The following is an 86,090-nucleotide window of genomic DNA, read 5'->3' as shown; positions in this document are numbered from 1 at the left end:
ACTCTATTCGGCTGGATATTGTGGATACGTTCTCGGGCCGAACTGTGATTCGACGCGGCGGGGTCACTTGCTCAAAATACTTCTGCCGCGCAGACTCCTAGCCGGCTATGGCATTGCCGCCCGGCTGGAGTTCCTGTTGATTCCGATGGTGTTCGGTATTGGCGCCGCCATGACCGCGATCGTTGGCACCAATGTGGGCGCTGGCCGGGTGGCTAGGGCCGAGCAGGTGGGCTGGACCGGTGGCGCGCTTGCGGCGGTGCTGACTGGCAGCATCGGCCTGTTGCTGGCAGTCGCACCGGGGCTCTGGGTTGGCCTGTTTACCGATGATGCGGAAACGTTCAGCGCAGGTGCCAGGTTCCTGCAGATCGTGGGCCCGGTATTCCTGTTCCAGGGGCTGGGGCTTGCCCTCTACTTCGGTTCCCAGGGAGCGGGCTTTATCCAGTGGCCGGTCTTTGCTGCCCTGGTCCGGTTTGTCGTCGCCATTGGTGGCGCCTCGCTGGTGGCTTACGGATTCGGAATGGGACTGGATGCGGTCTACGCCTGTATCGCCGCCGGTATGTTGCTGTTCGGCGCGATTACGGCCAGTGCCCTGCGCCTTGGCGCCTGGCGCCGGGGCGTCCCTGCCGGGTGACAACCCAGCTGCAGCAAAGTCCGCCGGCCGGCTCCACTCCGGCCGGCGTGCCTTGTTGCCCCCGCGCCCTTACCCTATGCTGACGTAAGTCCCTGACAATCCAGACAACCGATCAACCCTCAACCGGAGGTGCTATGAAACTCGCTACCCTGGCCAAACCCGGCGGACTGGATCAGCTAAGCGTCACCACAGGCGCTGAACCCGGTGATCCTGGCCCCGGCGAAATACGGGTACGGATATACGCCAGTTCCCTGAACTACCATGATTACTCGGTGGTGACCGGTCGCATTCCCACCGACGATGGCCGCATTCCCATGTCAGACGGTGCCGGTGTGGTGGAAGCGGTCGGCCCGGAAGTGAAGGACTTCCAGGTAGGCGACCATGTGGTTTCGACCTTCTTTCCGGAGTGGCTGACCGGCCCTGCCCCCATCGCCAACTTCAGCACAACCCCGGGCGACGGAGTCGATGGCTACGCCCGGGAGCAGGTTGTGGCACCGGAAAGCGCCTTTACCCTGGCGCCGAAAGGCTACAGCCACGCCGAAGCCGCCACCCTGACCACCGCGGGCCTGACCGCCTGGCGTGCGCTGGTGGTCAACGGCGGGCTGAAGGCCGGGGATACTGTGCTCACGCTCGGTACCGGCGGCGTGTCCATCTTTGCCCTGCAATTCGCAAAGATGATGGGGGCGAGAGTCATTGCAACCTCTTCGTCCGATGACAAGCTGGAGAAGCTCACTGCGATGGGAGCCGACCACACCATCAACTACAAGGCGACACCCGAGTGGGGCCAGCGTGTGCTGGAGCTAACCGGTGGCCAGGGTGTGGACCATGTCATCGAAGTAGGCGGCCCGGGCACCCTGCCCCAGTCCATTGATGCGGTCTGCATCGGCGGCCACATCTCGCTGATCGGCGTGCTCACCGGCCGCACCGGGGACGTTCCAACGGCAAAGCTGATGGCAAAGCAGGCGCGGCTGGAGGGGCTGATCGTCGGCAGCCGGGCCCAACAGCAGGACATGGTCCGCGCCATTGAAGCGAATGACCTGCACCCGGTGCTTGACCGCTCATTCCCGCTGGAAGAAATTGCAGAAGCCTTCCGCCACGAAGAAGCAGGCAGGCACTTTGGCAAGATCTGCCTGGATTTCTGACGGCCAGTGATGGGTGGCGGCACACCGGCAGCGCCCTGACACAAGACAAGCCGGGGCGCCGGTGTCAGCCTCGTGGGACAACAATCGCGAGGATGCCCCCATGAATTTCGATTACACCGACAAGGTCCGGGGTCTGCAGGAAAAGCTGCAGGCCTTTATGGACGAGCATATCTATCCCAACGAAACTGCCATCATCGAAGAAATCCGTTCGCTTGGGCCCTACAAGGTGTCCCCGAAACTCGAGGAGCTCAAGGCCCTTGGCCGGGAGTCAGGGCTGTGGAACCTGTTCCTGCCGGAGTCTGAGCACGGTGCTGGTCTTACCAACCTGGAATACGCTCCCCTGTGCGAGATCATGGGCCGGGTTGCCTTTGCGCCGGAAGTCTTCAACTGCAGCGCACCGGACACCGGCAATATGGAAGTGCTGGCCCGCTACGGCACCGATGAGCAGAAGAAAACCTGGCTGGAACCGCTGCTGGAGGGCAAGACCCGCTCCTGCTTCGCCATGACCGAGCCGGCAGTGGCTTCAAGCGATGCCACCAATATCCAGTCGTCCATTACGCGGGATGGCGACGAGTACGTCATCAACGGCCACAAGTGGTTCAGCTCCGGTGCTACCGATCCCCGCTGCGCCCTGTTCATCTTCATGGGCAAAACCGACCCGGACAACCCGGACCGGCACAAGCAGCAGTCCATGATCATCGTGCCCCGGGATGCCGAAGGCGTGGAGATTGTGCGGCCGCTACCGGTATTCGGCTACGACACCCTGGACCGGGTCACCGAGGTGAAATTCAACAATGTGCGGGTGCCCGCCGGCAACATGCTACTGGGTGAGGGCCGCGGTTTCGAGATCGCCCAGGGCCGCCTGGGGCCCGGCCGCATCCACCACTGCATGCGCCTGATCGGCCTGGCAGAGCGGATGCTCGAGCAGATGTGCCAGCGCACCCAGCAGCGGGTAACCTTTGGCCAGCCAGTGTCCACCCAGACGGTCACCCTGGAGAGGATAGCCGAGTCCCGCATCGCCATCGAGCAGGCCCGCCTGCTGACCCTGAAAGCGGCGTACATGATGGATACCGTGGGCAACAAGGTCGCAAAGGCTGAAATTGCCATGATCAAGATTGCCGCGCCCAACATGGCCTGCAAGGTCATCGACTGGGTGATGCAGTCCCACGGTGGTGCCGGGGTAATCAATGACCACGGCATTGCCGCCGCCTACGCGGTAGCGCGATTCCTGCGGATTGCGGATGGCCCTGACGAGGTCCACCGCAACCAGCTGGGCCGGCTGGAGCTGAAGAAACACCCCGTTACCAGCCCCTAGAAATCACGCCCAAGAAAAAGGCCCGCGGTTTAGCGGGCCTTTTCACAACTCACTGAGACTCAGCGATTCTTCCACACCGGGGCACGTTTCTCCGCAAACGCGCGCGAACCCTCGATGGCATCCTCCGACTTCATCACCGGGGCAATCAGCTCAGCCTGGCGATCGAACATCTCGTCCAGGGACCAGTCCTGCTGCTGTGCGATCACATTCTTGGTCGCCTTCAGTGACATGGGCGCATTGACAGCGATGGCGCGGGCCAGTTCCAGGGCGCCAGACATGGCCTCACCCGCATTGACCAGCCGGTTGATCAGCCCCAGGTCATACATCCGCTGGGCGTCCGCCATATCACCGGTCAGGGCGAGCTCCATGGCCACCCGGTACGGCAGCTGACGGGGCAGTCGCAGCAGACCACCAGCACCCGCTGCCAGGCCACGCTTCACTTCCGGCAGGCCGAACTTGGCATTGTTAGCCGCGACAATCAGGTCGCAACTGAGGGCCAGCTCGCAGCCACCGGCCAGGGCATAGCCCTCGATAGCAGCGATAACCGGCTTGCTCAGTTTTGCCTGCACGAAACCGGCGAAGCCTTTTTCATCAGTGACGACCTTCTCACCGGCCACAAAGGCCTTCAGGTCCATACCGGCGCAGAAGGAGCCGCCGGCACCGGTCAGGATCAGCACTCGCACGTCGTCCCTGGCTTCAAGCTCATCCAGGGTCTTGTCCATGGTCTCGGCAACCGCCTGGTTGATGGCGTTCTTTGCCTCCGGACGGTTCAGGGTAATGATGGCAACGCCATCTTCGACTTTCAGTTCGATCACGCTCATGTTTGTTTCTCTTGTTATTGATGGGGACTGATATCTCATCACGTCGTGAACTACCGCGCCTCGGTCAAACCGACGATCTTTCCCCTACATCAACGCAACCGAAAACCCGCCATCGACCACCAGGTTGGTGCCGCTGACATAGGCGCCGGCGTTGCTACACAGATAAAGCACCGAGTACCCGATATCCTCAGGCTCACCCAGACGCTTGACGGTAGTCTTCTCAACAATGCGTTTCTTGGTATCGGCGTCAAAGGCATCCGCCAGCTTGGTCTGGATGACGCCGGGCAGAACGGTATTGACCCGGATGCCTTCTCCACCGAACTCAAGGGCGAACGAACGGCTCATACCGATCAGGGCAGTCTTGAGGGTGGAATAAAGGCTCAGCATCCGGTCCGGATGCAGGGCAGCGACGGAGGCCAGGTTGACGATGCTGCCGCCGCCTTTCAGGCGCATCAACTTTACCGCTTCCACCGACATAAACCAGTAGCCTCTCAGGTCCACCTCGACGGTCTTGGTGAACAGGCCCACCTCCGTGTCCTCAATGGTTCGCCAGGGGCTGAGCACTGCGTTGTTGACCAGGATATCCAGGCCGCCATGTTCCTCTTTCAGCCAGGCAGACATGGCTTCGATATCCTCCATACGGCCAATATGGCAGGCACGCCCTTCAGCACTCAGCCCCTGCTGACGAAAGCCGGCAGCAATGGCATCGCACTCATCCTGCTTGCGGCTACTGATGATCACATGGGCACCTGCCTGGGCAAGCACACGGGCGGTCGCTTCGCCAATCCCCATGGTCGACCCGGTAACCAGGGCCACCTTACCCTCCAGGCTGAAGGCCGATGCCAGTTCCGGTGGTAGCTGTGCGGTCATGGTTTCCCCCTTTGATGAACGCAGTTTGTTGTTGTCGGGATGATGTGGGCGGCCTGCTGGCTCACTGGTGGAGCCTCACGCTCGCCTTCCCCGGCGTTATGACTTCTCCGGCCTCGTTCACAATGGCGAGCTCGACGTCGACCTCCCCGTCGGCCTCCCGGACTTCCGTTATGCGCCCACGGGCGCGCAGCGTTTCTCCGATATAGGCCGCCTTCCGGTTGCTGTATTCAAAGCCCGACAGGACGCCATCTGTGCCCACCCACTCCAGCACCAGCTGGGTCAGGAAATCCCCCTGCAGCGGGCCGTCAATCACGATGCCAGGGTGGCCCTCCTCACCAGTGGTGTAGGGGTGGTCATAATGGATCCGGTGGTGGTTCCAGATGGCGGCGTTGTACATGAACAACTGCACCTCATCCGGCTTGAACGCCCGCTCCGGTAATGGGTCGCCGACATGAACCCGGGATAGCTTCATGGTTACCTCGCAATGCGGGTGGAGTGCTCCGTCATGACCGGCTCCCCCGCTTCGGTTTCAACACGGTTCTCAACCACCGCAAAGATCAGCGGCCCCTGCGCCCCTTCCTTTTCGAACAGGTCCACCAGTGTCTGGCGGGAAACCAGAACATCACCGGGATAGATGCCCCGGAACCAGGTCTGCTGTGTGCCCCCGGCCATCACCCGCTTTAGGGGCAGTTCCGGCACCAGCCCCGTGTCCGGTGGCAGGCCATCATGGCCCAACTGCTCCCGCGGCAATATGGGCAGGAAAAGTCCAAACAGAAACATGGGGGGCGCCTCATCCCCATCGATAAACCGCTGCAGGCGCTGGCCGGTAGCGGCCGAGTATTTGCAGATTTCGCGGCGGGTCACTTCTGCACTGACGGGGGGTAATTGGCGCCCGACCGCCGCATTGAGTTCCGGTGTCAGCAACGCCATGGTTAAACTCCTCAATGGTCCAGCCCGAGACGGGATCTGGCTTCTGCATCCAGTTTTCGGAAATCGATCTTGCCCTCAGGCGTCACCGGCCAGGCGCCCTCCCATTCCAGAAATTCCTGCGGTATCTCGTAGATCGCCATAACGCCCTTACAGGCTTCCCGGATGTCCCGGGTTGAACCAAGGGTGTGTCCGGCCCGGGGCCTGACAAAGGCAACGATCTTCGATCCCCAGTAATCATCCGGCACACCAATGGTCTTGACGTCATCGAACGCTTCGTGGAACACCTCAAGCAGCAGGTTGGTCACCCGCACGGTAGAGACGTTCTCCCCGCCGGTTTTCAGCACGCCACCGAGCCGGCCGAGGAAGGTGATATAGCCGTTATCGAAGGTTCCGTAATCACCACTGTGGAAGTAGCCCTCCTCGTCAAAGGACTGCCGGGTTTCTTCTTCCTGGCGATGGTAGCCCCGGAACAGGAAGGGGCTGCGGTAACAGATTTCCCCTGGCTGGCCCTGGATAACCCGGTCACCGGTTTCCAGATCCTTGATAACCACTTCAACCCCCGACAGGGGCCGGCCATGGGTGTACTTCTTGATGCGGTAATCCATGCAGTCATGTTCCGCCAGCGAAACCAGCGGGCCATTCTCGGTCTGGGCATAGAGATTGTTGATGGTCGCGCCTTCCGGGCACATCTCCTTGACCAGGTCGTAGCTTCGGGGCTCACCGGCAAGCACCGCCTTGGAGATGGTGAAGTCATACCCGTCGAAACCCTGTACACGGAACAGTCCCTGCCAGTGGGAATCGAAGCCGAAGGTCGCCGTTACCTTGTACTTGTCGATGATTTTCAGCGCCTGTTCCGGCCGGAACTGTTCCATCAGATGCAGTGTGCTACCAGCCAGGGTCAGACTGAGATTGAGTCCGAACAAACCGCTGTTGTGATAGAAGGGGCTGAGATTGATGTAGGAATCGCCTTCCTGGTAACAAAGGTTCCTGGCACCGAAATGGGCCGTCGCCAACGGGGGCCGATGATCCCAGAGGGCGCTCTTGGAGAGCCCGGTGGTACCCGAGGTCTGGCACATAAACTGGATATCGGTGGGACGACCCTCTGTGATCAGCCGGTCGAATGTCGCCTGGTCCCAGTCCGCACCACGCTGTTCCAGGTCACTGAAATCCAGGAAACCGTCATGACGCAGCTGCTGGCGGCTCAGGCACACCATGTGAGTAAGTGCAGGAATTGCCTCAGAGGAAACCCGCGCCCCTTCAACCTGTAAGTCAGGAATTGACTCTTTCAGTGTGCGGATATAATCCCGGTCAGCATAGTGATCGACCGTGACGATCACCCTGGGATTGTTACGGGGCAACACACCCTGGAATTCAAGGACGCCCCACAGCAGGTTCAGCGGATTGATGATGGCTCCCAGCTGAAGCGTCGCAAAGTACAGGCACGCAAACTCCGGCGTCGGGCTGGGCAATACGGAGACCACATCCCCCTTGCCTACGCCAAGGCTGATCAAACCCTGGGACAACTGGTTAACCCGTTCCTGCAGAACGCGATAGGTGATCTCCTCGCCCTCGAAAACGATGGCAACCTTGTCCGGCTGAGCGGCACAGACTTCGGCAAACAGCGCCTGGGTTGTGTTGTCGTACCAGCGGTTGTGAAGGGATCTCTCCGCGAGTGTCATGGGCACTCCGTTACCAGGTCGATGGGGGGATCAAGGGAAGGCCACATGGATGCGTTGCAACTGTTCCTCACCATTCCCGGCCTTCAAGTTAACAGCCGGGAGACAGCCACACTTGTGCCTACTGGCTGCCTGAGAGGCCCGCCCGTGTTCAAAACAAAAACATTTGGAAGCTGAACGACCCATAGCCACCTGACGCAAGTCACAGGCAGATCAACCTCCCTATTCTGGCCCAACAGCTGAAGGAGATTGTCGATGGTAAAGCTGATTTTCTGCCTGCGAAGAAAGCCGGGGATGTCCCTGGAAGCATTCCGGGATTACTGGGCCAACCAGCACGCACCCCTGGTGCAAAAGCATGCCCAGGCCCTTGGCATCCAGCGCTATGTCCAGAGCTACACCCTGTCCGCCCCCCAGCTCTCAAAGATTGCCGAAGCCCGTGGTGCACCAGAGGCGTTCGATGGCGTTGCAGAATTGTGGTTTTCAGACTTGAATGAAATGGCAGAGAAGGGCGCGTCGCCCGAAGGCAGGGCGGCTGGCAAGGCACTGATTGAAGATGAGGCCCGCTTCATCGATCTGGCCCGGTCGCCCCTGTGGATTTCGGAAGAAAGGGAATTCATAGGCAACGGGGCCTGAAAATAACAACACAACAATAACAACCCATAACCGACTGGCGTGAGAACAATAATGACAACAACCCATCAAGACCCGATCGTCCCTAAAGTCACAGGCGTCCCCACCGGCTCCCTGAGCGCGGTGGCAACCCCGCTCTGAGCGAATCCGGTTCCTGAACCCCCGGCACCCAAGTGCCCGGAGGGAACGCATAACAGAGCCAAGACGGGGGACAAACTGTGCTCAATGAATTCCTGCAACTGATACTCAGTGGTATCGCCATTGGCTGCGTGTACGGCCTCGTGGCACTGGGCTTTGTGTTAATCTACAAGGCCACGGAAGTGGTGAACTTTGCCCAGGGCGAGCTGATGATGTTCGGCGCCTTCATTGCCCTGACCATGGGCGGACTGCAGTTCATGCCCTTCTGGCTGAGCGTAGTGCTCGCCGTCCTGGCGATGGCCCTGATTGGTGGTGCGGTCGAGCGGGCCGTGATACGCCCGGTTCTCGGACAGCCTATTTTCTCCATCGTGATGATCACCATTGGCCTCGGGTTCTTTGCCCGGGGGCTTGCCAGCCTCATCCCCGGCTGGGGCACCCTGACCCACCGCCTGCCCACCCCCTATGCAGACCAGACCGTTGCCTTCGGTGAGCTGGTGCTGTCCGCCGGTCACCTGATGATCATCCTGGTGACGATTGTGCTTTGTGTACTGCTGTTCGCCTTCTTCCGCTATACACGCATGGGTGTGGCCATGCAGGCCATTTCGCAGAACCAGCTTGCGGCCCACTACATGGGCATTCCGGTCGCCAGGGTCAATACCCTGATCTGGTGTATCAGCGCTGCCGTCGCCGCCATTGCCGGTATTCTGCTGGCGCCCATCACCTTTGTTCACGCCAACATGGGACTGATCGGCCTCAAGGCCTTTCCCGCTGCGGTCATCGGAGGGTTTGGCAGCATTCCCGGAGCGATTGTTGGCGGCCTGATCATCGGCATTGTGGAGGCGCTTTCCGGGCGTTACCTGCCGGACGGCATCAAGGATGTCTCAGCCTACGTGGTGCTGCTGGCGGTTCTGATTATCCGACCAAACGGTCTGTTTGGTGAAAAACTGACCAAGAAAGTCTAGGCGGGCCGACTGATGCGATTCCTTTTCAAGACGTCATACAACCAGGACATCCGCCTGTTCAAGGACCGGATCACCATGGGCTGGTACCTGGCCCTGGGGGTGGTATTGCTTGTCCTGCCTCTGCTGCTGGGCGAGTACTACCTCTCGCAGGCCAGCTTTGTCCTCATCTACGCCATTGTGGGGCTGGGGCTGATGCTCTTGTCCGGCTTTACCGGGCAGATTTCGCTGGGGCATGCGGCGTTCCTCGCGGTGGGCGCCTACACCGAAGCCGTATTGTCAGCCCGCGGCGTTCCTTTCGTGGTCTCGCTGCCCATGGCCATGGCCGTGTCTGCTGCGGCCGGATTCGTCGTGGGGCTACCAGCACTGCGCCTCAAGGGTATCTACCTGGCCATTGCGACCCTGGCTTTCGGTTTCATTGTCGAGGTTACCCTCCAGCAATGGGAGAGCGTGACGGGCGGCTCCATGGGCCTGCTTCTCGAGCCAGTGACACTGCTTGGCGTTACCCTGGACTCGGAATCCGGTTTCTATTACCTGGCACTGGGTCTGACCGGCCTGACCCTGCTGATCCTGAAAAACCTGCTGAGGAGCCCCACCGGCAGGGCCTTCGTGGCAATTCGTGACTCGGAAATCTCGGCCCGCAGCATGGGTATCGGGCTGGCCCGCTACAAAACCCTGGCGTTCGTCATCTCGGCAGCCATAACCGGCCTGGCCGGCGCCCTGTACGCCCACAAGCTCCAGTTCATCTCTCCGGAGCAGTTCGGCGTCTTCGTTTCCATTGAGCTGCTGATGATCATTGTGATCGGAGGCATGGGTTCGCTGCACGGTGCCTTTCTCGGCGCACTTTTCATGACCATGTTGCCGGAGTTCATCGCCATTTTGAGGGAGTACCTGCCCTCCAGCCTGGCCTATCAACCAGGCCTGCAGCCCACCATCTTCGGGGCTATCCTGATTCTGTTCGTACTGCTCGAACCTGCCGGGCTCTATGGGCGCTGGGTGAAGATACGCACCTGGTTCCAGCTCTTCCCGCTCTATCGCAAGGGCCTGATGAAGCGCGAAAAAAGTTACGTCAAATCGGACCGGCTGAGCTAGGAGGACACCATGGCCTTACTGACGGTTGAGAACCTGTCCATGGAGTTTGGCGGCATCCGGGCCGTGGACGATGTGAGTTTCCGGGTCGGGGAAGGTGAGATCTATACCATCATCGGCCCTAACGGAGCGGGCAAGACCACTATTTTCAACATGATCAGCCTGATCTATCGCAGTTCTTCCGGCCGCATCTGGTTCGATGGTAACGACCTGTCTGCCAGGAAACCCCAGGATCTCACCCACCTTGGGCTGGCGCGGACCTTTCAGAACATCGAACTGTTCGAACACGAAACCGTCCTCCAGAACCTGCTGGTGGGACGTCACTGCCACTCCCGCACCCGTCTCTGGCAGCAGATGCTGTTCACACCGGCGACACGGCGGGCCGAGATCGAGCACCGGGAAGCGGTGGAACAGGTGATCGACCTGCTCAATCTGCAGCATTACCGCGACAGCGTCGTGGGCAACCTGCCCTATGGTGTCCAGAAGCTTATTGAACTGGGACGGGCATTGTGCGCCCGGCCTCGCATCCTGTTGCTGGATGAGCCCTCTTCCGGGCTCAACGTGGAGGAAACCGACGACCTGAGCTTCTGGATCGAAGACATCCGTAACCTGCTGGGGATTACCGTGGTGATGATCGAGCACGATATGCGCCTGGTCAGCCAGGTGTCAGACCGGGTCCTTGCGGTCAGCAACGGTCGTGTACTGGCAGAAGGCACCGCCCGGGAAATCCAGGAAAACCTGGCCGTTGCGGAAGCCTATCTGGGAACCCGGGAGGACGTGGCGTAATGACTGATACCGTGCTCGAGATCAAGAACCTGGAAGCGTCCTATGGTTCGGTGCAGGCCCTTCGGGGCGTCTCCCTCAGTATCCAGGAGGGCACCATAGCGACCATCCTTGGTGCCAATGGCGCCGGCAAGACCACCATTCTCAAGTGTATTTCCGGCATCGTTGACCCCCGCAAAGGCAGTATCCACTACCTGGGAAGAGCCATTGGTGGCAAGCGCGCCGACCTGATCGTCCGCATGGGTATTGCGCACGTGCCGGAGGGTCGCCAGGTCTTCCCACTGCTGTCCGTTCGCGAGAACCTCTGGCTCGGGGCCTATACCCGTACCAGTCGGGTCGAGGCCCTGGAGGATCTGGAAGCGGTTTACCGCTACTTCCCCATACTCAAGGACCGGGAAAAACAGGAGGCCGGCAAGCTCTCCGGCGGTCAGCAGCAGATGCTTGCGATAGGGCGCGCCATGATGGCCCGTCCCTCGGTACTGTTGATGGATGAGCCCAGCCTGGGCCTTTCTCCGAAGCTGACCGAAGAAATCTTCACCATCATCCGACGCATCAACCGGGACTGGGGTACGACGATTCTCCTGGTTGAGCAAAACGCCAGCATTGCCCTGCAAACGGCCTCCCATGGCTACGTCCTTGAGTCCGGGAGGATCGTGATGGAGGGCCCCTGCGAAAAGCTGTTCCAGGATGAGGGGGTACAGGAGTTCTACCTGGGCCAGAAAGAAGAAACCGGTGTTGAACGCCGCCGCTGGAAGAAGACACGCAAATGGGCATGAAAACCGACAGCCAGGGGATGGACCGGGCGGTCCAGGCTTCTGGCCAGCCAAGAGGTGAAGCCGGCATGCCGGATACCCAAGCCATGACGATAGGGAACACCCGAACCGTTCCGGAAATGTTCCAGGCTGCCTGTGCAAAACGGGGAGCCGATATCCTGCTACGCCAGAAGGAATTCGGCATCTGGCAGGAAGTCACCTGGCACGACGCCGAAAAATTCGTCACGGACCTCGGCCTCGGACTGATCGCCCTGGGCCTCGGCCCGGGGGACCGGGCGTCCATACTGGCCAATACCGTGCGCGAGTGGCTTTACGCTGACCTCGCCATACTCGGCGCCGGCGGAATCTGTTCCGGCATTTACCCCACAGACGCAGCCAGCCAGGTGGAATTCCTGATGCAGGACTCCGCCTCCCGCTTCATTTTCGTGGAAGACGAAGAGCAGCTGGACAAGGTATTCCAGGTGCGCCATGCCCTGCCCCTGCTGGAAAAGGTCATTGTCTTCGATATGAAGGGGCTCCATGACCTTGATGACCCCCAGGTGATGAGCCTGGAAGCCCTGCAGACCCTGGGACAGCAGCAGTCTCCTGACATCCGTGAGCTATGGTGGAGCCGGCAACGGGATATCCAGCCGGACGACACCGCGATACTGGTCTACACCTCCGGCACCACCGGCAAGCCCAAGGGTGCCGAGATCAGCCATCACAATATACTCGCCAATGTCCGGGCCTGGCTGACGGCGGTGCCCATGTTCGAGGGTGATGAACGCATGGCATTCCTGCCCATGTGCCATGTGGGCGAACGCATCGCCGGCTGCTATACCTCCATGCATGCGGGGGTTCGCCTGAACTTCGTGGAAAACTTCGAGACGGTGCCGGAAAACGTGCGGGAGATATCGCCCACCATGGTCGGGGCCGTGCCCCGGGTATGGGAGAAGTTCTATTCGGCCATCCGCGTTCAACTGGCTGAAGCCACGGCCCTGCAACGCTTCTGCTACCGGATTGCCATCGACGCCGGTCACCGGATGGCCGCCTGCCGGCTGGAAAAACGGAAACCCCGCCTTGGGCAGGCCCTGTGGTTCCGGCTACTGGACTGGCTGGTCCTGGGCAACGTCAAACGCATGATCGGCATCGGCCGGGCACGGGTACTGGTAACCGGTGCGGCGCCAATTTCCCCGGAACTGATTCGATGGTACCTGGCGCTGGGCGTCGACCTGGTGGAAGGCTGGGGCCAGACCGAAACCTCCGGCTTTGCCACGGCCAACACACCAGGCCAGTCCCGACCGGGCACCGTCGGCAAACCCATGCCGGGAGTGGAGATCCGCATCTCCGACGAGGGGGAAATCCTGGTCAGGGGAGACATTGTCTTCAAGGGTTACCTTAACCTGCCGGAAAAGACCGCCGAAACCATCAGGGATGGCTGGCTCCACACCGGCGACGTGGGCGAACTGGATGAAGACGGCTTCCTCAAAATCACGGACCGGATGAAAGACATCATCATCACCGCCGGGGGCAAGAACGTCACGCCCACGGAGATCGAGAACGAGCTCAAGTTCAGCCCTTACATCACCGATGCGGTGATCATCGGGGACGCGCGCCCCTACCTGACCTGCCTGGTCATGCTGGACCAGGACAACGCCGAACACTACGCCCAGGAAAACGCCATACCTTTCTCCAGCTACGGCAGCCTGTGCCGGGCCGAGGAGATCGTAACCCTGATTTCAGAAGAAGTTGACAGGGTGAACCAGCGTTTTGCCCGGGTCGAGCAGGTCAAGAAATTCCGCATTATCGACAAGGCCCTGACCGCCGAGGACGAAGAACTGACCCCGACCATGAAACTGAAAAGAAAGGTGATCAGCGAGAAATACAAGGACCTGATCAACAGCATGTACTGACCCGGCAAGACCACCGGGTCTTCCACCGAGCAACCGCCACTGACGTGGCAGGAGTACTGAACCATGACAACAACAAACGGTATCAAGCTCGCCTGTGCACTCACCGTAGGCCTGACCACACTGGTCAGCCTGCCGGCCGGTGCCAGGACCCAGGGTGTGACCGATGACCAGATCACCATTGGCACCATCCAGGACCTGAGCGGCCCACTGGCTGCCCTCAGTAAAAAATCCCTCGACGGCATGACCATGCGTGTCGACGAGCTCAATGCCGAGGGGGGCATAAACGGACGGGAAATACGCCTCGTCGTTGACGATCACGGCTATCAGCCCAGGCGCGCCCTGCTTGCTGCCCAGCGAATGATTCAGCGGGACCGCATCTTCGCCATGATGGGCGTAATGGGCTCCGCCACCGCCATGGCTACCATTCCGGAACTGACCAAGAACAACGTACCCAGTCTGTTTCCCTTCAGTGCTGCCCGCCAGACCTATACCCCGATTAACGATCTGCAGTGGGCGTCCGTGGCGACCTATGACGGACAAATGGAAGCGGGCATCCAGTACATGATGGAGGAGAACTCCTTCGAGCGCCCCTGCGCCATCTACCAGGATGACGAGTTCGGTACAGAGGTTCTCAAGGGGGCGGAGGCGGGTCTCGAGAAACTCGGCAAGGAAATGGTCGAAACCACCTCCTTCCAGCGGGGCTCCACAGACTTCTCCTCTGGTGTCGCAAAGCTCATGGCCGCCGACTGTGACCTGGTGGTTATCGGGGCCGCCCTGCGGGAGCCCGTGGGCATCATGAACGAAGCCCGGACCCGTGGCTGGAGCCCTGCCTTCTTCGGCAGCGCGGCCTCCTACACCACCGAGCTGCCAAAACTCGGTGGTGAGGCTGTCGAAGGCTACTACGCCATGTCCGGGGTCGAAATCCCCTACGCAGCGAGCAGTGAGTCTGAAGAGCTGCGTGAATGGGCAGTCGCCTACGAAGAAAAGTTCGGTGCCGAACCGGACGGATTCTCGGTGCTGGGTTACACCATGGTGGAACTGTTCAACCGGGCCGCCGCAGCAGCCGGAGAAGATCTGACCGTGGACAGCCTGGTCGCCCAACTGAAACAGCTTGAGGCACCGGACCTGTTCGGCGCGGATTACTACTTCGATGAAGAAACCCGTAACGGTGCCGCTACCGCCAGCCTGTTCCAGGTACAGGACGGCATCTGGATTCGCCAGTCCGGGGCCCTCGAAACACCTTGACCACACAGTGGGTGGAAGGCATTCCCTTCCACCTTCACTTCTCCTCCATTTGAACCGTCTGAATACCTCCGGGGAGATTCTGACCATGTCCAGACAATTTACCCAGCAGCAGATCGACGACCTGATCCTTCCCTTTGAAGAGCATGCGCTGGACGCGCTATTGGCGGACGACCTGGATTCTGTCCGGAGCTGGCTTGACCGGATGGCACAGGGCCACGCCGGGCTTGATGCCCTCTCGGCCCATGCCCTGGCCCGGAAAATGGGCAAGCTCAGACAAGATTTTGGCGAAGCCGAGGCCCGCCGGCTGCTGGAAGTCATCGGCCAGCAACTGATGAAAACCTGGCATGCCCAGTTGCGCGAAGGCGACGAGAAGGACGCTTTCGCTGACCTGGTCAGCATCTATCGATATCAGGGCGACGCCCACCTCAACGCATTACAGGAAACCGACGCCGAGGTCGTCCTGGACCTGGCGCCCTGCGGCAGTGGCGGCAAGCTCGACCGGCAGGGACTACCCGACCGTCACCCGGACTGGTATGGACGCTGGAGCGATGGCATCAGCACCTTCTGCCAGGGCTGCAAGGCATGCCAGCGGGCCCTGAATGAGTCCCTGGGCGAGGACGTCTGGACCACCGAAAAGGGCGAGGATGGCCATTGCCGCATGCGCTTCCGCAAGCGTAGCAGTCAGGGAAGCCGGCTGTTCACCGACCAGGAGCTTGAGACCCTGCCGAAAACCCGGGTTCAGCTGGCCCGGGAAAAGCTGGACGCCGGCGAGACCGACATTGAGCCGCTGCTCAGGGGACAGCGCAAGGAATGGCAGCCATGGCATGACTTCGGTGTGGTGTGGCTGGAGTATTTCTACGCCACGGCACTGGACAAGGGCGGCGCCGACTACCTGGACGAAATGCTGGCCCAGACCTACGAACCGGCCTTTGACGCCGGGTTTCCCCGTTACAGTGCATTGAGCGACCAGGAGCTGCTCGAGGAAGTTGCCAAGACCTGGAACTACCACTGCGCGGATTTTTCGGTAACGGAAGAAGACGACCGTTTCGTGTTCCGGCTCGACCCCTGTGGCAGTGGCGGGCGACTGTTCCGGGGCGAGATGTGGCGGGACATGTTCCACTATGGGGAGCCGCTTTCGCCGACCATGGCCGAACCCCACAACATCAACTTCAACCGCCACCAGGCACCAACCTACTGCACCCACTGTGCAGCCTCGAACCGCGCCCAGCTCAAGGACGGACCCGAAGGCTCCAACCCCAGATTCTTTGTGATTGACGGGCACGCTCAGCAGAAACCGGGGCAGGCCTGCCGCCAGCTCAGCTACAAGAAAAACGCCGACCGGGCCGCCATGGACCCTGCGCTGCCGGCGCAGATCGGTCTGGACTGGACATCCCCTGACCGGGCGATACCCGCTCGCAACCTGGAGAACAAGTGATGATATCAATGACAGGAAAGACCGCCCTGATCACGGGTGGTTCAAGGGGACTGGGACGGGCCGCCGCAAACCGGCTGGCCGAACTGGGTGCCAATATTGCCATCCTGGACATTGATGACCAGGCAGCCGCCACGGTAGAGGAAGTGCGCTTGCTGGGACGCAGGGCAACCTATCGCAAGACCGACGTGTCCAGCAACGAGGCAGTGCGGGAGGCCGTGGCATCCGTTGAGGGAGAACTCGGCCACATTGACATCCTGGTCAATAACGCCGGTATCGTGAAGAACATTGCTCCTATCAGCCGTATGGCACCGGAAGCCTGGCAGAGGGAACTGGGAGTAAACCTCAGCGGCCCCTTCAACCTGATCCAGGCCATTGCCCCCGGCATGGCCGAGCGAGGATGGGGCCGTATTGTGAATATCTCCTCGGCAGCGGCCCGCGGTGGCCTGTTTAACCAGGCCGGGTACGCCGCTTCCAAGGCCGGCGTGCTGGGACTGACCCAGAACGTCACCCTTGAGTTTGCGGGCAAGGGCGTTACCTGCAACGCCATTCTTCCCGGCGTCATCGGCACCGAGAATGTCATGGCCATGCCACAGGAAATCTTTGACCAGGCCATCCGCCTGGTTCCCACCGGCCGTGTTGGTGAGCCCGAAGAAGTGGCAAACCTGATTGCCTTCCTGTGTTCCGACCTGGCCGGTTACATCAACGGCGTCGACATCCTGATCGATGGCGGCGCTGCACTGAATACCGTAGTTCTGGGGAGCCGTAAAGCCCTGAAATCCTGACCAGGGAGAACCTGACCTGCGGTACAACAACGACAATAACGGAGGCAAACCATGCCTGTATCCCCCCGACTCCGAAAAGCCCTTCTCCCGATCGCCCTGGCCAGCGGCCTTGCCGTCACCATGACCGGCCAGGCAAAGGAACTCAGCTATGCACTGGGATTCCCGCCCAACTCTGCCGCAGATGATGCGGCGACCACTTTCGCCAACAAGCTGGCAGAGGAAACCGGTGGCGAGGTAACCGCCAAGAGCTACGCCATGTCACTGCTGAACCTCGCCGAGATGTCCGACGGTGTCCGCGACGGCATTGCCGACATCGGTAATGTGCTGACACCCTACTATCCCAGGCAATACCCCCACGCGAACATGGCAGCGGAGCTGACCATGCTGCTGGCACTGGACTCCCGCGCAAAGGGACGCCAGGGCATGGTCTATGCCGGCGTCATGGGTGAGTTTCTGCTGCTGAACTGCGAAGACTGCGTGCAGGACTTCATCGAACAGGGCCAGATCTACCTGCCCATGGGCGCGACCCCCGAGTACCAGTTGCTCTGTACCAGCCCCATCGAGACACCCGAAGACCTGAAAGGTAAACGACTGCGGGTTGCCGGGGCCCAGTGGTCACGCTGGGCTTCACACTTTGGCACAACCAGCGTTTCCCTGTCCGGAAACGAGGTCTACGAGGCCCTGGAACAGGGGGTGGTGGACTGCACGGTTCAATCCAACCCGGAACTTGGTAATTTCGGACTCAAGGATGTGGTGACTGACATCACCGTGGGCATACCTGGTGGTGTTTTCTCCGGCGGTTCGGTCAGTGTCGGCCTTTCCCCGTGGCAGGATCTCTCTGCCGAGCATCGCGAGGATTTGCTCAAGGCGGCCAGCCACCTTATGGCTGACGTAACCTGGCGCTACCAGACCTATGGTGACAGGGATTTCGCGGAGGCCAGGGACAGCGGTGTGACAATTCATGAGCCATCGGATGAGCTGGTGACAGCGTCCCGGACGTTCGTAGAAGATGACGTTCCGAGGATTGCCAGCAATTACAGCGAGCAATATGGCATGGCTAATGCCGATGCCAAGATCGAAATCCTTCGGCCCATTGTTGAAAAGTGGATCAAACTGATGGATACGGCGGAGCTGAATGACGCCGAAGACCTGGCAGCAATCTACTGGGAAGAGGTACTGTCAAAAGTGGACGTGGAGAACTATGGTCAGTGACCGATAACAGGTGGGCCTGCCGGGGCAGGCCCACCTCCTGCCAACGTATCGCCAACGCTCGGCTGGTTACTCAGTCAGCCTTTGCATGCAGTTTCTGCATACCCCGCAGCCAGCGGTCGATATCCTCTGCCTTGGACTGGTAGTAGGTCAGCACTTCCTCGTGGGGCAGGATCAGGAAACGCTCGTCTCGCAGACCATCCACGACGGTCTGGGCAACATCGTCAGCGGTCAGTTCATGGCCACCGGACATCAGTTCCTGCCGTACCTCGGAAGCGCTGCGAAACATCGGGGTGTCGACAGCGCCCGGGCACAGGCAACTGACACCGATACCGCGCGCGCCATAGGTGATGGCAAGCCATTCCGCAAAGCTGACAGCAGCGTGCTTGGTGACCGCATAGGGTGCGTCAAACTGGGACAGCAGGCCGGCAGCGGATGCGGTGTTCAGCAAGTATCCGCTGCCCCGCTCCAGCATGCGGGGTACCAGCGTACGCGCAGCATGCACATGGGCCATCAGATTGACGTCCCAGGTCTGGTTCCAGACTTCGTCCGGCAGTTCGATACCGCCGGGCACCGCGATACCCGCATTGGAGCAGAACAGGTCAACCGGGCCATACTGAGCTGTGGCCACATCCACAACCCGCTCAATGTCGGTGGCAACGCTGACATCTACCTGCACCGCCAGGCCAGAGATATCCTTCGCAACCTGGCTTGCTGCTTCGATGTCCCGGTCGGCAACCACCACGCCCCTGGCACCTTCCGCCGCAAATCGACGAACCATTGCCGCTCCGATACCACTGGCCCCACCGGTTACAACGACGACCTTACCGTTCAGCTCCATGGCTCAGCCTCCATCGCGCCCACGCCCGGTATAGACAATCAGCTTTCCGGTGGCCCTGCGCTCCTTCAGGTCGATCAGCGCCCTGGCGGTTTCCTCCAGCGGGTAGCGCGCGGTGATCCGGGGGGCAATCCGGCCATCGGCGAGCCAGCCGGTCAGTTCATCCATCAGTTCGCGGAACCGTGCCGGGTCCCTGTCCTGGAAGGCGCCATAAAAGACCCCCACCAGTGAGCAGCCCTTGAGCAAGGTCAGGTTCAGGGGCAGTTTCGGGATGTTCCCGGTGGTAAAACCGATCACCAGGAAGCGGCCGTTCCAGGCCATACCCCGCAGGGCTGGCTCACTGTACTCGCCGCCCACCGGGTCGTAGACCACATCCACGCCACGTCCGTCGGTCAGCTCCCGGATGCGGTCCCGCAGGTCTTCGTTGCTGTAATTGATGGTTTCGTCGGCGCCGTGCTTGCGGCAAATTTCCAGCTTTTCATCGGTGGAGGCGGCGGCAATCACGCGGGCACCCATCACCTTGCCCAGTTCAATGGCCGACAGGCCGGTGCCACCCGCGGCCCCCAGCACCAGCAGGGTTTCGCCCGGCTGCAGGTGGGCCCGGTCCTTGAGGGCATAGTGGGTCGTGCCATAGGTGATAACCAGCGCTGCACCAGCGTCCATGCTGACGCCATCCGGAAGTCGCACGACCTTACTGGCTGCCACAGGTGCCTCCTCGGCAAATCCGCCCCAGCCCGGGATACCGATAACCCGGTCGCCGGGAGCAAAGCCTTCAACACCGGCCCCCACGGATTTGATAGTGCCGGCCACCTCTCCGCCAGGAACAAAGGGAAAAGGCCTCTTGAACTGGTACTTGCCCTCGATGATCAGGGTATCGGGGAAGTTCGCGGCACAGGAGTGTACCGAGATAATCACCTCACCCTCCGCCGGTTCCAGAGAAGGCACGTCCTCCACGGTGAGCGCCTCGGGCGGACCGTACTGCTTGCATAGAACGGCTTTCATATTGTGATTGTTCCCTGTTGCATGTTCTGGATAGTCGTCTTCGACTCTAGGCCGCTACGGGGTTGGGTTCTTGTGCTGACTGGCTATGCAGGACGAAAATAAAAAACCCCACACAAAGGTGGGGTAAGCGTCGCTCAGGAGAATATACAACAACCCGGGATAAAGCCTGGTGCCTTCAGCGGCCGGGCCAACTGGGAGCACGCTTCTCATTGAACGCGGCCATTCCCTCTTTCGCATCTTCCGTCAGGGTCATGGTGGCCAGCTGGGTTTCGGTATAGGCAATGGCCTGCTCGAAGCTCATATCTTCAATAGCCTTCATGGCGTACTTGCCGCGGCGGATAGCAGTCGGTGACTTGTCAGTCAGGCGATCGATCAGCCAGTCCACCTTGGCATCCAGTTCCTCCGGCGCCACCACATGGTTCAGCAGGCCATGCTGCAATGCCTCGTCTGCGGTGAACGGCTCGCCGGTGAGGGTCCATTCCCGTAGCACACGCCGGGGTACCAGGCGCTGCATCAGGCTGAGTACCTGCATGGGAAACAGGCCCACTTTGACCTCTGGCAGGCCGAACTTTACGTTGCTGTGGGCGACGGCCATATCACCCATGCAGAGCAGGCCCATGCCGCCCGCCATACAGACGCCGTTTACCCGCACGATACAGGGCGTGGTGGTGTTCACCGCCAGCCGGAACAGATCGGCGTATTCGGCATTCGGCTTTGAGTAGTCAAAGGCAAAGCCCTGACCCGGCTGAAGGTCACCGCCGGCGCAGAATGCCTTCTCTCCGGCAGCCGTCAGCACAATGACGCGGATGTCCGGATCGGACTCGGCTTTCAGATAGCCTTCACGAATGCGGGCAATGACGTCATTGTTGATCGCATTGCGCTTCTCGGGCCGGTTGATGGTGATCCACAGGGCCGCACCCTTCTGTTCCAGCAAGACAGCTTCTTGTTCAGACATCATGGCACTCCTGGTTGATCAGTTGCTTTCGGCCGCTGCAGCACTTTCAGCCGGGGTAATTTCCGCAATCACCTTGCCAGCGGTGACCTGTTCCCCTTCGCTGACCGTGAGCGACACAATCGTGCCTGCCACTGCCGCCACGTGGACGTGTTCCATCTTCATGGCTTCCAGCACAACCACCGGCTGGCCGGCTTCGACTGTGTCGCCCTCACCCGCATGCAGGGCCACCACCCGGCCGTTCATGGAGGCGCGGATGACGCCATCACCGGTTTCGTCACCGGCAACGGCGGCCTCATGGGTATGGTCATCCACACGGTAGGACTCACCGCGGTAGCGCAGGTAGAGGCGGGAACCCGTACGAATCATCTCCGCGGTTTCCGACAGTCCCTGGCAGGTGAATCGCACCCGGGCACCGTCCACAGCATCCAGCGTCAGTTCAGCAGCGTCGTCGTCCAGTTGAATCCGGAAGCTGCCATTACCCTGATTGCTCACCCTTGCATCGGCGGCTTCCCCGCCAACACTGAAGCGGAAGATGATCGGCAGGCGATGGGTAATGGTGCTGACCGAGCCACCGTAGCTACCCTGTGCGTCGGTGGTATACAGCAGCACGGCGGCCAGTAACCGGGCGCGGTCATCGGTGCCCTGGTCCCTTGCCAGCAGTTCGTCCTGGTGATTTTCTACGAACGCCGTGGTCGCCTCCCCCTGGATAAAGGTGGGGTGCTCCAGACAGGCACTCAGAAAGGCCTGGTTGGTTTCCACGCCCAGCGCGGTAGCGTCCTTCAATCCACTGACCAGGCGACGGCGGGCCTCTTCCCGGTCCGCCCCGGTGCTGATCAGCTTGGCGATCATGGAGTCGTAGAAAGGCGGAATCTCGGAACCGGACTCCACCGCATCCTCTACCCTCAGGGTGTCAGGCATGTGCCACAGCGCCATGGTGCCACTCTGGGGTATAAACCCTTCACTGGGGCTTTCCGCGCACAGACGCACTTCAATGGAGTGACCCTTCAGCACGATGTCGTCCTGGCTCAGGGGCAGCGGCTGGCCGGCGGCGACCCGCAACTGCAGCTCAACCAGGTCCAGCCCGGTGATGGACTCGGTTACCGGATGCTCCACCTGCAGGCGAGTGTTCATTTCCATGAAGTAGAAGTTGCCATCCTGGTCCAGCAGGAATTCCAGGGTGCCGGCCCCTTCGTAATGGATGGCCTTGACGGCGGTCACGGCGGTCTCGCCCATCCGCGTCCGCAACTCCGGCGACACCGCCGGTGATGGGGCTTCTTCAACCACCTTCTGGTGACGGCGCTGGATAGAACAATCCCGTTCTCCGATGTAAACAGCGTTGCCGTAGCGGTCCGCCATGATCTGGATTTCGATATGGCGCGGGTTGATAATCGCCCGCTCCAGGATCACTTCGGGGTCACCGAAGGCACTTTCCGCCTCGGACCGCGCGCTGCGCAGGGCGGCAGGAAAGTCCTCCGCTTTCTCGACAAGGCGCATGCCCCGGCCACCGCCACCAGCGGTGGCCTTGATCATGATGGGGAAGCCCACGTTGTCCGCTTCTTTTATGAGGCGCCCTTCGTCCTGGTCTTCACCCTGGTAACCGGGCACACAGGGCACCCCCGCATCCATCATCAGTTGCTTGGCACCCGCTTTGTGTCCCATGGAGACAATGGACTCGGCAGACGGGCCCACAAAGACAATACCTGCCTCTTTGCAGGCCTTCGGCAGTTCCGGGTTTTCAGCCAGGAAACCGTATCCGGGATGGATCGCATCGGCGCCACTGAGCTTTGCTGCCTCGATAATCCGGTCAATACGCAGATAGGAGTCCGCTGGCAGGTCGCCGCCTATGGCTACGGCCTGGTCAGCAGCCCGAACGTGGCGGGCATTTCTGTCTGCGGATGAATAGACCGCTACGGTCCGGTAACCCAGTTCACGGGCGGAGCGGATAACTCGGAGCGCGATTTCGCCCCGGTTAGCGACCAGCACCTTGGTAAAGGGGGTCGGTTTGCTTGCTGTTGTCGTGGTCATGATAGTCAGACACCGTTCTCATTCTTTGGGCGGCCGGCAATACCGGCCGGGTTCCGGGATTCCATCAGGGTCAGGGGCGCGCCACACCAAACTGCATCTTTTGGGGCTCACGCCGCTCCGCGTCACGACAGACCGACAGCACGTAGGACAGTACCGAGCGGGTCTCACGAGGGTCGATGACACCATCATCCAGGAGCCTGGCACTGGTAGTGAACACATCCATCTGGCTCTCGAAGGTGTCTACGATTTTCTTTTCCATGGCGGCGAGCTTGTCGTGATCCACTTCGCCGGTCTTGCGCTTCATGGCCGCTTCGGTGACGTTGGTCATGGTCTTGGCGGCCTGTTCGGCGCCCATGACAGCGGTCTTGGCGTTGGGCCAGGAGAAACAGAACCGGGGCGCAAAACCGCGCCCGCACATGCCATAGTTACCCGCCCCGAAGGAGGCACCACAGTAGATGGTGATCTGGGGCACGGTGGCGTTGGTCACCGCCTGGATCATCTTGGAGCCGTGCTTGATGATGCCCGCCTGCTCGTATTCCTTGCCGACCATGAAGCCGGTGGTGTTGTTCAGGTACAGGATTGGCGTCTGGGACTGGCAGCAGGCCTGGATAAAGTGGGTCGCCTTGGTGGCGCCGGCCGGGTCGATGGGGCCGTTATTGGTGATGATGCCCACCGGCAGCCCCTCAACTTTGGCATGGCCACACACAGTGGAGGACCCGTAATTGGCACCGAACTCCAGGAAGTAGGAGTCGTCCACGATGCGGGCAATCACCTCTTTCATGTCCACCGGACGCTTGTAGTCCATGGGCATGACGCCCAGCAGCTCTTCCCGGTCATAGCGAGGTGGCTGGAAGGAGCGTGGCTTGTCTTCCGGCAGCTCACCATCCCAGTCCAGCTGGGCGACAATCTCGCGCACCATGCGCAGGGCGTCGCGGTCGTCTTCTGCCAGGTAATCCCCCAGTCCGGAGATGCTGGTGTGCATCTCGGCGCCACCGAGTTCTTCCTCGGTGGCGATTTCACCGGTGGCCGCCTTGAGCAGGGGCGGTCCGGCAAGGAAAGCCCTGGAGCGGTCACGAACCATGATGATGTAATCGGACAGACCGGTCTGGTAGGCACCGCCTGCGGTGGACGAGCCGTGGGTGACCGTGACCACGGGCAGCCCGGCCGCCGACAGGCGGGTCAGGTTGGCAAACAGGGTACCGCCGTGTATAAACTGGTCCACCTTGTATTTCAGCAGGTTGGCGCCCGCACTCTCCACCAGCTGGACGTAGGGCAGTTTGTTCTTGAGGGCCAGTTCCTGGACCCGCAGCTGTTTTTCCAGACCCATCGCTTGCATAGCGCCGGCATCAATGCCCGAGTCGTTGGCGGCAATCATCACCCTTACGCCGGAAACGTAGCCGATTCCGGCCACCACGCCACCACCGGGCACACTCTGGTCCGGGTCCGGGGTATCCAGCCCATAACCGGCCAGGGTAGACAGCTCCAGGAAGGGCGCACCCGGATCCAGCACCAGGGCGATACGCTCTCTTGGCAGCAACTGGCCCCGCTTCTCGAAGCGCTCCTTGGAAGCCTCGGACTTGGTCCGGGTGCGGTTTTCCAGTTCGCGGATGCGTTCCAGCAGAGAGAGCATACCCTGTTGATTCTCGCGAAACGTGTCGCTGCCAACCGATAGTTTGGACTCGATGACTGCCATAGGTTTGGTATTCCAGGTTCGTGAATTCCTCACTGGCATCAAAACCAGTGCCTGTTATCGGGCTATGCTGAAAGAATCCTTTGCGCCCGTCTTGTGTGAACTGGCTGGCGCGGTTCCGGGGCTGCCCTTTTCTTCAAAATAAATTTGATCAAGCGATTGGTCAATACTAGAATCACAAAAAACCAACAAACGGAAAGAAACCTATGATCAAGCTGTACCACTGCATGAGTGCCCGTTCGTTCCGGGCGTTATGGGCACTGGAAGAACTGGGCCTGGACTACGAACTGATGATGCTGCCGTTCCCGCCCCGGATGTTCAAAAAGGAGTACCTGGGCATCAATCCCCTGGGTACCATCCCGGCCTTCTTTGACGGTGACACCTTCATGACGGAGTCATCCGCCATTGCCCAGTACCTGGCGGAACGGTATGGTCAGGGCAAGCTGAACATTCCGGTGGACGACCCCCGTTACGGTGCTTACCTGAACTGGCTGCACTTCGGTGAGGCCACCCTCACCTTCCCACAGACCCTGGTGCTGCGCTACACCCGCCTTGAACCAGAAGAGCGCCGAGTACCCCAGGTCGCGGAAGACTATAAGAAGTGGTTCCTCGGAAGGCTGCGGGGCGTGGAAGCCTCACTGGAGAAAACCTCGCCGTGGATCCTTGGCGACACCTTCACCACAGCGGATATCTCCGTAGCCTATGCACTGATGCTGGCAGAGAATCTGAACATGGAAAACGAGTTTGGCCCCAACACCCTGGCTTACTGGCAGAGGGTCCAGCATCGTGACGCCTTCAAAAGGGCACTGGAGAGCCAGCAAGAGGCGGCCACAGCCCAGGGTATTTCCTGAACCCCATTCAGGACAGGGAGGGTCGAAAGCCCTCCCTGATAGTCTTCCTGTCAGTCAACGATGTAACGGAGAGAATCAGGCTGTGGTGCCGCAGCGGCCGGCCTCCTGGACTTCCGCCAGGAACTCCAGGATGGCATCGTTGAAGACATCGTTCTGATCACCGGACACCATGTGCCCTGCCCCGCTCACATCAACCGCACGGGCACCAGGAATCAGTTGCAGGAAGTCCTTTACCCCTTCCTCGCTGACCACGTCACTCATCTTGCCCCGTACCAGCAGGGTGGGAACATCGATGCGCCTCGCAGCATCCCGCAACCGCTCCACGTTACGGACGGACCCCGGTGTGCGATCGCCACTGATAAAAGCCGGATCCCAGTGCCAGTACAGGCGATCGTCCTCCCCTGTCCGCAGGTTCTTGCGGAGGCCCTCGCTGGAGCGGGGCTTGGCCTTCCGGTGCGGCATATAGGCATTAACAGCTTCGACGACCTCTTCATAGGAGTCGAAACCGCCAATGTGTGCCGACATGAACTGACGGATGCGCTGCACGCCTTCGGGCTCCATCCTGGGCACGATATCAACCAGTACCAGCCCATCAATCGGCAGGTGTGTTGCCTCGCCGGCAGCCAGCAGGGAACTGATGCCACCCAGGGATGCGCCAATCAGCACCGGGGGGCGCTCCAGGTCGGACAGGACGCTATGTACATCCTCTACGAAGCGATCGAGGCTGTAGTCCCCCTCAGGGCACCAGTCGCTTTCACCGTGACCACGCATATCCACGGTCATTGCCCGATAGCCATTTCCGGCCAGGGTGCGGGTCAGCTCACCCCATGAGTGCCGGGTCTGGCCGCCACCGTGGAGCATGACCACAGGTTGGTCTTCCGGGTGGCCGGCAACGTCAGCAGCGAGTTTGAGTCCCGCTGCGCCGTTCAGGTAGATGCGTTCCATAGAGTTTCTCCGGTGTTACGACCCCACCTGTGACATGGCAGGGGATCAGTCATCGCAAGCTTATCGAGCGCTTGCTATCAAAGTCATGATGATGCCTTAATTACCATCAAAAATGCCAGATAGTTTTGCAACTATCTGGCATCACAATTACGAAATGAAGGCCAGAACCCTTACATCCCGTGGGTGGTCACATCAATCTTCGAGTAGACCTCATCCCAGTAGAGCTGGGCCAGCTCGTCATGGGAGCCCACATCGGTTACAAGACCCGACCACTTTTCCAGGATCTCTTCGAAGCGCGCAAGCATCTCGGCGCTGTTCTCGACACCGCGCTCGGTACGATAGAACTCTGCCATCCGCTCCAGGTCAGCACGGACGAAATCCTGGATCTCCGCTAGCAGTTCCGGGTCCGCCTCATGGAGTTTGGCACCCTGCTCGTCACGAATTCGCTCCAGCACTTTCTGTTGGCGGTCGTGGTAAACATAGGGAATCTCGGCGGCCAGGCGGCTGCCCGCCTTGAGAATGGCTTCGCGCTCGCTCTCACTCAGCGATTGCCAGGTATCCCGGTTCATATTGGTGGTCGCCGTACCCGCAAAGATACCGCCGGGAAACGACATGGTAATGTCGGTTACATGCTCGAACAGACCCAGGTTGGTCAGCTCTGGCGCCGAAATCACCACGCAGTCCACTACGCCCTGACTCAGCGCCTCGGCTGCCTCGTTGGACGACAGGGTTACCGGTGTTGCACCAAAAGCCTGGGCCCAGCGTGACCAGTGAGAGCCGGCCACCCGCAGACGGGCACCTTCCAGCTGTTCACGGTTGGTCACGGGCTTGGTACAGGTCAGTCCATATGGCGAGCTGCCAGCGTTGCTGGTCATGACCTGGTTTTCCTTTTCCATATCCGCCAGGCAGTCCGGACAGTTCAGCAGGACAAACTCCGCCATGGCACCCACATAGGCGTAGCCCTCGCGCCCGCGCAGGGACTCATCCATCAGGTTGATCAGCATGGAGGCTTCCGCCACCAGGTTCATGTGGGGGAACTGGTTCGGGAAATAAGGTGTCAGCACGTAGCCCATATCCGCCATACCATCCCGGACGCCGCCGGGAGTTTCCGCGAAATTGAGCAATGAGAGGGCAAATACCTTGACGGTCAGTTCACCATCAGTGAGTTCGGACACTGTTTCGGCAAAGTTCTGACCAGCAACATCCGAGTCAGAGTTGGGCGGAAATCCCATGGCGTAGGTCAGCTGACGGGCCTGTGCCTGGCCTGCCATAAGCAGGCCGGCAGACATGACGGTGGCCAGGGTAGCCCGGGCCAGTGTTTTCATTTTCATGATCCATACCTCATTGTTATTTTCGGCCCCAGGCAATTGATGTCGCCGGGGAAATCAGATCAGACCCCAGTTACGGGCATCCTGTTCCGGCACCGGAATCTCCAGTTCCAGCAGTACCTGGGAGTATGTTTTCCCCTGTGGATCGAGATGGAGGGAGCTGACACCCCCACCATCCAGGGACTCCGCCAACAGGAAGTTGATGCCGTGAATACCCGGCAACGGATACGCCGTCACCTCGCCCCGTGTCAGCCCGCTGAAACAGGCTTTGACACGCTCAGGGGTCAGGGCAGCGCGAATCACATCGAAATAACGGGAGTCACGAGCGATCACGCCAATATTGGCGTAGTTGCCCTTGTCGCCACTGCGGGCGACGGCAAGATCGATCAATGGCAAGGTGGTTGTGCGGCCCTCCGACACCCGGGGCGGCTCCACCGGCGCGGCCGGTTGCGGCTGGCCCTGGCCTCGCAGACTGGCCACCTGCAGGGCAACGGGCTCGCCGCCGACCTTCACCGTTACCGGCACCTGATCCTTGTCGATCAACCCTGAGAACAGGCTGACGACCGGGCTGGGGCGCGGACGCCCGGGCGTTACGCCCGTAACGGCCGGCGACATGGATAACGCAGCGCCGACGAACTCCTTGGAGAAAAGCTCCACACCTTCCTTTCGTGGATGATGGACACCCAGGCGCAGAACGACTTCACGGGCCTGGCGCGCTTCCGGTCTGGCCTGGTCGCCGAACATGGCCTCGGCCCCAATCACCTGCAGGTCGCTCTTGGTAAATGCCGGCAGGCCCTCTTCTTCCAGCATGGCGGAGGTTCGATTGCGGATTGCCTCGCCCATACGACGGGCCTTGGCCGCAGCATCCCGGCCGACGATCACGAAACTGCCGATACAGGTGAAGCCGCCCATATAAGTGGCGCTGACCTTGTAGGTGGAGGTGGGCTCCCGGCCCCGGGCACCCTTGATCAGGACCCGGTCCTCACCCACCTGCTCCATGGTAACCCGGGTAAAGTCACAGATGACGTCCGGCAGCAGATAGCCATGGGCATCACCGATCTCGTAAAGCATCTGCTCACCGGCCGTCAGTACTGATACCAGGCCACCCGTCTCCGGCGGCTTGGTCAGCACGAAGCTGCCATCCGCCGACACCTCGGCAATGGGGAAACCGGTGCTTTCCCAGCCGGCCTGGGTATCTTCCCAGTCAGTGAAGTTGCCGCCACTGGTCTGTGCACCACACTCGATCAGGTGACCCACCAGCCCACCGGCAGCAAGGCGGTCGTAATCCTCGGGCTTCCAGCCAAATTCATGGATCAGTGGCCCCACGGCGAGGGCGCTGTCAACACAACGACCGGTCACCACGATATCCGCTCCGGCATCCAGGGCCGCAGCAATGGGGAAGGCACCCAGATAGGCGTTCACGCTCATGACCTTGTCCGGCATCGGCGCACCGGTTTCCATTTCCCGCAGGTCCTTGCCCCGGAGCTCACCGGCCCGGTCCAGCAGGTTGTCCCCTTCTACCGTACCAATCTTCAGGGTGACACCGGCCTCCTCTGCTACCGCTTCCAGGGCCCGGCGGCAGGCTTCAAGGTTGACACCGCCAGCGTTGGCGATGACCTTGATACGCTTGTCGGCAATGTCCCTGACCCAGGGCTTCATGACCCGGTCGATAAAGTCCGTGGCATAGCCCGCTTCCGGATCACGGGAGCGGGCCTTGGCGAGAATCGACATGGTGATTTCCGCCAGGTAATCCAGGATCAGATAGTCCACATCACCGTAGCTGATCAGCTGTTTCGGCCCCAGGGCTGTGTCACCCCAGTACCCGGAAGCACCACCGATTTTGATAACCTTGTCTGACATCTCAACCTCGACTGACTTGATGAATCCGCCAGGCCCTTAAAGGCCAAGCTGCCGGGACGCCAGGTCCCGCATGATTTCCTCGGCGCCGCCACCGATGGCGTTAACCCGCACTTCCCGATAGATGCGCTCAGACTTGGGTCCACGCAGGAAGCCGGCGCCACCCAGGGTCTGCACGGCCTCCCGGGCGCAGTACTCCATGGTCAGGGTGCTCTGGTTCTTGAGCAGGCACACATCGGCTACCGGGTTGTCCCCGTGATCGATACGCCAGGCGAGTTTTTCCAGATAGGCCTGGCTGGCCTCGATCTTCATGTACATATCCGCCAGCTTGTGGCGAACCACCTGGTGCTCGATCAGCGACTTGCCAAAGGTCTGGCGTTGGCGGGCATAGTCAACGACCTCCTCGTAGCAGGCCCGGGCAAAGCCGATACAGCCGGCTGCCATGAAGATGCGTTCGAAGTTGAAGTTGTTCATGATCATCTTCGAGCCCTGGTTTTCCTCCCCCAGCAAATTGCCAGCCGGCACGCGGCAGTCGTCGAAGTACAGGGTGGCGGTGTCGGAACACCACCAGCCCATCTTCCGGTCCAGGGGCGTGCGAGTGAAGCCGGGAGTATCCCGCTCGATCACCAGCAGGGAAATGCCCTTATGGCCAGCATCACCGGTGCGTACGGCCACGGTGTAAGTATCTGCGCGCATACCGGAGGTGATAAAGGTCTTGGAGCCATTAACGATGTAGTGGTCACCATCCCGTTTCGCCGTGGTTTTCAGTGCCGCCACGTCCGAACCACCACCGGGCTCGGTGATAGCAAGGGCACTGATCGCCTCACCGGCGTAGATGGGCGGCAGTACACGCTGCTTCAGCTCCTCCGATCCATATTTGACGATGGGCGGCGAGCCGATACCATGGCTCATCAGGCTGGCAGAAAGACCACCGCAGCCGGCCATGGCCAGTTCCTGGGCAGCTATGATCATGTAGAACAGATCTGCCTCGATACCACCGTATTCCTCCGGGTACCCCAGAGGTATCAAACCAATGTCGGCCGCTTTCTTGTAAAGCTCTCGCGGGAAGGTACCGGCCTCGTCCCACTCGGTGACGAAGGGCTCGATTTCCTTGCGGACAAAGGCACGGACCGAATCCCGGAAGGCTTCGTGTTCGGCGGTATAAAAGGGACTGCTGGTCGTCATGGATCTTCCTCGGTTGTTTCTGTTCAGGCGAATTACTGGTACTGCTTGCGCAGCTCGCGCTTGAGTACCTTGCCGGTGGCGGTGCGGGGCAGTTCTTCCATTACGGCCAGGTGCTTTGGCACCTTGAAACGGGCCAGGTGTTCACCGCAGTAGGCCTGGATTTCCTCCAGGGTTGGCTCTTCTCCTTCCTCCGGTACCACCAGTGCCATGGGCACTTCGCCCCACTTCTCGTCCGGCACACCGATCACCGCCACATCCCGCACTTTCGGGTGACGGTAGAGCACCTGCTCCACCTGGGTGGGATAGACGTTCTCGCCACCGGATATCAGCATGTCTTTCTTGCGGTCAACGATGTAATAGAAACCTTCATCATCCTGGCGGGCCAGGTCGCCACTGTGGAACCAGCCGTTGCGCCATTCTTCGGCCGTGGCTTCAGGGCGGTTCCAGTACTCCCGGAACATGCTGGGGCCACGCAGCACCAGCTCGCCGGTTTCACCGGGCGCCACGTCGTTATCATTCTCGTCCACGACGCGCATCTGCACGTGGATCAACGGCTTACCCACCGATCCGTTCTTGCGTACCGCGTTTTCGTTATTGAGCACACAGGCCGAGGCACAGGTTTCCGTCATGCCGAAGCCTTCCAGGAACTGGAACCCCCGCTTCTGGAAGAACTCGATCACCGGGATCGGACAGGGTGCGCCCCCCGACAGCAGCACCTTGAGGGCTGACAGGTCATAGTCGTCGAATCCCTTGTGCTGACTGAGCATCAGCCACATGGCCGGGAGCACGAACAACGTGGTGATGCGCTCCTCCTCAAGGGTTTTGAGCAGGTTTTCAGGCTCAAACTGCGGCTGCAACACGATGCGGGCGCCGCAATAGAGCATGGGCAGCGTGTAGATCGCGAGCCCGCCGATGTGGAACAACGGGGCGACGGTCAGGGTGCTGTCCGAGGTATTGAAAGCCAGCGGACTCATCTGGGTGTTGATGGCCACCCAGGTAGGGTTGGCATGGGTCAGCAGCGCGCCCTTGGGCTTGCCGGTGGTTCCGGAGGTGTACATCATCATCAGCGGATCGTCCTGCCCGACCAGGATATTACGATCCGTGTCATCTGCGGCCGCCAGGCTCTCCCGGTAATCCGGATCCCCCTCCGCACCACGAACCCCCTCGCCGCACTCACCATTCACCGCAATGGCATGCTGCAGGGTCGTTTCATCGCGAATGGGCTCCAGCAATGGCAATAAGCGGGCGTGGTAGACGATCACCGAGGCTTCCGCGTCGTTGATGATGAACTCCAGCTCCTTGGGACTGAGCCGGAAGTTCAGGGGCACGGCAATGGCACCCAACTTGGCACAGGCAAAGAAGGTTTCGAGGAATGCCGTGCTGTTGATCATCAGCAGGCAGACACGGTCCCCCTTGGCGACACCCTTGCCGGCAAGCACGTCAGCCGCCAGGTTAACCCGGCGATCCAGCTCAGCGTAGGTGACCCGGTCATCGTTGTAGATCAGGGCCTCGGTTTCCGGCCGATACCAGGCATGGTAACGCAGCCAGTCACCGATACCGCCGATGTAGTGGGAACCAAGGCCGGGGTCAGTCTGTTGTATTTGTTCCTGGGTCATGATGCACCTCTGATCGTCGTATTGCTCATGCGAAGGCGGAGCCCTGAACCATAGCAGCGGTACCCGAAGGTAACTTGCGTGCACTGGCTGCAGGCAATGCCTCTGCGTAACCTGCGCCAGAAACCTGCAGCCGTACCCTCAAACGTCGTGATCCACTGACAATGTCCCTGGGTGGAAGCCCATAGATGCGCCGTATGGAATGACTGAAATGCGTGGAATCGGGGTAGCCGGTTTCCAGCGCAATGTCCGTGAGCGTAGACGGAGAACGAACGTGGTACAGCAACGTCCGCGCACGGCGCCAGGCGCGGTATTTCCGCAGGCACACCCCGGTTTCTGCCTTGAACAGATGAAGGAAGCGAGAAAGGGAAAGCCCTTCTCCCTCGGCCAGCAACGAGGCACTGCAAGGGTCCGCGGTGTTCTCACAAATCCGGTCAACCACGTGGCCCACCCTCGGGTCCAGAGACCTTCGCGGCAATAACTGGCCGAACAGAAGGTCGTCGAACTCCGCATCAGAAAGGCGCGTGTTGGCGGAAACCTGCTGCAATCGATTCACGCCTTCCAGGATCCTCGCCTTCACTGCAGCAGGGTTGTCCTGCAACTTGCGCCGGATACAGGCTGCTGCCACCGCGGTATCGGTATATTCGGGCTCCAGCATTACCACGGCCAGGTGCCGGTCGCTGGTACGAATCCTGTGCGGCGTGTAGGGCGCAACCCAGGCTATTGGCAGGGTTTGCCAACCATCCCCGAAATTGATCTGTAACGGCTGACGCTCCGAAACATAGAGAGTGGCACAGCCGAAGTTACGCACCCCGGGCCTGCCCAGCAGTCCGTAATAGAAAACCCGGTGGTCGCCGATCAACATCAGACGACTATCTGTTTGTTGATGGCTGGGGGTAAAACTCATTGCGTTACCCTCTCGGTTATTATCAACCCAAGGTTAGACCTAACACTTGGTCAAATTCAAGATTGGGACTAGAATAATTTGACCGAGTGATTGGTCTCATGTCTGAATAACCGTGACACTGACCAGCTGACACCCCCGGATACCGTAGAACGCGCTCCGGACCCGGGCCGTGGCAGTAACAATAACTGAATCGAAGGCGGCTTACAGCCTTCCCCCAACGGAGAGCAACATGCGTTACACCACCGAGCACAAGAGCCTCTACGACTCCGTCAGCAAGTTCGTTGCAGAGGAAATCAACCCCTACGTGGACGAGTGGGAGAAAGAAGGCATTTTCCCTGCCCGCGAACTTTTCCGGAAGATGGGCGCCAAGGGTTTCCTCGGCATCACCAAGCCCGAGGCTTTTGGTGGCATGGGACTCGACTGGAGCTACGACCTGGCCTTTTGTGAAGCCATGGGTGAAACCAACTGCGGCTCCATACCCATGGCCGTCGGGGTACAGACCAATATGGCCACGCCCGCCCTGGCCAAGATAGGCTCCGATGAACTGCGCAAGGAATTCCTGGCACCAGCGATTTCCGGTGACTACGTGGCCTGTATCGGCGTATCCGAACCGGGTGCGGGCTCCGACGTTGCCTCCATCAAGACGACCGCCCGCAAGGACGGTGACGATTACATCATCAATGGCGGCAAGCTGTGGATCACCAACGGCACCCAGGCAGACTTCATGTGCCTGCTGGCCAACACCGGCGACGGCCCGATGCACAAGAACAAGTCGCTGATCGTTCTGCCCATGGATACGCCGGGCGTCACCGTAGCCCGCAAGCTGGACAAGCTGGGTATGCGCAGCTCCGACACTGCCCAGATCTTCTTTGAAGACGTGCGGGTGCCCCAGCGTTATCGCATCGGTGAAGAAGGTATGGGGTTCATCTACCAGATGCAGCAGTTCCAGGAAGAGCGCCTGTGGGGTTCCGCCAGCCTTATTCGCTCACTGGAGAAGTGCATCGAGGATGTCGCTGAATATACCCGCCAGCGCGTTGCCTTCGGCAAACCGCTACTGCACAACCAGAGCATTCATTTCCGCCTGGCCGAACTGCAGACCGAAGTGGAGCTGCTGCGGTCACTGGTTTACCGGTGTACTGAAGGGTATATCAACGGAGAGGACATGACCCGACTGGCTTCCATGGCCAAGCTTAAGGCGGGACGACTCGCGCGGGAAGTGACTGACAGCTGCCTCCAGTACTACGGCGGCATGGGCTTCATGAACGAAACCCTGATTACCCGCTTCTACCGGGACCTGCGCCTGGTTTCCATCGGCGGCGGTGCCGACGAGGTCATGCTGGGCATTCTGTCCAAGTTCATGGGAACCCACCCCGGCGGCCAGTAAACCGGGGCAACAAACAGACTCCGGGTCGTCAGGGACGATGACCCGTGGCCAGCTGCCAGACCCGATCGGTGAGATCTTCCAGGGAAAGGCCTCCCCCATGACGGAACCAGGTCGGCGTCCAGTGCAGGGAACCTGCCAGCAACTTGCGAAGTATGTCCGGCTCCATGGTCACGATTCCAGCCTGGTGAGCTTCCCGCAATACTTCCAGCCAGATCCCCTCATATTCTTCCCGCAACCTGAGTATGGTCGCCTTGCCCTGATCTGAAAGGTTGCGCCATTCGTCGACCATGACACTCCAGGCTTCGCCGGTTTCGCCGTTCATGGCATACAGCTCCACAGAAATCAGCGTGCGCAGGCGATCCTCCAGGTCTGGGCGGGCTTCCAGTGCCCGCTTGAGACGTTCCAGGTTCAGGACAATACTTTCTTCCATTACCGTGCGCAGGATTTCATCCTTGCTGCGGTAATGGTGAAAAATACTCCCAGGCAGAATGCCGGTCTCTCGCCCGATATCCCGCACCGTGGTCTGCAGGTAACCCTTGCGCCGGAACAGACTGGCAGCTGTATTAAGTACTACGCCGCGGGGGCTTTTGGGATCGGTGATCCTGCCATCTTCTATCAGCTTGTTACGGATCTCTTCACTGAATTCCAAGGTTCCGGCTCTCCCTTGCAAGGGTTGAGAAAGGATTAAAAACGGGCCGCATTCTATAGCAAGCCCTGTATTGCAGGCCACCAACAAACCGGTGAATGTTGTTCGCAAGCCTCACGTACATTGTAGACCAAACGCTTGCTCAAATTCCTGCCATCCGCTAAATTTGTGATGACAAAAACAATGAACCCGACACTGCGGAGGCTGCAATGGCCAGGCAAGCACAGCATCTGACTGACCCCGGAATGAATATGATCGACCGCGTATGCGCAGGCGATATCCTTACACGGACTGCCGACCTTCACCCTGACAATGTCGCCATGGTGGATGATGGCAGAACCCTCACCTACAGGGAGTTCGAAGACCAGTCCAACCGTATGGCCAATAGCTTGTTGGCACTGGGTCTGGCGGCGGGAGAGCCCGTTGGCATCCTGGCACGCAACTGCATCGAGCTGATGGTGAGCTATATGGCCTGCGCCAAGGCCAACCTGGTCTTTGCACCGGTAAACCTGGGCCTCAAGCCCCACGAAATCGCCTACTGCCTGAAAGACTGCCGCACACGAATCCTGATCGTCGAAGAAGCGCTTGCCGACGCCGGCCAGGCACTACCGGACCAGCTGCCCGACCTTGAGTTTCTGTACTGGACCGGAAGCACTACCCAGACCGCTGGTGGCCACACCTGGAAACCGGTGCAGGAGCTGACCGACCAAGGGGACAATACGCCGGTCGAAGTGGTTGTAGACGACCGTGACCCGGTACAGCTGCTCTATACCTCAGGCACCACAGCGAACCCGAAAGGTGTGGTCACCAGTCACCTGGCTGTAACCATGGCCGCGATGGCCAATATCATCTCCAACCGGCTTCCGGCCGAAGCGGCCATGCTCTGCCAGCTCCCCCTGTTTCACTGCACCGCCGTTAACTGCCTGGCATTGCCGACGTTCATGATGGGAGGCAAGCTGGTGATGGCCAAGGGCTTCGATGCCCGTGAATGTGCCCGGCTGATCGAGGAACACCAGATCTATATGCTGGTATTCCTGCCCATGATGTTTAACGAGGTATTGAACGACCCGGAGGCGAGCAAACGAGACTTTTCATCCGTGGGACGGGCCCTCTATGCCATGGCGCCGATGGCAGAGTCGAAACTCCAGGCTATCCACGATGCCTTCCCCAATGCCGATGTTATCCTGGGCTCCGGCCAGACTGAATTTACCCCGGCTACCTGCCTGATCCGGCCGGAACACCAGTGGAGCAAGGCCGGCTCCTGGGGCACGGCCACGCCCATGACCCGGGTCGCCATTATGGACGATCACGGTCGGCTGCTGCCCCCCGGCGAAGCCGGCGAGATTGTCTATCGCGGCCCCCAGGTGATGACCGAGTACCTGAACCAGCCTGACAAGACCGAGGAGTCCTTCAAGTACGGTTGGTTCCACAGTGGCGATATCGCTTCGATCGATGAGGATGGCGCCATCTGGTTTACCGACCGCAAGAAGGATGTGATCAAGACTGGTGGCGAAAACGTAGCCTCACTGGAGGTGGAGCGCTGCCTGATCGGCCATCCCAAGGTGGCAGAAGCCGCCGTCATCGGACTTCCCCACGAGCGTTGGGGCGAGGCTATCACCGCCAATGTTATCCTGATGCCCGGCGAAGACGTGGCTGAGGAAGAGCTGATCGAGTACTGCCGGGAGCACATGGCAGGCTTCAAGGTGCCAAAGGCCATTGTGGTGGTGGAGGAGTTCCCCCGCACCGGCACCGGCAAGATCCAGAAGCATATGATCCGTAAGGATATGGAAGGCTACTTTTCGGATTAAGGCCCGCAGCCGTCAAAGGCATCGGGAGACAACCCTGATATCAACAAAAAGCCCCCGAAATCCGGGGGCTTTTTGTATTGCTGGGGGCCGTCGGCTCAGGCGCCGTAAGCCTTGAGCAGCTGCCGCGACAACGCCGCCCGGTGAACCTGGTCCGGGCCGTCGCCAATGCGGATGTAGCGAGCATACATCCAGGCTTCCGGCAGGAAAGTGTCCTGACATACGCCAGCACCACCATATACCTGGATAGTCCGGTCAATAACCCGGGCGGCCATGGAAGGCACCACGATCTTGGCGGCGGCGATCAGGTCCTTCGCGACCTTGTTACCGTCCCGGTCCATCTTGTCCGCGGCTTTCAGGGTCAGCAGGCGGGCCTGTTCAATTTCGCAGAAGGATTCAGCAATTTCCTCCCGGACGGAATCGAACTGCGACAACTTGCGACCGAACGCTTCCCGCTGCTCTGCCCGCTGGCACAGCATTTCCAGGGCCCGCTGGGCACAGCCAATAAGTCGCATGCAGTGGTGGATCCGACCTGGACCAAGCCTCCCTTGGGCAATCTCGAAGCCACGCCCCTCACCCAGCAGCATATTCGACGCGGGCACACGCACGTTCTCGTACACCACTTCGGGATGACCTACCGGTGCCTCGTCATAACCAAACACCGTCATATCCCGCACAATGCGCACGCCTGGCGTGTCCTTCGGCACCAGGATCATGGACTGCTGGCGGTGACGGTCAACATTATCCGGGTCGGTCTTGCCCATTACGATGAGTAACTTGCAGGCCTCGTTCATGGCACCGGAGGTAAACCATTTACGGCCATTGATGACGTACTCGTCCCCCTCCCGACGGATCTCACACTGGATATTAGTGGCATCACTGGATGCGACCGCCGGTTCCGTCATGGAGAACGCCGACCGGATTTCACCCGCCAGCAGCGGTTCCAGCCATTGCTTCTTCTGCTCCGGGGTGCCGAACATGGACAGGATTTCCATATTGCCGGTATCGGGTGCCGAGCAGTTGAACACTTCCGGTGCCCACAACACCCGGCCCATTTCCTCCGCCAGGGGGGCATATTCCAGGTTGGTCAGCCCGGCACCATGGTCACCGGGAAGGAACAGGTTCCACAAACCGGCAGCCTTCGCTTTCGCCTTCAGCTCCTGGACAATGGCTGGCGTACGATAGCGGTTCTCTCCGCTGGCCTGCTCCCGGTAGAGGTGCTCCACCGGGCAGACTTCCTCAGCCATGAACTGCCGGACCCGGTCCAGTAGGTCCCTGGATTTTTCGGATTCCTGGAACAGCATTCAACCCCCTTTTTACTGTCGTTATAAATGGATTATCGAGCCATGCCATAGAACTCGGCATTGGGTCGCATGGCGGTGTGGGCGGCGAGGCGGTTGGACATGGCGAACAGGCCGGTGATGGCGCCGATGTCCCAGATTGCGTCCTGTGAGAACCCCGCCTGCTCCAGGGTGCGGATATCGTCCTCTCCCACCAGCCACGGGGTCTGGGCAAGTTTGACGGCATAGTCCAGCATGGTCCGCTGTCGGTCGCTGATTTCCGCATCCCGGTAATTGGCAGCCACCTGGTCTGACAGCCAGGGCTGCTTCGAGCGGATGCGCAGGAAGGCACCGTGGGATACCAGGCAATACAGGCACTGGTTGGCACTGCTGGTGGCCACAACGATCATCTCCCGCTCGGCACGGCTCAGGCCTTCATCGGATTCCATCAGGTCATCGTGCATGGCCAGGAAAGCCCGCAGCTGATTGGGGCGATGGGCATGGCCGAGGAACACATTGGGGATGAAGCCCATCTTTTCCTGGAGGGTTTCAATACGCGTGCGCAGGTCATCCGGCAGGCTGGAAACATCAGGAATCGGGAAGCGGGAAATGGGGTGTTGCTCAGACATGGCAGGGTCTCCGGAACATGGGTATACCTGCCACGCTAGTCCACCCGTTACCACAAGTCTTGTGCGAGGTGGCTACTCCGCCTTCAATCCCCGGGCCAGAGGTTCTTTGCCAGCATCGGCCACTGCTCGTCGAACTCAGCTGATGGGGCACGGCTGAAGCCGGACCGGACGAAGCGCTGGATTCGCCCCTCAAGGAAAGTCATAAGCCAGTCGGCAGCGCGGGGCGCGCTGGGATAGGGTCGCAACCCCTGGCGGATTTCCCCTTCCTTGAGGATCTGGCGGACCTGGGTTTCGAGGCGCTCGAAGAACTGACTCGCCCGTTTGCGCAGGGCTTCGTTCTCGCCACTGAGGGCCTCGCCGGTCAGCACACGGCAAAGTCCCGGATTCCGCTCGGCAAAGACCAGCACCAACCGGACCAGTTGCTGCAACCGAACCTGGGCGTCTTCCTGCTCCTGCAAGATCAGCTGGCAGCGGGAGAACACCGTATCCTCGGCAAAGTCCACCAGAGCCTCGAACATCTTGCGCTTGCTGGGAAAGTGCCGGTACAGGGCGGCTTCGGTAACGCCCACCGCCCTGGCGAGGCCGGCGGTGGTGATACGGGCACCCGGCTCCGTTTCCAGGATTTCAACCAGGGCCTGGAGGATGACCTCCTTGCGGCTGGGCTTCGGGTTGTTCATGACAGGACTGCACTACTCTGTTAAGGGGTAACGGGGCCGGGGCGCTGTTGAATCAGAAAAACGTACCATCAATGGGCGAGGACGCGCTGGCGTAGGCCTTCTTGGGCATACGGCCCGCCAGGTAGGCTTCACGGCCGGACTCGATGGCCAGCTTCATGGCCTTGGCCATGCGAATAGGATCCTGGGCCTGGGCGATGGCGGTGTTCATCAGTACACCGTCGCAGCCCAGCTCCATGGCAATGGTAGCGTCAGAGGCTGTACCGACACCGGCATCCACCAGCACCGGTACACTCGCGTTCTCGACAATCTGTCGGATGTTGTAACGGTTCTGGATACCCAGGCCGGAGCCGATGGGCGCACCCAGGGGCATGATGGCAATGCACCCCATCTCTTCCAGGCGCTTTGCCAACAGCGGGTCGTCAGAACAATACACCATCACCTGGAAACCATCCCTGATCAGTTCCTCGGCAGCAACCAGGGTTTCGGTCATATTCGGGTAAAGGGTCTTCTCCTCTCCCAGCACTTCCAGCTTCACCAGGTTATGACCATCAAGCAGTTCCCGGGCCAGCTTACAGGTACGCACTGCGTCCTTCGCGTTAAAGCAGCCGGCGGTATTCGGCAGGATGGTGTAACTCTCCGGCGAGATCACGTCCAGCAGGTTGGGCTCGTCCGGATTCTGGCCCAGGTTGGTACGGCGCACGGCCACGGTGACAATCTCGGCACCACTGGACTCAATGGCATGTCCGGTTTCCATCAGGTCACGGTATTTACCCGTGCCCACCAACAGGCGGGACCGGTAAATTCGACCGGCAATTTCCAGTGGCTTGTCTTCCGGCAATGGGGTCGGGCTTTGTTCAGTCATTGGAATCCTTGATGGTCTGGTAAAACGGCATGTGGATGAAAGTCTGTGCGGGTCAGCCACCACCGATAGCGTGGACGATCTCGACCCGGTCACCTTCATTCAGCCGGAATTCGTTGTGCTGGCTGCGGGGTACGATATCCTCGTTTACTTCCACCGCCAGGCGCTTGCCGGCCAGGCCAAGCACTTCAATCAGGGCTTGCAGGGTATACGGATCCCGGAGTTCACGGGGTTCCCCGTTGAGCATCACATTCATAGCAGACTCACTTACCAGCAGATCGACGTATCGCAGCTGCCACCACCAGGGCCCAGCCCACCATAAAACAGAGTCCACCCAAAGGCGTCACCGGGCCGACCCAGCGGATGTCTGTCAGCACCAGCAGATAAAGGCTGCCACTGAAAAGCAGCGTGCCGACCAGGAAAAAGCCGGCGGCAGCACCCAGCAAACGGCGGCACAGGCCTGTGATGGAAAGCAGCGAAATCAAAACCAGCGCAATGGCATGGTACATCTGATAGGTAACGGCCGTCTGGAAAACTTCAAGGCCCCGGTCGCTGACCATGCCTCGCAAACCGTGGGCGCCAAAGGCACCAGCCATCACGGCAAACAGTGCCAGCAGTGCCCCGGCGGCCAGCCAGGTGCGCTGGACAGGCGCGGGGAGCTGGCGGTTGTCAGCAGTCACAGTGGATCCTCTCGCCGGTATCCAGGTTCATTACTGTCAGCTTGCCACCCCAGACACAGCCAGTGTCCAGGCCGATAAACCGGTCACTGCCGGTCTCCCCCTCCAGCGCCGCCCAGTGGCCGAAGATCACACGGACATCGTCAGTGCGTGGATAGCGGAACCAGGGCGCATAACCCTCCGGGGAATGACCGGCAGACTCCTTGGTGGCCAGCTCCAGGGTGCCGTCCTCGGCGATAAACCGCATACGGGTGAAATAGTTGGTGATCATGCGCCAGCGGTCCATGCCCTGCAGATCATCACGCCAGCACTCCGGGTAGTTGCCATACATTTGACGGAAATAATCCGCCGCATCCGGCCCCCGCAGGATGGCTTCAAGTTCCCGGGCCAGCGCAACGCCCTTGTCGACACTCCAGATATGGGGCAGGCCGGCATGGGCCATAACGAAGTTGCGCTCGTTATCGTGGACACAGATATGCTGCTGCAGCAGCCAGTTGAGCAGGTCTCCATGATCCGGTGCATCCAGGATGTCGTGCAGGGTATCTTTCTTCTTCACACTGTGGCCACCCAGGGCCACCGCCAGCAGGTGCAGGTCGTGATTGCCCAGCACGACCACGGCCGAGCTGCCCAGGTTGCGGACGTAACGAAGGGTTTCCAGGGACGAGGGGCCGCGATTAATGATATCGCCGGCCACCCACAAGCGGTCACGTGAGGGCGAAAAGTCCACTTTGTCCAGCACATCCAGCAACCGGTCGTAACAGCCCTGGATATCGCCAATGGCGTAGTCAGTCATGATCTGCCTCTTCTACGGTGTCGGCCTGGGGCCTGTTTTCCACCAGGAAGTCGGCAATGGCAACAAACTCGGCCAGGCCCAGGTTTTCAGGTCTCAGCCCGTCATTAATCCCCAGCGCCCGCAGCTCTTCGACACTGACCAGGCTGCCAAGGGACTTGCGTAGGGTCTTGCGCCGGGCGTTAAACGCGGTGCGTACCACCATCTGCAAGGTAGCCAGGTCCCGCGCAGGGTGCGGCAGCCTTTCATGGGGGACCAGCCGGACAATGGCAGAGTCCACTTTCGGTGCTGGCCTGAAAGCCCCCGGGCCCACTTCAAACAGTGGCTGAACCTTGCAGAAATACTGCGCCATGATACCCAGGCGCCCGTAATTGTTGTCACCCGGCCCCGCAGCCAGGCGCTGGACCACTTCTTTCTGCAACATGAAGTGCATATCTTTAACCACCCCGGACTGCTCCAGCAGGTGGAAGATCAGCGGAGTCGAAATGTTATAGGGCAGGTTGCCCACAATACGTAGCGGCCCGTCCTGCGCCAGCTCGCTGAAGTCAAACTTCAGGGCGTCTGCCTCATGGATGCGGAACTCGGGATAGTTAAAGAATTTCGTACGCAGTATCGGGACCAGGTCCCGGTCCAGCTCCACCACCTGCAGGCGCGGATTCACCGCCAGCAGCTCTTCGGTCAAGGCCCCAAGACCGGGGCCGATTTCTACAAGCCGGTCATCGGGCTTCGGGCTGATGGAACGGACGATACGTTCGATAACACCCGGATCGTGGAGAAAGTTCTGCCCGAACCGTTTTCGGGCCTGGTGGCCGGCTTTGTTGCTCAATGCCCCGCTCCTGCTGATGGCTGATGTGCACGGCGATAACGGGCCATCTGTTCACCCACTCGAATCGCTGCATGAAGGCTACCGGCATCGGCCTGGCCGGTTCCGGCCAGGTCCAGCGCGGTTCCGTGGTCCACTGACGTGCGCACAACAGGTAGCCCGAGTGTGATATTCACGGCCCGGCCAAATCCCTGGAACTTCAGTACCGGCAACCCCTGATCGTGGTACATGGCCAGAACCGCGTCTGCGTTATCCAGCCAGTGAGGGGTGAACAGGGTATCTGCCGGTAAAGGCCCTGTCAGATCCAGGCCTTCGCGACGCAGGTCGGCCAAGGTGGGCTCTATAACCTCGATCTCTTCGCGACCAAGGTGACCACCCTCCCCCGCATGGGGATTAAGGCCGGCAACGAGAATCCTCGGCCGGGCAATTCCGAAGAAGGTCTTCAGGTCCTGGTCCAGGATGCGAGCCACCTGACTGATCCGGTCGGGCGTAATCGCTGCAGGGACATCCTTCAATGGCAGGTGGGTGGTCACCAGCGCCACCCGCAGCTCTTCGGTAGCCAGCATCATGACCACTCGCTCCACGCCACAAAGTTCCTGCAGGAACTCGGTATGACCACTGAAGGCAATGCCAGCCTCGTTAATCACGCCCTTGTGGACCGGCGCCGTCACCATGCCGTCAAAGGTGTTATCCAGGCAGCCCCGGGCTGCAGTGGTCAGGGTGTCCAGCACATACTGGCTGTTACCCGGGTCCAGCCTGCCTGCCGTGGTATCCGCAATACCGGCCACATCCAGCACCGACAGCTGGCCCGCTGCAGTCATTACCCGGGCCCCCGGCTGCCAGGCATGCAACGTCACGTCGAGGCCGAGCAGGGCTTTCCGGTCCTCGAGCAGTTTCATGCTGGCCACCACAACCACCTGCTGAGCGCGGTCCTCAGTGGCCAGCTGCAGGCAGAGCTCCGGGCCGATTCCGGCGGGTTCACCCGCGGTCAGCGCCAAGATGACCCCGGCGGTCATGTGTTCTTGATCTCCACATAGGCCTCGTCGCGGATTTCCCGCAGCCAGTTCTGCAGTTCCGTCTCGTACTTGCGACGATACAGTGCCTGCTGGGCCTCGGAACGACGTACCTGGTCGCTCACATCCTGGTCCCGGCGCTCCCGGACCTCAAGGATATGCCAACCAAAGCGGGACCGGAACGGGCGGGTAACTACCCCTACCGGCGCGTTCATCATGGTCTCTTCGAAAGCCGGTACCATCTGGCCCGGGCTGACCCAGCCCAGGTTGCCCCCGTCGGAACCGGATCCCGGGTCATCCGAGAACTCCCTGGCCAGCGTCGCGAAATCCGCGCCATCCTGCAGCTGCTGGTATAGCTCTTCGATCTGTTGTTCAGCCTGGGAATCCGAGATAACCTCGGTGGGCCGGATCAGGATATGACGCACCCGGGACTGCACGATGACATTACGGGCCTCGCCACCGCGGCGGTCCAGCACCTGCACAATGTGGAAACCACTGCCGCTTTGCAGCACCCCGGAGGGCTGGTTTACCGGCAGATCCGGAACCACGTCAGTCACCAGGGAAGGCAGGTCCGAGCGGCTACGCCAGCCCATCACCCCGCCCTCCAGGGCATTGCTGGCGTCGGATTCAGCAACGGCGGCGGACTGGAAATCACGGCCATTGGCAATTTCGTCCCGCAGTCTCTCCGCTTTCTCCCGTGCACGGTTCACTTCCGCCTCGTTGGAAAAATTGCCCACTGACACCAGGATGTGGGCCAGCAGGTACTCGGTATTGGTGTCAGCCTGTCCACCGGTTTGCTGCACCAGGTTGTCCACCTCGCGGTCAGTAACCCTTATCCGGCTGTCGACCCGGCGCTGCTGAACCCGGCTGACCAGCATTTCACGACGGATCTGCTCACGGGCTTCCTGGTAGGTGACCCCCTCCGCCGCCAGCTGGCTCTCGAACTCCCGGACCGTCATGTCGTTGCTCTGGGCAATGCGATTGATGGTTTCGTTCAGCTCGTTGTCACTGACCCGCATGCCCATGTTGTCGGCCATCTGCAGCTGGATATTCTCGGTAATCAGCTGGTCCAGCACCCGCTCCTCCAGCACCTGGCGCGGCGGCAGCCCTGTGCCCTGGCCCTCGAGCCGGGAGCGGATAGTGTTAACCCGGGCATCCAGCTCCGACTGGAGGATCACACCGTCATCCACTATGGCGATGACCCGGTCCAGCAGTTGCCGTTCGGCCTGGGCACTGGTCGCCAGCAGCAGCATTGCCGCCACCAGCCATCTCTTGAATCCTGTCAGGCCACGGTTTGCCTGCATAGTTACCTCGTTCATGGGTTGATGTTCTGTGTACCGAAACGCCGGCGTTCACGTGCCTCGTAGCCCGGGAAGGCATCAGACAGGGTACTGCGGGTACCCCCTGAGCCACCCAGGCCCTTGAGCTGAACCTGGAATACGATGCGATTGTCCATTTCTTCGTCGTCGGTCAGGTAACTCTGATTGACCAACTGGAAATTCCAGCAGCAGCTGTTGTATTCGAAGCCTGCCAGTGTACCTACGGTCTGATCCAGCTGTGAATCGTAAACCCACCTGCCGATCAGGCTGATGTTGTCTGTGACCGGGAAAATCGCCCCCAGGTCCATCTGCTCGAAACCATCATCCGGGCTGGCTCCCCGGGTATAGGTATGCCCGGCACTGACCAGGTAGCGGTAATCCGGCGAGTGATAGGCCAGCACACTACGCCCCTCCTGGGTGTGGCCTCCCCGGGGGTCCCACAGCCCGGATACACGGATATCGAAGGTGTCTGTCGGGCGCAGGACCACTTCACCCGCGTAGGGCGACTCACTGCGCGTTTCTGCACCACGGCCAAACAGGCTGACGTCGCGATCATCGTGGTAGTAAACCTGCCCCACACTGAAGCGGGCGCTTTCCACCCCGCTGACCATATCGTTAAAGCGGCTGGTCAATGCCACTACGGTCTTGTTGGTGTCACCGATGCGGTCCCCCCCGACAAAACGGTTCGGCCGGAACAGGTTATCAAAGCGGAACGAGCGCAACCCCGCATCAAAGTTCGGAATATGGTCCTGGTCTTCTTCCGCATCTGACCAGGCATAATACAGGCGCGGTTCAAGGGATTGATTATAACTCCGCCCGAACAGGCTGGCTTCCCGGTCCAGATAAAGGCCACTGTCCCACTCAGCCACGGGTACGGTGCGATCAAAGGAACCGTCACCCAGCTCATAGTCGTCCAGGTCATACCAGGTCTGATCGACACTGACCGAGGGGCGGCTGTAACCCCATAGTGCCCTCAGGGGAAGAGCCACCTCCGGCACAGCCCGGGTCCGCTGACCGACCGCCCGGTCAAGCCCGGTCAGGCCCGCATTGTCCCGGTCAAACCATGTGTACTGGCTGTCGATCGCCACTTCCAGCGGACCCAGCGGCGCTACCGCCCCGTAATTCACCTCAGGCAACTGGTCATAGGGAATATCGCTGTCTGCCACGGTATCAGTAATCGTCTGGTAGCCGGACAGGTAGGCCTCGAAGAACTGCCACTCATCCTGGTAGCGGATGCCACCCTGCCGCAGCAGGTGGGTATCGCTGCCGATATCCAGGGTCTGGTTCAGGTCACTGAGGTAGTCATCGTCGGACACCGCCGAATAGTCCACGTAACCCGCCCAGCCGCCACCGAAACTGGCCCGGGTCTGAAAATCCAGGCCCCAGCGCTTGCCAGACTCACCGGGAAATTCCCTTTCGTACTCGCTGTCATCATCGATAAAGCCCACCTGCAGGACAGACTCCCCAAGCTCACTCAGGTAGCGACCTTCAATCTCATTGAAAAGTCCCCGACCGTGAATGTACTGGGGATTGAGGGTGGCATCGTAATGGGGAGCCAGGTTCAGGTAATAAGGTGTGGAGAGGTAGAAACCGCTGCCGGCATTGGAGCTTCCAAAGGTTGGATAAAGGAAGCCGGTCTTGCGACGGTCATCAATCGGGAAACTCGCCCAGGGCCAGTAGAATACGGGTACATCCTTGACCTGCAGACGAATATTGGTCGCGGTGCCAAAGCCCTCCGCCTGGTTCAGGCGAATCTCCGAGGCCACCAGGGACCAGTCATTCCGATCCGGCGCACAGGTGGTCAGGTAACCCTGGTCGATTTCAATGATATGGTTCTGCGGGCGACGTATGTGAGCTGCTTCGCCCCGCATTTCGGACTGATGGAACAAAAAGCTGGCGTCATCGATGGTGAAGAACCCCGAGTTCACGTCGTACCGGGCCTGTTCACCCGTCAGCAGCATCCCGGCGCTTCGGCTGGTCATGGGACCGGTAATATCCACCTGGCCTGCCACCTGGTCGAACACCGCCTCACCACCGGTCATCGCCATCCCGGACTGGCTCAACTCCACATCGCCCCGGAGAACAAGCCGGGTGTCCACTTCATAGCGGGCGGACAAGGCGCTGGCCGTGACCGGCGCCCCGGTTTCAGGGGAGCCCTCACCGGTGGCGACGGGCGGTTGCAGGTAACCACCCTCACAGAACCGGGGCAGCCGGGCACGGACCTCCGCGGGCAGCTCCGACCTCGGGTGCCAGTCCATGGCCGCCGCGCCAGGCGTCTGGGCCAGCACCGGCACAGCAAGCAAGGACAGGGTGAAACCGGCCAGCAAGGCCGCCGACGGCAAGTGTCGTACCGCAACAACAGACTGCTTGGGGTCAGTGACTCTGGCGTATTGATCTTGTGGCACCGGATCGGGATCCTGTTGATGATCGGCATGGCCAGGCAGCTTGCCCGGCAAATGGTGGCTAGTTTACACGCCTCAGAGAGGCTTGTTAACGCGCCGGGCCAATGGTTCCATAGTCTTGCAGCAAAGGTATACTCTGCCTTCCATGGATCCGGGTGATCCGCACCGCCTCACCCCGGCAAGCCGGATACCGTTCAACCTGATCAAAGGGCACCGACAACATGGACATTCGCCTGGAAAAACTCACCACCTGGGTTCACCGACACCCGGGCTTTGACCGCGCCCACCTGACGCCAGTGAGTGGCGATGCCAGCTTCCGTCGCTATTTCCGGGCCAAAGGCAAATCCGGGGCCGGCAAGGGCATGACCGCCATCGTGATGGATGCGCCCCCGGACCACGAAAACTGTCACCCCTTCGTTGCCCTGGCACGGCACTGGCGCCTGCACGGCATTTCGGTACCCGAAGTTTACGCCGAGGACCTGGAGCAGGGCTTTCTGTTACTGGAGGACTTTGGCGACCGGCTGATGCTCGGACGCCTCAACGGCGTTACCGCCGATGAACTCTACAGCGAGGCCATGGCAGAGCTGGTCCGCATCCAGCAGGTACCGGTGGGAGGCGACTACCCCCTGCCATCCTATGACGAAGCCCTGCTCGACCGCGAGATGAACCTGTTCCCGGACTGGCTGCTGGAAGGCCTGCTGCAGATGGAGCTGGCCGATGGCGAGCGGTGCATGCTGGAAACCACCTTTGCCTTCCTGAAAGAAAGCGCGCTGGCCCAGCCCCGGGTGCCGGTTCACCGGGACTATCACTCCCGCAACCTGCTGGTGCGTCCTGACACCCCGGTTCCGGGAGTTATTGACTTCCAGGATGCCGTTGAGGGCCCCATCACCTACGATATCGTATCCCTGCTCAAGGATTGTTATATCGAATGGGCGCCAGCACGCCGCAACGGCTGGCTGGAAGACTTCCGGATACTGACCCGGGAAGCCGGCCTTCACCAGGCCGACAGCGACACCTTCCGCCAGTGGTTTGAATTGATGGGCATGCAGCGCCACCTGAAAGCCGCGGGCATCTTTGCGCGCCTCTACCTGCGGGATGGCAAGAGCGGCTACCTCGCGGATATCCCGCGCACGGTCAACTACCTGGTCGAAGCCAGCCGCCCGCTGCCCGCGCTGCGCCACTTCCACCAGTGGCTGACCGACGAAGTGGTGCCGGCTATCCACCACAAACTGGGCACCAGCCCTGCCACCCCCGGCGCAGGCCCCCGACTGTGAAGGCCATGATCCTGGCTGCCGGCAAGGGGGAGCGCATGCGTCCGCTGACGCTGACGACCCCCAAACCGCTGCTGCAGGCCGGCGGCGAGCCGCTGATCGTTCACCATATCCGCAAACTCAGATCCGCCGGCTTCCGGGAACTGGTGATTAACCATGCCTGGCTCGGCGAACAGCTGGAGTCCGCACTGGGCAGTGGCGAAGAATACGGCGTATCCATCGCCTGGTCCCGGGAAGGCGAGCCCCTGGAAACCGCCGGCGGCATCATACAGGCCCTGCCCCTGCTGCAGTCGGACGAGGGCTGGTTCGCAGTGATCAACGGCGATATCTGGCATGACCTGGACCTCCGGCAGCTCAGGCCTCCCCGGCAGGGTATCGCGATGCTGGTGCTGACCGACAACCCACCCCACAACCCGGAGGGAGATTTCGCCCTGGAGGCCAGCGGCCAGGTGCAGGCAACCGGCAGCAACCGCCTGACTTTCACCGGCATCAGCCTGCTGCACAGTTCGTTATTCGAGGGCTTGCCCCCCGGATCCCGCAAGCTGGCGCCGGTACTCCGCGAGGCGATGGCCCGGGGAGAGGTGTTCGGTCTGCACCACCGCGGGCAGTGGATGGACATTGGCACATCACTGCGGCTGGCCGAGCTGGACCAACTGCTCACCCGAACCAGACAATCCTGACGGCACCATGAGCGGACGCGCCCCCCAAACCCTGCCACCGCGCACCGAGGCCCTGCTGGACGAACTGCTGGCCGGTTTCGTCGCCTGCCGCCACCGGCCGGGCGAACTTGTCAGCCGCCACCGGGTCGGTCGCGGTGCCCGCAACGCGCTCTTTTACTGCCTTGGCTACCTGGCCAGAGCCGACGGCCGTGTCACCGAGAAAGACATCGGCTTTGCCGAACAACTGATGACCGGCCTGGCCCTTGCGCCCGGACAACGCCGCAAGGCGATCCGGCGTTTCCACCAGGGCCGTGACAGTGCCGAGCTGTCCGGCCTGATGCTCGCAGGCTTCCGCTTGCAGGGCCCCTGGCCCCAGCGCACCAGCCTGCTGATAGGGCTCTGTCTTTGTCATGGCGCCCAGCTGTTCGGCGCCCCCGAAAAACCCCGTCGCTATCGCTGCGAAGACGGCTTTTATCAGCTGGGCCTGCCCCTGACGGCCATGGACCGGATTTTCAGGGTTTACCGCCAGGAGGTGTGGATTGCCCCTGCGCCACCCAAACCGGAAACCCTGCGGGACGCCTATCACATCCTCGGCGTCGAGGCCGGCGACAGCTTCTTCCATATGAAACAATGCTATCGCCGGGAAGTCTCCCGCTACCATCCGGACAAACTCCGGGACGATCTTACACCGGCAGAACAGGCCCACGCCCGGGACCAGCTGCTGCGGCTGCAGCAAGCCTGGGAGGTGGTCAAGCGCCGGGAACGGCTGACCCGCTAAGCACCGGGAATGTCACAAAACATAACGTATCGATACTGGCGTTTTTCACAGCCCCCGGCCAGACTCTCTCCGAAAACGTGACACATATCTCAAAAGGTGACCTCCCCCGGAACCACTATGCAAGACGTTATCCGGCGCAACCACGTGCAAACCCTCGGCGAGGGCGATCATACCCTGGTACTGGCTCACGGTTTCGGCTGCGACCACCAGATCTGGCAACCCGTCGCGGAAGCCCTTGCGCCTGATTTTCGCCTTGTACTGTTTGACATCACCGGCTGTGGCCAGTCCGACCTCGGCGCCTGGGACCGGAGCCGTCACTCCTCCCTGCACGGCTACGCGGAAGACCTGGTCGAGGTGCTTGCGGCCAGCAGCAGCGACCCCGTGACACTGGTCGGGCATTCGGTATCCGGGACCATCGCCATGCTGGCGTCGCGAAAAGCGCCCCACCATTTCCGACAGATCATTGCCATCGGCCCGTCACCGCGCTACATCAACGATCCGCCGGACTACCATGGCGGTTTTGAGGAGCGTGACATCCTCGACCTGCTGGACATGATGGAACACAACTATTTCGAATGGGCCGGCTACCTTTCGCCACTGGCCATGGCCAACAGCCACCGCCCGGAACTGGCAGACAAACTGCGCCAAAGCTTTGCCGCAGCCGACCCGGTGATTTCCCGCAAATTTGCCGAAGCCACCTTTCTCAGTGATGTCAGACATTTACTGCCATCAGTACCGGTACCGGTGGACATCCTCTACACCGAGCAGGACGTGATCGTACCGCCAGAGGTGGTTGCCTACCTTGGCGACCACCTTCCGGCCTGTCGCACCACGCGCCTCGGTGCGACAGGCCACTACCCCCACATGAGCAACCCCGGGGCCGTGGTGACAGGTATCCGGGCGGCCCTTCGCACCGACCATGCCAGCGAAGCGGCGAAAGACTGAGCCATGCCGCAGGCCCCGCCCGATATCAACCGGCTTCCCTGTGGACTGCTCAGCCTTCAGCAGGACGGCATCATAACCTGGGCCAATGGCACCCTGGCCCACTGGTTGGAGTACGAGCCCCGCAAGCTACCCGGTATGCGCATCGACCAGCTGCTTTCCCCGGCCGCACGGATGTTCTATCTGACCAGCCTGCTGCCCCTGCTGCAGCACCACGGCCACGCCAGTGAGGTCTACCTGCGACTGCGCAGCCGCCACGGTGCCGACATGCCAATGCTGATTAACGGCGACGTCACTGAAGGCGCCGGTGGAAAAACCCGCTACGACCTTTCCGTTATGGCCATACACAAACGCCACGTCTTTGAAGAGCAGCTTTTGTCGGCCCGGCAAATGGCGGAACAGGCCGTAGCAGAACAGGAAAAGGCCTATGCGGAACTGGAGCTGGCCCGGCAGTCGCTGCAGGAAAAACAGGACGAGCTGCTGGCACTGAACTGCAAACTCGAGCACATGGCAACCACCGACAGCCTGACCGGCCTGGCCAACCGGCGGGTATTCGAACAGACCCTCAGCCACCAGCTCGCCGTGCTGGAACGCAACCAGACACCGGTATCCCTGGTGCTGATGGACGTCGACCACTTCAAGCAGGTTAACGATACCCATGGCCACCCGGTTGGAGACGCGGTACTCCAGGCCGTCGCTACCACTCTGAAGGACAACATTCGGGAAATTGATGTAGCGGCACGGATCGGCGGGGAAGAGTTTGTCGTTATTATGCCCGACACTGAACTGGAAGAGGCTGTCGTTGTGGGCGAGCGGCTGCGGGAGCGCATCGCTGCCATGACTGACACGCCGACACCGGTCACGGTCAGTAGTGGCGTCGCAGAAGCCGTCCCGGCGGAGGACGTCAGCGATGTGTTTGTCCGCGCCGACAGCGCCCTTTACCAGGCCAAGGCCGATGGCCGCAACAGGCTCCGCAAGGCAGCGGCTCCGGCCCCCCGGTAGGGTCTCAGTCTCCGCCAGCCCAACCCGCAAGGCGACTGGCGATCGCTGCCGCATGCCGGCCCGACTCACCACCTGCCAATGGCACCGGCAGGGCCTCGTAGCCGTTCATCCCTGCCCGGCGGAAGGCCGCCCGCCGACCCGGCCCGGCCGAGGAGCGGGAAGGATACATATCCAGCAACCGAACTACCTTGCCCTCAAGGGCGGATACCAGCTCACCCGGTGCCTGGCTGCCAAAATCCGGCGCAATCCACGCGACCCGTGACACCGCTGCTGGCGCCCGGGGCAGGTAACCATTGACCGCCAGCGCGCCGCGGCCAACCCCGACCAATACCACCTGTGAGTAATCCCGCTCCTGCAGCCAGGCAACGGCAGCGTCCAGGCGGGCATTCACTTCATCCCGATGGGCCTTCAGAAGATCCTCGGCGGCCTGGTCATTCACATCAATCATCACCGGCTCGCCTTCATCGGAACTATCCTGGCCCGACCTCGACCCGGCTTCCCCTGCCCGCTGCCTGGCAAGCTGCAGGCCGGGGCTGACCTGGCTGTTACCCAGTGACAGGGCCGCCCAGCCAGCTTCTGTCAGACGGCTACGCAATCCAGCGAGCAAGGCGTGGTTTGCCGTCTGGCCCTCGTCTGCCAGGAGCACCACCGCGCCTTTCGCCGCCTCGGTGACCTCCCGCTCCACCAGCGCCAGCGCCCGGGGCGCACCGTCCGGTTCAAGCCATACCGCCAGGTGGGGGTAACGCTGTGCCAGCATGCCCGAGTCACCGGCAGAGCGGATGAAGTAACGCTCAACCGACGGCTTGCCTGAGCCCTCCTTCGACTCACCGTCTCCGGCATCCTGCCCGGCGGCCCCGGCATCACCGCCCGGAGCCGCATCCTGCGCCGTGGCGGGGTTGATCAAAACAAGGACCAACGTCATCACCACCGCCAGCCAGCGAGTGATATCGAGATTATGCATTCCCGCAGAGGCCACGGACATTCCCCATTCAGAGCTGTTAGAATAACGTCCGATTTCAACCGGACTACCCCAGTACCCGCCGGGCAGACGCCTGGGCGCCGGGAAATTTTACCACAGGGAGCCGGATGCCTCTTCCACGACCGATACAGCCGTTTGACGAGACCATCATGAAACAGCCCGCACTGATTGCACCGTCCATTCTCTCCGCTGACTTCGCCCGCCTGGGAGAGGAAGTCGACAACGTCCTGGCCGCCGGCGCCGACGTTGTTCACTTTGATGTCATGGACAATCACTACGTGCCCAACCTCACTATCGGTCCCATGGTGTGTGAGGCCCTGCGCAAGCACGGGGTAACGGCACCCATCGATGTCCACCTGATGGTCTCGCCGGTGGACGACCTGATCCGCATGTTTATCGATGCCGGCGCCAGCTACATCACCTTTCACCCGGAGGCCAGCAACCACATTGACCGGTCCCTGCAACTGATCCGCGACGGTGGCTGCAAGGCCGGGCTGGTGTTCAACCCGGCCACGCCCCTGAGCTACCTGGACTACGTAATGGACAAGGTGGACATGGTGCTGCTGATGTCCGTCAACCCGGGCTTCGGGGGTCAGAAGTTCATTCCCGGCACCCTCGACAAGTTGCGCGAGGCCCGCAAGCGCATTGACGACAGTGGTCGCGAGATCCGCCTGGAAATCGACGGCGGCGTAAAAGCCGACAACATCGGCGAGATTGCCCAGGCCGGCGCCGACACCTTCGTAGCCGGCTCGGCCATCTTCAATACCGACGACTACAAGGCGACCATCGACGCCATGCGCGCCGAAATCGCCAAGGCAGGATAAACACACCGTGGAACCCAGACGACGCTTCACCTCCCTGTGGCCCGGCGTGGCCCTGTTCGACCTGGACGGCACGCTGGTAGACAGTGCGCCAGACCTGGCGGCCGCCATCGATGACATGCTGACCCGGCTCGGTCGCCCGGCAGCCGGTCCCGGGCAGGTGCGCCAGTGGGTGGGCAATGGCGCCCAGGTACTGGTGCGCCGCGCACTGACAGGCCGCGTGGACTGGGAGAACGCAGAACCTATCGACGACGCCCTGTTCCGGGATGCCAGCGAGCAGTTCTTCCAGTCCTACGAGGTATTGAACGGCAGTCACTCCACGGTTTTCGACGGTGTCGAAGCCTGCCTGCAGCGACTCCAGGATACCGACTGCCGCATGGCGGTCGTCACCAACAAACCCGAGCGCTTTGTTCGCCCCTTGCTGGAGCGCATGGGGCTTGAGCACTGGTTCGAGATGATCATTGGCGGCGACACCTTGCCAGTGAAAAAACCCGATGCCGAGCCGTTGCTGCTGGCCATGCGCACCCTGGGCGGAACCCCGGGTACAACCGTGATGATCGGTGACTCCCGGGCCGATGCCGAAGCCGCCCGCAACGCCGGCCTGCCAGCCGTCCTGGTCCGCTATGGTTACAACTATGGCCCCCCGGTAGACGAACTCGGCGCCGAGGTAGTTGTTGATTCGCTGACGGAGCTTTTGTAACCTCTGGAGAGTTTGTTGCAAACCCACCCCTTTCATTCGGGAGATTCCTGCCGTGCAGGGACTGAATCTGACTGCATCACGCGGGGTACTGACGACCCGCGCAACACGATGGTGGCGATGGCGTACCGGCTGACAAGCCTGGCGACGCAACCGACCTGCGCGCCACAATAAAAACGCTGCTGCCCGGGTGAGCCGGCCAGCAACCGCAGATCAGATTTCAGGACGTTACCATGACACCCGAACAGTTCGACCGGCTGGCCGAGGCCGGCTTCAACCGTATTCCCGTGTACCGCGAAGTACTCGCTGACCTGGACACACCACTCAGCACCTACCTCAAGCTGGCCAGTGGCCCGTATTCCTATCTGTTCGAATCCGTTCAGGGTGGCGAGAAATGGGGCCGTTATTCCATCATCGGCCTGCCTTGCCGGGAAGTGCTGAAGGTATACGGCGACAACATCACCGTGACCCGTGACGGCCAGGTGATCGAGGAAACCAAGCGTGAGGACCCGCTCACCTTCGTGGAAGAATACCAGGCCCGCTTCAACGCCCCGGACCTGGACGACCTGCCCCGTTTCAACGGTGGCTTGGTGGGTTATTTCGGTTACGACACCGTACGCTATATCGAAAAGCGCCTGCGCAACACCTGCCCCACCGACAAGATCGGCACGCCGGATATCCTGCTGATGGTGTCGGACGAAATCGTCGTGTTCGACAACCTGCGGGGCAAGTTGCACCTGATTGTCCATGTAAACCCCAATGAACCCGGCGCCTACGACCGGGCCCTGGCCCGCATCGACGAGCTGGAGGCACGGCTCCACCGCCAGACCGCCAACGCCCCACGCACACCGGAACACCTGCGCGGCAAGGCGGTGGATGAGAGCGACTTCATCTCCGGCTTCACCCAGGACCGGTTCGAGGAAGCGGTGGACCGCATCAAGGGCTATGTGCTCGACGGCGACGTCATGCAGACGGTGATTTCCCAGCGCATGACCATCCCCTTCGAAGCGCCTCCGCTGAACCTGTACCGGTCGCTGCGGGTGCTCAACCCGTCGCCCTACATGTACTTCCTCGACCTGGATGACTTCCACATCGTGGGCTCATCTCCCGAAATCCTGGCTCGGGTGGAAGACGACGAAGTCACAGTCCGGCCCATCGCCGGCACCCGCAAGCGCGGCGCCACCGACGCCGAGGACAGGGCACTGGAGAAGGAACTGCTGGCAGACCCGAAAGAGATCGCCGAGCATCTCATGCTCATCGACCTGGGCCGCAACGACGCCGGCCGCGTGTCCGAGACCGGCACGGTCAAACTGACCGACAAGATGATCGTGGAGCGCTACTCCCACGTGATGCACATCGTCTCCAACGTCACCGGGCGCCTGAAGAAGGACACCTCCTGCCTCGACGTGCTGCGGGCCACCCTGCCCGCCGGCACCCTGAGCGGCGCCCCCAAGATCCGGGCCATGGAGATTATCGATGAGCTGGAACCGGTCAAACGGGGCGTCTACGGCGGCGCTGTCGGCTACCTGTCGTTCAACGGCAACATGGACACCGCCATCGCCATTCGCACCGCGGTCATCAAGGACAAGACCCTGCACATCCAGGCCGGCGCCGGCATCGTGGCAGACTCGGTTCCCCGCCTGGAGTGGAAAGAAACCATGAACAAGGGCCGCGCGATTTTCCGGGCCGTTGCCATGACCTACAACGACTACGACCACTGAGGCGGGGGAGACAATCATGCTGCTGATGATCGACAACTACGACTCCTTCACCTACAACGTGGTGCAGTACCTGGCAGAGTTGGGGGCGGACGTCCAGGTTCACCGCAATGACGAGATTACGGTGGATGAAATCGAGGCCCTGAGCCCGGAGCGCCTGGTGATTTCCCCTGGCCCCTGTACACCCAACGAAGCGGGTATTTCCATGGCGGCGATCCGCCACTTTGCGGGCAAACTGCCAATTCTCGGCATCTGCCTGGGCCACCAGGCCATCGGGCAGGTCTATGGCGGGAATATTGTGCGCGCCGGCCAGGTGATGCACGGTAAGGTGTCGCCGGTTTACCACTCTGACATCGGTGTGTTTCGCGGATTGAGTAATCCGTTACAGGCAACGCGATATCACAGCCTGGTCATCGAGAAGGAAACCCTGCCGGACTGCCTGGAGGTAACCGCCTGGACCCGCAACGAGGATGGCTCCGTTGAGGAGATCATGGGCATTCGGCACAAAACATTGCCCATTGAGGGGGTGCAGTTCCATCCTGAGTCGATTATGACTGAGGAAGGGCATGAGCTTTTGCGGAACTTTTTGCGGTCTTAGAATCAGGCCTTTTGGCTGATTGCCATGGATCGGGTACCGGCCGGGGAGCGGTATCATTTTTCTGGACACGCCCACGAGCACGTCCATGTGGGGCTCGACGGCAGCCATCCATGGCTGCCGACGGTCCTGAAAAATAATCCCCCACCCCGTCCTCTGTGCAAGCCGCAAACAAGTACGCAGGTCAGGCCCCTTACCGTAAATAGTGGTAAACGTAGCGTTATCACAGTTGCTCACAGGACGGGGGGTGCAGGGGGCATTTTCGCAGCAGCGCGATGGATGGCGCGGAGCAAGGCGGGCGCCATGGATGGCCCCTGAATTGCGGCGGAGAAAATGCCCCCTGCACCCACCGGCCCGGCACCGAAGTCAGCAATCACTTCGGTAGCACTGGTCGCGCGGTTCCCCAAAAGGACACCTCCCAAGCAGACCAGGCACCCATAATCTACGCAGCCCAACGTCAAAGAGAAAACCAAAACGAGGCCCACCAAACCATGGACATGAAAGAAGCCCTGAACCGAATCGCCTCCAACCTGGACCTGAGCCGGGAAGAAATGAAAGCGGTCATGCGCATTGTCATGAACGGTGAGGCCACCGACGCCCAGATCGGCGCCTTCCTGATGGGCCTGCGCATCAAGAGCGAAACCATCGACGAAATCACCGGCGCCACCGAAGTCATGCGAGAACTGGCCACCGGCGTCCAGATCAATGCCGAACCCCTGGTCGACATCGTCGGCACCGGCGGCGACGGTGCCAACCTGTTCAACGTCTCCTCCGCATCCGCCTTCGTCGTAGCCGCCGCCGGCGGTTACGTCGCCAAGCACGGCAACCGGGCCGTATCCTCCAAAAGCGGCAGTGCCGACCTCATCGAAAAGGCCGGCATCAACCTCAACATGACCCCGGAACAGGTCGCCCGCTGCGTGGAACAGATCGGAGTCGGCTTCATGTTCGCCCCCAGCCACCACGGCGCCATGAAACACGCCATCGGCCCCCGCAAGGAACTGGGATGCCGGACCATATTCAACATCCTTGGCCCCATGACCAACCCCGCTGGCGTCAAACGCCAACTGCTGGGCGTGTTCACCCCCGCCCTGTGCCGCCCCATGGCGGAAGTGCTCCAGAAACTGGGCAGCGAACACATCATGGTCGTCTGCTCAAAGGACGGCCTCGACGAAATCAGCCTGGCATCCTCAACCCATGTTGCCGAACTCAAAGACGGCGAAATCCGGGAATACGACATTAACCCGGAAGACCTGGGCATCAAGAGTCAGAGCCTCGTCGGCCTCACCGTAGACACCTCCGAAGACTCCCTGAAACTGATCCACGCCGCCTTCGGCCGGGGCCATGAGGAAATGGCCGAAAAGGCCAGGGACATCATTGCCCTCAATGCCGGCGCAGCCATCTACGTCGCCGGGCTGGCAACAACACCGAAGATGGGCGTAGACATGGCGCTGGACGCCATGGGCAGCGGACTGGCCGCCGGCAAGATGTCCGAGCTGGCTGACTTTTCACACTGTTTTGACTGAGCAGCCTGACACCATGACTGACCGACACAACGACCGGACCCCCACCATCCTCCGCAAGATCGTGGACCGCAAGTGGGAAGAAATCGACGAACGCAAACGCACCGCCCCCCTGGCAGACCTCAAGGCCATGGCCAGCGACCAGCCGGAGGCGCGGGGCTTTGCCCGGGCCATGGCCGACCGGACAGGCCAGCGCAGGCCCGCCGTGATCGCCGAGATCAAGAAGGCATCCCCCAGCAAGGGCATCCTGCGGGACCCGTTTGACCCGCCCGCCATCGCCGAAAGCTATGAGGAAGGCGGCGCCACCTGCCTGTCGATTCTCACCGACCATGACTTCTTCCAGGGGCACGAGGACTATCTGAAAGCAGCCCGGGCCGCCTGCAGCCTGCCCGTGATCCGCAAGGACTTCATGGTAGCGCCCTACCAGGTATACGAAAGCCGGGCCATCGGCGCCGACTGCATCCTGCTGATTGCCGCCTGCCTGACCAAGGACCAGATGCAGGAACTCGAGGGCATTGCCCACGAAATCGGACTGGACGTGCTGGTGGAAGTCCATGATGGCGAGGAGATGGGCGACGCCCTCACCCTGAACACACCGCTGGTGGGCATCAACAATCGCAACCTGCACACCTTCGACGTATCACTGGACACCACCTTCGACCTGCATCAGCGCATTCCGTCAGACCGCCTGACCATCACCGAAAGTGGCATCCTCACGCGGGAGGACGTTACCGCCATGACTGAGCGGGAAATCTACGGCTTCCTGGTGGGTGAATCGTTCATGCGGGCGCCAGAGCCTGGCGAAAAGCTGAGGGAATTGTTCGACTGATGCTTTGAGGGAAGTCCGGGGGCCTTCAGGCCCCCTCAAGTGCTTCGTTCAAAACCGCCTGCAAGTGGGCCGGCATGGTGCCGGCCAGCTGCAGCGCTGCCTCATGGGCCCGGGGGCTCATCTTGTCCCAGGTGCGGCGCACAATACGCAGCCACTTTTCCTTGTCGAAGTCCGGGTTATCTTCGTAGAAATCCGCAAAATAGCGCTCCAGGAACACCATGCAGGCCACGTCCTCCAATAGCTGCGTATCAGGGTCACTACGCAACTCCCGCTTGGTCAGGATAGTGGCAACCCGCTGGCACTCCGCTTCCGGATAACCACACTGTGCCATGATCTCCGCGGCCCGCTCGCCGTGAAACCGGCCGCAAGCCTGGCGCCATTGATAATACCCCTTGCGCCCTTCCGGAAAATCCGCCCGGGGCCGGGTCCAGCGTTCGATATGCTGGGCCCGGCAGGCGATCTGCATGCGCTCGGACGGCTGTGCCTCCAGGGCAAACAGCCAGCGGGTCATATGCAGGCTGTAGGCGTATTCCCGTGGCAATACCTGGCCGTCCACACGTTCCATGTTCGGATCCTGGCGGTTGGCGCTGTCGATGGTACCGAGCGCGCAAGTCAGGGCAGCTTCCTTTGTCATGGCATCAGGCCTTTGCAGAGGGACGTTCCTTCATATGGTCGTACCAGGCCTGCAGGTTCTTCTGCTCCGGGCTGATACGGATCTTGACCACCTTCGCGAAATCCAGCACGCACAGGGCGGTGATATCGGCGGCGGTAATGCTATCACCATAGATAAACTTGCGCCCTTCCAGGTGCCGGTCCAGGAAGTCCATAAAGCTCGCTGCCTGCTTGCCAGCCTCCTCGCCCCACTCGGGAATCGGGTTCATTCGGTCCTTGAAGTAGCCAGTGCTATGCTGGAAGCACATACCGGTAGGTACGAAGAAGTAGTAGTCCAGCCACCGCTGCCACTGGTCCAGCTGCGCCTTCTCCAGCGGCGTGGTGCCCATCAGGGGCGTGGTGTCCGGATACTGTTCCTCGAAATAGAGACAGATGGACATGGTTTCCGCAATGCAGTTGCCGTCATCCAGCTGCATTACCGGCACCTTCTTCATGGGGTTCATGGCCTGGAATTCCGGGGTCAGGTTCTCCCCTTTCTGCAGGTCCAGTTCTACAAATTCCACCTTGTCCAGCAGGCCCTTCTCGGCCAGGAACATACGCACACGACGGGGATTGGGGGCCGTTTTCGTCTCGAAAATCTTCATGGGTGAGTACACCTCGACTGTTGTTATGGATGGTCACGACGCTCCGGCTTCCTTGCCACCAGCGCAGAGTCAGTAGTCTGCGACAGATTGGCCTGTTCGCGCAGAACCGTCAAGGCACGGAAACGTCTGGCGCAGGCGCTTGGTTCCCAAACGCGAAAGCCTCCAGTCGAGAAACGACCCATTGCGGATCGTCCAGCACCAGGTCGTGCCCCGCATCCGGGTGGACCGCCAGGGGCCATTGCCAGCGCCGGGCGAGGATACGGCTGCAGTGCCAGTGCACAATGCGGTCGCCGGCACTGGCCAGCAGAAGTGCCCGGGCCGCGGGCGCCGCGGAGGAAGGACGGTAGCTGGCGGCAGCCCGGAGCTGGGCGACGGCGTTTCGGAAGGTCACCGGCCGGCGTTGCTGGATAGCGAGCCAGTTTTCTTTAACCTCCGGCGTTACTGGCCGATTGGAGGTCAAGGCTAGTATACCCCGCTCCCGCACAGCCGGAGTTCGCCTGACCATCACCCCCAGCGCTTTACCGAGGGCGGCGGGCCTCATACGCTGCCACGGCGGACTGAATCCGGTACTGGTATTGATCAGCACCAGCCGCGCTACACGCTCCGGTTCGGCCTGCGCCCAGTCCAGGGCCACCATCCCGCCCATGGACAGGCCAAGCAGACCGACGGGGCCCGCGATCGGTGCAGCGCAAGCCTGCACCTTCTGGCGAATATCGGCGATAGTTGAAGGGGACACCTCTCGGAAATATTCCCCGGTGCCGGGCAGATCGATCACGTGAAAGCGTTGTTGCGGGAAAGCCTCTGCCAGCCGCTCCCGGAAATCCCCCCAGTGCCCTTTCTCGCGGGTCAGCCCCCGCAACAGGATCCAGTTCACGGGATCGCCTTCTGCCGGCATAGCCTCAGGCTTCCCGGTACCAGTGGGTCAACGCAGCCTCCCGCAGCACCCGGGCCTGATCCCCGGTTGGCAGCCAGTTATCGTGACTGACCGCAGCATGAAGGAGGAAGTCCATCAGCAACAGGTGACTGCGAAGCACTCGCTGGTGGCGGTGGGGCACCAGCGGATTGAAGAAGCCCTCCATACGGAACAGTTGCCGGGGACGCTTGCGCAACCAGCGCCAGGAACCCATCTCGAGGGTCAGGGGAATGAAGGTGCCGGCGCCCTGGCGATTCACCTGCTTGTAGAAGTAATCCCAGAGATCGCCGTGGGTCAGGTAATGGGCCGACTGGGGCTCGAAGACATAGCGGTGGTTGGGGTAGGCCTGCTCCCAGAGCAGCTTCAGTGCCATTACCGAATCGATTCGGCGCATGGGACGACGACGGTAGGCGTAGGGGAACCAGATCTGGTCCTGCCAGCCGAAACCTGAGTGGCAGTCCAGGGCCAGACTGAACGGCCGGCCCGGGAGCATTTCGTCGATGACCGCCTTGAGGGCCTCGCACTCCGGCTCCATACCCTGCTCCGGCTCACCGGTATACCAGGGGAGCCTCGGTGACAACCTCTGGCCTCCCAGCAGGAAGGTACTTTCCCCCTGGGCGGTGATCGGCGCATTGCGCATCAGGTCCACGCCAGAGGGATTGGCCCTCTGGTTCAGGAACATGCCACCGGGGTTGAGGATCGGAAGGACAACTATCCGGACCTTCTCCAACAACTCATTGAAGTGATCGTCCCATCGCATACGTTCGGCCAGACTGCCCAGCCAGGCCGTGACGACCTGGCTACCGATTCTTTCGAGACCATGAACGCCGCCAACCATCAGCACGACCGGTTTATCTGGCCCGGCCGCCCCTATATCAACACGGTAAACCGGGAGCGCCAGGTCCTTCACCGCGATCCGTTCAATAACCCGCGTACAGACAGCAGCTGGCGCGTCGGCCAGCGTTCTTTCCAGCTCCACCAGCTCCGGCAGAAACGTACGGAGACAATGACGCTGGCCGGTACTGCGACGAGCCTTTTCTTCGGCAACCTCCCGATGGCAGGTCTGTTGCTTGAGTTCTGCCAATGTTCACCCCGGCGTCCAGAATCCCCTGAACATACCAGGGCAATGCGTCAAACGGGTGACAGCCCGCGTCAGCCCGTCCCGGTCACCTGGAACTGGTCAGTCAGAGCCTGCAGTTTGCGGGAAGCCTGGCCAGTCAGTTCGGCCTTGCCCCTGAGTTGCCCTATGACCGAACTCATGTCCCGCGCACCCTGGCCAACCCTTGAGGTGCGCCGGCTTTGGGATTCACTGGTTTTCGCCACCACATCAATAGTTGAGAACAGGCTATCTACAATCTCGGTGAGGCCTGAGTTGTCTTCCGCAGCAGACTCCACATGACGCAGGCGCTCATCCATATCAGCCATACCCCGCTCCATGGTCTGTACCGCCTGTCGGGTATCCGCCTGGACACTGGCCAGGCGTTCGCCAATCTCGCGGGTGGCTTCCGTCGTACGGTGTGCCAGCTTGCGTACCTCGTCCGCCACTACGGAAAAACCACGCCCGTGCTCTCCCGCGCGTGCAGCCTCAATGGCAGCGTTCAGGGCCAGCAAGTTGGTCTGGTCCGCGATTTCATCGATGATTTCCGCCATCTCCACGATCTCACTGGTACGATCATTAGCGGCCTGGATGCTCAGTGCGGAATCACTGATAACCTGTCTCACGGTTTCCGTTTCCCGGGTGACCCGGGACAGACGTTCCCGGGCGTTGGCGACCACTTCCTCCATGGCTGATCGCATACTGTGGGCCGTGCTGGAGGCGGAGTCGATCTCACGCTGCTGGCTCTGGGCACCCTCCAGCATCGCGTCGATCTCCTGTAACACTGACATTATCCGGTCACCGGCTGCACGGTTCTGGGTCAGCAGCTCGTCACTGGCCTGGCCCGAGTTGTCGGCCAGCTCGATGACCTGTCCTACCATTCCATCCAGGCTGTCGATAAAGCTGTTCATCCAGCGGGCCAGATCCCCGGTTTCGTCCCTCCGCATCTGCTCCAGGTCCACCCGCTGGCTGAGGTTACCGCCGCCTTCAGCAATCCCACGGACGACATCTGCCAATCGACCCAGCCGGCGGGAAAGTGGACGCGCCATACCCAACCTAAAGAGCGTCAGACCGCCGAGCACCGCCAATCCGTTCAGCATTGTGTCAATGGTCAGGGAGACACCACTAGCGGCAAGCCCGAGGTTCACAGCCCAGAGCACCAGCAACAGCACGCCCACCTGGACTGTCAGCTGATATTCTACGGATCGACGCCGGTAAACTTCCTCCAGGTCAGCTTCGCACATCATCCCCCAACGGTCCGGGGACCCGGGCAGACTAAAGGTAACGCCCTTGCCTATGACCGGAATGTGCCGGTAATCCGAGTAACCGGGGTATTTCACAAAGAGGTTTTCGCCCCGGGCCATGGTTTCCCGCACTCCCGGATGCAGTTGCCGGGTGGCCGGGTCAGTAAAACGGATCTCGAATTCCGTGTGTTCGTGGATCCGCAGGGTACCAAACCCGGTCCGGATACCGTCTTTCAAGTTATCACCGTGACTGAAGGTGGCATCTTCGAAACGGGAGCGGGACAACGCCGTGCCGGCCTCAATCGAAGGATCGAAGCGACTTTCATGCATGAAGATGTAGTTGTCACCAGACTCCTCGAATACATGTCCGGCCTCCCGCTGGATGAGGTCACCCATCACATCGTTGGGAATGCGGGCACAGACCGCTGCTGGCTGGCCGCTGGCAAGGGTGACCGGCTGGTAAAACATCAGGGTAACGTCGTCATGAAAACGGGACGTGGTTGGACCCAGTTGCCGCGTCACCGGGTCCTTGTATGGTCCATGAAGAAAGCGATCAGAGAGACCACGGCGTACCGCATCCGATGGAAGGTCCCGGGCGCCATTACGGGAGGGCACAGTGGAGGCCAGCACCCTCCCCTGATCGTCAACAACACACAGCTCGGCAATCTCCCTGAGGCGTCTACGGGCCTGTGCCAGAACTTCTGGAACCTCCGTCGGCATGAGGCCGCTGAGGCGCTGTTCCAACCCTTCCAGAAACGCCCATTTGCTCTCTGCCCAGCCGTTTAGCAAGGCCACTCGTGTGCGAGCAGTGTTCTCGAAAATCTGTTCGTTGGTGCGGTAGAGGGAGCGGTTCAAAAAACAGGACCAGGCAAGCGAAAGCTTGCCGTTGGCCCCAAGCCACGGAAGCCAGCGCTTTTCGCTGCCCGAGAGGGGCATACTATTGCTGTTAAGGATCATAGTGCGTGATGTTCCGGTGATGTCGACTCCAACCGGTGGCAGGCGCCCGCATGGTAAATCTCCCACAGGCAGCCTGACACCGGTCACCACGGCGGCACACAAAGCGCCGCAACCGACATCACCGATGCAACTTCCGCGCCCAATAATTCGTTATTTTTCAGCAAGTAAAAAGCAAAACAATGTTAAAGCGCACAACTCCGGTGCGCCAAGCCGAAAAGCGCACCATTAATGTTCGCAACATTATCCGGCAATGGGACCAATACCCACCTTGCGGCGCACATCAGCCATCAACGGGGTGGCGTAGTCCCGGGCCTTTTCGGCGCCCTGCTGCAGGATACGATCCAGCTGGGCCGGGTCGTCCATCAGGGTATTGTAGGTCTCCCGCATGGGCGCCAGTTCGTCATTGAGGAGCTCGAACAGCTGTTTCTTGGCCTCGCCCCAGGCAATACCGTTGGCAAACTCCTGGCGCATGGCGGCCGCTTGCTCCTGGCTGGCAAACGCGGAATAGATGGAAAACACCGCGCTGGTATCCGGGTCCTTGGGCTCGCCGGGTTCCAGCAGGTTGGTCTTGATCTTGTTGATAGCCTTGCGCAGTTTCTTTTCGCCTTCAAACAGCGGGATGGTGTTGTTGTAGCTCTTGGACATCTTGCGACCGTCCAGACCCGGCAGCACCATGGAAGCTTCTTCGATTACCGCTTCCGGCAGGGTGAAGGTTTCTCCGAACAGGTAATTGAAGCGCTGGGCAATATCCCGGGCCATTTCAATATGCTGGGTCTGGTCACGGCCCACGGGGATTTTCTCGCCGTTGAACATCAGGATGTCCGCCGCCATCAGGATCGGGTAGCAGAACAGCCCCATGGTAATGCCGCGATCAGGATCCGCGCCCTCATTCTCCTCGTTTTCCTGCACCGCCGCCTTGTAGGCATGGGCCCGGTTCATCAGGCCCTTGGCGGTGACGGTGGTCAGCACCCAGTTAAGTTCGGTGATTTCAGGAACATCGGTCTGACGGTAGAAGGTCACCTTTTCCGGATCCAGGCCACAGGCCAGCCAGGTAGCGGCAATAGCGCGGACCGATTCCTGCACCCGGGCGGGCTCCTGGCACTTGATCAGGGCGTGGTAGTCCGCCAGGAAAAGAAAGGATTCACTCTGGCCTTGCTCGCTGGCGCGGATCGCCGGACGAATGGCGCCGGCGTAGTTGCCCAGGTGGGGGATGCCCGTGGTGGTGATACCGGTCAGTACTCGTGTCTTGCTCATGATGATCGCGCTATTCCGGATGGGATAAAAAACGAGGTTAAAAAGAAAGCAGAACCATACCCAATGGAACGCCGGCCGGCAAACGGATTAGTGAGTGCACCCCCTCGAACAGGGTATGATGTCGACACCAGCCTTCGATACGTTTTAACTGACCCATGCCCCAGGAAACCCTGCCACTGATCTACCAGGACGACCACATGGTTGTCGTGGACAAGCCCGCCAACCTGCTGGTCCATCCCAGCGAGATCGACCGCCGGGAAACCCGCTCTGCCATGATGATCCTGAGGGACCAGCTGGGACAGTGGGTGTGGCCGGCCCACCGCCTGGACCGCCCCACCTCCGGCTTGCTGGTGTTCGCCCTGGACCGGGACGGCGCACGTGAGCTGGCCATGGCCTTCCAGGAGCAGCGGGTACGCAAGGACTACCTGGCGATTGTTCGCGGCCATCCGCCCCTGGGGGGAATTATCCGCCACGCCCTGACGGTGAAGGATGACCTGGGCTCCCGGCGCAATACGGATGCCGAACCCCAGCCGGCCCTGACCCTTTACCACCGACTGGCCCGCGCAACGGTGGACTGGGCCGTGGACCGGCGATACCCCACCAGCCGCTACGCCATGGTGCGCTGTCGGCCCGCCACCGGCCGGCGACACCAGCTACGTCGTCACCTCAAACACATCAGCCACCCGATTATCGGCGACAGCAGCTACGGCAAGGGCCCCCACAACCGGGCCTTTGCAGAGGCGTTTGGCGAAAGCCGCCTGTACCTCCACGCCAGCCACCTGCAGTTATCGCACCCGGTCACCGGTCAGTGGCTACGCCTGACAGCGCCCTTGCCCGAGGCATTCCTCCGCGTTGGTGAGCAGTTCAGCTGGACAGAGTCTGCTATGCTCAATGCCATATAAACCAATGCCGAGCGCCATGCATCGACTGATCCCTGTACTCCTGTTATGCCTGCTGAGCCCTTTGGCGAACGCCACGAAGGTAACCGTCGGCGTGAATCACTCACCGCCTTACCGGATCCTGGATGATGGCGAAGCCCGTGGTTTCTACATCGATGTTTTCAATGCGCTCGCGGACCAGTTGGGCTGGGAAATCGAGTACCAGGCGGTGCCCTTTCGCCGGGTGCTGTGGATGCTGGAGTCGGGCGAAGCGGACATCATGCTCGGGGCACTGCCTACAGAAAAGCGAATTGGCTACCTGGATTTTTCCATCGCCGCCTTCCCGCCAGAGCCAAAGCACTTCTTCTACGTGCACCCGGAAAACCGCATCACCCGCTACGCTGACCTCAAGGGCAAGGTGATCGAGGTACTTCGGGGCAGCACCTATAACGCCGACTTCGACAAAGACCCATCCCTTATCCGTGAGCCGGGAATCAGCTACCCCATGCTGATGCGTATGCTGGAGGCTGGTCGGCTCGATGTCGTAGTGGCCCCGGAACTGGTCGGTCGCCACTCGGCAGCCACCGTCTCTGACCGGCTCCGGGTTTCACCCTTCACCCTTTCAGGTCAAACGTCCTATATTGCCATATCCCGGAAATCTCCCGTTATGGCGCACAGGGACGACCTGCAGGCGGCACTGGCCCGCCTCAGGGACAACGGTACCTTTGATCGAATCCAGCGTCGCTACACCAGCGAGGAGTGAGCCCGGCCATGCCCCTGAAACTCTACCAGTTCGCCATCTCCCACTATTCCGAAAAAGTCCGCTGGGCCCTGGACTACAAGGGCATCGCCTACGAGCCCGAGTTCCTGTTGCCCGGCATGCACGGCAAGACCGTTTGCGGGCTGACCGGGCAGGGAAAAACGTCGGTACCCGTGCTCGTGGACAGCGGCATGGCTATCCAGGGTTCAAATAAGATCCTCGATCACCTGGACAGCGCATTTCCCGATAAGCCCTTGCTTCCCCAGGACACTAATGGGCAGGCGGCGGCGCGGGCCTGGGAGGAACGCCTGGACGACGAAGCAGGCCCGGCAGTTCGCACCTTTGCCTACCATCACCTGCTGCAGCGACCGAAGGTGGTGGCACCCCTGCTGACGGCAAAAACGGCGTTCTGGAACCAGTATTTGCTGAGACTTGGCTTCAGCCGCGTGGACGAAGCCATGCGGGAAATGATGAACATCAACGAAAAAACCGCTGCCCGCGCGCAAGCCACCATCGAAAACCTGCTGGAAGAAATCAACGGGATCTACCGGGACGGACAATACCTGGCGGGTGCCAGCTTCAGCCGGGCGGATATTACCGCCGGGGCCCTGTTTGCGCCGCTGTTCATGCCACCAGAGTACCCGGTACCCTGGCCCAAACCCGGTCGACTGCCGCCGGGGCTGAAGGAATGGCACCAACAAAGGGGCGCCCTGCTGGAGCCCGTTGCCGAGTGCTATCGGACCCATCACTGATACGGCGGCACTCCTTCAGTGCCGCCGAAGGCGCTGTGAATCATTTCTCCGGGTGACGCTGGAGAAACTGGTGCCATAACTGTGCTGACTGCTCAGGGACCTCCAGCATCGGCACATGGCCCACCCCATCAAGCAGGACCACCAAGCTGTCTTCTATGCCAGCGGCAAACACTTCAGCGTTCTCCGGGGCCAGTACCCGGTCCTGCTTGCCCCACACAATCAGGGTGGGCGCTTTGATAGCCGGCAGAATGCCTGACAGGTCCAGCTGCTCACCGGACGACAGGATCGCTTCAAAGATCTGGTCGTTAATGGACTGCCGGGCCATGGCCTGCTCTTCCATGACGGCCGTGACAGGCCAGGGCGCGAAGGGTGGCTGCTCCATCACGAAGTCCATCAACTTGTCGAAATCACCCGGCTCACGAACCACCAGCGGGTTATGGCCTTCGGCCAGGGCTTCGTCCAGTTCGGATGGATACCGGGTTGAACCGGCAGGATCAAACAGGGCAATGGTGTCTACCCTGTCCGGATACCGGCTGGCGAAATAGGCCGTAATGCCACCGCCCATGGAGTTACCCGCCATATCCACCCGGTCCAGGCCGAGCTCGTCCATCAGCTGAACTAACGTGGCCGCCTGGGACTCGACGGTATAGGCCTCTGGCCCGGCGGTGCTACTGTCGCCGTGCCCGGGCAGGTCGGGGATAACCAGGTAGTAGTCTTCCGGAAGGTGGGCCGCCATACGGACCCAGTTGTCCTTGTTCGCGGCGAAGCCATGGACCATCACCAGGGCCCGGGCGTCAGATGGCGAGCCACGACTGAGGTAGGTTACGGAGAGCTCCCCCAGGGTAGCTTCCGCCAGTTCCAGACCCGCTTTTTCGCGCTCTTCGGCGATCAGCCACTCGTAGAGATCATAACGGGAACATCCGGTCAGCAGCACCGCCCCGAGCAGCACTGCCAACCGCGCCAGCCGGCTGTGTGTCATACAATCCTCGTATTTTTCAGTCCGCCTGGCGGGCTGGGGCAGCTTCCCGCCCGGTGAAGCCAGGCAGGAAGCAAAGCACCCGGTTACCGGGTTCCGTAGACCACCATGGTCTTGCCCTTGACCTGAACCAGGCCCTGCTCTTCCAGGGTTTTCAGTACCCGCCCCACCATCTCACGGGAACAACCAACGATGCGACCAATTTCCTGGCGGGTGATCTTGATCTGCATGCCGTCCGGATGGGTCATGGCATCGGGCTCCTTGCACAGGTCGAGCAGGGTCCTGGCCACGCGACCGGTAACATCCAGAAAGGCCAGGTCACCCACCTTGCGGGTGGTCTGACGCAACCGGGTCGCCATCTGCTCGCCGATAAAATAGAGCACCCGCGGATCCTGCTGGGCGATTTCCCGGAACTTGGTGTAGCTGATTTCCGCCACCTCGCATTCCGTCTTGGCTTTCACCCAGGCGCTGCGGGAATCCATGTTGTCGAACAGTCCCATCTCCCCGAAGAAGTCCCCGGAGTTCAGGTAGGCCATGATCATTTCACGACCGTCTTCATCTTCGATGATAACGGTGACAGAACCTTTAACGATGAAAAAGAGGGAGTCGCTCTTGTCACCGGCATAGATGATCGTGCTCTTCGCCGGGTAGCGACGGCGATGGCACTGGGACAGGAAGTAGTCCAGGTGCTTGGTTTTCTGCTCAACGGGCCGAACGATGGTAGCCATGGTAAGTGTCGTGCCTCCTCAGGTGTCACCGTCCATGGACGCTTGTCGTTTATGAAGCCGCTCTCCTGCAGCTGTTTTATTGTTCACAGGGGAACCTCTGGCGAGGGTACTCCGCCCAAATCCTGCTTGGTATGTCGCTTTTGTAGACGAAATGCGACTACGACTCATGATGTTAAGCCCGAGTCACAAAGTCGTCCATAACGCACGTCTCAATAGCGAACCATCTCACAGGTTTTTACGGCTTTGTGCTAGCATTTCGGGCCAGAGTTCAGACCAAAGGATTATTCCAATGAAAGCAACCATAGACTGGACAGGCAAGGCCAGCTTCAAAGCTGCCAGCGGTAGCGGCCACGAAGTACAAATGGACGGACCGCCGGACCACGGTGGCGAGAACCTCGGGCCACGCCCCATGGAAATGCTGCTGATGGGGCTCGGCGGATGCTCTTCCTTTGATGTGATGAGCATATTGCAGAAGAGCCGCCAGGACGTCACGGCCTGCCACGCCGAGCTGGAAGCAGAGCGGGCTGACGCGGTGCCATCGGTTTTCACGAAGATCCACCTGCATTTCGTGGTGACCGGCAACAATCTCAAGGACAACATGGTCAAGCGGGCGGTCAGCCTGTCGGCAGAAAAGTACTGTTCCGCCTCCATTATGCTTGAAAAGGCCGGTGTCGAGATCACCCACAGCTACGAGGTCCGTCCTGCATAACCGGACCGGAAGGATGCCAATACCCTGCACCGTGATTTGGGGATGAGCGGCATCTGACAGGCCGTCCTGCCCTGCTAAAATGTGGTTCGAAAGGCTATTCAACCGGAGAGGCGGTGTGCATAATACGCACCCTTCTCCGCCGGTCTGCGCTCAGAAAATGGTCAGTAATCGGTGGCGGCCTCGGCAGACCGGACCATCCGTGGTTGATGGACGAGTCTGTACCTAACCATCTCCATTCTCCGGAGGGGCTGAACATGGAATCCAAACTCCAGCTGCACGGCTTCAACAACCTGACCAAATCCCTGAGCTTCAACATCTACGATATCTGTTATGCGCAGACCGAAGAGCAGCGTGAAGCCTATATCGACTACATCGACGAGATGTACAACGCCGAGCGCCTGACCCAGATCCTCACCGATGTGGTAAAGATCATCGGCGCCAACATCCTGAATATTGCCCGCCAGGACTATGAGCCTCACGGCGCCTCGGTCACCATGCTGATCGCCGAACACGAGCTCACTGGTGACGAGCCCGACAATGAGGAATCGCCAGGCCCGCTGCCAGACGCGATCGTTGCCCACCTGGACAAGAGCCACGTCACGGTACATACCTATCCGGAAAGCCATCCCCACGAGGGCATCAGCACCTTCCGGGCGGACATCGATGTGTCCACCTGTGGCCTGATCTCGCCGCTGAAGGTACTGAACTACCTGATTCACAGCTTCGACTCCGACGTGGTCACCGTCGACTACCGTGTACGGGGCTTCACCCGGGACGTCGACGGCACCAAGCACTACATTGACCACGACATCAACTCGATCCAGAACTACCTGACCGAGGATACCCAGAACTCGTACCAGATGATTGACGTCAACGTGTACCAGGAAAACCTGTTCCACACCAAGATGATGCTCAAGAACTTCGACCTCGATAACTACGTGTTCGGCGTCAACGCCAGCGACCTGGACCCGGAAGAGGCCGCTTCCATCGAGGAACGGCTGAAGCGGGAAATGCTGGAAATCTTTTACTCCCGCAACGTCCAGTAACAGCACGCCCGACCGACGGGCCGGCCCCGGCACCCGGGTTTCGGGTATAAAGAGGCCTTGTTCAGTTTTACTGAACACCGGGGCCGGAATTTTCCGGTTTCTTCCCCGCCGCTAACCTTCTTTAATGGTGAAGTCAGCCAACCAGAGAAGGAGGTCACCATGACCGAACGCATCATTAAACGCGCCATACCCGCCCTGGAAACCTCGGACGGTGCCGGCGTGCGTATCCGCCGCTCCCTTGGGCAGACCCAACTGGTGCGCATGGACCCCTTCCTGATGCTGGATGAATTCGGCTCCGACCGGCCACAGGATTATATTGCCGGCTTCCCCGCGCACCCCCACCGGGGCTTCGAGACCGTCACCTATATGATTGAGGGCCATATGCTCCACGAGGATCACCTGGGTAACCGGGGCAACCTTCGCAACGGTGGTGTCCAGTGGATGACGGCGGGCCGGGGCATCGTGCATTCTGAAATGCCACAGCAGGAAGAGGGCCTGATGCGGGGCTTCCAGCTCTGGCTGAATCTGCCAGCGGCAGAAAAAATGAAGCCGGCAGGTTACCGGGACATCCAGCCGGAGGAGATTCCACGAATCATGCTCGATGAGGGTGAGGTAAGGCTGATCGCCGGTGAGCTTACAGTGGATGGTCAGACATGGCAGGGCGCCATCACCGGTGGCTCTACCGAGCCGCTCTATGCCGACCTGCACCTCGACCCGGAAGGTTCGATGACCTTGCCGGTCGCATCACCGCTTAGTGCCATGGTGTACCTGTACGAAGGGACAGCCCGCATCGGTGGAGAGGCGCTTTCCCGTTCAGCCGCCACGGTACTGGGAGCGGGTGACCGGCTGACGGTAGCTGCCGGCCAGGAAGGCGCCAGGGTGCTGCTGATCGCCGGCCGGCCCATAGGTGAACCTGTGGTTCAGTATGGGCCCTTCGTCATGAACACCCGGGAGGAAATCGAACAGACCCTGCGCGACTACCAGAACGGTCAACTGACGGCCTGACAAGACGTCCGGATGCCAGGTGGTCAAGGCGCCCCCAGGCTCTCCAGCAGACCCGGCTTCTCGATGACGTAGCCCTGGCCATAGTCCACACCCAGCTTGCGCAGCATATCCAGGGCTTCACGACTTTCAATGTGGGTAGCGATGACTTCCCGGTTCAGGTAATGGGCCATTTCCACCATGGAACGGACCATGGCCTGGTCAGTCTCACTTTCGGCGATCTGACCAACAAAGGCACCATCAAGCTTGATCATGTCCACCGGCAGGCTGCGCATATATTGATAGGACGCCGGGCCGGCACCAAAGCTGCCCAGGCAGAACCGACACCCCAGCTCCTGCATCTCGCCGATAAACTCCGCCACCGAATGCACATCCCGGATGGCAGCGGCCTCGGTGATCTCGAACCACAGGCGCTCAATCGGCGCATCGGCCTCGCTGAGCTTGCTGTAGATAAACTCCAGCAAGGCCTCATCGTTCAGCGAATAACCTGACAGGTTGATGCAGTAACCGGGCTGGCGCTGCCCCGCGCTGCCCTGACGGCCATTCCGGTTTCGTAGCCAGTCCAGCATGTAGCCCACCACCCAGCGGTCCACAAACTGCATGCGGTTGTACCGCTCGGCCATGCGTACGAAGTCAGCAGCGGTAATCAGTTCACCCTGATCATCGTACATGCTGATCAGCACTTCATACTGGGTGGTCAGCCGTGTGTCCTTGTGCAACGGGATGATCTTCTGGCATCGAAGCAGCATCCGCTCTTCGTCAAGGTCCCCCAGGCTGGCCACCTTGGCCGCAATCTGCTCCTGCTTGTCGAAATGCTCCGGTTCCAGCTGATAGACCGCGTATTTACCAGAACCACGGGTCTTCGCCAGCCGGCAGGCCTCTTCGGTGGCCCGCAGCCACCGACCGGCGGTGGCCAGCCCCGGCAACTGCGGGGCCAGGCCCGCGCTTGCCGACAGCCGGTAGCTGCGGCCCTGCCAGTTCAGCTCCAGTGTCTCGATGGCATGGATAATCCCCGCCACCATAGGCGCGGCCTCCTCCGACGGCAGCAGGAACCCGAATTCGTCACCGTCCAAACGCGCCAGGGGCATACCATCCACCAACTTCTCCCGAAGGATTCCGGCCACCCGCCGAAGGGCCTCGTCGCCAGCGGCCAGGCCGGCCGTGTCATTGAGCAGCCGAAACTGGCGCAAGTCCAGCCGCACCAGGGTGCGCTCATCTTCGTGTCGATTGAGCTGCTGTTCCAGTACCCGCTCGAATTCACGACGCTCCAGCAATCCGGTCAGTTCGTCATGGCTAGAGGCCCAGGACAGCTGCTCATAGACCTTGCGTACCATACGGTCGATACTCTCATCCACCAGCGGGCGCTCATACTGACTGTCGGGCACGATCAGCCCTTTTTGCATCCGCTCTGCCAGGTCTGCCAGCTCCAGTTCCACCACCCGCATACCCTGGTGGTTAACTAACACAAACCGGTTGAAGCCCCGCGCAATCCAGACCAGGCGGATGTACTGAACCTGGTCGCCATTACTCTGGTCTTTCAGCCAGTCGCCGGTGCGCAACTTCTGGGCCCGGGCGATCCAGCGTTGCAGGCGCCTCTGCAGGCGCTCCTCCTGCTTACGACCGGGGTCCTGTTCGGACCCGGCCCGGGGCATGGCGACACGCTCCATCGTCGTGCCCGGCGAACGCACCAGGAACTGCTTGAGCTCTTCCCGCACCTGGGTCGCGGGCAGGTGGTTACTGGAAATGGAGCCAAGCCCCTCCTGTATCAGTCTCAGCAGCTCCGACAGGTTGATGGTCGTTTCCGGGTCGTCAGCGAAGGCCATCAGGGTATCCAGGACCGAGAGGTAGTCCTGCCATAGCTGACTGTCCGGCCCCTGCCGGATCCAGGTCAGCGACAGCAGGTCCCGCCAACCCGCATTGAGCAGGCTGACGACTGCCCGGGGAACTTCCCGGCCACCCAGCCGTTCGTCGAGGGCCCGGCGGACGGCAGACCTGGATTCGGCGACTTTCTGGGCCCCCTCGGCGGCAGCGGTAACCCGCTCCACATTGCGGCGATAGATCAGGTTCTGCCGGTCAATCAGCGTATCCAGTTCACCCACAGCACCCTCAAATACCTGCGAGTCCTGCTCAAACTCGGCGGCAATTCGATCGACCAGGTCATCTACCCGACGCTGTACAGCCGGATTGGTACGTCCTCCACGTGCGCCCAGTTGCGCCAGGCGGTTCATCACCCCCCGGACCGGGCTTTCGATATCGTCGAAAAAGGCAGGGTCCCGCAAAACCACCTTGAGCACCGGCACTTCCAGGTGGCGCATCTGCTGCCTGGCATGCTCAGTCAGCCTCGGGCTTTCCACCACGCTGCGGAAGAACCGGTCCACTACGTCCAGGGTCGCTTGCTGCTCCTCGTCCAGGGCATGGTCACCGGAGCGCTTCACCTGACCGATCACCCGGTCCTTCAGGGGCGCAGCCTCTTCGCCAGGCTGCGGTGCCCTCTGCAAGGTATGGAGCTGGGCCTGGAGTTCGCCCTGCGACAGCGGACGGGCATTCTCGGCAAACCTCAACGGCGCTTGCTCTGCCACCCGGCCCGCCTTCAGGGATCCCACCAGGTTGCGCACGGTCTCAAAGGCGGACCGGGCGAGGGTCATCTGCTCCTGGAAACCCTGGCTGCGGCCATCACCTGAAGGCGTACTGCCAGCACCTGGCACCCGCTTTTTTTCAACCACAGGCGTTACCGGTTCGTTGGCAGCCCGCGCCAGGGCCGGTGCCGGTTTCGGCGGCTCACTGCGTGGTTTACGTTCGCTCAGGTAGCGACTGAGGTCCAGGTCCGGCAGTATGCCGTGGCGAATCAGGATCTGGTTAAGCTCTTCGTACAGTGGGCCAATCTTCTGCAGTACCAGGGTCTCGAAGGTTTTCAGGCAGACTTTTTCCACCCCCCGGCTGGCACGCAGACTCTCCAGGCCCGTATGGAAGGCTTCGCAGACCAGCGATGGACCAAGGGGATTCTGGTGACCGGTAGCGTTGGTAACGCCGAGGCGATCCAGCCGCATACGGAGCTGAAGGAGTTCGGCGCGATACAGGGTATCGGCCTTGGTCACCATCACCTTGATGGCCAGCCAGTCCTCGAATTCGCCCTTGTCCACCAGTGAGAGACTGGAAGTGGACTGACCCTCACGCTCCGGCTTCAGGGGTGACTCAAGGTAGCGCGACATCAGCAGCCAGAACGAACGCTGACGACTCCCCACCTGGGAGGCAGCATCCATGAACTCATTGGCCTGCTGGTCGCTGGCCGCCTTGAGGGCAGCCTGTCGCAGGTTTTCGGCCATGGCCACGAAGCAGTCACTCATCAGCGGCTCGATATGCCGGGTAACACTCCGCGCACACTGGTGCAGGATAAACTGTACCCGTTCACTGGGCGGCTTGAGAGAGACTCGCTCCTGGGACCCGCCATCTGCTCCACACTGGCTGAGCATGGCCTCCACCGCCCGGGGGCTGGAACGGGTGAACTCAACACCCATGGCACCATCAATCAGGCGCGCCGGCCTGGCCTTCAATTGATGGCGTTCCTGGCTGTCGCCGGTGCGGAAATAAATGCCCAGGTCTTCGCCGGGGTATCGTTCAAGGTAGGCGCGAATCCTGGCGGAGGTATCACCGGAATATCGGACAAACAGTCCTTCCGCGCAGAAATCAGCAATCTGGCAGGGCCACATCCCGGCTTCCCCCAGGTCTACCTGGGCAGCCAGTTTGATGGGACGTCGGGGGCTGGAGCGTCGTTCCTTCGGATCCATTCACTACCTGATCAATGGTGTAGCCCGGCAGACTCTGCCGACCGGGTTGGTTCCCTCACAACGGGCGATTGGTGACCACCCGCAACGCGACCTCAGCAGACCGGGACAACCGGCCAGCCCATCCGGCCGGAACGGGCTCTGTGGTCATTATAGACGTAATGGCGTGAAAACAAGGTCGCTGGCAGCTTGCCGCCGTCGAAAGCGGGACCCTTTTGTTGCCGTTGGTTAATGTGACTACTTTGGCGACGCTTCGTCAAGGGCGTTTCATGGCGAGCCGGGCATTCGCTCGCTATTGCCCATGGCAACACAGTGCCGCCAGCGATACCGTTTTCACCCCATATTCTTGACGAAGACCTTGGATCTGCGGCTGGTATTGTACGCAGCCAACTTCGGTCCCGGCAGTGACTGGACCGTCGAGGGTTCGAACCCCCGCTCCCTGAACCAGTGCTCGGTCTGGGTGGTCAGCACGAACAGCCGCGCCAGGCCCTGGGCCCGGGCCATGCGTTCAATCATCGCGAGAATCTCGTCACCCCGGCCACCGCGACGATAGGCCGGATCCACCGCAAAGCATGACAGTTCCCCGGCCTGCTCTTCCCGATAGGTGTAGAGGGCGGCGCAGCCGATAATCATGCCATCCCGCTCGGCCACCACATACTGGTCGATCTCGGTTTCCAGCATTTCACGGGACCGGCGCACCAGCACCCCCTGGTCTTCCAGGGGCTGGATAAGCTCCAGGATACCGCCGATGTCCTCTACCCTGGCACGGCGGACCTGCTCATAGTTGTCATCGGTGACCAGGGTACCTGAGCCATCCCGGGTAAACAGTTCCTCCAGGATGGCTCCGTCCCGCAGATAGCTGATGATGTGAGCCCGCCGCACGCCACGGGTGCAGGCATCACAGGCCGCCCTCAGCAGGTCTGCGTCATGGCCGGATACCACCTGTTCGTTAACCTTCTGCAGGGCCTGGCGCACGGTCAGTTCCCGTACCAGCGAGCTATCCTCATCCAGAACACCCTGATCGGAAGTAAACACAATCAGTTTGTCAGCGCGCAGGGCAGAAGCCACCTGGCTGCCTACGTCCTCATAGGAAAGATTGAAAATATCCCCCGTGGGTGAGTAGCCCTGAGGCGGCACAAGCACGATATGCCCCTGCTCAAGCAGGCGCTCGATACCCGCCGTATCCACCCGCCGCACCCGGCCGGTATAGCCATGATCCACGCCGTCGAGCACACCCACCGGCCGGGCAGCGACAAAGTTGCCGCTGCATACACGGATTTTCGCGCCATGCATGGGGGAATTCACCAGCCCCATGGACAGTCGGCTCTCCAGCCACGAGCGCAGGCTACCTACAGCCTCCATGATCAGGGGCAAATCCTGCTCCGGCGTGATCCGCAGGCCGCCGACAAATTCAGACTGATGACCCGCCCGCTCCAGGCGTTGCTGAATCTGGGGTCGGGCACCGAAGGTGACCACCAGGCGGATACCCAGGCTGCTCAGCAGGGTGATGTCATGGATAATGTTCAGCAGGTTGTCGCTGGCCAGCGCCTCACCGCCCAATACCAAAACCACGGTACTGCCTCGGTGGGCATTGATATACGGGGAGGAGTGACGAAAGCTGTGCAGCCAGTCGGATACGCTCATAGACAGAAATGCCTGATCAGTTGTTTCAGCAACATAATGGTTGGTTTGACCTGGGCCAGGTCCAGGTACTCGTCGGGCTGGTGAGCCTGGTCGATAGAGCCAGGCCCCATCACCAGGGTTTCCAGGCCAAGCTGCTGCAGCCAGGGGGCCTCGGTGGCAAAGGCGACAGCGCCTGCCTGGTGCCCGGTCAGTTTTTCGCAGACCTTCACCAGCTCGGCTTCCGCCGGGGTCTCGAAAGGCGGCACGCCATCAAACAGGGGCTCGAAAGTCAGCGAAAGCTCCCGTCTGCGGGCGACCGGCTCCAGGTGGCTGAGTATCGCCTGGCGCAGTTCAGCCATGTCCATGCCCGGCAGTGGCCGCAGGTCAAAGTGCAGCTCGCAACGGGCGCAGATACGATTGGGGTTGTCGCCACCGTGGATACAGCCCAGGTTCATGGTGGGATGTTGCACCCGGAAATGCGGGTTGCGGTACCGTTCCTGCCAACCGGTCCTGAGGGCCAGCAGTTCATTCATGGCCTCGTTCATCCCTTCCAGGGCATTGTGCCCCAGGGACGGGTCAGACGAGTGCCCGGACTGCCCTTCAAACACCAGGCGTTCCATCATGATGCCCTTGTGCATGCGGATAGGGCGCAGTTCCGTGGGTTCCCCGATTACCGCGTACCGCGCCTTCGGATAGCCTGCCTCTGCCAGCGCGCGGGCGCCGTTCATGGAGCTTTCCTCGTCGGCGGTTGCCAGCACGATCAGCGGTTGCTTCAACGGCTGCTGCGCCGCTTCCCTCGCCGCTTCGATGGCCAGGGCGAAAAACCCTTTCATGTCGCAGGTACCGAGACCGTACAGGCGGTTATCCCGCTCAGTCAGGGTAAACGGATCACTCTGCCAGCGCTTGTCATCGAACGGAACCGTGTCGGTATGGCCGGATAAAACCAGCCCGCCAGGCCCCGAGCCTAGCGTGGACACCAGGTTGTATTTGCCGGGCATGCCCGGCACCGGCAGGATCTCATTGCGGAATCCCAGTGAACCCAGCCACTCCGCCAGCAGGTTCACAACCGCTTCGTTACTGTGATCCCAGTCTGCCGACGCACTGCTGATGGACGGAATGCCTACCAGGCGCTCCAGCATGGTCCGGACATCCGGTGGACCCTGCCTGTTGTCAGACGGTTTCTGGCTGGTCGGGTTATTCATCTTGCCGGCTCCTGCAGGTCAATCCTGAAGGGACGGTGGTCCTCAGTCTGCAACCCGCTGCCCGCGACGCCATACCGCGATCTGATCCACGGCACGACGGGTCATCGGGTAGGCCACTTCACCACCATCCACCGGGCGCGCTACCTCCACCTGCTGCTCGTCCACACGGGTCAGCCGGCCTTCCACGTTACGCCCGTTAATCAGGGTAACCCGGACCGTGTAACCAAGCCAGTCCCCGGCCTGCCCCGGAGCGATGACCTGCCAGCCGGCGACAGTCGGTGCCTGCCCCGGGTCCAGTAAAGGTTCCAGCGCCTGTGACGGCACATCCGGGGTGACCGGCTCCACCCGGGAGAGGAAGACGTCCGGTACTGAGGCACCGTTGTAGGAAACCGTGAGGGACGAAGGCGTCGAGGCTCGGGGGCTTTCCGGCGAGTCCACGGAATGCCTCACCGGTATCCCCGGCCAGGGTGCCTGTGGGTCCAGGGTCACCGCCAGCTCGCCACCTTCTGTCAGCCACTGCCGGTACAAGGCCATCAGCTGGGGTGAAGCTTTCAGCCCCCGGCTCTCCAGCCCTTCGCGGAAAGAAGTCATAACAAGGTCTGCCCAGGCTGTCGGCGGCAAGCCGGTTTCCCGGGCACAATAGGCCGTTACACGACGCATCATGCCGCCATCCCGCAGTACAACCCGGGTTTTATCGGCACCCGGCGTGAGGGTGACGGCACCGGAATCCAGCCGCAGCCGCGCACCCTCCCAGAACACCCCGAAACCACCGGATTCCCGGACGTGCACCTCCAGGCGGACCCCTCCGGCGCTCTGACGCAGCTGGGCGTCACCCGCCAGGTCATTGATACCCATGCGGACCAGGTCTCCACTGCCCAGTTGCTGCCGGGCATCCGGACCACACACTGGCATGAACAGGGGCCTTGGCGCCTGCTGATCGGTGTCGGTGACCCAGTTGCGCAGCATGGCGGAGTCCAGCGGCAAACGCCAGCCAGAGGCCTCCAGTCGCCATTCAGGGGGCAGCTCGTGTGCATCCCGGAGCCCCCGCAGCAGCGCCAGCGGTGAACCTGCCTGCAGGTGCAGCTGCCGGATTGTCAGGGCCCGGGTTAGCCGGAACGACTGGAAACGGGTATCCTCAAGCACCAGCTCACCGCCGACCCCGGAGCTGATACTGCCCCGCTCCAGTGCCCCATAGTCTGACAGCGACCGACGTAGTTCCCCCATGGTCTGATCCGCGTACCACCAGACCGCTCCCTTGTAGGCCCCCCAGGCCAGCAGGGCCAGGATCACACTCAGCGACAACAGTTTTCTCAAGGCTTCCTCTCCCTGTGGAGCACCCGTGGCCGGCAGACCGGGTTACCCGGCGAGTCAGTTGCGGGAAATCAGTGTACCCACCCCCTCGTCGGTAAAGATTTCCAGCAGCGTGGCATGGGCCACACGGCCATCGATGATATGGGCCGTACGTACACCGTTTTCGACTGCGCTCAGGGCACAGCGGATTTTCGGCAGCATGCCTCCGTGGATGGTGCCATCCTCGATCAGATCATTGACCTGGGCGGCAGTCAGGCCCGTCATCACCTTGTCGTCCTTGCTCTTGAGACCGGAAACGTTGGTTAACAGGATCAGCTTTTCCGCTTTCACCGCCTCGGCCACCTTGCCGGCGACCAGGTCCGCATTGATGTTATAGGAGGCTCCGTCCGGCCCCACCCCGATGGGCGCGATGACCGGTATCACATCGCTGTGGGTAAGCATGTCGATGACCTTGGTATTCACCAGCGCCACCTCACCAACGTGGCCGATGTCGATGATTTCCGGGCGGCTGACCTCGTCAGACTTGCCCACAACCTCCAGCTTGCGGGCCTGGATCAGGTTGCCATCCTTGCCGGTGAGACCCACTGCGGTGCCGCCATGAGCGTTGATCAGGGAGACAATCTCCTTGTTCACCTGGCCGCCCAGTACCATCTCAACCACATCCATGGTCTCCGAGTCGGTGACCCGCATGCCGTTGACGAAGTGAGACTTGATGTTGAGCCGGTTCAGCAGATCACCGATCTGCGGCCCGCCACCGTGCACCACGATGGGATTGATACCCACCAGCTTCATCAGCACCATGTCACGGGCGAAGCTGCTCTTGAGCTCCTCGTTTTCCATGGCGTTGCCGCCGTACTTGATCACTACCGTCTTGCCGGTAAACCGCTGGATATAGGGCAGCCCCTTGCTCAGGACGTCCGCCACCTGCATTGCCGTATCACGATCCAGTGCCATTCATCTTGCCTTGTCAGTGGTTCGGCCCGGCGCACCGGGCTCAGGTCATAAGTTCAGAAAGTTATGTTCACATCCGGGGCCAGCGCCTTGAGCTGTCCCCGGAAAATCTGCTTGATGCGTTCCAGGGCTGACTCGTTTTCCGCCTCGAACCGCAATACCAGCACCGGGGTGGTATTGGATGCCCGGCACAGCCCCCAGCCATCCGGATAATCCACCCGGACGCCGTCAATGGTGGTGATATTGGCCTCGCCAAAGTCGGCCAGGTCTTTCAGACGCTCGATAATGCGAAACTTGCCCTCGTCCGTCACCTCAAGGTTCAGCTCCGGGGTGCTGATATCCTCCGGGAACTCGGCAAAGACCTCGCTGGCCTGGCGGTCCTCGATACCGAGGATCTCCAGCAACCGTGCAGCCGAATAGAGCCCGTCATCAAAGCCATACCAGCGTTCACCGAAGAAAACATGCCCGCTCATCTCACCCGCCAGCAGGGCACCGGTTTCCTTCATCTTTGCCTTCATCAGGGAGTGGCCGGTTTTCCACATCACCGGGCGACCGCCGGCGGCGGAGATTACGCCACTGAGACGGCGGCTGCACTTGACGTCAAAGAGTACGTCGGCACCGGGATTGCGGGAAACCACATCCCGGGCGAAGAGCATCATCAGACGGTCGGGCCAGATAATCTTGCCTTCGTTGGTGACCACGCCCAGGCGGTCACCATCACCATCGAAGGCAATGCCCACATCGGCACCTTCCTGACGGACCCGGTCAATCAGGTCCTGCAGGTTCTCCGGCTTGCCAGGATCCGGGTGATGGTTGGGGAAGCTGCCATCCACTTCGCAATAAAGCGGGATCACCTCACAGCCGAGCTCCTCCAGCAACAGCGGCCCGAGTTCACCGGCGATGCCATTACCGGCATCCACGACCACTTTCAGGGGGGCTGCCACGGCAATGTCGCCCAGGATACGGTCCAGGTAATCCCGCCGCACATCCTGGTCCGAGGCGCTACCTTCACCCTGGTGCAGGTCACCGGTCTGCGCCCGCTGCAACAGCCTCTGGATGGCCTCTTCCGCCAGGGTTTCGCCACCCAGCATGATTTTCAGGCCATTGTAATTGGACGGATTATGGCTGCCCGTCACCATCACCCCTGAGCCGGTGCCAAGGTGGTTTGTGGCAAAGTAGAGCACCGGCGTTGGCACCGCCCCGAGCCGAATGACATTACACCCGGATTCCATCACGCCCCGGGCCAGGGCATCGGCCAGTTCAGGGCTGGAGTGGCGGCCGTCATAGCCAATGCAAAGCGTATCCTGGCTTCTGTCCAACGCCTCCGAGCCAATGGACTGGCCAATCAGGCGAACCACCTCCGGCGTCAGCGTTTCACCGACAATGCCGCGAATATCATAGGCCCGGAATATGGAGGGGGACAGTTCGGCACGAGGCACCGGGGCTTCGGTCACTTCCGGCGTGGCACCGGCCGGGCTCTCGCCGAAGCCGAGCACATCTTCGTCGCCATCGAGCATATCGATGTCCGGCATATCCCGTTCCTGGAACAGGGGCTCGCCCATACCTGGATCGCCCGCCTGCGCGGGCTTTGGCTCTGGAGCCTTGCGGGCATTGCCTTCAACCCGCTTCTCCACCGCCTTGCTCAACCGATGCAGCACATCAGCCAGTACCGATGGTGTCTCCCAGTGAAACCGGGGGGGCGCCGTACGATCACCTGAAAACGCCTTGTTGGCCCACTGAACCAGGCGGGTTGTCTCCTTGCGGATGCCGGACTGGGCGGACGACAACAGCAGCCACACAGTGATTGCAGCGACCAGGAAACCTGCGATGACCAGGCCCAGCAGAACCAGGGGTGTTATTGAACCGGGCACCGGCTGCGGCTGATAGCGAAGGCTCCAGTCAGGAACCGACAGCGAGCGTGTCACCTCGGGCCCGCCCCCCTGCCCACGACTGACAACGTTGCGGGACTGCCCCCCTACTGTCTGGATCAGCGTGGCCTGGCCGTTCATACCGGCAAGTACGTCCGCCAGTACACTGGCGTCAAACTGGATCACCAGCGTGCCTTCAGACACTTCGGTGGACGGATTGCGAACCCTGGCGGCCATTTGTATCCGCCAGCCACCATCTGCCGGAAATGCATCCGGGGCAGCAGAGCGGCCAGTTTCCGCACGTCGGGCCAGGTCCAGGGTAGCGAAGCCAAGGCCCGCCTGCTCATCCGCACGCCGGGGTATGGACCCATAGGGAAACAGGAACACCCGTTCGACACCCGACATCATGGACTGCAGCTCACTGGCCATTTCACGGGCACCGCCGATCTCACCCAGGGCGTCCCGCACGGAGGTCTGGGTGCCCAGCCCCTGAGTCAGGGACTGTAAAAAGCTTATGCGCTGCCCCAGCCGGTCGGCTGCCAGGTCTGCGCCCCGCTCAGCCATCTGCTGCTGATCCCGGTTTTCAGCGGGCTGCAAGACCGCGAAGTAAAGCACGGCAGCCACCACCATGCCGACAAGGATCACGGCAAGGGCCTGGCCCACGGCTACCGACGAAAGCTTGCGAACCTTGCTGCCCGCCGATGCCTTCGGTGCCTTGCCCTTTGCGGTTTTCGCCATGGCTTTCTTGTTATCGGAAGCGGCCCCGGACGCCGGTTCAGCGGTCCCTGCCGCTTCCTTTTTCTTGCCAAGTTTCATAGTCGGCTCCGTCTCGACGGCTTTTTAGCACTGCGTAGTCTTCAAAGGGTGAATGGCTGTCAGTATAGATGGTTACATGAATTCGTTAATGACACATTTGGCGTATTGGAAACTTTCTCAGTGTCGACCAGTGGAGCCGAAGCCACCTTCGCCCCGTTCGCTGGCGTGGAATTCATCGACAATATCGAACCGGGCCTGCACCACCGGCACCAGCACCAGCTGTGCAATACGCTCGCCCACATTCACGGTGAACGCCGTGGTGCCGCGGTTCCAGCATGACACCATCAGCTCACCCTGGTAGTCGGAGTCAATCAGTCCCACCAGGTTGCCCAGCACAATACCGTGCTTGTGACCCAGGCCACTGCGGGGCAGGATCACGGCCGCCAGGGAGTTGTCCTCGATGTAGATGGACAGCCCGGTGGGAATAAGCAGGGACTCGCCGGGCGCCAGTGTCACGGGTGCTTTCAGGCAGGCTCTCAGGTCCAGCCCGGCGGAACCATCGGTGGCATAGGTGGGCATGGGAATATCCTGGCCGATGCGGTCATCCAGGATGCGCATCTGCACGGGTTGGTGACTCATACTTCTCTTCCTCAGGACGGTTTTGGGGTCAGGCAGGTAGCCGGTCGGCAATCAGGGCGATGAGCTCCCGGGCGATATCACTCTTTGCCGCAGGACCGATGTCACGCTGGCCACCGGACCAGAACACGGTGACCGCATTCTGGTCACTGTTGAAGCCAATGCCCGGGGCGGATACATCGTTGGCGACGATCATCGCCAGCTTCTTGCGTTTCATCTTGTCGGTGGCGTACGCAGCGACATCGTTTGTTTCCGCCGCGAAGCCCACGGTAAACGGAGCATCGTCCCGGGCGGCAATGGTGGCCAGGGTATCGGGATTACGGACCAGTTCCAGGGACAGGGCCTCGCGGGCCTTCTTCATTTTCTGGTCGGCGGCCGCTAGCGGACGATAATCCGCCACAGCAGCCGTCGCGATAAAGATATCCGCGCCCCTGTCCACTTCGGCAGTGCTGGCCTGCAACATGTCTTCGGCGGTCTGCACCGGCACCACCTGCACCCCCGCTGGTGCCGGCAGGCTGACCGGACCGCTGACCAGGGTCACCTCGGCCCCTGCGGCCCGGGCGGCCTCCGCAATGGCGTAGCCCATCTTGCCGGAGCTGTGGTTACTGATGTAGCGCACCGGATCAATGGGTTCCCGGGTGGGCCCGGCAGTGATAACCACCCGACGCCCGGTCAGCGGGCCGGCCTTGCCGGGCGCCGGCGTCTCAAACTGATCGATCAGGCCGAACAGGGTCTGGGGTTCCAGCATCCGTCCCGGCC

General features: G+C 61.0%; 77 protein-coding genes and 1 pseudogene (1 of these 78 only partly in view). 33 read left to right on the top strand and 45 right to left on the bottom strand.

Annotation, left to right across the window (positions count from 1 at the left end; genetic code table 11):
• Nucleotides 1–67 precede the first annotated feature (67 nt).
• The 3 genes from MLC59_RS01125 to MLC59_RS01115 all read left to right on the top strand — a co-directional run bounded on the left by MLC59_RS01125 (nt 68) and on the right by MLC59_RS01115 (nt 3,088).
• Complete coding sequence (locus MLC59_RS01125; protein WP_248230184.1) at nt 68–631, top strand: MATE family efflux transporter; 564 nt, start codon at nt 68–70, stop codon at nt 629–631.
• 134 nt (nt 632–765) lie between these two features.
• Nucleotides 766–1,773, top strand: coding sequence for a zinc-dependent alcohol dehydrogenase family protein (locus MLC59_RS01120; protein ID WP_248230182.1), 1,008 nt, complete (start codon nt 766–768; stop codon nt 1,771–1,773).
• 100 nt (nt 1,774–1,873) lie between these two features.
• Nucleotides 1,874–3,088, top strand: a complete 1,215-nt coding sequence (locus MLC59_RS01115) for an acyl-CoA dehydrogenase family protein (protein ID WP_248230181.1) — start codon at nt 1,874–1,876, stop codon at nt 3,086–3,088.
• A gap of 59 nt (nt 3,089–3,147) precedes the next feature.
• On the opposite strand, the gene MLC59_RS01110 is transcribed toward MLC59_RS01115, so the two are convergent.
• From MLC59_RS01110 to MLC59_RS01090, 5 genes are all read right to left on the bottom strand, one after another.
• A complete protein-coding gene (locus MLC59_RS01110) occupies nt 3,148–3,909 on the bottom strand; it encodes a crotonase/enoyl-CoA hydratase family protein (protein WP_248230180.1) in 762 nt (253 codons plus the stop codon).
• Nucleotides 3,910–3,993: 84 nt separating this feature from the next.
• Nucleotides 3,994–4,779: a glucose 1-dehydrogenase gene (locus MLC59_RS01105; RefSeq protein ID WP_248230179.1), complete on the bottom strand. Its 786-nt coding sequence runs from the start codon at nt 4,777–4,779 to the stop codon at nt 3,994–3,996.
• 61 nt (nt 4,780–4,840) lie between these two features.
• Complete coding sequence (locus MLC59_RS01100; RefSeq protein ID WP_091854857.1) at nt 4,841–5,251, bottom strand: hotdog family protein; 411 nt, start codon at nt 5,249–5,251, stop codon at nt 4,841–4,843.
• A gap of 2 nt (nt 5,252–5,253) precedes the next feature.
• The gene (locus tag MLC59_RS01095; RefSeq protein WP_091854856.1) at nt 5,254–5,709 is read right to left on the bottom strand and encodes an FAS1-like dehydratase domain-containing protein; all 456 of its coding nucleotides are present in this window, start codon (nt 5,707–5,709) and stop codon (nt 5,254–5,256) included.
• 11 nt (nt 5,710–5,720) lie between these two features.
• Nucleotides 5,721–7,388: a class I adenylate-forming enzyme family protein gene (locus tag MLC59_RS01090; protein ID WP_248230178.1), complete on the bottom strand. Its 1,668-nt coding sequence runs from the start codon at nt 7,386–7,388 to the stop codon at nt 5,721–5,723.
• Between the two features lie 252 nt (nt 7,389–7,640).
• Between MLC59_RS01090 and MLC59_RS01085 the strand changes: the two genes are divergently transcribed.
• From MLC59_RS01085 to MLC59_RS01040, 10 genes are all read left to right on the top strand, one after another.
• Nucleotides 7,641–8,018 carry an EthD domain-containing protein gene (locus tag MLC59_RS01085; protein ID WP_248230176.1) on the top strand — a complete coding sequence of 126 codons (378 nt, stop codon included), beginning with the start codon at nt 7,641–7,643 and terminating at the stop codon, nt 8,016–8,018.
• A 215-nt stretch (nt 8,019–8,233) separates the two neighbouring features.
• Entirely contained in the window at nt 8,234–9,115 is an 882-nt protein-coding gene (locus MLC59_RS01080; RefSeq protein ID WP_248230174.1) for a branched-chain amino acid ABC transporter permease, read from the top strand.
• Nucleotides 9,116–9,127: 12 nt separating this feature from the next.
• Nucleotides 9,128–10,204, top strand: a complete 1,077-nt coding sequence (locus MLC59_RS01075) for a branched-chain amino acid ABC transporter permease (protein ID WP_091854848.1) — start codon at nt 9,128–9,130, stop codon at nt 10,202–10,204.
• A gap of 9 nt (nt 10,205–10,213) precedes the next feature.
• A complete protein-coding gene (locus tag MLC59_RS01070; protein WP_248230172.1) occupies nt 10,214–10,987 on the top strand; it encodes an ABC transporter ATP-binding protein in 774 nt (257 codons plus the stop codon).
• Nucleotides 10,987–11,760, top strand: coding sequence for an ABC transporter ATP-binding protein (locus MLC59_RS01065; RefSeq protein ID WP_091854843.1), 774 nt, complete (start codon nt 10,987–10,989; stop codon nt 11,758–11,760). The genes MLC59_RS01070 and MLC59_RS01065 overlap by 1 nt, the downstream gene beginning before the upstream one ends.
• Nucleotides 11,751–13,649 carry an AMP-dependent synthetase/ligase gene (locus MLC59_RS01060; protein ID WP_248230170.1) on the top strand — a complete coding sequence of 633 codons (1,899 nt, stop codon included), beginning with the start codon at nt 11,751–11,753 and terminating at the stop codon, nt 13,647–13,649. The genes MLC59_RS01065 and MLC59_RS01060 overlap by 10 nt, the downstream gene beginning before the upstream one ends.
• Nucleotides 13,650–13,712: 63 nt before the next feature.
• On the top strand, nt 13,713–14,894 hold the full coding sequence (locus MLC59_RS01055) for an ABC transporter substrate-binding protein (protein WP_248230167.1): 1,182 nt from the start codon (nt 13,713–13,715) through the stop codon (nt 14,892–14,894).
• An 85-nt stretch (nt 14,895–14,979) separates the two neighbouring features.
• Complete coding sequence (locus tag MLC59_RS01050; RefSeq protein WP_248230165.1) at nt 14,980–16,329, top strand: hypothetical protein; 1,350 nt, start codon at nt 14,980–14,982, stop codon at nt 16,327–16,329.
• 8 nt (nt 16,330–16,337) lie between these two features.
• Nucleotides 16,338–17,111 (top strand): SDR family NAD(P)-dependent oxidoreductase, encoded by a 774-nt coding sequence (locus tag MLC59_RS01045; RefSeq protein WP_248230164.1) that lies wholly within the window; start codon nt 16,338–16,340, stop codon nt 17,109–17,111.
• A gap of 51 nt (nt 17,112–17,162) precedes the next feature.
• Nucleotides 17,163–18,323 carry a C4-dicarboxylate TRAP transporter substrate-binding protein gene (locus MLC59_RS01040; RefSeq protein WP_248230162.1) on the top strand — a complete coding sequence of 387 codons (1,161 nt, stop codon included), beginning with the start codon at nt 17,163–17,165 and terminating at the stop codon, nt 18,321–18,323.
• Between the two features lie 70 nt (nt 18,324–18,393).
• On the opposite strand, the gene MLC59_RS01035 is transcribed toward MLC59_RS01040, so the two are convergent.
• The 5 genes from MLC59_RS01035 to MLC59_RS01015 form a co-directional block, all read right to left on the bottom strand.
• Nucleotides 18,394–19,161 (bottom strand): SDR family oxidoreductase, encoded by a 768-nt coding sequence (locus MLC59_RS01035; protein ID WP_248230161.1) that lies wholly within the window; start codon nt 19,159–19,161, stop codon nt 18,394–18,396.
• Nucleotides 19,162–19,164: 3 nt separating this feature from the next.
• Nucleotides 19,165–20,160: an NADPH:quinone oxidoreductase family protein gene (locus MLC59_RS01030; RefSeq protein WP_248230160.1), complete on the bottom strand. Its 996-nt coding sequence runs from the start codon at nt 20,158–20,160 to the stop codon at nt 19,165–19,167.
• A 175-nt stretch (nt 20,161–20,335) separates the two neighbouring features.
• The gene (locus tag MLC59_RS01025; RefSeq protein ID WP_248230159.1) at nt 20,336–21,115 is read right to left on the bottom strand and encodes an enoyl-CoA hydratase/isomerase family protein; all 780 of its coding nucleotides are present in this window, start codon (nt 21,113–21,115) and stop codon (nt 20,336–20,338) included.
• A gap of 18 nt (nt 21,116–21,133) precedes the next feature.
• Nucleotides 21,134–23,140, bottom strand: coding sequence for an acetyl/propionyl/methylcrotonyl-CoA carboxylase subunit alpha (locus MLC59_RS01020; protein ID WP_248230158.1), 2,007 nt, complete (start codon nt 23,138–23,140; stop codon nt 21,134–21,136).
• A gap of 70 nt (nt 23,141–23,210) precedes the next feature.
• Nucleotides 23,211–24,833, bottom strand: coding sequence for an acyl-CoA carboxylase subunit beta (locus tag MLC59_RS01015; protein ID WP_248230157.1), 1,623 nt, complete (start codon nt 24,831–24,833; stop codon nt 23,211–23,213).
• Between the two features lie 203 nt (nt 24,834–25,036).
• Here MLC59_RS01015 and MLC59_RS01010 point away from each other — a divergent pair, with 203 nt between their 5' ends.
• Nucleotides 25,037–25,681, top strand: a complete 645-nt coding sequence (locus tag MLC59_RS01010) for a glutathione S-transferase family protein (RefSeq protein ID WP_091855318.1) — start codon at nt 25,037–25,039, stop codon at nt 25,679–25,681.
• A 75-nt stretch (nt 25,682–25,756) separates the two neighbouring features.
• Here MLC59_RS01010 and MLC59_RS01005 read toward each other — a convergent pair whose 3' ends face one another.
• The 6 genes from MLC59_RS01005 to MLC59_RS00980 form a co-directional block, all read right to left on the bottom strand.
• Complete coding sequence (locus MLC59_RS01005) at nt 25,757–26,626, bottom strand: alpha/beta fold hydrolase (protein WP_248230155.1); 870 nt, start codon at nt 26,624–26,626, stop codon at nt 25,757–25,759.
• 170 nt (nt 26,627–26,796) lie between these two features.
• Nucleotides 26,797–27,957, bottom strand: coding sequence for a C4-dicarboxylate TRAP transporter substrate-binding protein (locus MLC59_RS01000; RefSeq protein WP_248230153.1), 1,161 nt, complete (start codon nt 27,955–27,957; stop codon nt 26,797–26,799).
• A gap of 54 nt (nt 27,958–28,011) precedes the next feature.
• A complete protein-coding gene (locus MLC59_RS00995) occupies nt 28,012–29,814 on the bottom strand; it encodes an acyclic terpene utilization AtuA family protein (RefSeq protein WP_248230152.1) in 1,803 nt (600 codons plus the stop codon).
• A gap of 36 nt (nt 29,815–29,850) precedes the next feature.
• Nucleotides 29,851–30,996 (bottom strand): acyl-CoA dehydrogenase family protein, encoded by a 1,146-nt coding sequence (locus tag MLC59_RS00990; RefSeq protein ID WP_248230151.1) that lies wholly within the window; start codon nt 30,994–30,996, stop codon nt 29,851–29,853.
• Between the two features lie 32 nt (nt 30,997–31,028).
• Nucleotides 31,029–32,612 carry an o-succinylbenzoate--CoA ligase gene (gene menE, locus MLC59_RS00985; RefSeq protein WP_248230150.1) on the bottom strand — a complete coding sequence of 528 codons (1,584 nt, stop codon included), beginning with the start codon at nt 32,610–32,612 and terminating at the stop codon, nt 31,029–31,031.
• Between the two features lie 25 nt (nt 32,613–32,637).
• Entirely contained in the window at nt 32,638–33,516 is an 879-nt protein-coding gene (locus tag MLC59_RS00980) for a helix-turn-helix transcriptional regulator (RefSeq protein WP_248230148.1), read from the bottom strand.
• A gap of 229 nt (nt 33,517–33,745) precedes the next feature.
• On the opposite strand from MLC59_RS00980, the gene MLC59_RS00975 reads away from it, so the two are divergent.
• Nucleotides 33,746–34,900, top strand: a complete 1,155-nt coding sequence (locus tag MLC59_RS00975) for an acyl-CoA dehydrogenase family protein (RefSeq protein ID WP_248230146.1) — start codon at nt 33,746–33,748, stop codon at nt 34,898–34,900.
• A 28-nt stretch (nt 34,901–34,928) separates the two neighbouring features.
• On the opposite strand, the gene MLC59_RS00970 is transcribed toward MLC59_RS00975, so the two are convergent.
• The gene (locus tag MLC59_RS00970; protein WP_248230144.1) at nt 34,929–35,549 is read right to left on the bottom strand and encodes a TetR/AcrR family transcriptional regulator; all 621 of its coding nucleotides are present in this window, start codon (nt 35,547–35,549) and stop codon (nt 34,929–34,931) included.
• Between the two features lie 248 nt (nt 35,550–35,797).
• On the opposite strand from MLC59_RS00970, the gene MLC59_RS00965 reads away from it, so the two are divergent.
• Complete coding sequence (locus tag MLC59_RS00965; protein WP_248230142.1) at nt 35,798–37,354, top strand: AMP-binding protein; 1,557 nt, start codon at nt 35,798–35,800, stop codon at nt 37,352–37,354.
• 95 nt (nt 37,355–37,449) lie between these two features.
• Here MLC59_RS00965 and MLC59_RS00960 read toward each other — a convergent pair whose 3' ends face one another.
• From MLC59_RS00960 to MLC59_RS00910, 11 genes are all read right to left on the bottom strand, one after another.
• Nucleotides 37,450–38,655, bottom strand: coding sequence for an acyl-CoA dehydrogenase family protein (locus MLC59_RS00960; RefSeq protein WP_248230140.1), 1,206 nt, complete (start codon nt 38,653–38,655; stop codon nt 37,450–37,452).
• 32 nt (nt 38,656–38,687) lie between these two features.
• Nucleotides 38,688–39,260: a peroxidase-related enzyme gene (locus MLC59_RS00955; RefSeq protein ID WP_248230139.1), complete on the bottom strand. Its 573-nt coding sequence runs from the start codon at nt 39,258–39,260 to the stop codon at nt 38,688–38,690.
• 83 nt (nt 39,261–39,343) lie between these two features.
• Nucleotides 39,344–39,937 (bottom strand): nucleoid occlusion factor SlmA, encoded by a 594-nt coding sequence (gene slmA, locus MLC59_RS00950; RefSeq protein ID WP_248230137.1) that lies wholly within the window; start codon nt 39,935–39,937, stop codon nt 39,344–39,346.
• A gap of 52 nt (nt 39,938–39,989) precedes the next feature.
• Nucleotides 39,990–40,799, bottom strand: a complete 810-nt coding sequence (locus tag MLC59_RS00945; RefSeq protein ID WP_248230136.1) for a thiazole synthase — start codon at nt 40,797–40,799, stop codon at nt 39,990–39,992.
• Nucleotides 40,800–40,851: 52 nt separating this feature from the next.
• The gene (gene thiS, locus MLC59_RS00940; RefSeq protein WP_248230134.1) at nt 40,852–41,052 is read right to left on the bottom strand and encodes a sulfur carrier protein ThiS; all 201 of its coding nucleotides are present in this window, start codon (nt 41,050–41,052) and stop codon (nt 40,852–40,854) included.
• A gap of 7 nt (nt 41,053–41,059) precedes the next feature.
• Complete coding sequence (locus MLC59_RS00935; protein WP_248230201.1) at nt 41,060–41,392, bottom strand: DUF423 domain-containing protein; 333 nt, start codon at nt 41,390–41,392, stop codon at nt 41,060–41,062.
• A 73-nt stretch (nt 41,393–41,465) separates the two neighbouring features.
• Nucleotides 41,466–42,266, bottom strand: a complete 801-nt coding sequence (locus MLC59_RS00930) for a symmetrical bis(5'-nucleosyl)-tetraphosphatase (RefSeq protein ID WP_248230132.1) — start codon at nt 42,264–42,266, stop codon at nt 41,466–41,468.
• On the bottom strand, nt 42,259–43,089 hold the full coding sequence (gene rsmA / locus MLC59_RS00925) for a 16S rRNA (adenine(1518)-N(6)/adenine(1519)-N(6))-dimethyltransferase RsmA (RefSeq protein WP_248230130.1): 831 nt from the start codon (nt 43,087–43,089) through the stop codon (nt 42,259–42,261). Before rsmA ends, MLC59_RS00930 begins: the two co-directional genes overlap by 8 nt.
• Nucleotides 43,086–44,102, bottom strand: a complete 1,017-nt coding sequence (gene pdxA / locus MLC59_RS00920) for a 4-hydroxythreonine-4-phosphate dehydrogenase PdxA (protein WP_248230129.1) — start codon at nt 44,100–44,102, stop codon at nt 43,086–43,088. Before pdxA ends, rsmA begins: the two co-directional genes overlap by 4 nt.
• The gene (locus MLC59_RS00915; protein ID WP_427901683.1) at nt 44,099–45,418 is read right to left on the bottom strand and encodes a peptidylprolyl isomerase; all 1,320 of its coding nucleotides are present in this window, start codon (nt 45,416–45,418) and stop codon (nt 44,099–44,101) included. The genes pdxA and MLC59_RS00915 overlap by 4 nt, the downstream gene beginning before the upstream one ends.
• Nucleotides 45,415–47,823, bottom strand: coding sequence for an LPS-assembly protein LptD (locus MLC59_RS00910; RefSeq protein ID WP_427901682.1), 2,409 nt, complete (start codon nt 47,821–47,823; stop codon nt 45,415–45,417). The genes MLC59_RS00915 and MLC59_RS00910 overlap by 4 nt, the downstream gene beginning before the upstream one ends.
• A 218-nt stretch (nt 47,824–48,041) precedes the next feature.
• Between MLC59_RS00910 and MLC59_RS00905 the strand changes: the two genes are divergently transcribed.
• From MLC59_RS00905 to MLC59_RS00885, 5 genes are all read left to right on the top strand, one after another.
• On the top strand, nt 48,042–49,094 hold the full coding sequence (locus MLC59_RS00905) for an aminoglycoside phosphotransferase family protein (protein WP_248230128.1): 1,053 nt from the start codon (nt 48,042–48,044) through the stop codon (nt 49,092–49,094).
• On the top strand, nt 49,091–49,771 hold the full coding sequence (murU, locus tag MLC59_RS00900; RefSeq protein ID WP_248230127.1) for an N-acetylmuramate alpha-1-phosphate uridylyltransferase MurU: 681 nt from the start codon (nt 49,091–49,093) through the stop codon (nt 49,769–49,771). Before MLC59_RS00905 ends, murU begins: the two co-directional genes overlap by 4 nt.
• Before the next feature lie 7 nt (nt 49,772–49,778).
• Nucleotides 49,779–50,528 (top strand): DnaJ domain-containing protein, encoded by a 750-nt coding sequence (locus MLC59_RS00895; RefSeq protein WP_248230126.1) that lies wholly within the window; start codon nt 49,779–49,781, stop codon nt 50,526–50,528.
• Between the two features lie 117 nt (nt 50,529–50,645).
• Entirely contained in the window at nt 50,646–51,473 is an 828-nt protein-coding gene (locus MLC59_RS00890) for an alpha/beta fold hydrolase (protein ID WP_248230125.1), read from the top strand.
• A gap of 3 nt (nt 51,474–51,476) precedes the next feature.
• The gene (locus MLC59_RS00885; RefSeq protein ID WP_248230123.1) at nt 51,477–52,472 is read left to right on the top strand and encodes a sensor domain-containing diguanylate cyclase; all 996 of its coding nucleotides are present in this window, start codon (nt 51,477–51,479) and stop codon (nt 52,470–52,472) included.
• Between the two features lie 4 nt (nt 52,473–52,476).
• Here the strand turns inward: MLC59_RS00885 and MLC59_RS00880 are convergent, their stop codons facing one another.
• Nucleotides 52,477–53,433, bottom strand: a complete 957-nt coding sequence (locus MLC59_RS00880; protein WP_248230122.1) for a DUF3530 family protein — start codon at nt 53,431–53,433, stop codon at nt 52,477–52,479.
• Between the two features lie 167 nt (nt 53,434–53,600).
• On the opposite strand from MLC59_RS00880, the gene rpe reads away from it, so the two are divergent.
• The 6 genes from rpe to trpC all read left to right on the top strand — a co-directional run bounded on the left by rpe (nt 53,601) and on the right by trpC (nt 59,631).
• Nucleotides 53,601–54,275, top strand: a complete 675-nt coding sequence (rpe, locus tag MLC59_RS00875; RefSeq protein WP_248230120.1) for a ribulose-phosphate 3-epimerase — start codon at nt 53,601–53,603, stop codon at nt 54,273–54,275.
• A 7-nt stretch (nt 54,276–54,282) separates the two neighbouring features.
• Nucleotides 54,283–54,972: a phosphoglycolate phosphatase gene (locus tag MLC59_RS00870; protein WP_248230118.1), complete on the top strand. Its 690-nt coding sequence runs from the start codon at nt 54,283–54,285 to the stop codon at nt 54,970–54,972.
• 230 nt (nt 54,973–55,202) lie between these two features.
• A complete protein-coding gene (trpE, locus tag MLC59_RS00865) occupies nt 55,203–56,690 on the top strand; it encodes an anthranilate synthase component I (protein ID WP_248230117.1) in 1,488 nt (495 codons plus the stop codon).
• A gap of 16 nt (nt 56,691–56,706) precedes the next feature.
• Nucleotides 56,707–57,285, top strand: coding sequence for an anthranilate synthase component II (locus MLC59_RS00860; protein WP_248230116.1), 579 nt, complete (start codon nt 56,707–56,709; stop codon nt 57,283–57,285).
• A gap of 488 nt (nt 57,286–57,773) precedes the next feature.
• Nucleotides 57,774–58,805, top strand: coding sequence for an anthranilate phosphoribosyltransferase (gene trpD, locus MLC59_RS00855; protein WP_248230115.1), 1,032 nt, complete (start codon nt 57,774–57,776; stop codon nt 58,803–58,805).
• 13 nt (nt 58,806–58,818) lie between these two features.
• Nucleotides 58,819–59,631, top strand: a complete 813-nt coding sequence (trpC, locus tag MLC59_RS00850) for an indole-3-glycerol phosphate synthase TrpC (protein ID WP_248230114.1) — start codon at nt 58,819–58,821, stop codon at nt 59,629–59,631.
• 25 nt (nt 59,632–59,656) lie between these two features.
• Here the strand turns inward: trpC and MLC59_RS00845 are convergent, their stop codons facing one another.
• The 6 genes and pseudogenes from MLC59_RS00845 to MLC59_RS00820 form a co-directional block, all read right to left on the bottom strand.
• Nucleotides 59,657–60,265 carry a DUF4202 domain-containing protein gene (locus MLC59_RS00845; protein WP_248230113.1) on the bottom strand — a complete coding sequence of 203 codons (609 nt, stop codon included), beginning with the start codon at nt 60,263–60,265 and terminating at the stop codon, nt 59,657–59,659.
• Between the two features lie 4 nt (nt 60,266–60,269).
• The gene (locus MLC59_RS00840) at nt 60,270–60,887 is read right to left on the bottom strand and encodes a glutathione S-transferase family protein (protein ID WP_248230112.1); all 618 of its coding nucleotides are present in this window, start codon (nt 60,885–60,887) and stop codon (nt 60,270–60,272) included.
• Between the two features lie 109 nt (nt 60,888–60,996).
• The gene (locus MLC59_RS00835; RefSeq protein WP_248230111.1) at nt 60,997–61,761 is read right to left on the bottom strand and encodes an alpha/beta fold hydrolase; all 765 of its coding nucleotides are present in this window, start codon (nt 61,759–61,761) and stop codon (nt 60,997–60,999) included.
• Between the two features lie 25 nt (nt 61,762–61,786).
• Nucleotides 61,787–62,884: a M14 family zinc carboxypeptidase gene (locus tag MLC59_RS00830; protein ID WP_248230110.1), complete on the bottom strand. Its 1,098-nt coding sequence runs from the start codon at nt 62,882–62,884 to the stop codon at nt 61,787–61,789.
• A 68-nt stretch (nt 62,885–62,952) separates the two neighbouring features.
• Nucleotides 62,953–65,097 (bottom strand): methyl-accepting chemotaxis protein, encoded by a 2,145-nt coding sequence (locus MLC59_RS00825; RefSeq protein WP_248230109.1) that lies wholly within the window; start codon nt 65,095–65,097, stop codon nt 62,953–62,955.
• Nucleotides 65,098–65,355: 258 nt separating this feature from the next.
• Nucleotides 65,356–66,351 (bottom strand): annotated as a pseudogene (locus MLC59_RS00820) (tryptophan--tRNA ligase); the annotation flags it as partial.
• A 155-nt stretch (nt 66,352–66,506) separates the two neighbouring features.
• On the opposite strand from MLC59_RS00820, the gene MLC59_RS00815 reads away from it, so the two are divergent.
• From MLC59_RS00815 to MLC59_RS00805, 3 genes are all read left to right on the top strand, one after another.
• Complete coding sequence (locus tag MLC59_RS00815) at nt 66,507–67,253, top strand: pseudouridine synthase (protein WP_248230108.1); 747 nt, start codon at nt 66,507–66,509, stop codon at nt 67,251–67,253.
• A 91-nt stretch (nt 67,254–67,344) separates the two neighbouring features.
• Nucleotides 67,345–67,992, top strand: a complete 648-nt coding sequence (locus MLC59_RS00810; RefSeq protein ID WP_248230107.1) for a substrate-binding periplasmic protein — start codon at nt 67,345–67,347, stop codon at nt 67,990–67,992.
• An 8-nt stretch (nt 67,993–68,000) separates the two neighbouring features.
• On the top strand, nt 68,001–68,741 hold the full coding sequence (locus MLC59_RS00805) for a glutathione S-transferase family protein (protein ID WP_248230106.1): 741 nt from the start codon (nt 68,001–68,003) through the stop codon (nt 68,739–68,741).
• Nucleotides 68,742–68,781: 40 nt separating this feature from the next.
• Here MLC59_RS00805 and MLC59_RS00800 read toward each other — a convergent pair whose 3' ends face one another.
• Both MLC59_RS00800 and crp read right to left on the bottom strand, forming a co-directional pair.
• The gene (locus tag MLC59_RS00800; protein ID WP_248230105.1) at nt 68,782–69,720 is read right to left on the bottom strand and encodes an alpha/beta fold hydrolase; all 939 of its coding nucleotides are present in this window, start codon (nt 69,718–69,720) and stop codon (nt 68,782–68,784) included.
• Between the two features lie 83 nt (nt 69,721–69,803).
• Nucleotides 69,804–70,445, bottom strand: coding sequence for a cAMP-activated global transcriptional regulator CRP (gene crp / locus MLC59_RS00795; RefSeq protein ID WP_091853186.1), 642 nt, complete (start codon nt 70,443–70,445; stop codon nt 69,804–69,806).
• A gap of 289 nt (nt 70,446–70,734) precedes the next feature.
• On the opposite strand from crp, the gene MLC59_RS00790 reads away from it, so the two are divergent.
• The 3 genes from MLC59_RS00790 (at nt 70,735) to MLC59_RS00780 (ending at nt 73,205) form a co-directional block, all read left to right on the top strand.
• Nucleotides 70,735–71,154, top strand: coding sequence for an OsmC family protein (locus tag MLC59_RS00790; RefSeq protein ID WP_248230104.1), 420 nt, complete (start codon nt 70,735–70,737; stop codon nt 71,152–71,154).
• Between the two features lie 254 nt (nt 71,155–71,408).
• Nucleotides 71,409–72,200, top strand: coding sequence for an adenosylmethionine decarboxylase (gene speD, locus MLC59_RS00785; protein WP_248230103.1), 792 nt, complete (start codon nt 71,409–71,411; stop codon nt 72,198–72,200).
• A 159-nt stretch (nt 72,201–72,359) separates the two neighbouring features.
• On the top strand, nt 72,360–73,205 hold the full coding sequence (locus MLC59_RS00780; protein WP_248230102.1) for a pirin family protein: 846 nt from the start codon (nt 72,360–72,362) through the stop codon (nt 73,203–73,205).
• Between the two features lie 23 nt (nt 73,206–73,228).
• On the opposite strand, the gene MLC59_RS00775 is transcribed toward MLC59_RS00780, so the two are convergent.
• The 8 genes from MLC59_RS00775 to coaBC all read right to left on the bottom strand — a co-directional run.
• Nucleotides 73,229–76,987, bottom strand: coding sequence for a DUF1631 family protein (locus tag MLC59_RS00775; RefSeq protein WP_248230101.1), 3,759 nt, complete (start codon nt 76,985–76,987; stop codon nt 73,229–73,231).
• 330 nt (nt 76,988–77,317) lie between these two features.
• A complete protein-coding gene (argA, locus tag MLC59_RS00770) occupies nt 77,318–78,628 on the bottom strand; it encodes an amino-acid N-acetyltransferase (RefSeq protein ID WP_248230100.1) in 1,311 nt (436 codons plus the stop codon).
• Nucleotides 78,625–79,809: an acetylornithine deacetylase gene (gene argE, locus MLC59_RS00765; protein ID WP_248230099.1), complete on the bottom strand. Its 1,185-nt coding sequence runs from the start codon at nt 79,807–79,809 to the stop codon at nt 78,625–78,627. Before argE ends, argA begins: the two co-directional genes overlap by 4 nt.
• A gap of 42 nt (nt 79,810–79,851) precedes the next feature.
• The gene (locus MLC59_RS00760) at nt 79,852–81,123 is read right to left on the bottom strand and encodes an acetylornithine deacetylase (RefSeq protein WP_248230098.1); all 1,272 of its coding nucleotides are present in this window, start codon (nt 81,121–81,123) and stop codon (nt 79,852–79,854) included.
• Nucleotides 81,124–81,177: 54 nt separating this feature from the next.
• Entirely contained in the window at nt 81,178–82,074 is an 897-nt protein-coding gene (gene argB, locus MLC59_RS00755) for an acetylglutamate kinase (protein ID WP_248230097.1), read from the bottom strand.
• 53 nt (nt 82,075–82,127) lie between these two features.
• A complete protein-coding gene (locus MLC59_RS19885; RefSeq protein WP_282450790.1) occupies nt 82,128–84,755 on the bottom strand; it encodes a phosphomannomutase/phosphoglucomutase in 2,628 nt (875 codons plus the stop codon).
• Between the two features lie 117 nt (nt 84,756–84,872).
• Nucleotides 84,873–85,334 (bottom strand): dUTP diphosphatase, encoded by a 462-nt coding sequence (gene dut / locus MLC59_RS00745; protein ID WP_248230096.1) that lies wholly within the window; start codon nt 85,332–85,334, stop codon nt 84,873–84,875.
• A gap of 28 nt (nt 85,335–85,362) precedes the next feature.
• A protein-coding gene (gene coaBC, locus MLC59_RS00740) for a bifunctional phosphopantothenoylcysteine decarboxylase/phosphopantothenate--cysteine ligase CoaBC (protein WP_248230094.1) crosses the window boundary here: on the bottom strand, nt 85,363–86,090 show its 3' portion. 481 nt of this gene lie beyond the right edge of the window; only the last 728 of its 1,209 coding nucleotides appear in the window; its start codon lies off the right edge, out of view; its stop codon occupies nt 85,363–85,365.

The organism is Marinobacter bryozoorum, assembly GCF_023156245.1.
Classification (GTDB): domain Bacteria; phylum Pseudomonadota; class Gammaproteobacteria; order Pseudomonadales; family Oleiphilaceae; genus Marinobacter; species Marinobacter bryozoorum.
Note: the sequence above shows the minus strand (reverse complement) of the source record. Positions and strands in the feature narration are given on the sequence as shown.

Coding starts and splice junctions, on each gene's coding strand:
- MLC59_RS01120 (WP_248230182.1), top strand. CDS start 766: ATGAAACTCGCTACCCTGGCCAAACCCGGCGGACTGGATCAGCTAAGC.
- MLC59_RS01115 (WP_248230181.1), top strand. CDS start 1,874: ATGAATTTCGATTACACCGACAAGGTCCGGGGTCTGCAGGAAAAGCTG.
- MLC59_RS01110 (WP_248230180.1), bottom strand. CDS start 3,909: ATGAGCGTGATCGAACTGAAAGTCGAAGATGGCGTTGCCATCATTACC.
- MLC59_RS01105 (WP_248230179.1), bottom strand. CDS start 4,779: ATGACCGCACAGCTACCACCGGAACTGGCATCGGCCTTCAGCCTGGAG.
- MLC59_RS01100 (WP_091854857.1), bottom strand. CDS start 5,251: ATGAAGCTATCCCGGGTTCATGTCGGCGACCCATTACCGGAGCGGGCG.
- MLC59_RS01095 (WP_091854856.1), bottom strand. CDS start 5,709: ATGGCGTTGCTGACACCGGAACTCAATGCGGCGGTCGGGCGCCAATTA.
- MLC59_RS01090 (WP_248230178.1), bottom strand. CDS start 7,388: ATGACACTCGCGGAGAGATCCCTTCACAACCGCTGGTACGACAACACA.
- MLC59_RS01085 (WP_248230176.1), top strand. CDS start 7,641: ATGGTAAAGCTGATTTTCTGCCTGCGAAGAAAGCCGGGGATGTCCCTG.
- MLC59_RS01075 (WP_091854848.1), top strand. CDS start 9,128: ATGCGATTCCTTTTCAAGACGTCATACAACCAGGACATCCGCCTGTTC.
- MLC59_RS01070 (WP_248230172.1), top strand. CDS start 10,214: ATGGCCTTACTGACGGTTGAGAACCTGTCCATGGAGTTTGGCGGCATC.
- MLC59_RS01065 (WP_091854843.1), top strand. CDS start 10,987: ATGACTGATACCGTGCTCGAGATCAAGAACCTGGAAGCGTCCTATGGT.
- MLC59_RS01060 (WP_248230170.1), top strand. CDS start 11,751: ATGGGCATGAAAACCGACAGCCAGGGGATGGACCGGGCGGTCCAGGCT.
- MLC59_RS01055 (WP_248230167.1), top strand. CDS start 13,713: ATGACAACAACAAACGGTATCAAGCTCGCCTGTGCACTCACCGTAGGC.
- MLC59_RS01050 (WP_248230165.1), top strand. CDS start 14,980: ATGTCCAGACAATTTACCCAGCAGCAGATCGACGACCTGATCCTTCCC.
- MLC59_RS01045 (WP_248230164.1), top strand. CDS start 16,338: ATGACAGGAAAGACCGCCCTGATCACGGGTGGTTCAAGGGGACTGGGA.
- MLC59_RS01040 (WP_248230162.1), top strand. CDS start 17,163: ATGCCTGTATCCCCCCGACTCCGAAAAGCCCTTCTCCCGATCGCCCTG.
- MLC59_RS01035 (WP_248230161.1), bottom strand. CDS start 19,161: ATGGAGCTGAACGGTAAGGTCGTCGTTGTAACCGGTGGGGCCAGTGGT.
- MLC59_RS01030 (WP_248230160.1), bottom strand. CDS start 20,160: ATGAAAGCCGTTCTATGCAAGCAGTACGGTCCGCCCGAGGCGCTCACC.
- MLC59_RS01025 (WP_248230159.1), bottom strand. CDS start 21,115: ATGTCTGAACAAGAAGCTGTCTTGCTGGAACAGAAGGGTGCGGCCCTG.
- MLC59_RS01020 (WP_248230158.1), bottom strand. CDS start 23,140: ATGACCACGACAACAGCAAGCAAACCGACCCCCTTTACCAAGGTGCTG.
- MLC59_RS01015 (WP_248230157.1), bottom strand. CDS start 24,833: ATGGCAGTCATCGAGTCCAAACTATCGGTTGGCAGCGACACGTTTCGC.
- MLC59_RS01010 (WP_091855318.1), top strand. CDS start 25,037: ATGATCAAGCTGTACCACTGCATGAGTGCCCGTTCGTTCCGGGCGTTA.
- MLC59_RS01005 (WP_248230155.1), bottom strand. CDS start 26,626: ATGGAACGCATCTACCTGAACGGCGCAGCGGGACTCAAACTCGCTGCT.
- MLC59_RS01000 (WP_248230153.1), bottom strand. CDS start 27,957: ATGAAAATGAAAACACTGGCCCGGGCTACCCTGGCCACCGTCATGTCT.
- MLC59_RS00995 (WP_248230152.1), bottom strand. CDS start 29,814: ATGTCAGACAAGGTTATCAAAATCGGTGGTGCTTCCGGGTACTGGGGT.
- MLC59_RS00990 (WP_248230151.1), bottom strand. CDS start 30,996: ATGACGACCAGCAGTCCCTTTTATACCGCCGAACACGAAGCCTTCCGG.
- menE (WP_248230150.1), bottom strand. CDS start 32,612: ATGACCCAGGAACAAATACAACAGACTGACCCCGGCCTTGGTTCCCAC.
- MLC59_RS00980 (WP_248230148.1), bottom strand. CDS start 33,516: ATGAGTTTTACCCCCAGCCATCAACAAACAGATAGTCGTCTGATGTTG.
- MLC59_RS00975 (WP_248230146.1), top strand. CDS start 33,746: ATGCGTTACACCACCGAGCACAAGAGCCTCTACGACTCCGTCAGCAAG.
- MLC59_RS00965 (WP_248230142.1), top strand. CDS start 35,798: ATGATCGACCGCGTATGCGCAGGCGATATCCTTACACGGACTGCCGAC.
- MLC59_RS00960 (WP_248230140.1), bottom strand. CDS start 38,655: ATGCTGTTCCAGGAATCCGAAAAATCCAGGGACCTACTGGACCGGGTC.
- MLC59_RS00955 (WP_248230139.1), bottom strand. CDS start 39,260: ATGTCTGAGCAACACCCCATTTCCCGCTTCCCGATTCCTGATGTTTCC.
- slmA (WP_248230137.1), bottom strand. CDS start 39,937: ATGAACAACCCGAAGCCCAGCCGCAAGGAGGTCATCCTCCAGGCCCTG.
- MLC59_RS00945 (WP_248230136.1), bottom strand. CDS start 40,799: ATGACTGAACAAAGCCCGACCCCATTGCCGGAAGACAAGCCACTGGAA.
- thiS (WP_248230134.1), bottom strand. CDS start 41,052: ATGAATGTGATGCTCAACGGGGAACCCCGTGAACTCCGGGATCCGTAT.
- MLC59_RS00935 (WP_248230201.1), bottom strand. CDS start 41,392: ATGGCTGGTGCCTTTGGCGCCCACGGTTTGCGAGGCATGGTCAGCGAC.
- MLC59_RS00930 (WP_248230132.1), bottom strand. CDS start 42,266: ATGACTGACTACGCCATTGGCGATATCCAGGGCTGTTACGACCGGTTG.
- pdxA (WP_248230129.1), bottom strand. CDS start 44,102: ATGACCGCCGGGGTCATCTTGGCGCTGACCGCGGGTGAACCCGCCGGA.
- MLC59_RS00915 (WP_427901683.1), bottom strand. CDS start 45,418: ATGAACGAGGTAACTATGCAGGCAAACCGTGGCCTGACAGGATTCAAG.
- MLC59_RS00905 (WP_248230128.1), top strand. CDS start 48,042: ATGGACATTCGCCTGGAAAAACTCACCACCTGGGTTCACCGACACCCG.
- MLC59_RS00895 (WP_248230126.1), top strand. CDS start 49,779: ATGAGCGGACGCGCCCCCCAAACCCTGCCACCGCGCACCGAGGCCCTG.
- MLC59_RS00890 (WP_248230125.1), top strand. CDS start 50,646: ATGCAAGACGTTATCCGGCGCAACCACGTGCAAACCCTCGGCGAGGGC.
- MLC59_RS00885 (WP_248230123.1), top strand. CDS start 51,477: ATGCCGCAGGCCCCGCCCGATATCAACCGGCTTCCCTGTGGACTGCTC.
- MLC59_RS00880 (WP_248230122.1), bottom strand. CDS start 53,433: ATGCATAATCTCGATATCACTCGCTGGCTGGCGGTGGTGATGACGTTG.
- rpe (WP_248230120.1), top strand. CDS start 53,601: ATGAAACAGCCCGCACTGATTGCACCGTCCATTCTCTCCGCTGACTTC.
- trpE (WP_248230117.1), top strand. CDS start 55,203: ATGACACCCGAACAGTTCGACCGGCTGGCCGAGGCCGGCTTCAACCGT.
- MLC59_RS00860 (WP_248230116.1), top strand. CDS start 56,707: ATGCTGCTGATGATCGACAACTACGACTCCTTCACCTACAACGTGGTG.
- trpD (WP_248230115.1), top strand. CDS start 57,774: ATGGACATGAAAGAAGCCCTGAACCGAATCGCCTCCAACCTGGACCTG.
- trpC (WP_248230114.1), top strand. CDS start 58,819: ATGACTGACCGACACAACGACCGGACCCCCACCATCCTCCGCAAGATC.
- MLC59_RS00845 (WP_248230113.1), bottom strand. CDS start 60,265: ATGACAAAGGAAGCTGCCCTGACTTGCGCGCTCGGTACCATCGACAGC.
- MLC59_RS00840 (WP_248230112.1), bottom strand. CDS start 60,887: ATGAAGATTTTCGAGACGAAAACGGCCCCCAATCCCCGTCGTGTGCGT.
- MLC59_RS00825 (WP_248230109.1), bottom strand. CDS start 65,097: ATGATCCTTAACAGCAATAGTATGCCCCTCTCGGGCAGCGAAAAGCGC.
- MLC59_RS00815 (WP_248230108.1), top strand. CDS start 66,507: ATGCCCCAGGAAACCCTGCCACTGATCTACCAGGACGACCACATGGTT.
- MLC59_RS00805 (WP_248230106.1), top strand. CDS start 68,001: ATGCCCCTGAAACTCTACCAGTTCGCCATCTCCCACTATTCCGAAAAA.
- MLC59_RS00800 (WP_248230105.1), bottom strand. CDS start 69,720: ATGACACACAGCCGGCTGGCGCGGTTGGCAGTGCTGCTCGGGGCGGTG.
- crp (WP_091853186.1), bottom strand. CDS start 70,445: ATGGCTACCATCGTTCGGCCCGTTGAGCAGAAAACCAAGCACCTGGAC.
- MLC59_RS00790 (WP_248230104.1), top strand. CDS start 70,735: ATGAAAGCAACCATAGACTGGACAGGCAAGGCCAGCTTCAAAGCTGCC.
- speD (WP_248230103.1), top strand. CDS start 71,409: ATGGAATCCAAACTCCAGCTGCACGGCTTCAACAACCTGACCAAATCC.
- MLC59_RS00780 (WP_248230102.1), top strand. CDS start 72,360: ATGACCGAACGCATCATTAAACGCGCCATACCCGCCCTGGAAACCTCG.
- MLC59_RS00775 (WP_248230101.1), bottom strand. CDS start 76,987: ATGGATCCGAAGGAACGACGCTCCAGCCCCCGACGTCCCATCAAACTG.
- argA (WP_248230100.1), bottom strand. CDS start 78,628: ATGAGCGTATCCGACTGGCTGCACAGCTTTCGTCACTCCTCCCCGTAT.
- argE (WP_248230099.1), bottom strand. CDS start 79,809: ATGAATAACCCGACCAGCCAGAAACCGTCTGACAACAGGCAGGGTCCA.
- argB (WP_248230097.1), bottom strand. CDS start 82,074: ATGGCACTGGATCGTGATACGGCAATGCAGGTGGCGGACGTCCTGAGC.
- MLC59_RS19885 (WP_282450790.1), bottom strand. CDS start 84,755: ATGAAACTTGGCAAGAAAAAGGAAGCGGCAGGGACCGCTGAACCGGCG.
- dut (WP_248230096.1), bottom strand. CDS start 85,334: ATGAGTCACCAACCCGTGCAGATGCGCATCCTGGATGACCGCATCGGC.